The organism is Stutzerimonas sp. NM35 (assembly GCF_054604355.1).
In genome coordinates this window covers 2,286,867-2,401,203 of record NZ_CM137728.1, presented here as the reverse complement: position 1 = coordinate 2,401,203, position 114,337 = coordinate 2,286,867, and the positions used below count along the sequence as shown (strand labels likewise).

At 62.0% G+C, this 114,337-nt stretch carries 98 protein-coding genes (2 of these 98 only partly in view); 43 read left to right on the top strand and 55 right to left on the bottom strand.

From position 1 onward, the window contains the following. The 3 genes from ACYCFC_RS11160 to ACYCFC_RS11150 form a co-directional block, all read right to left on the bottom strand. Window positions 1-257: the 5' end (the start) of an arsenic resistance protein gene (locus tag ACYCFC_RS11160; RefSeq protein WP_459651638.1), read on the bottom strand. 706 nt of this gene lie to the left of the window's left edge; the window shows 257 of its 963 coding nt (coding positions 1-257); its start codon is at window positions 255-257; the stop codon falls past the left edge of the window. A gap of 61 nt (window positions 258-318) precedes the next feature. Then, window positions 319-903 (bottom strand): nitroreductase family protein, encoded by a 585-nt coding sequence (locus tag ACYCFC_RS11155; protein ID WP_459651637.1) that lies wholly within the window; start codon window positions 901-903, stop codon window positions 319-321. 137 nt (window positions 904-1,040) lie between these two features. After that, window positions 1,041-1,580: a methylated-DNA--[protein]-cysteine S-methyltransferase gene (locus ACYCFC_RS11150; protein WP_459651636.1), complete on the bottom strand. Its 540-nt coding sequence runs from the start codon at window positions 1,578-1,580 to the stop codon at window positions 1,041-1,043. A gap of 154 nt (window positions 1,581-1,734) precedes the next feature. Between ACYCFC_RS11150 and ACYCFC_RS11145 the strand changes: the two genes are divergently transcribed. Beyond that, complete coding sequence (locus ACYCFC_RS11145; RefSeq protein WP_181083389.1) at window positions 1,735-2,526, top strand: AraC family transcriptional regulator; 792 nt, start codon at window positions 1,735-1,737, stop codon at window positions 2,524-2,526. Window positions 2,527-2,579: 53 nt separating this feature from the next. Here ACYCFC_RS11145 and ACYCFC_RS11140 read toward each other — a convergent pair whose 3' ends face one another. After that, window positions 2,580-3,821, bottom strand: coding sequence for an MFS transporter (locus ACYCFC_RS11140; protein WP_459653980.1), 1,242 nt, complete (start codon window positions 3,819-3,821; stop codon window positions 2,580-2,582). 347 nt (window positions 3,822-4,168) lie between these two features. Next, window positions 4,169-5,011, bottom strand: coding sequence for an isocitrate lyase/PEP mutase family protein (locus tag ACYCFC_RS11135; protein WP_459651635.1), 843 nt, complete (start codon window positions 5,009-5,011; stop codon window positions 4,169-4,171). Window positions 5,012-5,329: 318 nt separating this feature from the next. Between ACYCFC_RS11135 and ACYCFC_RS11130 the strand changes: the two genes are divergently transcribed. From ACYCFC_RS11130 to ACYCFC_RS11110, 5 genes are all read left to right on the top strand, one after another. Continuing rightward, the gene (locus ACYCFC_RS11130; protein ID WP_459651634.1) at window positions 5,330-5,959 is read left to right on the top strand and encodes a LysE family translocator; all 630 of its coding nucleotides are present in this window, start codon (window positions 5,330-5,332) and stop codon (window positions 5,957-5,959) included. Window positions 5,960-6,220: 261 nt separating this feature from the next. Further along, window positions 6,221-8,257, top strand: coding sequence for a putative bifunctional diguanylate cyclase/phosphodiesterase (locus tag ACYCFC_RS11125; RefSeq protein ID WP_459651633.1), 2,037 nt, complete (start codon window positions 6,221-6,223; stop codon window positions 8,255-8,257). A 312-nt stretch (window positions 8,258-8,569) separates the two neighbouring features. Then, the gene (locus ACYCFC_RS11120) at window positions 8,570-9,748 is read left to right on the top strand and encodes a DUF1624 domain-containing protein (protein WP_459653979.1); all 1,179 of its coding nucleotides are present in this window, start codon (window positions 8,570-8,572) and stop codon (window positions 9,746-9,748) included. 9 nt (window positions 9,749-9,757) lie between these two features. Then, the gene (locus ACYCFC_RS11115) at window positions 9,758-11,104 is read left to right on the top strand and encodes an OprD family porin (protein ID WP_459651632.1); all 1,347 of its coding nucleotides are present in this window, start codon (window positions 9,758-9,760) and stop codon (window positions 11,102-11,104) included. Window positions 11,105-11,216: 112 nt separating this feature from the next. Further along, window positions 11,217-11,498: a hypothetical protein gene (locus ACYCFC_RS11110; protein WP_459651631.1), complete on the top strand. Its 282-nt coding sequence runs from the start codon at window positions 11,217-11,219 to the stop codon at window positions 11,496-11,498. Window positions 11,499-11,675: 177 nt separating this feature from the next. Here ACYCFC_RS11110 and ACYCFC_RS11105 read toward each other — a convergent pair whose 3' ends face one another. After that, a complete protein-coding gene (locus ACYCFC_RS11105; protein ID WP_459651630.1) occupies window positions 11,676-12,578 on the bottom strand; it encodes a LysR family transcriptional regulator in 903 nt (300 codons plus the stop codon). A gap of 111 nt (window positions 12,579-12,689) precedes the next feature. On the opposite strand from ACYCFC_RS11105, the gene ACYCFC_RS11100 reads away from it, so the two are divergent. Next, window positions 12,690-13,118, top strand: a complete 429-nt coding sequence (locus ACYCFC_RS11100) for a VOC family protein (RefSeq protein ID WP_459651629.1) — start codon at window positions 12,690-12,692, stop codon at window positions 13,116-13,118. Next, window positions 13,115-13,702, top strand: coding sequence for a glutathione S-transferase family protein (locus ACYCFC_RS11095; RefSeq protein WP_181086435.1), 588 nt, complete (start codon window positions 13,115-13,117; stop codon window positions 13,700-13,702). Before ACYCFC_RS11100 ends, ACYCFC_RS11095 begins: the two co-directional genes overlap by 4 nt. A gap of 4 nt (window positions 13,703-13,706) precedes the next feature. Here the strand turns inward: ACYCFC_RS11095 and ACYCFC_RS11090 are convergent, their stop codons facing one another. Together ACYCFC_RS11090 and ACYCFC_RS11085 are read right to left on the bottom strand one after the other, a co-directional pair. Next, the gene (locus tag ACYCFC_RS11090) at window positions 13,707-14,672 is read right to left on the bottom strand and encodes a ribonuclease Z (RefSeq protein ID WP_459651628.1); all 966 of its coding nucleotides are present in this window, start codon (window positions 14,670-14,672) and stop codon (window positions 13,707-13,709) included. Window positions 14,673-14,803: 131 nt separating this feature from the next. Further along, entirely contained in the window at window positions 14,804-15,226 is a 423-nt protein-coding gene (locus ACYCFC_RS11085; protein ID WP_459651627.1) for a VOC family protein, read from the bottom strand. 298 nt (window positions 15,227-15,524) lie between these two features. Between ACYCFC_RS11085 and ACYCFC_RS11080 the strand changes: the two genes are divergently transcribed. The 3 genes from ACYCFC_RS11080 (at window position 15,525) to ACYCFC_RS11070 (ending at window position 17,801) form a co-directional block, all read left to right on the top strand. Further along, on the top strand, window positions 15,525-16,892 hold the full coding sequence (locus tag ACYCFC_RS11080) for a GntP family permease (protein WP_459651626.1): 1,368 nt from the start codon (window positions 15,525-15,527) through the stop codon (window positions 16,890-16,892). Window positions 16,893-17,016: 124 nt separating this feature from the next. Beyond that, window positions 17,017-17,460 carry an HIT family protein gene (locus tag ACYCFC_RS11075; RefSeq protein WP_181086439.1) on the top strand — a complete coding sequence of 148 codons (444 nt, stop codon included), beginning with the start codon at window positions 17,017-17,019 and terminating at the stop codon, window positions 17,458-17,460. A gap of 143 nt (window positions 17,461-17,603) precedes the next feature. Beyond that, on the top strand, window positions 17,604-17,801 hold the full coding sequence (locus ACYCFC_RS11070) for a hypothetical protein (RefSeq protein WP_459651625.1): 198 nt from the start codon (window positions 17,604-17,606) through the stop codon (window positions 17,799-17,801). A 99-nt stretch (window positions 17,802-17,900) separates the two neighbouring features. Here ACYCFC_RS11070 and ACYCFC_RS11065 read toward each other — a convergent pair whose 3' ends face one another. The 4 genes from ACYCFC_RS11065 to ACYCFC_RS11050 form a co-directional block, all read right to left on the bottom strand. Next, window positions 17,901-19,559 carry a hypothetical protein gene (locus tag ACYCFC_RS11065; protein ID WP_459651624.1) on the bottom strand — a complete coding sequence of 553 codons (1,659 nt, stop codon included), beginning with the start codon at window positions 19,557-19,559 and terminating at the stop codon, window positions 17,901-17,903. An 87-nt stretch (window positions 19,560-19,646) separates the two neighbouring features. Beyond that, entirely contained in the window at window positions 19,647-20,210 is a 564-nt protein-coding gene (locus ACYCFC_RS11060) for a hypothetical protein (protein WP_459651623.1), read from the bottom strand. A 200-nt stretch (window positions 20,211-20,410) separates the two neighbouring features. Beyond that, window positions 20,411-20,962: a hypothetical protein gene (locus tag ACYCFC_RS11055; RefSeq protein WP_459651622.1), complete on the bottom strand. Its 552-nt coding sequence runs from the start codon at window positions 20,960-20,962 to the stop codon at window positions 20,411-20,413. Window positions 20,963-21,244: 282 nt separating this feature from the next. Then, entirely contained in the window at window positions 21,245-21,520 is a 276-nt protein-coding gene (locus ACYCFC_RS11050; RefSeq protein ID WP_459651621.1) for a hypothetical protein, read from the bottom strand. 365 nt (window positions 21,521-21,885) lie between these two features. Here ACYCFC_RS11050 and ACYCFC_RS11045 point away from each other — a divergent pair, with 365 nt between their 5' ends. Continuing rightward, the gene (locus ACYCFC_RS11045; protein WP_459651620.1) at window positions 21,886-22,473 is read left to right on the top strand and encodes a LysE family translocator; all 588 of its coding nucleotides are present in this window, start codon (window positions 21,886-21,888) and stop codon (window positions 22,471-22,473) included. On the opposite strand, the gene ACYCFC_RS11040 is transcribed toward ACYCFC_RS11045, so the two are convergent. Then, on the bottom strand, window positions 22,459-23,313 hold the full coding sequence (locus tag ACYCFC_RS11040; RefSeq protein ID WP_459651619.1) for a helix-turn-helix transcriptional regulator: 855 nt from the start codon (window positions 23,311-23,313) through the stop codon (window positions 22,459-22,461). The two genes, ACYCFC_RS11045 and ACYCFC_RS11040, sit on opposite strands and share 15 nt — an antisense overlap. Window positions 23,314-23,417: 104 nt before the next feature. Between ACYCFC_RS11040 and ACYCFC_RS11035 the strand changes: the two genes are divergently transcribed. Next, window positions 23,418-23,843: a 3-isopropylmalate dehydratase gene (locus tag ACYCFC_RS11035; protein WP_459651618.1), complete on the top strand. Its 426-nt coding sequence runs from the start codon at window positions 23,418-23,420 to the stop codon at window positions 23,841-23,843. Window positions 23,844-23,961: 118 nt separating this feature from the next. Here ACYCFC_RS11035 and ACYCFC_RS11030 read toward each other — a convergent pair whose 3' ends face one another. Further along, complete coding sequence (locus ACYCFC_RS11030; RefSeq protein ID WP_459651617.1) at window positions 23,962-24,657, bottom strand: MOSC domain-containing protein; 696 nt, start codon at window positions 24,655-24,657, stop codon at window positions 23,962-23,964. A 219-nt stretch (window positions 24,658-24,876) separates the two neighbouring features. Between ACYCFC_RS11030 and ACYCFC_RS11025 the strand changes: the two genes are divergently transcribed. The 3 genes from ACYCFC_RS11025 to ACYCFC_RS11015 are packed head-to-tail and all read left to right on the top strand — an operon-like array spanning window position 24,877 to window position 27,267. Next, on the top strand, window positions 24,877-25,812 hold the full coding sequence (locus ACYCFC_RS11025; RefSeq protein WP_459651616.1) for an ABC transporter substrate-binding protein: 936 nt from the start codon (window positions 24,877-24,879) through the stop codon (window positions 25,810-25,812). Beyond that, window positions 25,809-26,570, top strand: a complete 762-nt coding sequence (locus tag ACYCFC_RS11020; RefSeq protein ID WP_181086446.1) for an ABC transporter permease subunit — start codon at window positions 25,809-25,811, stop codon at window positions 26,568-26,570. Before ACYCFC_RS11025 ends, ACYCFC_RS11020 begins: the two co-directional genes overlap by 4 nt. Then, window positions 26,563-27,267 (top strand): ATP-binding cassette domain-containing protein, encoded by a 705-nt coding sequence (locus ACYCFC_RS11015; RefSeq protein ID WP_459651615.1) that lies wholly within the window; start codon window positions 26,563-26,565, stop codon window positions 27,265-27,267. The genes ACYCFC_RS11020 and ACYCFC_RS11015 overlap by 8 nt, the downstream gene beginning before the upstream one ends. Window positions 27,268-27,368: 101 nt before the next feature. Here the strand turns inward: ACYCFC_RS11015 and ACYCFC_RS11010 are convergent, their stop codons facing one another. Together ACYCFC_RS11010 and ACYCFC_RS11005 are read right to left on the bottom strand one after the other, a co-directional pair. Then, on the bottom strand, window positions 27,369-28,637 hold the full coding sequence (locus tag ACYCFC_RS11010; RefSeq protein WP_459651614.1) for a DUF445 domain-containing protein: 1,269 nt from the start codon (window positions 28,635-28,637) through the stop codon (window positions 27,369-27,371). Window positions 28,638-28,754: 117 nt separating this feature from the next. Beyond that, the gene (locus tag ACYCFC_RS11005; protein WP_459651613.1) at window positions 28,755-29,150 is read right to left on the bottom strand and encodes a hypothetical protein; all 396 of its coding nucleotides are present in this window, start codon (window positions 29,148-29,150) and stop codon (window positions 28,755-28,757) included. A 364-nt stretch (window positions 29,151-29,514) separates the two neighbouring features. On the opposite strand from ACYCFC_RS11005, the gene ACYCFC_RS11000 reads away from it, so the two are divergent. Then, entirely contained in the window at window positions 29,515-31,533 is a 2,019-nt protein-coding gene (locus tag ACYCFC_RS11000; protein WP_181086450.1) for a methyl-accepting chemotaxis protein, read from the top strand. 130 nt (window positions 31,534-31,663) lie between these two features. Here ACYCFC_RS11000 and ACYCFC_RS10995 read toward each other — a convergent pair whose 3' ends face one another. Further along, a complete protein-coding gene (locus tag ACYCFC_RS10995; protein ID WP_459651612.1) occupies window positions 31,664-32,191 on the bottom strand; it encodes an ankyrin repeat domain-containing protein in 528 nt (175 codons plus the stop codon). A 154-nt stretch (window positions 32,192-32,345) separates the two neighbouring features. Between ACYCFC_RS10995 and ACYCFC_RS10990 the strand changes: the two genes are divergently transcribed. Further along, on the top strand, window positions 32,346-32,567 hold the full coding sequence (locus tag ACYCFC_RS10990; protein ID WP_459651611.1) for a DUF3820 family protein: 222 nt from the start codon (window positions 32,346-32,348) through the stop codon (window positions 32,565-32,567). A 61-nt stretch (window positions 32,568-32,628) separates the two neighbouring features. Here the strand turns inward: ACYCFC_RS10990 and ACYCFC_RS10985 are convergent, their stop codons facing one another. After that, complete coding sequence (locus ACYCFC_RS10985; protein ID WP_459651610.1) at window positions 32,629-33,138, bottom strand: hypothetical protein; 510 nt, start codon at window positions 33,136-33,138, stop codon at window positions 32,629-32,631. Between the two features lie 308 nt (window positions 33,139-33,446). Here ACYCFC_RS10985 and ACYCFC_RS10980 point away from each other — a divergent pair, with 308 nt between their 5' ends. The 4 genes from ACYCFC_RS10980 to ACYCFC_RS10965 all read left to right on the top strand — a co-directional run bounded on the left by ACYCFC_RS10980 (window position 33,447) and on the right by ACYCFC_RS10965 (window position 38,184). After that, on the top strand, window positions 33,447-34,568 hold the full coding sequence (locus tag ACYCFC_RS10980) for a beta-ketoacyl-ACP synthase III (protein ID WP_459651609.1): 1,122 nt from the start codon (window positions 33,447-33,449) through the stop codon (window positions 34,566-34,568). A 355-nt stretch (window positions 34,569-34,923) separates the two neighbouring features. After that, complete coding sequence (locus ACYCFC_RS10975) at window positions 34,924-35,982, top strand: porin (RefSeq protein ID WP_459651608.1); 1,059 nt, start codon at window positions 34,924-34,926, stop codon at window positions 35,980-35,982. Window positions 35,983-36,140: 158 nt separating this feature from the next. Continuing rightward, window positions 36,141-36,836, top strand: coding sequence for a DUF2057 family protein (locus tag ACYCFC_RS10970; RefSeq protein ID WP_459651607.1), 696 nt, complete (start codon window positions 36,141-36,143; stop codon window positions 36,834-36,836). 211 nt (window positions 36,837-37,047) lie between these two features. Beyond that, complete coding sequence (locus ACYCFC_RS10965) at window positions 37,048-38,184, top strand: GNAT family N-acetyltransferase (RefSeq protein ID WP_459651606.1); 1,137 nt, start codon at window positions 37,048-37,050, stop codon at window positions 38,182-38,184. Window positions 38,185-38,267: 83 nt separating this feature from the next. Here ACYCFC_RS10965 and metR read toward each other — a convergent pair whose 3' ends face one another. Together metR and ACYCFC_RS10955 are read right to left on the bottom strand one after the other, a co-directional pair. After that, complete coding sequence (gene metR / locus ACYCFC_RS10960) at window positions 38,268-39,194, bottom strand: transcriptional regulator MetR (RefSeq protein ID WP_181086458.1); 927 nt, start codon at window positions 39,192-39,194, stop codon at window positions 38,268-38,270. Between the two features lie 116 nt (window positions 39,195-39,310). Beyond that, entirely contained in the window at window positions 39,311-39,901 is a 591-nt protein-coding gene (locus tag ACYCFC_RS10955; protein WP_459651605.1) for an exopolysaccharide biosynthesis protein, read from the bottom strand. Window positions 39,902-40,066: 165 nt separating this feature from the next. Here ACYCFC_RS10955 and metE point away from each other — a divergent pair, with 165 nt between their 5' ends. After that, window positions 40,067-42,367, top strand: a complete 2,301-nt coding sequence (gene metE, locus ACYCFC_RS10950) for a 5-methyltetrahydropteroyltriglutamate--homocysteine S-methyltransferase (RefSeq protein ID WP_459651604.1) — start codon at window positions 40,067-40,069, stop codon at window positions 42,365-42,367. Window positions 42,368-42,833: 466 nt separating this feature from the next. On the opposite strand, the gene ACYCFC_RS10945 is transcribed toward metE, so the two are convergent. The 4 genes from ACYCFC_RS10945 to ACYCFC_RS10930 form a co-directional block, all read right to left on the bottom strand. Further along, entirely contained in the window at window positions 42,834-44,756 is a 1,923-nt protein-coding gene (locus ACYCFC_RS10945) for a DNA topoisomerase III (protein WP_459653978.1), read from the bottom strand. Window positions 44,757-44,987: 231 nt separating this feature from the next. Further along, window positions 44,988-45,605 carry a PAQR family membrane homeostasis protein TrhA gene (trhA, locus tag ACYCFC_RS10940; RefSeq protein ID WP_312341995.1) on the bottom strand — a complete coding sequence of 206 codons (618 nt, stop codon included), beginning with the start codon at window positions 45,603-45,605 and terminating at the stop codon, window positions 44,988-44,990. Between the two features lie 43 nt (window positions 45,606-45,648). Beyond that, a complete protein-coding gene (locus ACYCFC_RS10935) occupies window positions 45,649-46,335 on the bottom strand; it encodes a DUF4197 domain-containing protein (RefSeq protein ID WP_459651603.1) in 687 nt (228 codons plus the stop codon). Between the two features lie 53 nt (window positions 46,336-46,388). Then, a complete protein-coding gene (locus ACYCFC_RS10930; protein ID WP_459651602.1) occupies window positions 46,389-47,393 on the bottom strand; it encodes an AraC family transcriptional regulator in 1,005 nt (334 codons plus the stop codon). 342 nt (window positions 47,394-47,735) lie between these two features. Here ACYCFC_RS10930 and ACYCFC_RS10925 point away from each other — a divergent pair, with 342 nt between their 5' ends. From ACYCFC_RS10925 to ACYCFC_RS10915, 3 genes are all read left to right on the top strand, one after another. Beyond that, window positions 47,736-49,337 carry an FAD-dependent oxidoreductase gene (locus ACYCFC_RS10925; protein WP_459651601.1) on the top strand — a complete coding sequence of 534 codons (1,602 nt, stop codon included), beginning with the start codon at window positions 47,736-47,738 and terminating at the stop codon, window positions 49,335-49,337. Window positions 49,338-49,463: 126 nt separating this feature from the next. Beyond that, complete coding sequence (locus ACYCFC_RS10920) at window positions 49,464-51,194, top strand: thiamine pyrophosphate-binding protein (protein WP_459651600.1); 1,731 nt, start codon at window positions 49,464-49,466, stop codon at window positions 51,192-51,194. Between the two features lie 13 nt (window positions 51,195-51,207). After that, complete coding sequence (locus ACYCFC_RS10915; protein ID WP_459651599.1) at window positions 51,208-52,362, top strand: L-lactate dehydrogenase; 1,155 nt, start codon at window positions 51,208-51,210, stop codon at window positions 52,360-52,362. A 119-nt stretch (window positions 52,363-52,481) separates the two neighbouring features. Here the strand turns inward: ACYCFC_RS10915 and ACYCFC_RS10910 are convergent, their stop codons facing one another. Together ACYCFC_RS10910 and ACYCFC_RS10905 are read right to left on the bottom strand one after the other, a co-directional pair. Beyond that, complete coding sequence (locus ACYCFC_RS10910) at window positions 52,482-52,610, bottom strand: hypothetical protein (protein WP_258189383.1); 129 nt, start codon at window positions 52,608-52,610, stop codon at window positions 52,482-52,484. Continuing rightward, window positions 52,576-52,812: a hypothetical protein gene (locus tag ACYCFC_RS10905; RefSeq protein WP_181086468.1), complete on the bottom strand. Its 237-nt coding sequence runs from the start codon at window positions 52,810-52,812 to the stop codon at window positions 52,576-52,578. Before ACYCFC_RS10905 ends, ACYCFC_RS10910 begins: the two co-directional genes overlap by 35 nt. A 277-nt stretch (window positions 52,813-53,089) precedes the next feature. Here ACYCFC_RS10905 and ACYCFC_RS10900 point away from each other — a divergent pair, with 277 nt between their 5' ends. Both ACYCFC_RS10900 and ACYCFC_RS10895 read left to right on the top strand, forming a co-directional pair. Beyond that, the gene (locus tag ACYCFC_RS10900) at window positions 53,090-53,530 is read left to right on the top strand and encodes a DUF2231 domain-containing protein (RefSeq protein WP_181086469.1); all 441 of its coding nucleotides are present in this window, start codon (window positions 53,090-53,092) and stop codon (window positions 53,528-53,530) included. Beyond that, window positions 53,527-54,822: a PQQ-dependent sugar dehydrogenase gene (locus tag ACYCFC_RS10895; protein WP_181086470.1), complete on the top strand. Its 1,296-nt coding sequence runs from the start codon at window positions 53,527-53,529 to the stop codon at window positions 54,820-54,822. Before ACYCFC_RS10900 ends, ACYCFC_RS10895 begins: the two co-directional genes overlap by 4 nt. Window positions 54,823-54,967: 145 nt before the next feature. Here ACYCFC_RS10895 and ACYCFC_RS10890 read toward each other — a convergent pair whose 3' ends face one another. Then, a complete protein-coding gene (locus ACYCFC_RS10890; protein WP_459651598.1) occupies window positions 54,968-55,999 on the bottom strand; it encodes a DUF2157 domain-containing protein in 1,032 nt (343 codons plus the stop codon). Window positions 56,000-56,145: 146 nt separating this feature from the next. After that, window positions 56,146-56,760 (bottom strand): LysE family translocator, encoded by a 615-nt coding sequence (locus ACYCFC_RS10885; RefSeq protein WP_181086485.1) that lies wholly within the window; start codon window positions 56,758-56,760, stop codon window positions 56,146-56,148. A 524-nt stretch (window positions 56,761-57,284) separates the two neighbouring features. Here ACYCFC_RS10885 and ACYCFC_RS10880 point away from each other — a divergent pair. Genes ACYCFC_RS10880 through ACYCFC_RS10870 form a run of 3 tightly spaced genes read left to right on the top strand, consistent with a single transcriptional unit; the run spans window position 57,285 to window position 60,782 of the window. Further along, a complete protein-coding gene (locus ACYCFC_RS10880) occupies window positions 57,285-58,208 on the top strand; it encodes an ABC transporter ATP-binding protein (protein WP_459651597.1) in 924 nt (307 codons plus the stop codon). Then, window positions 58,205-58,936, top strand: coding sequence for an ABC transporter permease subunit (locus ACYCFC_RS10875; RefSeq protein ID WP_181086473.1), 732 nt, complete (start codon window positions 58,205-58,207; stop codon window positions 58,934-58,936). Before ACYCFC_RS10880 ends, ACYCFC_RS10875 begins: the two co-directional genes overlap by 4 nt. A 10-nt stretch (window positions 58,937-58,946) precedes the next feature. After that, a complete protein-coding gene (locus ACYCFC_RS10870; protein ID WP_459651596.1) occupies window positions 58,947-60,782 on the top strand; it encodes a GldG family protein in 1,836 nt (611 codons plus the stop codon). Window positions 60,783-60,848: 66 nt separating this feature from the next. Here the strand turns inward: ACYCFC_RS10870 and ACYCFC_RS10865 are convergent, their stop codons facing one another. The 3 genes from ACYCFC_RS10865 to dapE are packed head-to-tail and all read right to left on the bottom strand — an operon-like array spanning window position 60,849 to window position 63,191. Next, entirely contained in the window at window positions 60,849-61,220 is a 372-nt protein-coding gene (locus ACYCFC_RS10865; RefSeq protein ID WP_014852308.1) for a hypothetical protein, read from the bottom strand. Between the two features lie 22 nt (window positions 61,221-61,242). Beyond that, window positions 61,243-62,049, bottom strand: coding sequence for a putative RNA methyltransferase (locus ACYCFC_RS10860; RefSeq protein WP_181086476.1), 807 nt, complete (start codon window positions 62,047-62,049; stop codon window positions 61,243-61,245). Beyond that, window positions 62,043-63,191, bottom strand: coding sequence for a succinyl-diaminopimelate desuccinylase (dapE, locus tag ACYCFC_RS10855; RefSeq protein ID WP_459651595.1), 1,149 nt, complete (start codon window positions 63,189-63,191; stop codon window positions 62,043-62,045). Before dapE ends, ACYCFC_RS10860 begins: the two co-directional genes overlap by 7 nt. A 168-nt stretch (window positions 63,192-63,359) precedes the next feature. On the opposite strand from dapE, the gene tcdA reads away from it, so the two are divergent. The 6 genes from tcdA (at window position 63,360) to ybaK (ending at window position 71,851) form a co-directional block, all read left to right on the top strand. Then, window positions 63,360-64,175: a tRNA cyclic N6-threonylcarbamoyladenosine(37) synthase TcdA gene (gene tcdA / locus ACYCFC_RS10850; RefSeq protein WP_459651594.1), complete on the top strand. Its 816-nt coding sequence runs from the start codon at window positions 63,360-63,362 to the stop codon at window positions 64,173-64,175. Window positions 64,176-64,247: 72 nt separating this feature from the next. Beyond that, window positions 64,248-64,787, top strand: a complete 540-nt coding sequence (locus ACYCFC_RS10845; protein ID WP_459651593.1) for a DUF3087 domain-containing protein — start codon at window positions 64,248-64,250, stop codon at window positions 64,785-64,787. Between the two features lie 213 nt (window positions 64,788-65,000). After that, window positions 65,001-67,292, top strand: a complete 2,292-nt coding sequence (bglX, locus tag ACYCFC_RS10840; RefSeq protein WP_459651592.1) for a beta-glucosidase BglX — start codon at window positions 65,001-65,003, stop codon at window positions 67,290-67,292. A gap of 151 nt (window positions 67,293-67,443) precedes the next feature. Next, window positions 67,444-68,970, top strand: coding sequence for a glucan biosynthesis protein G (locus tag ACYCFC_RS10835; protein WP_459653977.1), 1,527 nt, complete (start codon window positions 67,444-67,446; stop codon window positions 68,968-68,970). Then, on the top strand, window positions 68,915-71,338 hold the full coding sequence (mdoH, locus tag ACYCFC_RS10830) for a glucans biosynthesis glucosyltransferase MdoH (RefSeq protein WP_459651591.1): 2,424 nt from the start codon (window positions 68,915-68,917) through the stop codon (window positions 71,336-71,338). Before ACYCFC_RS10835 ends, mdoH begins: the two co-directional genes overlap by 56 nt. 42 nt (window positions 71,339-71,380) lie before the next feature. After that, window positions 71,381-71,851 (top strand): Cys-tRNA(Pro) deacylase, encoded by a 471-nt coding sequence (gene ybaK / locus ACYCFC_RS10825; RefSeq protein WP_459651590.1) that lies wholly within the window; start codon window positions 71,381-71,383, stop codon window positions 71,849-71,851. A 134-nt stretch (window positions 71,852-71,985) separates the two neighbouring features. Here ybaK and mltF read toward each other — a convergent pair whose 3' ends face one another. Then, complete coding sequence (gene mltF, locus ACYCFC_RS10820) at window positions 71,986-73,446, bottom strand: membrane-bound lytic murein transglycosylase MltF (protein WP_459651589.1); 1,461 nt, start codon at window positions 73,444-73,446, stop codon at window positions 71,986-71,988. A 161-nt stretch (window positions 73,447-73,607) separates the two neighbouring features. Between mltF and ACYCFC_RS10815 the strand changes: the two genes are divergently transcribed. Both ACYCFC_RS10815 and ACYCFC_RS10810 read left to right on the top strand, forming a co-directional pair. Further along, window positions 73,608-73,901 carry a GIY-YIG nuclease family protein gene (locus ACYCFC_RS10815; protein ID WP_459651588.1) on the top strand — a complete coding sequence of 98 codons (294 nt, stop codon included), beginning with the start codon at window positions 73,608-73,610 and terminating at the stop codon, window positions 73,899-73,901. Window positions 73,902-73,968: 67 nt separating this feature from the next. Beyond that, entirely contained in the window at window positions 73,969-74,907 is a 939-nt protein-coding gene (locus tag ACYCFC_RS10810; RefSeq protein WP_459651587.1) for a glutathione S-transferase family protein, read from the top strand. A 57-nt stretch (window positions 74,908-74,964) separates the two neighbouring features. On the opposite strand, the gene ACYCFC_RS10805 is transcribed toward ACYCFC_RS10810, so the two are convergent. The 3 genes from ACYCFC_RS10805 to ACYCFC_RS10795 form a co-directional block, all read right to left on the bottom strand. Further along, window positions 74,965-75,762: an undecaprenyl-diphosphate phosphatase gene (locus ACYCFC_RS10805; RefSeq protein ID WP_181086871.1), complete on the bottom strand. Its 798-nt coding sequence runs from the start codon at window positions 75,760-75,762 to the stop codon at window positions 74,965-74,967. Window positions 75,763-75,888: 126 nt separating this feature from the next. Next, on the bottom strand, window positions 75,889-76,896 hold the full coding sequence (gene yejK, locus ACYCFC_RS10800) for a nucleoid-associated protein YejK (RefSeq protein ID WP_181086870.1): 1,008 nt from the start codon (window positions 76,894-76,896) through the stop codon (window positions 75,889-75,891). A gap of 104 nt (window positions 76,897-77,000) precedes the next feature. Further along, window positions 77,001-78,866: a KAP family P-loop NTPase fold protein gene (locus tag ACYCFC_RS10795; RefSeq protein ID WP_459651586.1), complete on the bottom strand. Its 1,866-nt coding sequence runs from the start codon at window positions 78,864-78,866 to the stop codon at window positions 77,001-77,003. A 325-nt stretch (window positions 78,867-79,191) separates the two neighbouring features. Here ACYCFC_RS10795 and ACYCFC_RS10790 point away from each other — a divergent pair, with 325 nt between their 5' ends. Beyond that, entirely contained in the window at window positions 79,192-80,082 is an 891-nt protein-coding gene (locus ACYCFC_RS10790) for a prenyltransferase (RefSeq protein WP_459651585.1), read from the top strand. Between the two features lie 4 nt (window positions 80,083-80,086). Here the strand turns inward: ACYCFC_RS10790 and ACYCFC_RS10785 are convergent, their stop codons facing one another. Beyond that, a complete protein-coding gene (locus ACYCFC_RS10785) occupies window positions 80,087-81,715 on the bottom strand; it encodes a methyl-accepting chemotaxis protein (RefSeq protein WP_459651584.1) in 1,629 nt (542 codons plus the stop codon). Window positions 81,716-81,937: 222 nt separating this feature from the next. Between ACYCFC_RS10785 and ACYCFC_RS10780 the strand changes: the two genes are divergently transcribed. From ACYCFC_RS10780 to ACYCFC_RS10770, 3 genes are all read left to right on the top strand, one after another. After that, window positions 81,938-83,143 carry an MFS transporter gene (locus ACYCFC_RS10780; protein WP_181086860.1) on the top strand — a complete coding sequence of 402 codons (1,206 nt, stop codon included), beginning with the start codon at window positions 81,938-81,940 and terminating at the stop codon, window positions 83,141-83,143. Further along, window positions 83,143-83,265, top strand: coding sequence for a hypothetical protein (locus ACYCFC_RS10775; protein WP_459651583.1), 123 nt, complete (start codon window positions 83,143-83,145; stop codon window positions 83,263-83,265). The genes ACYCFC_RS10780 and ACYCFC_RS10775 overlap by 1 nt, the downstream gene beginning before the upstream one ends. 145 nt (window positions 83,266-83,410) lie before the next feature. Then, on the top strand, window positions 83,411-83,602 hold the full coding sequence (locus ACYCFC_RS10770) for a hypothetical protein (protein ID WP_181086876.1): 192 nt from the start codon (window positions 83,411-83,413) through the stop codon (window positions 83,600-83,602). Between the two features lie 184 nt (window positions 83,603-83,786). Here ACYCFC_RS10770 and rlmF read toward each other — a convergent pair whose 3' ends face one another. From rlmF to ACYCFC_RS10675, 19 genes are all read right to left on the bottom strand, one after another. Next, window positions 83,787-84,782 carry a 23S rRNA (adenine(1618)-N(6))-methyltransferase RlmF gene (gene rlmF / locus ACYCFC_RS10765; protein ID WP_459653976.1) on the bottom strand — a complete coding sequence of 332 codons (996 nt, stop codon included), beginning with the start codon at window positions 84,780-84,782 and terminating at the stop codon, window positions 83,787-83,789. Window positions 84,783-84,825: 43 nt separating this feature from the next. Next, on the bottom strand, window positions 84,826-85,995 hold the full coding sequence (locus ACYCFC_RS10760; protein WP_181086859.1) for a YbfB/YjiJ family MFS transporter: 1,170 nt from the start codon (window positions 85,993-85,995) through the stop codon (window positions 84,826-84,828). Window positions 85,996-86,077: 82 nt separating this feature from the next. Continuing rightward, on the bottom strand, window positions 86,078-87,907 hold the full coding sequence (locus ACYCFC_RS10755; protein WP_459651582.1) for an SLC13 family permease: 1,830 nt from the start codon (window positions 87,905-87,907) through the stop codon (window positions 86,078-86,080). A gap of 14 nt (window positions 87,908-87,921) precedes the next feature. Further along, entirely contained in the window at window positions 87,922-88,218 is a 297-nt protein-coding gene (locus ACYCFC_RS10750) for a winged helix-turn-helix domain-containing protein (RefSeq protein WP_459651581.1), read from the bottom strand. Between the two features lie 55 nt (window positions 88,219-88,273). Next, window positions 88,274-89,656, bottom strand: a complete 1,383-nt coding sequence (gene nhaD / locus ACYCFC_RS10745) for a sodium:proton antiporter NhaD (protein ID WP_459651580.1) — start codon at window positions 89,654-89,656, stop codon at window positions 88,274-88,276. A 348-nt stretch (window positions 89,657-90,004) separates the two neighbouring features. Next, complete coding sequence (locus ACYCFC_RS10740; RefSeq protein ID WP_459651579.1) at window positions 90,005-91,201, bottom strand: DUF3322 domain-containing protein; 1,197 nt, start codon at window positions 91,199-91,201, stop codon at window positions 90,005-90,007. A 5-nt stretch (window positions 91,202-91,206) separates the two neighbouring features. Continuing rightward, a complete protein-coding gene (locus ACYCFC_RS10735; protein ID WP_459651578.1) occupies window positions 91,207-93,930 on the bottom strand; it encodes a DEAD/DEAH box helicase family protein in 2,724 nt (907 codons plus the stop codon). Then, entirely contained in the window at window positions 93,927-95,177 is a 1,251-nt protein-coding gene (locus ACYCFC_RS10730; RefSeq protein ID WP_459651577.1) for an ATP-binding protein, read from the bottom strand. Before ACYCFC_RS10730 ends, ACYCFC_RS10735 begins: the two co-directional genes overlap by 4 nt. Then, window positions 95,174-97,975, bottom strand: coding sequence for a TrlF family AAA-like ATPase (locus ACYCFC_RS10725; RefSeq protein WP_459651576.1), 2,802 nt, complete (start codon window positions 97,973-97,975; stop codon window positions 95,174-95,176). The genes ACYCFC_RS10730 and ACYCFC_RS10725 overlap by 4 nt, the downstream gene beginning before the upstream one ends. Beyond that, the gene (locus ACYCFC_RS10720; protein WP_459651575.1) at window positions 97,972-99,669 is read right to left on the bottom strand and encodes a site-specific DNA-methyltransferase; all 1,698 of its coding nucleotides are present in this window, start codon (window positions 99,667-99,669) and stop codon (window positions 97,972-97,974) included. The genes ACYCFC_RS10725 and ACYCFC_RS10720 overlap by 4 nt, the downstream gene beginning before the upstream one ends. Next, the gene (locus tag ACYCFC_RS10715) at window positions 99,666-101,429 is read right to left on the bottom strand and encodes an AIPR family protein (protein ID WP_459651574.1); all 1,764 of its coding nucleotides are present in this window, start codon (window positions 101,427-101,429) and stop codon (window positions 99,666-99,668) included. The genes ACYCFC_RS10720 and ACYCFC_RS10715 overlap by 4 nt, the downstream gene beginning before the upstream one ends. Window positions 101,430-101,535: 106 nt before the next feature. Then, window positions 101,536-104,406 carry an SNF2-related protein gene (locus tag ACYCFC_RS10710; protein ID WP_459651573.1) on the bottom strand — a complete coding sequence of 957 codons (2,871 nt, stop codon included), beginning with the start codon at window positions 104,404-104,406 and terminating at the stop codon, window positions 101,536-101,538. Between the two features lie 112 nt (window positions 104,407-104,518). Continuing rightward, window positions 104,519-107,905, bottom strand: a complete 3,387-nt coding sequence (locus tag ACYCFC_RS10705) for an ATP-binding protein (RefSeq protein WP_459651572.1) — start codon at window positions 107,903-107,905, stop codon at window positions 104,519-104,521. Next, on the bottom strand, window positions 107,902-108,495 hold the full coding sequence (locus ACYCFC_RS10700; protein WP_459651571.1) for a DUF4194 domain-containing protein: 594 nt from the start codon (window positions 108,493-108,495) through the stop codon (window positions 107,902-107,904). Before ACYCFC_RS10700 ends, ACYCFC_RS10705 begins: the two co-directional genes overlap by 4 nt. Before the next feature lie 5 nt (window positions 108,496-108,500). Beyond that, window positions 108,501-109,937: a DUF3375 domain-containing protein gene (locus tag ACYCFC_RS10695; protein WP_459651570.1), complete on the bottom strand. Its 1,437-nt coding sequence runs from the start codon at window positions 109,935-109,937 to the stop codon at window positions 108,501-108,503. A 54-nt stretch (window positions 109,938-109,991) separates the two neighbouring features. Continuing rightward, complete coding sequence (locus tag ACYCFC_RS10690) at window positions 109,992-112,826, bottom strand: valine--tRNA ligase (protein WP_459651569.1); 2,835 nt, start codon at window positions 112,824-112,826, stop codon at window positions 109,992-109,994. Between the two features lie 112 nt (window positions 112,827-112,938). After that, complete coding sequence (locus tag ACYCFC_RS10685; protein WP_181086854.1) at window positions 112,939-113,310, bottom strand: DNA polymerase III subunit chi; 372 nt, start codon at window positions 113,308-113,310, stop codon at window positions 112,939-112,941. A gap of 70 nt (window positions 113,311-113,380) precedes the next feature. Next, window positions 113,381-113,800 carry a DNA polymerase III subunit chi gene (locus ACYCFC_RS10680; protein WP_459651568.1) on the bottom strand — a complete coding sequence of 140 codons (420 nt, stop codon included), beginning with the start codon at window positions 113,798-113,800 and terminating at the stop codon, window positions 113,381-113,383. Between the two features lie 30 nt (window positions 113,801-113,830). Next, window positions 113,831-114,337: the 3' end of a leucyl aminopeptidase gene (locus ACYCFC_RS10675; protein WP_181086852.1), read on the bottom strand. Its footprint extends 981 nt past the window's final position; only the last 507 of its 1,488 coding nucleotides appear in the window; its start codon lies off the right edge, out of view — the gene reads right to left on this strand; its stop codon occupies window positions 113,831-113,833.

Sequence of the window (114,337 nt, the reverse complement as noted above, 5' to 3'; positions counted from 1 at the left end):
AGCCAGACCAGCAGCGGGACCAGCACGAAGTTGGCGAGCAGCAGCGCGCCGAGGAAGCGGCGATTGGCCAAGGGCTGGCGAAGTTCGAGGAAGGGAATCTGCAGGAACATGGCGTACATCAGCACGGCGATCGCCGGTGTGATGGCCGCCGCCGCAAGCCCGGCAAGGTTCGCAGAGTTCAGCCCGGCGATAGCCGCCACGGCCACCGCGACGAAATACAGGCCGATCTGGTTCTGCTCCAGCCAGTCGCGCGACATGATCACCCCCTGATAAACGGGGCGTGATCATACCTCGTCTGCGCCGTGGCGGTTGTCGCTGTCAGGCCATCGGCCCCTCGAATACCCACTGCTCCTGCGGAGCGCGGTCGCTGGCCTGTTCGCGTGCCTGCAATGCTGCGGGCAGTGCGCTGGCGTCGCCGCGATAGCCGATGGCGATGAAGGCGTTGATGGCGACGTTGGCCGGTGGCTTGAGGTATTGCCGGGCGCGTTCGGCATCGAAACCGCCCATGGCATGGGTGGCCAGGCCCATGTCGTGAGCCTGCATGGCCAGGTTCATCCAGGCCGCTCCGGTGTCGAAGGCGTGGCTGGAGAAGGGCTTGTCCTCGCCTTCCGTGCCGGTGCGGGTGGTTTGCGACAGCACCGCCACCAGCGCGCCGGCATGCCTGGCCCAGAGCTGGTTGGTCTCTGCCAGCAGGCCGACGAAGTCCTCGAACGGCGGCGTGCCGGCCAGTGCGTAGCAGAAGCGCCAGGGCTGGAAGTTGAGGGCCGAGGGCGTCCAGCGCGCGGCCTCGAACAGCGAATGCATCTGCTCCTGAGTCAGCGCCCGGCCATCGAAGGCGCGTGGCGACCAGCGTGCGGTGAAGGTGGGAGAGATGGGGTGCTGGGCTTGTCTCGCGTTGCTCATGGGGGCTCCTGGCAGCGGTGAAAACGCTGATTTAACACACGAAAGCCACAGGGATGCCAGCCTTGCGGACACCTCGTTGTCGGCCTGCCGGTCGCTACTGATACTTCGCAATGGCGCTACGGGGCATCGCCCAAGCCCTAGAGAGCGGTGCCCTTCGTGGGAAGATGGAACAGCGGCATCATCGCACCTTCGTGCTCCAGCAGATGCACCTTCTTGTCGAGGCCGCCGGCATAGCCCGTCAGGCTGCCGTTGTGCCCAACGATCCGGTGGCACGGAATGATGATGGAGATCGGGTTGTGACCCACCGCGCCACCCACAGCCTGGCTGGACATGCTGGGCAGGTTCGTGCGGCTGGCCAGCGACCTGGCCAGCTCGCCGTAGGTAGTGGTCGCGCCATAGGGGATCTCGCACAAGAGCGCCCAGACCGCCTTGCGAAAGGAACTGCCGGAAGGGGCCAGAGGCAATTGAGCGATGGCCGGCTGTTCGCCCGCGAAGTAGCGATCCAGCCACTGTCTCACCAGGTTGAATAGCGGCAGGTCATCCTTCGCGACGAGTTCGCCGGATACGCCGCCGCCGAAATACTTCTGCCCCTCCAGCCAGAGCCCCAGCAGATGCTCGCCGTCGCTTGCCAGGTGCAGGTTGCCGAGGGGAGACGGGTGGATCGTCGAGTACAGCATAACGGTGTCACTCCATGGGGTCGGTGAAGGGATTCCCCCGGGTTCTTCAAAAGCGTTTCTTGCGCCATCAGGGGCATGCCCAGATAATTCTGTTTCGCGCTTTGGGTGCCCGTCTCGCGTGGCTCGGGCAGCTCATCCCTCAAAAAGGACAGCCATGATCAAGCCTCTGCCGGTCTTTCTGAGAGAGATCGATGATGCCGTCTGGACTGCATACTCCAGTGCGACCGACTACCCTGACGGCTGGATTGTCGAGCCCCATTCGCACAACAAGGATCAGCTGATTCACGCGATTGAAGGCGTCATGGTCGTGTACACCGATCAGTGCCAGTGGTCTGTGCCGCCCAACCGTGGAATCTGGATGCCAAGCGGCCAGGTACACTCGATTCGTTGTGCCGGGCCGTTGAAGATGCGAAGCGTCTTCATCCAGGCGGGCCTGGCGTCAGGCCTGCCTGCGGCAACGACGATCCTGAGCGTTTCTCCCTTGCTCAGCGAACTCATCAAGACATCGGTTGGCATGGCGCTGAGCCAATACGATAACTCACGAGAGTCCCGGATCATGAATCTCATCCTGGACGAGATATCGCTACTGCCCGAGGTGCCTTTGCATCTTCCCCGGCCAGCCGACGCCAGAATCAGGAAAATCTGCGCGGCGCTTATGGCCAGGCCGGACGATGGTTCGACGCTGCGCGATTGGAGTCTGGAGCTGGGGATAGATGAAAGAACCATCCAGCGGCTGTTTCAGAAAGAGACCGGCCTGACGTTCGGCCAATGGCGCCAGCAATTCAGGCTGTTGTTGGCGCTTGAGATGATTGCACGTGGCGACAAGATCATCGATGTCGCGGCGCAGCTCGGCTATGACAGTCCAAGTGCATTTGCCGTGATGTTCAAGAAGCAATTCGGCAAGACCCCGAGCAATTTCTTCAAAGACCCCGGCAACGGAAAGTAGAAGCAAGGCGAGCCGGTCGCGTCTGGCAACCGGCTTCGCTTATTCAATCGAGGTCAGCCCTTCAGAGCATGCGTGCGCGGCAGGAAGGCGGTCATCAAGCCGAGAAGCGGCAGAAACGAGACCAGGTGGTACACCCAGACGATGCCGTGGATATCTGCCAGCTCTCCCAGCCCGGCAGCGCCGATTCCCCCGATGCCGAACATCAAGCCGAACATCACGCCGGACACCATTCCCACCCGGCCCGGCACTGCCTCTTGGGCATAGACAACCAGTGCCGCGAAGGCAGAGGACATGACCAGACCAATCAGAATGGCCAGCACGGCAGTCAGCACGGGGCCGGCATACGGCAGTGCCAGTGCGAACGGCGCGACCCCCAGGAACGAGATCCAGATGACCGCCTTGCGACCGATCCGGTCACCCACTGGCCCACCGGCGAAGGTGCCGGCTGCGACCGCTGCCAGGAAGATGAACAGATAGATCTGGCTCTCCTGGACGCTCATGCTGAAGCGCTCGATCAGGTAGAACGTGAAGAAGTTGGTGAAGGCCGCGATGTAGACGAACTTGGCGAACATCAGAAGGGCGATCACCACGATCGCCTGAATCACGCGGGAGCGGCTCAGGCCTGCCGCTTGTTTGCTGGCGAGGCTATTGAGCTTCGCCTGACCGTGGCGGATCGTCCACGCGGTGAGCCTCGACAGCACGAATATCGCCAACGCGGCGGCGAGCATGAACCAGGCAATCGCGTGTTGTCCGTAAGGAATGACGAGGGTGGCCGCCAGCAGAGGGCCGATGGCTGATCCTGTGTTGCCTCCGACCTGGAACGTCGATTGTGCCGTTCCGAACCGGCCACCTGAAGCCAGCCGTGCAACCCTCGAAGCTTCCGGGTGGAACGTCGCAGAACCAACACCCACGACCGCGGCAGCCACCAGGAGCATCTCATAGCTGCCGGCAAAAGCGAGCAGCGCAATACCGATGAAGGTCACCACCATGCCCGAAGGGAGCAGATATGGCTTGGGATGCCTGTCGGTATACATCCCGATCCATGGCTGCAGCAGCGAGGCCGTGATCTGGTAGACCAGCGCGAGCCAGCCGATCTGCGCGAAACTGAGCGAGAACTGGGTTTTCAGCATCGGATACACGGATGGCAGCACCGCCTGGATGAGGTCGTTCAGCAGGTGCGAGAAGGCCGCCGCCCCGACCACCGGAAGTAGAAACGGGTGGGCCTGGCCGGGTGATGAGGTGTCCTGTGGAACAGGCGCGGCAGAGGCGAGTTCGGCTGTATTGGTCGTTGTCATATGCAAGGCTTCGAATCGTTTTTCATGGGTCTGGCCAGCCCTGGTGGGCCGCCATGCGAGGAGGGTTGCGGCAGGGGCGGTCGAGGCACGCACAAGCTTAAGTTCGCCTGCGATGCCTGGCTCGCTTGATTCGGGCGCAAGTCGTCGCGTATAGGGCATTTGCCTTGTCGTTCGCCCGAATGATCAGGCGAAGGTGTGCGTTTCGCTGCGGGTCTTGCCCCAGGTCAGCGAGGGCCGGGCATGAATCATCGACCGGCGGGTTACTGGTCCAGGCCTTCATTACCCCTTCGGTCAGCCACTTGCACAGCATGGCGGTGGCTGCACTGTCACTGCTGGCTCGCGAGCGCTCACTGGCGGTCGGGCGTTGTATCGTCTGCCATGATTTTTGCGATGGCCGCGCCGGGAAGTGCTTCGGTCGCATAGGTGAACGAGCCGGACGTCAGCACCTCTTCGGCTGCGCGCATCAAACCGGCGAATGCGGCGCGTGCCATCGAACCGCCGACGCTGATGCGGCGAACGCCGGCATCTTGGAGTTCCGACACTGAATAGAGCGGCCCCCTGAGTCCCATGACCACGTTCACCGGCTTGTCCACGGCCTGGCACACGGTTCTGATCGCTTCGAGATCGGGCAGCCCTGGCGCGTAGAGCACGTGCGCTCCGGCTTCGGCGAAGGCTTGAAGCCGCTTGATCGTGTCGTCCAGGCTCTCGCGCCCGTAAAGGTAGTTCTCGGTTCTTGCCGTCAATACGAAGGGCAGATCGCGCGCGGCTTCGGCGGCGGCTCGGACACGCTCCACGGCATGGGCAAACTCGTAGATCGGGGCAGCGGGATCGCCGGTTGCATCCTCGATGGAGCCGCCCACCAGTCCGATCGTAGACGCCATGCGAATGGTCTGCGCGCAGGTGTCGGCTGCTGCCCCGAAGCCCTCCCCCAGATCGGCGGATACCGGCAGATGTGTCGCGCCGACGATTTCGGCGGCGTTTGCCAGTATCTCGTCCCGCCCGAGCCCCGTGAGCGAGTCCCGCTTGCCTTTTGAGAAGGCATATCCCGCACTCGTGGTGGCGAGTGCTTCAAAACCAAGGCTGGTCAGAAGCCGGGTCGAGCCCGCGTCCCAGGGATTCGGGATGACGAAGGCTCCGCTTCTACAGTGCAGTTCCTTGAACCGCTCGAATTTCCGTTGCTGATCGGACATTCTTTCCTCTCACTGTTTTTGCCGGTTGAGCGGGCGCGTGCTGGGCGCGATCATCGCACTGGCATGGCTCAAGGCGAAGCCGGCAAGATCGGCCTGGATGGCGCGTTCACTATAGGTCTGTCGCGTCAGCCCGGGAAAAGACCAGCCGGCTCCTGCTCCACTGTTCGCGCTGACGTTCGCGTCCTGACATCCGAAGCCTAGCAGCGATCGACTTCTCGCAACTGCGCTACAGTTTCGAGGGTTTCCTGAATAGCTACGGGGCCGAAAAGGGGGCGATAGCTCCCGCCGAAACCTTGACCCACCCCCTGGATCGCACCCATGGATAGTTTCCACCTGCTCCTTGCCTTCATTGCCGCTGCCTCACTGCTCACGGTTACGCCTGGCGTGGATACCGCCATCGTGCTGCGCACGGCGACGGTGGAGGGACGAGGGCAGGCGATCATGGCCTCGATGGGCATCGTGTTCGGCTGTCTGATCTGGGGTGCAGCGGTGTCTCTCGGGCTTGGCGCGCTGCTGCATGCGTCCGAGGTGGCCTATGCCGTGGTCAAGTTTGCCGGAGCCGGCTATCTGATCTGGCTGGGTTTCAGGTTGCTGTTCAAGCCGCGCACGGAGTTCGCTCCCGCACCTGGCAAAGCGCCTTCCTTACGGGGCGGCGATGCGTTCTGGCGCGGTTTGCTCACTAATCTGCTCAACCCCAAGATCGGCGTGTTCTATGTCACCTTTCTTCCCCAGTTCGTCCCCCCTGGTGCCAGCGTATCCGGCTATTCCTTTTTTCTGGCTTGCGTTCACGTGGTGCTGACACTTGCCTGGTTCGGCGTGCTGATCGCTGCCACGGTTCCCTTGGGCAGGTTTTTGCGCCGGCCCAGCCTGATGAGGGTGCTGGACCGGGTGACGGGGGGCGTTCTCGTCGCGTTCGGAGTCAGGCTTGCGGGATCGACTGCATCTTGATTGCTGCAAGCGTCATTGGACGCTGTTTTCTGCGGCAGCAGATATTCTGCAGAAGGCAGTAACGGCTTGTACGCTTCGCAGCCTCAGTAACCGTCCGTCGGTTTTGCGGCTGCTTTCACTCTTGCAAACCCGTGCCCCAGCTTGTGATAGCCTAGTGCTATTAATGCATTGGCATTTTCAATGCATCATCCAGGTGCCTGCCACCTAGAATACCGCCGCTTACTCGCAGTCGCTCCGTTCGGGGCTTGGATTCAGAGACGTATGTACCAGATATACAGCTGTATCGCCGACCTTCATCATCCGGGGTTGGTGTTCATGGCTGCGCTGTTGTGCCTGCTGGGCACCTTCATCACCATGCGGCTGTATCGCCGCGCACAACATACACAAGGTGTGCAGAAGGCCGGCTGGTGCGTGCTCGGTGCCGGTACGGCGGGGGCGACCATCTGGTCGACGCACTTCGTCGCCATGCTGGGCTATCGCCCTGGCCTTCCCATCGAACTGGACCCGGCACTGACCTCGCTGTCGCTGCTGGTGGCCATGCTCGGCGCCTCGGTGGGGCTGCTGATAGCCATGCTGAGCAAATGGCGGTTGGCGCCGGCCTACGGTGGCGGGCTGTTCGGGCTGAGTATTTCGGCGATGCACTACCTGGGCATGCTGGCCTATCGCGTGCAGGGGCTGGTGGTATGGGAGATGACCTATGTCGTTGCGTCGATCCTCCTGGCGATGGGGCTCGCTGCGCTGGCATTCCACCTTGCGCACCGTCAGCGCAGCGGCTGGCTGCCCGCGCTGGTGCTCAGCCTGGCGACGGTGTCGTTGCATTTCACGGGAATGACCGGTTTCGGCGTGTCACCGTTGCTGATCGAGCATGAACTGACCAATCCGCCGGCTATCCAGGCGCTGGCCTTCGCCGTGGCTGGCGTGACGCTGCTGATTTTCGGGGCCGGGCTGGCGAGCTATCTGATCGACGACAGCGTGCGGCTGGAATCGGTCAAGCGTCTGCACTATCTGGCTATGAACGATGCCCTCACGGGCCTGCCCAACCGCGAGAGTTTTAACCGTCATCTGGAACACGAGCTGGCCCGTGCGCAGATCTCCGGGGGCCAGGTCGGACTGCTGTACATCGACCTGGATGGCTTCAAGGCTGTGAACGACCTGCACGGCCATGCCGCCGGTGACGAGGTGCTGGGGCTGCTCGGCCAGCGCCTCAAGGTCTTCAATGATGAGCGTGTCTGTCTGGCACGCCTCTCTGGTGATGAGTTCGCGACGGTGCTGCGGATGCAGGGCACCGAGGAGCTGAGCCTGCTGGTCGAGAAGCTGCAGGATGTGATCAATCAACCCATGCCTACCTCGTTCGGGCTGTTCAATCTGGGCGCCAGCCTGGGCGGCGCGGTTTACCCGCAGGACGCCGATACCAAGGAAACCCTGCTTGGCAATGCCGATCTGGCGATGTACCGGGCCAAGGGTGAACTGGGCCAGCAGGTGTGTTTCTACGAGCCGGAGATGGATGAACAGGTGCGCCTGCGCCAGTCGCTGGCCAGCGAGTTGCGTGTCGCCATCGAACAGGATCAGTTGCAGGTGCACTATCAGCAGCAGATCGATATTGCTACCGGGCGCATCCGTGGCTACGAGGCGCTGCTGCGCTGGCAGCATCCGGTCCGGGGGAATATTCCGCCGAGTGAATTCATCCCCCTCGCCGAGCGTGATACCACCATTCTCAACCTCGGCGAATGGGTGCTGCGCAAGGCCTGTCGGGATGCCGTGCGCTGGGCGCACCCCTGTGGCGTGGCGGTCAACCTTTCGCCCATGCAGTTCATCCATGACGACCTGCCGAGCCTGGTGCGGCGGGTTCTCGACGAGACCGGGTTGCCCCCCGCACGCCTGGAGCTCGAACTGACCGAGTCGAGCATCTTCGCCGACCGGGACAAGGCGCTGGCCATGCTCACGCAGATCAAGGCGATGGGCGTCAGCATTGCCCTGGACGATTTCGGCACCGGCTATTCCTCGCTGGATATCCTGCGTGCCTTCCCGTTCGACAAGATCAAGACCGACCGCTCCTTCATGCCCACCATCGAGGAAAATCCGCAGGCGCGCGCGATCATTTCCGCCGTGCTGGCCCTGGGGCGCAGCCTGGATATTCCCGTGCTGGCCGAAGGCATCGAAACGCCTGGCCAGCTGGAACTGCTGCGCGGCATGGGCTGCGCCGCAGTGCAGGGTTTCTACCTGGGCAGGCCCAAGCCGCTGACGGCGCTGGTCGAGGCGGGGCAGATTGCGTTGCTGGGGGCAGGGCAGCCTGCCTGACTCCAGGGCGTCAGGTCAGGCGATACGCTTCGTCGCTGCGCCGGTTCAGGCCAATGCTCGCAGCCATATCAGCAAAATCCGCCTGCCGGACAAGGGTTGTGGCGACAACAAGCAATGGCGTGAGCCATCTTCGCCAATCTCCAGGCGCCGTCGGCACGCCGTTGTTCAGAACATCTCGCCCTGGATGCCACGCCAAGGCCGGCTCCGGTCGCTTGCAAAATCAGCCGGACAGCCATTCCATTATGGGTTGTTATAATATAACTTTCGCGTCCCGTTTAATTCCAAGGACGCCGTTACATGGCCACCGCCACGATGCCCTCCGCCGGCACGCTTTCATCCCTTCATGCCAAGACGCAGATACGCACGCGGATGCTTGCCATCGACGCATTGCGCGGGCTGGTCATGCTGTTCATGCTCGTCGATCACGTGCGCGAGACGTTTTTCCTGCATGTGCAGGTAGGCGACCCCATGGACCCGGTCAACACGCCACCGGAACTCTTTTTCACACGTATCAGCAGCATGGTCTGCGCGCCGGTCTTCGTGTTCCTGACGGGCCTTTCGGCATGGTTGTACGGGCAATCCCACAGCCGCAGTGAGGTCTCGACCTTCCTGCTCAAGCGTGGTGTGTTCCTCGTATTTCTCGAGTTGACCCTGGTGAACTTCGCTTGGAACGCGACCTTCGTACCGCCTACCTTGTGGCTGCAAGTCATCTGGGCCATCGGCCTGAGCATGATCATATTGGCGGCACTCATTCACATGCCGCGTGTGGCCCTCGCGGTGCTGGGCTTCGTTATCGTTGCCGGGCACAACCTGCTCGATGGCATCGTGCTGACGGCGGATTCACCGTTCTTCGAGATCTGGTCGATCCTGCATCAGCGCTCTTTCCTCGAAATCACCGAGCACACCCGCGCGCGTACCACCTACCCGATCCTGCCCTGGGTAGGTCTCATCGCGCTTGGCTACTGCGCCGGGCCCTGGTTCGCCCGTGAATCCGATCCGGCGCAACGTGCCCGGCGCCTGATGAGGTGGGGTATCGGTTTGCTCGTCGGTTTTGTGCTCATTCGCTATCTGAACGTTTACGGCGACAAGCCGTGGAGCACCATGGAGGATGGCATCCGCACATTCATGAGCTTCATGTCGCTCACCAAATATCCGCCTTCGCTGATGTTCCTGATGCCAACCATCGGCGTCGGCTTTCTGCTGCTCGCCTGGTTCCAGCAACTCGAAGGGCGCCCGGTGCTGAAGGTGCTTGCGCTGTATGGCGGCGCGCCGATGTTCTTCTACGTGCTGCACCTGCTGGTGCTCAAGGCGCTTTACCTGATCGCTGTGCAGATCTGGGGCCTGAACCAAGGCGATTACTACGGCTTCGATAGCCTCGCCGGCATCTGGTTGTGGGCAGTAATGTTGTCGGCGGCGCTTTACTTCCCGACCCGCTGGTTTGCGCAGCTCAAGCAGCGTCGTCGCGATATCGCCTGGCTGAAGTATTTCTAAGGCTTGGTGATGAACAGGAAAACCGGTTACTGGATGCGGGCGCTGTCGCTCTCTTGTTTGCCATTGACGGCATATGCGGGGGCACAGGAACAGGCGGAGGGCTTCATCGAAGACGGCACATGGAACGTGCTGAACCGTACCGTTTACGACCGCCGAGATTACCGTCACGGTGGTCTGAACGGGGGCGCTCGCAATGCCTACAAGCCACGCAGCGAGCGCAGTGATCTGGCTGAAGAATGGGCCTACGGGCTTATGGGCACTTACACCTCGGGCTTCACACGAGGGACGGTTGGCTTTGGTCTCGATGCCCACGCCTACCTGGGCGTGAAGCTGGACAGCGGCGGTGGCCGCGCTGGCAAGGCGCGCCTGCTTTCAGTAGACAACGAGGGCCGTCCCAAGGACGACTATGGTCGAGCGGGCGCAGCAGCGAAATTGCGTCTGTCTTCCACCGTTCTGAAGTACGGCGAACAACGGGTGAAAACGCCGGTGTTCGCTTCGTCCGATAGCCGCTTGTTGCCCGAAACCGCCACGGGCTGGCTGGTAACCAGCCAGCCATGGAACAGCCTGACTATCAACGGTGGGCATTTCAATGAAAGTACCGACCGTAATGCCAACAGCCATGACTCTGGTTTCGTAATCAACTATTCCAACGGGCGGCAGGGCGATTCGTTCGATTTCCTGGGTGGCAGCTATGACGGCATGGAGCGCCTCAACCTGACCCTCTACAGCGCGCTATACGACGAGACTTGGCGGCAACATTACCTGGGCGGCGTGTATGCATGGCCGATCGATGACGAGCAGGCGCTGTCTTTCAACCTGAACCTCTATCGCACCCAGAATACCGGTGAGGCCCGTTCGGGAGAGATCGATAACACTACCTGGAGCCTGAAGAGTACCTACTCGCGGGGTGCCCATAGCCTGTCGCTGGGCTATCAGAAGGTGCACGGGGATACGCCGTTCGATTACGTCACCCGAGGTGCAATCTACCTCACCAACGCGGTGGCATTGTCGGACTTCAATGGCCCGAACGAAGCCTCGTGGCAGTTGCGTTACGACCTGGCGATGGCCGGATATGGCATTCCCGGCCTGAGTCTCAGCGCGGCGTACATTCGCGGCAGTGGCATCGACGGTAGCGATGTGGACCCCAATGGGGGCTATGCCTATCTGGGCTACGGTCGTAACGGACGGCATTGGGAGCGCGACCTCGAAGCTCGCTACGTCGTGCAGAACGGGACCTTCAACGGGATGACCTTCAGTGCGCGTTATGCAATGCACCGTGGCAACGCCGATCAGGCGGAACTGGATGCCGACCAGATTCGCTTGGCGGTGGAGTATCCAATCAAGGGAGTGTTCTAGTCCGCGGCGCGCTGGGAGCAAAGTCTTCTTTATGTCGAATCATCGAGCTGTCGATACTCCCTGGTGGCTGCAGGCAGCGAATTACAGTGGCCACGCGCCACGAATGGCTGCCATGGATGATCCTGAGTTGGTCGTTCAGGCCATCATTCACGCCTGTGTCGATCCTCAGGAAGAGACGCCGGTTGGTTGGAAAGCAAATGCGTCAAACCTCTCACACCATATCTTTCCCAACCTGACTGAGCGTCTTTCAGCCAATATCGCCGCCCGTGAAGTTCAGAAGGCACAGCCTATGCCTGCAACGACGGGTGCAATCCATGCGCCCATGACGGGGACCGACAAGGTAGACGGCGGGATTCGCGAAAGCATGAAAGCCGAGGACTCCGATAGAGCCTAGTCGTTTGGTCCCGTAAAGCAGTGACCCAGGCGGCTATGACGCTTGCCTCGCAAACAAACGCAAAGCCGGTTATTTCGCAGTGAAATTGTGTCTTGCGTAACTAACTAGTTGCTTGCCTTGCCACTGATCGTGTTCAACGCAGAGGTGCTACAGGCAGAGATCGCCCGAACACCGGTACTAACCACCATCCAGGCTCGGCGTAACCCTCTCCAGCCTCGGACATGCCCATTCGACGAAGGCTTTCACGCGCGGCGAAAGCTGCAAGGCGTGGGGGTAGACCAGTTGAACCGGCAGGTCCGCAGGTTCGTAATCCTCGAGGATCCGCACCAGGCGACCGTCGGCAAGCTCGTCTGCGACCTGGTAGTGCATCAGTCGGGTAATGCCCACGCCTTGCACGCAGGCGAGGCTGGCGGCGCGGATCTGGTTGCAGACCAGGCGCGGGGTGATGTCTTGCGCCAGCTCTTTGCCCTTGTGTCGGTAGTACCAGCGGCGCCCGTGTGGAGCGAAGGTGATGCAGGCGTGTTCGCGCAGCGATTCGGGGGTTTCGATGGCCGGGGCGGTGCGGAGATAGTCCGGGCTTGCGCAGGTGATGAGCCGGGTGGTGCCGACCTGCCTTGCCACCATGGCCGAGTCGGGGAGGTGGCCGATGCGCAGGGCCAGATCGAGGCGTTCATCGAGCAGGGGCAGCACCTGGTCGTTCAGGCTCAGCTCGACGCGCATCTCTGCGTGTTCCTTGAGAAAGGCATTCACGATCGGCGCGATGTAGCGTTGGCCGAACTCCACTGGCGCGGTCAGGCGGAGCAGGCCGCGGGCGATGCCGTCCCGCGCTTCGAGCCGCTGCTCCATGTCATCGAAGTCGGCGAGCACGCGGCGGCTCCAGGCCAGGTACTCCGTGCCTTCGTCGGTCAGCGCCATGCGCCGGGTGCTGCGGTTCAGCAATCGAACCCCCAGGTGGCGCTCCAGCGCCGCCAGCGAGCGCACCAGCGATGCAACGGATTGCCCGGTCGCATCCGCCGCCGAGCTCAGGCTGCCGCTGTCGACGATCCGAACGAAGTTGGCCATTGCCTTGAGCCTGTCCATTGCCATCCTTTTATATGTGCGATTACTGCATAGGTCTTGTCAGGTGCGCGGCATAGGTCGAAAGCGCATTGCGGCTGAAACTGCAGGGGCTGAAGTCACCCGGAGTTTCACATGAGTCAACAACCAAGTCCCGCCCGAATTCTGGCCTACGACCATATCGGAATTCGGGTCAGCGACAAGCACCGGGCGATGTCTTTCTACCAGGCGCTCGGCTTCGTGGAGAGCGCAAGTTTTCCGCTGTTCGAGGCCAACGAGATGCTCAGCCCGGATGGCGTTCGGATCAACCTGATCTTCAATGGTGCGCGTACCCCCGGTTCTTACAACGCCCTGCTGGATGCCCCGGTGAAGCTGCCGGGCATGACGCATCCGGCCTTCGTCGTCGATGACCTCCAGGCACTCGAAGCCTGGCTGAACGAGCAGGGAATCGTTATCACGGAGGGGCCGCATCACATCGGCCCGAGAAGGGTCGCGCTTTTTATCCGCGACCCCGACGGCAATGTTCTTGAATTCAATCAACTCGTGGATGGAGATGAACGATGAAACTGTACGATCTGGAAGCGTCCGGCAACTGCTACAAGGTGCGGCTGTTCGCTGCTCTGGCCGACATCGAGCTGGACATCGTGCCGGTGGATTTTCTGAACGGTGAGCACAGGAAGCCGCCGTTGTCCGAGCTGAATCCCTTGAAGCAGTTGCCGATTCTGGAGGATGGCACGCACGTCTTGCGCGACTCGCAGGCGATCCTGGTCTACCTCGCGGGCGCCTATGGCGGCCTGGCCTGGTGGCCGGCGCATCCCCAGGGGCAGGCTGAAATCGTTCAGTGGCTGTCTTTCGCCGCCAATGAGATTCAGCACAGCCTCTGCACCGCGCGGCTGGTGCAGAAGTTCGGCTATGAGCTGGACAAGCCGGCGGCGCTGGCGAAATCGCCGGGAGTTCTCTCACTGCTCGACACGCATCTGCAAGGCAATGACTGGCTGGCGATGGGCCGCCCCACGATTGCCGATTGCGCGGTCTACCCCTATGTCGTGCTGGCACCGGAAGGCGATGTGGATCTCACGCCGTACAGCCATGTCGCACGCTGGATGAAGCGGATAGAGGGCCTGCCCGGTTACCTGCCCAAACCCTGATCGATCAGAACGACTCCACTTGTGCCAGCATGCCGTCCTTGCCCAGGCGCAGCCGCAGGAAGTCATGGGCGAGGAACAGCTGTCCCTGGTAGTGCTCGACCGCCTCCTTGCGCACGTCCTCGATGGAGTGCCCCCGTTGCCGACCTGACTGATAGCGCGCGCTGAAATGCGTCAGCACCAGATTGGGCAGGCTGGCTTGCCGGGCGAAGGCGGCGACCTGGGCGGCGGTGCTGTGGCCGAAGGTGTTGCGCGCGTCGTTGATGATGGCCTGGGTATAGGTGGCTTCATGGACCAGCACCTGGGCGTCCTGGCAGGCCTCGGCGAGCAGTTCGGGGCGGTCGTTGTCGCCGCCGACCACGATGCGCCGGGCTGAGCGGGTGAAGGTCAGGTAGTCGTCGCTGCGCAGGGGGCGGCCTTCATGCTGTACATCGAAACCGCGGGCCAGCTGGCCCCACAGCGGGCCACGGGGAATGCCGTCGCGCTCCAGCAGGTCGATGGCGAGTTTCGGGTCGGGGCGGGCCTCGGTGAAGCGGTAGCCGTAGCAGGGCACGCGATGGGAGAGGGCGGTGGCTTCGACGCGGATGTTCTGGCTGCGCCATTCGTCCAGGGTTTCGACGGCATGGAAGCTCAGCTCGTACCCCAGCCAGCTCTGGCTCATCTGCTGGGTCGCGCGTATCCAGGTCTCGATACCGTCCGGGGCGATGATGGCCAGCGGCGCCTTGCGGCCCATCATACCGGCGCTGGCGAGCAGGCCGGGCAGACCATAACAGTGGTCGCCATGCACATGGGTGATGCAGATCGCCCGCAAGTCGTGCAGCGACAGCGGCGAACGCAGCAGGCGGTGCTGGGTGCCCTCGCCACAGTCGATCAGATACCAGGCCTTGCCGGTATCCTCCAGCAGGGCCAGCCCGCTGACGTTACGGGCTCTGGTGGGCGTTCCGGATGAGGTGCCGAGAAATAGCAGATCCACGTTTTGCTCCAGAAATCATTCTGGCGCCAGTATGGCGCACGGCATTCGACTCTGGACATGGAGCGGTGGTGCCTGGCAGCGTCCGCCTGATGGCCAGCCCGACGTGATACCTGCTGCGTTGAATGCCAAGTTCACGGCTGTTCGCAGTTGACCATCCAGGACACTCCGAAACGGTCGGTGAACATGCCGAAGCGCTCGGCCCAGAAGGTTTTCTCCATCGGCATCAGCACCTGCCCACCCTCGGACAGCGCGGCGAACAGGCGCTCGCCTTCAGCGACGCTCTCGGGATGCAGGCTGATGGAGCAGCCCTTGAGGCCTTCATAGGGCGCGCCGCCGCAGAACTCGCCGGGCAGCGTGTCGGAAGCCATCAGGCGGTAATCGCTCAGGCTCAGGCAGACATGCATGACGCGGTCGTGGTACTCGGCAGGAAACTGCTCGGCGTCCGGCGCCTCGCCGAAACTGAACAGTTCCAGCGTACCGCCCAGCACCTGCTGATAGAAGGTGAAGGCCTCGCGGGCCTGGCCGTCGAAAGTGAGATAAGTGGAAATCTTCATGGGGTTGTCCTCGTGCTGGTGAGCGATTCGCGCAGTTCGGGGGTGGTGCTGGCCTGCGCATAGGCCGGCTCTTTTTCTGGATGGAAAAGAGCCTAGACGAAAAATTTTCGCAGGCTCTGTTCGTTGGTCGAACGGGCGGGTGGTGAATCGAGAACAGCGTCCTTCTGTCTGTTCCGATAAGACTCTACGGGCCGCGCCGAGTCATTCACCCACGCTGCACTATGCTCAACGCTGTACAGGACCACCCGAGCGAGCGTGGCGTGTCCTGGCTTGCGAACCATGAAGCGAGGTGTTCTATATGGTGTTGGTGCTCATACTGCTGGTGCTGATTGCGTTCATCGTTTATTCCACCGTGAGTTGGAAGCTGCATCCCTTCCTCGCACTCCTGGCCGCCGCGATTCTCGCTGGCTTCGCCTATCAGGTGCCGGCGGGGGAAATCCTCAAGACGGTAGCTTCCGGCTTCGGCGGCATCCTCGGTTACATCGGCATCGTCATCGCTCTGGGCACCATCATCGGGGTGATCCTCGAACGCTCCGGTGCGGCCATCACCATGGCCGAAAGCGTGATCCGCCTGCTGGGCGAGCGCTTTCCCACGTTGACGCTGTCGATCATCGGTTACCTGGTGTCGATCCCGGTGTTCTGTGATTCCGGCTACGTCATCCTCAACTCGCTGAAGAACGCTCTGGCGGCGCGGATGAAGGTCTCGGTGGTGGCCATGAGCGTGGCGCTGGCCACCGGCCTGTACGCCACCCATACCTTCGTGCCGCCGACGCCGGGCCCGATTGCCGCGGCGGGCAACCTGGGGCTGGAAGGCTCGTTGGGACTGGTGATCGCCGTCGGCCTGCTGGTGTCGGCGGTAGCCGCGTTGGCCGGGCTGTTCTGGGCCAACCGTTTCCTCAGGCAGGATGACCGCGAGTTGCTGGACGAAGCACCCAGTGAGCTGCTTGCCGAAGATGTGGATTTCGACAGCCTGCGCGCCCGCTACGGCGTGCTGCCCAGCGCCTGGCAGGCCTTTGCGCCGATCTTCATTCCCATCGCGCTGATCTGCATCGGCTCGGTTGTCGCCCTGCCTGGCAGGCCACTGGGCGAGGGGGTGGTGTTTTCGGTGCTGAGCTTTCTCGGCCAGCCGGTGGCCGCTCTGCTGATCGGCCTGGGTTTCGCCTGTTTGCTGCTCAAGGGTGAAAACAAGCGTCAGCAGTTCCATGATCAAGTGGCCGCAGGCATCGTCTCGGCGGCGCCGATCCTGCTCATCACCGGCGCCGGCGGTGCCTTCGGCGCCATGCTGAAGATCACCCCGCTGGGCGATTATCTGGGCCAGAGTCTGTCGGCACTGGGTATCGGCCTGTTCATGCCCTTCATCGTCTCCGCCGCGCTGAAGACGGCGCAAGGGTCCACCACCGTTGCCCTGGTAACGACCTCGGCCATGGTCGCGCCGCTGCTCGGCAGCCTGGGGCTGGACAGCGAAATGGGCCGGGTGCTGACGGTGATGGCCATCGGTGCGGGCGGCATGACCGTTTCCCATGCCAACGACAGCTTCTTCTGGGTGGTTTCGCAGTTCAGCCGCATGAAGGTCTCCACGGCCTACCGCGCGCAGACCATGGCGACGCTGATCCAGGGTGTGGTGGGGATGCTGATGGTCTGGCTGCTGAGCCTGGTGCTGCTCTGAGGCTGGGCATGCCAGCCATGGCGCGGTCCGACTCTGCGGGCATGCTGCATCGTCCGGAAGGGGCTCTGTCGAATTTCCCCCGGACCCTATATGGTTCGGCTGACCGAACCGAAAGGAGCCTTCGATGAGCCTCACCATCCCGTACGATCCGCAGAACATCTTCGCCAGGATCATCCGTGGCGATGCCCCGTGCTACACGCTTTACGAGGATGACGACGTGCTCGCCTTCCTCGATCTGTTCCCGCAATCCTTCGGCCATACGCTGGTGATTCCCAAGCGTTCGGCAGCCTGCAACCTGCTCGACGTGGACACCGAGGCGCTGTGCAAGATGATGGAAGTGGTGCAGCGGCTCACTCGGATCATCGTCGATGAGCTGCAACCGAGCGGTGTGCAGATCGCACAGTTCAACGGCGCGCCAGCAGGGCAGACGGTGTTTCACATTCACATGCATATCGTCCCGCGTTATGCCGGTCAGGGTCTGGGCGTGCATGCCGCGCAGGAGGCCGAGCATGCCGAGCTGGAGAAGCTGCAGAAGCGGCTGGTGCAGCGAATCACCGCCTTGTCCTGAGCGCGCGGCTGGCGGCTCGATCACCGGACGGGGGTAACCGGGCATAGCCGGCTTTCGGACCGCCGGCAGCCCCTGCCGCGAACGCCACCCGCTGGCGCGGCCTCCAAGTTCAACACGCCATAGTCGAACGTTGCGAGGCCGCCATGAAGCAGAACCAGCCAGATACCGAACAGTCGCCTGCCGATGAAACCGACACGACGATGACCGATGCGGGCGAGAAGAATGCCGGCGAGGATCCGGATTTCGACGAGCAGGTCCAACCGGAGGATGATCGCGAGTCGGAAGTATCGCCCGATGACCCGGATATTCAGGGTGTCGATGGTTCCGGCAAGCCGAGTTAGTAAACGGACCGAAAAGTACCGCAGGATGAACAAGCCTTGGTACTTAATTTTTGCAGGCTCTAAGTTTTGACTGCCATTGGTAGCATAACGAGAAGGCCCCTAGCGCTGTTGCAGCCGCTCAAGCAGGTCGGTTAGCCAACTGGGCCGGGGGGGCTGTTCGCCTTTACTGAAGAAGGCATCCAGGATGTAGCGGTTCTGCTCCTGGCCGATGTTGGTTGCGGTGGAGCGTTGTGATGTGAATAGGCTTTCCAGTGTGATACCCGCCGCCGCACCTTTTTCGGTTACGGCCCAGACGCCGTTGACGTTGGTAATGTCCGGCTCGAAGGGCTTGAGCTTCACGTCCTCGGAAGCGTTCAGCACGATGTTGTCCTTGATGTTGGTGACTGGTGTATAGGTAGTGTATTGGCTCCCAAGCGAGGTTTGTGCAGCACCTTCGGCAGAAAACTTCGTCACCATCTGTTCGAGGAAGCCGAGATCGCTGGTATTGCTTAACGCGCCATAGCCCGGATCGAGGATATGGCGCAAGAAGCCCCAGTCAACACGAGTACTGCCGATCGCCGATCCATTCAGGATGCGTGAAGCGGTGGCAGTGTCCTTATCGTTGAAGCTGACCGTGAGTTGGTGCCCTTGGGCATCGTAGTTGTGACCGTTATTGAAGTTCGAGCGCAACCGCCCATTGTCGTGCTGACGGTAGTCGCCAAGCTCTTCGGCCAGGCGATCCACATAGGTCAGATCGGCGCCTTCGTCCTGCGCATAAGCGTACATGTCCGACAGCAAGGCACGATCTTCGTAGGTGAGGAAATCGTAGGCGCTGCGACCAATGTTGTTGGCACTCATGCCTTGGGCGCCGTTGGCTACCGCAGGCTCTTTTCCACCGAACAGGCGGGAAACCATAAGATCGTAGCCATTACTGGCGGGGCCGACTGTCGATGCCGTGGTGTTGGCCGCGCTGGCGGTCTGCGCAGCGGAGATAGATTGCGATGCCGTGGATGAAGAGGCGCTAACCTCCTCTTTGCCAGGGTGAGGTGCTGACGCGAACAACTGGTCGATCACGCTGGCAGGACCACCGCCCTTGCCCTCGGCCCGATGAGTCATGTAGTTGAAGTCGAGGTCGATCAGCTCTTGCAGACGAGAAGCATAATCGTCCGGGTACTGAGCCTGCTCGATGGCGGGTAGCTCATTGTAGTAGGCAAGCACTTCTTTGAAGAAATTGGTCATCTTGCCGGTGCGGTTGTACTCGTCCATAGCCTGGGCTACAACCTTCTGACGCCACGCCTCCTCTTGGTCGTATGCTTCTTGCCATGCGGCTCGCTGCTCATTAACGGTGAAGGTGCCGCTGTCATCATAGGCAATCAGTGCCAATTGATCGCGGGACATGCCCTTGAAGGGATTGCTACCTGAGCCGTTGACGAAACTGGTAGCTTGCTTGGCGCGGGCCAGCAGTTCCGGGTCGTCGGTATTGGGCACCTCAGCATCGTGCCGCTCCTGATTCAGGTAGTAATCGTTGCCAGTGATCTGATCAAGCTGTGCCGTGGCCTTTTGACCCAGTTCCTTGCGGCTGAGGTTGGCATCGCGAGCCTCAGCATGTGCAGCCGCCTCGCCCAATTGGCGAGCCAGGTTGGAGACATTGGTGGTGCCATTGCTGCTGGCAGCCTTCATCGTCACGGTGGTCGTTCCATCTGCTACGACCTCAGCCTTGCCGGTGCTGACTGTATGGGGAGTGGCGAGCGAGGTATAGGTTCCAACGCTGCTGATCATGACGAGAGACCTTTGGGATTCGTTTCAGAGCTTTGCTTGCAGGTTATCGGTATCGACCATCAAGACCTTAGCGGCATTGCGCATACCTCATCCGGCGAGCCGCTCCAGTATCTGATCGACTATCTGGGAAGTAATGCCGTTTTCCCCTGGGCATCTCTCAGTCAAACCGACAATATTCAGCTCGGGATTGCCTACCAGGTAGTCTCTGCTGACCGGGCCCTGCAAGCTGCCATCCTTACGATCCAGAGCAATGTAAACGGCGGCCCAGTTTGGACAGGCATCTGGCCATCCGGTCAGACGCTTATCTTCATCAGTGAGTAGATTTTCCATATCAATCTTCTCAAGATCGATAGCTGTCTTCCCGCTGATCGCTGTAACAGCGCTTGGAGATTTCGTTGCAGTGTGGTCCTTCCCCATTTGGGCAGCCATCAATTCAATAGGTGACGAATACTGCGTACCGGCGGCATTTGAGTTTTCTTGCATGTTCTGCGCGGCGAGCAATGCTTCGAAGGAAATGGAGATAGTGGAGTTATCACCGCGTGCAGGAGTCTGGCTGACTGAGTTGCCATTGCTAACTGCCTGACTGGCTTTATTCGAAGGCGTCGAATAATTCGAGGGCAAGCCGGATGAATAGTTTTTGCTGATCTGCATGTCTTAAGTCCTTGTAGAAGGGAGTCGGTTCCTGTCGACAAGCAAGTCAATGAAATGGTGTTCTCTTATAGGGGCTTCGGTCAACAACTGTTCGATCAGGTTAATGTCGCTGCCCTTGCCCTCGGCCTGATGAAAACAAAAATTACGCACTTCTATGGGTGTCATTTCCATACTTATACTTGGAATACAGAATCAATCAGCTAACCGCGCGCGTAACTGGAGCGATACCACTCAGTGGCTTCTAGGTAGTCAGTTGGCTGGGTCGCCATATATGCATGCATTTTTTCAAAAATATCTGCGGCTGATGCCCCTTTCGCCCGCTCCGCCTCGAATATGGCGGTGGTGTTGGCCGTAATGGACTGGCTCAGCGCTTCATATCGGGCTTTGCTTGCCGGCGTCACAGGCAGCCCTGTGGCAGCATAATAAACATCATTTATGCCATCCGAATTAGGGCCGTTTGAAATCAGCGGTCCCCCTGAAATCGTAGCCATGGACTCAACGAAATTCATCGCCTCGGCTTGGTCAGGGTTATTGCGCAGGTCTTCGGCTTTCTCCTTGACCCATCCGGGCAGCTCTCCCGAGGCAGCCCGCCGGGCACCCTCCGAAAGCGTTACCTGGACGCCGGGCTTCTCCGGTCCTCGGCCCGCGCTCACCGATGTACCTGGCTCGGAAACAGATCGTCCATTAGCCGCTGAATTGACTTGATAATAAGAAGCCAGTTTGAGCAAGTTTGGGGTAGAAGATATGTTCATAACCATCTCATCCTATCAGCTAACCGCGTGCGTAACTGGAGCGATACCACTCACTGGCTTCCAAGTAGTCAGCTGGCTGGGTCGCCATATACGCATGCATTTTTTCAAAAATATCTGCGGCTGATGCCCCTTTCGCCCGCTCCGCCTCGAATATGGCGGTGGTGTTGGCCGTAATGGACTGACTCAGCGCCTCATACCGGGCTTTGTTTTCCGGCGTCACAGGCAAGCCTGTAGCGGCATAGTACAGATCACTTTTACCATCCGAATTAGGCCCCATCGAAATCAGCGGCCCCCCGGAATCGTAGCCATGGACTCAACGAAATTCATCGCCTCGGTTTGGTCAGGGTTATTGCGCAGGTCTTCGGCTTTCTCCTTGACCCAGCCGGGCAGCTCTCCCGAGGCAGCCCGCCGGGCACCCTCCGAAAGCGTTACCTGGATGCTGGGTTTTTCTGGCCCCCAGCCCGCGCTCACCGAGGTACTTGGTTCGGAAACAAATTTACTAGACGCTATAGTGGTTTGGTTATAGGCAGTAAGGCTTTGAATGGAAGATATATGCATGGGCACCTCATATGTAAATAAACTAAAGCATATACCATGCCAGTTTATATTTTCTCCTTTTTGTGAGCGCCGATCGCGCTTTGACAAACTTTTGGGCCAAGTTCAGCAGAAATGTATCGAACGATGCGGCAAAAAATTGCCGTCTGACGGCAACCCGTGGTCAAAGAACAGGAATGCCCAAGGTTTTTTCAAGTCTGCCGAATAGGTGACGATGGGGTGTAGATGGAAATTTTAAACTTCGGCTGAGAGGACATGGCATGGCCGGACGATACGGATAGAATCCAGCAGTGGGCAATTTCCTTCAATAACCCCACCCGCCAGGCCCGTTAGCCTGTTTCCAGCTCAACCACTGGAAGCAGATATCTATGGACCCCTACCTTTCCATGGCCGCCTTCGCCCTGGCGTCATCCATTACACCCGGCCCGGTCAATCTGGTGGCGTTGAACTGCGGGGCGCGTTTCGGCTTTCGTGCCAGCCTGCGGCACATCTCTGGGGCGACGGTGGGTTTCACTCTGTTGCTGCTGTTGATCGGTCTGGGCCTGTACGAACTGCTGGAGCACGCGCCGGTGCTGATGCGGAGCATCCAGTGGGGTGGTATCGCCTTTTTGCTGTACATGGCCTGGCGTCTGGCGGCGAATGATGGCCGGATCGAGCCGGGTCATGCGCGCGGCGGGCCGTCGCTGCTTGCAGGGGCGCTGCTGCAGTGGCTCAACCCCAAGGCATGGCTGGCATCGGTGGCCGGGATGGGACTGTTCGCGACCGACGGCAACGCGCTGCGGGTATGGTTGTTTGCCGGTCTGTACTTCCTTGTCTGCTATGCCTCGATCGCCTGCTGGGCCTGGGCCGGGACATGTCTGGGCCGTCATTTGCAGCAGGCCGCGCGGGTGCGCTGGCTGAACCGGACGATGGCGCTGTTGCTGGCATGCAGCGCCTTCTATTTACTGACGGGTTGAGCGGTCACGGTATTGCCCGGGCGTCGCTGCCAGCTGGCGCTTGAAGGTGCGCTGGAAATGCGCCTGATCGGCGAAGCCCGCGGCCAGCGCCACTTCGGCCAGGTCCTGCCCCTGCCTGAGCCAGTGCTGGCTGCACTGGATGCGTCGATTGAGCAGATAGGCGTGGGGCGTCATGCCGTAGTGCTGCTTGAACGCGCGGATCAGGTAGGACGGCGAGAGTTCGGCGGCCCGGCAGATGTCTTCCAGGCGCAGCGCCTCGGTGCAGTGCTCGGCAATGTAGTCGGCGGCGCGTTGCAGTTGCAGCGGTTCGATGCGCGCCAGGGTCGCGGTGGGTGCCAGCGTCTGCTGCAACTGGCTGAAATATTCGACGGCGACGCTCTGCTTGTGCAGGGTTTCGTTGTCTGGATCTAGCAGCGTGGCATAGAGCTGCGTCAGCCCGGTGAACAGTGTCGGGTCACGACTGAGGATGGATGAGTAGGGACTGAACCTGCCGCCATCGCTGGCTCCCAGTTCATGCTGCAATCCCCCGAGCCAGCGGGCATCGACGTAGAACATCAGGTAGGACCAGGGCTGGCCGTCGATGGGGTTGCAGGCGTGAACGGCCTGCGGATTGACGATGACCACTGCGCCGCTGTCGAGCCGCTCGCGAGCGTTCCCGTTGAAATAGGTGCTGCAGCCGGCGGTGATCGCGCCGATCGAGAAGGTTTCGTGGCAATGCGGCGCATAGCAGACCTTGCGCCCGTCGGCGACCGCCCGCGCCTCGATGAAGGGCAGGGAGGCATCGCGCCAGAAGCGCGGCTGGGTGTCGTTGTGGTTTGGGTGACTCACGCCGGTTTCCATTTTGGAAAGTGTGTCTGCACTCTAGCAATCGTTCGGCTATCTGGCATTCTCGACGGCAATCGCTGTCCTATTACCCCGTTGCGCCCCACTGACAAGGAATCACCATGCGTCTGATCGTTGCTCTGACCGCCATGCTGTCGCTGACTGCCTGTTCTTCCTGGCAGCCCGATCCGGAAGATATCAAGCCTGTCCCGGAGGATCGGGTACTGGCCTATCAGCAGCCGCTGGAAAATGGTGGCGAGGTGGTGGTGACACGGGATTTCGGCCTGCGTGGCGGCGGTTGCTATATCGCGGTGATGATCGACCGCGAGCTGGCGGCGCGGATTCATGTGGGCGAGGTGGTGCGCTTTCAGGTGCCGAGCGGGGCGCGGATCGTCAGCATCGGCGTCGATCCACTGGACGATACCTTCTGCGGCAAGCTCAGCCTGCGCCGCGAGAAACTGGCGCAGGTGCAGGCGGGGCAGACGCTGGAGTACCGTGTGATCGTCGATAACCAGATCGGTTTCGATATCGTTCCGTCGGAGCACTGAGCCGCGACGGAACGTCAGGGCGCGGGTTTGGTGTTCGCGGACATGGCCCGCTTACGGTTTACCGATGCCATGGGCGTGCCTGTAGGAGCAGGCCGCGCCTGCGAACAGCCATGTCCGGTCAGCCTTCGGTATCCGCCCCATACAGACGTTTGTTCCAGTCTTCCACACTGTGCTGGCTCAGCCGCCGCTCGACCAGTTTTTGCCAAGAGGGCACCAGCGGCAGTTCGCTGAGTTCGAGCAGGGCGGTCCGATCCAGGGTGCGCTGGTAAAGCACTTCCAGTATTCGGCTCAGCGGCCAGCGCGGGAAAGGGCGGTGTTCGAGGTTGAGGATCTGTCCGGCTTCGAGCACGCCGGGTTCCAGTACCCGGTAATACCAGCCGGTCATGCCGCTTCGCTGCACGCGCAGGGCCATGTCGGGGATGCCGAAGCGGTCGTTGAGCTTCCAGCAGGGCTGCCGTGTCTGGGCGACTTCCAGCAGCACATCGCCGCAGCGCAGCACATCGCCCAGACACAGGTCCGCCTCGCTCAGGTCCCGGGTGCTGATGTTCTCGCCGAAGGCGCCAGGTTGCCCCAGCAGCGGCAGAGCGCCGAGCTGTTCCTGCCAGCGGCTGTAGTGTTCGTAGGGGTAATGGTGCACGGCCTTGTAGAGGCCGCCATGCACCTTGCGGTCGCCCTGTTCATCGCCTTCCAGGCCTTCAGGGGCGACCTGCACGGGGCCTGCGAGCGGCTGCTTGGCGATGGCGCTGTGACTGCCGGGGCGGGTGAAGGGGACGGCCTTGCCGGTGAGCAGCAGGTCGATGCGTGCCAGTTGCATAGCGATTCGCCGTGTGATGGGGTCAGGGCGAATTATGCCTTATCTATCGGTAGCTGCCCTGGCGCGACCATCGCAGCAGTGAAGAGGCACCAAAGTATTATTCGTGCTGGCTCGGGTGCTTCGTAATCTGCCGGCATGATGCCTTTATTGCCACTCCTCGCCCGTTTCTGCGCACGTCTTCCGGACACTTTTCGGCGCGGTGTCGCGCTATCGCTACTGATGTGTTCGCCGTTTTTCATTGCGGCGTCTGCCGCTGCTGAAGAGCAAACGGCCTTGCCGGCCCTGACGCTGAGTGTGCTGCAGTTCGGCACCGCGCACTGGGAGCTGGACCATCTCAAGCGCCACGCCATCGACCGGGCCAACGGCTTCGAGCTGAAGGTGCGGCTGGTGGCGGATCTGCCGGCCTCGCGCCTGGCGATTTCCAGCGGCAGCGTCGACGGCGCGGTGAGCGACCTGCTCTGGGCGCAGGCGCGCTATGAGGCGGGGACGGCTTATCGTTATGTGCCGTTCTCTTCGCAGATCGGTGAAGTCCTGGTCACCGAGAACAGCAATATCCACACGCTGGCGGACCTGCGCGGCAAGCGCATTGGCGTTGCCGGCGGGCCTGACGGTCTTGGCTGGCTGCTGTTGCAGCGGGTCGCTACCCGTCAGGGAGTCGACCTGGCGGGCGAGGCGCGCGTACAGTACGCCGCGCCGCCGCTGCTGAGCCAGGCGCTGCGCCGGGGGCAGGCGGATGCGCTGCTGACCTTCTGGCAGTTCTCGGCGCGTATGCGCGGCGAAGGCGGTGTGCGCACGGCCTTCGCTCTGGAAGACCTGCTGGCGTCGCTGGAGCTGGAACAGCAACTGCCGGTGCTTGGCTATCTGTTTGCCGAAAGCTGGGCCGCGCAGCACGAAAATTTGCTGGCGCGCTTCGACCGCGCATTGCGCCAGACCAAGGCGCAACTGGCCGAGGCCCCCGCGCACTGGCAGGCCATCCGCCCGCTGATGCGCGCCGAGGATGACGGTGTGTTCGAGGCGTTGCGTGACAGTTTCATCGACGGCATTCCGCTGCCGCTGGATGAGGCGCGCATCGCCCAGCTGCACCAGTTGCTCAGGCTCACCGGTGCCGATCCGCAGAAGCTGATGCCGCCTGAACTGTTCCGGGTAGGGCAGTGATCCCCACCCGCTGGGCCTGCTGGATAGCGTTGCCGCTGGCCGTGACGCTGTGGGCTGTCGTTGCCTTCGTCGCTCAGACCCCGCTGCTGCCGACGCCGGTGGCGGTGCTGAATACCTTCTGGCTGGCGCTGCAAAGCGGCGAGCTGCCCCATCATCTGGGCGTGACCCTGCGCCGGGTGATTTTCAGCTTTGTGCTGGCGATGTTGCTGGGTGCGCTGATCGGCGTCTGGATGGGCCGCTCGCGGCTGACCAATGCGCTGCTCGACCCGCTGCTGGTGCTGTTCCTCAACCTGCCGGCGCTGGTGACCATCATCCTGCTCTACGTCTGGTTCGGCCTGGTGGAAGCGGCGGCGGTGCTGGCGGTGGTGATCAACAAGGTGCCGAACGTCGCGGTGACCCTGCGTGAAGGTGCGCGCAGCCTCGACCCGAAGCTGGAGCAGATGGCGCGGGTGTACGGCTTCAGCCGCCGACAGCGGCTGGCGGATGTCTGGCTGCCGCAGCTGTTTCCCTACCTGATGGCCGCCACCCGTGGCGGGCTGGCGCTGATCTGGAAGATCGTCCTGGTGGTTGAACTGCTGGGACGTTCGGACGGTATCGGCTTCCAGCTGCACATGGCCTTTCAGGTGTTCGATGTGGCGAGCATTCTGGCCTACAGCCTGGCCTTTATCGCGGTGGTGCAACTGATCGAGCTGGTGCTGCTGCAACCGCTGGAACGGCGCGCTTCGTATTGGCGAGAGGTGGGTACGCCGCATGCTTGAACTGTCTCTGGATGGCTCGACAGCCGGTCATTCGGTGATTGGCAGAGTCGCGGCAACGGTGGCCGAAGGCGACCGCATCTGCCTGCTGGGACCTTCGGGCGCAGGCAAGACCACACTGCTCAACGCCATCGCCGGGCTCGATCCACGGCTGAGTCCGATGATCCATGCACAAGTCGGGCTGCGTATCGGCTACCTGTTTCAGGAACATCGTCTGCTGCCCTGGCGCACGCTGCGGCAGAACCTGGCCCTGGTTGGCGCGGCGCCTGACGAGATCGAGCGATTGCTCGGCGAAGTGGGCCTCGCCGGAGCCGCTGATCGCCTCCCGGACCAGCTTTCGCTGGGCATGGCCCGGCGAGCGGCACTGGCGCGCTGCCTGGCGATAAAGCCGCAACTGCTGTTGCTGGACGAACCCTTCGCATCGCTGGACCCGGACCGCGCTTGCGAGTTGCGCACGCTGATTGCGCGGCTGCTCGATGCCCAGCCGCGCATGGCGATGATCTGCGTGACCCATGACGCCCGCGATGCCGACGATCTGGCCAATCGCCTGTGGTATCTGGCCGGCGCACCGGCGCAGTTGCAATGCGATCAGCCATTGGGCGGCGATGCCAGCGCCAGCGTGATCAGCGAGCGGTTGCGTCTGGCCATTCACGAGTCCGCTCACACGAAAAAGCAGCCGGGTTCGCCTTCTGCGCCGTAGGATCGAACTTGTTCGACCCTGGTGTGGAGGTGGCCGAATGAATTCGGCCCTACGGTCGAACCGGCGGGCTGATTCGTCCGGAGGGCCGGATCGTGGAGTTGTCAGCCGGTGGCCAGCTGCGTCAGCGCATGCAGCGTCAGCCCGACCAGGCCGCCGACCAGGGTGCCGTTGATGCGGATGTATTGCAGGTCCTTGCCGACGCTCTGTTCCATCTGTTCGACCAGTTCCCGGCTTTCCCAGTTTTCCACCCGCTGCGCGATGTAGGCGCCGATCTGCCCCCGGTAGCGTTCGAGCATGGCCGGTGCCGCGGTCAGCAGGCGTTCGTTGATCCAGTTGCGCATCGCCGTGTCGGTCGCCAGGGCCTCGCCGAGGCCCTGGGTCAGCCTGACGATGCGCCGACCGATACGTGAATCGGGGCTGTCCAGGTCTGCTTGCAGCCAGTCGGTCAATTCTTCCCAGAGTGTCTGGATGTACGCGCTGGTGGCCGGATGTTCGAGTAGTTGGGCAACGATGCGTTCGATTTCCAGGCGATAGGCCGGGTCATGCCTGAGGCGCTCGATGTATTCGCCCACGTGCTCGTCGAAGCGCTCGCGCAAGGGATGCTGCGGATCGCCTGCGACCTCGGCGATAACCGCCGAAATGCCATCGACGAACTTGTTCGCCGACCAGCCACCCATGGCCTTGCCCAGGCCCAGATAGCGCAGGGTGCGGACTTCGGCGGTGATGGCGTCGGCGACCAGCGCTCGAGTGTCCTCGTCCTGCAGCAGGGCATCGAGCTTGATCAGTCCCTCGTCGAGCATGGCCTGGTGCCTGCCCTGGCGGGTCAGCATTTCCAGTATCTGGCCGCACACCGGCGCCAGGTCGACCTTGCGCACGCGGGCGATCAGCCTGGCCTGGACGAAACTGCGCACGCGCTCGTCCTGCAGCGAATCGACGCCGAAGCGCGCCATGCCGGTGAGCTGCCGCCCGACCGCTTCGGCATTGTCCGGGTGACGCAGCCAGTTGGCCAGGCGTCCGCCGAGGTCCAGTGCCTGCAGTTTGCTCAGCACCAGCGGCGTGGCGAGAAAATGCGTGGTGATGAAGGTCGACAGGCTCTGACCGATGCGCGCCTTGCTGCGCGGAATGATCGCCGTATGTGGAATCGGCAGGCCCAGCGGGCGGCGGAACAGCGCGGTGACGGCGAACCAGTCGGCAATGGCGCCGACCATGGCCGCTTCGGCGAAAGAGGCCAGATAGCCCCAGGCCGGGTGCCGTGCCTCCATGGCGGTGGCCAGCACATAGAGCAGGGCGGCGAGCAGCAGCAGGCAGCCGGCGACCCGCTTCATGCGCACAACCGGTGATGCCGCCTTGGGAGTTTGCAGAGGGCTCATGCGATTCCTCTAGATGACAGGTGGCTTGCAGCCATTCGCGGCTGAAGCTGCTCCCACGAAAGCCGCTGCGTACATTGTGGGAGCGGCTTCAGCCGCGAAGTTCTTGCTTGCCGCCGCTTACTCGTCGTCTTCGTCTTCCTCGCGCAGCAGTACGTAGCTGCCATCTGCCGTTCGCTCGCAGACGTAATATATGGCCACGTTGCCGTCATGGTCGGTTACGGCGGCGTAGTCGTCCGCTTCGACAGTGAAGTGATCGCTGGAGCCGGCACCGGCTTCGCTGGTGAAAAGGGCGGTGAAGAAGGCTTCCGGCGGCATGCCGTCGAAGTAGTCGTCACGCTCCCTGGCGTCCCACTCGACTGGCGGCTCGAAGGCACCGGTGATGACGATGCGTGCATCGCCCATGTCCTGTTCTTCGCCGTCCGGGTCGGTTTCGTGGGCGCGGTAGATGGTGCAGCTCAGCGCGTCCGGGTGGGCCAGGATGTCGTCGCGTGAAAGGGATGGCTGTACAGGCATGGAGGAACTCCGGTCAAAGATGGGAATGGCGGCAGTGTGGTGGAGTCGGCGAGCACCTGCAATCGACAAGATGCATTGGTTTCGACATTGCCGAGCCCGCCGCAACACAAACCAGTCCCTGGACAAGACCCGAAGGCCTGCGCTGTCAGGTCGCAGGCGCCTATGGCCCTTTCCATAGTGATGGCTCAGTAATGGCGCATTGCTTGATTATGGTCAGGGACGTGCCTCTGACCCTGGTCGATTCTGCATGCACGCGGAAACCCCTGATGCGGGTCCACACTGAAGTACGTGGTGTTCCGGCACTCCTGTGCGCAATACCGAAACGGCTTCGTGTGAACGTCACGAATCGCCTGGAATACACCTCATGAAAATTATCTTTTCACCAGCCGAAGGACTGATGAACCGTCTGTCCTATCCGGTCAAGTTCGGTCTGCTCGGCCTGTTGGCCCTGGTGGCCTTCACCAGCCTGATTATGACGCTGGCCGGGCAGTTGAATACGACCATCGAGCGTTCGCAAAACGAGCTGGTCGCTTCGTCGCTGGCGCGTCACCTGTCGAAAACGGTGGAATATGCACAGCAGCATCGCGGGCTGTCCTCGATGCTGCTCGGTGGCAACCAGGATATTGCCGTGCGGCGCAGCGAGCGCGAACGCAGTGTCGACGCGGCGATGAACGAACTGGACCGCGCGCTGGCGGCGGACAAGCGCGAGCTGCCGCAGTGGCGGGCAATCACCAGCGCCTGGAACGCCATCAAGCGCGATGGCCTGAACGGCTCTCAGGCCGAGAACTTCAATGCCCACACGGCGCTGGTCGCAGAGTTGCTGCGCTTTCAGCGCTCGCTGTCGGATGCCTATACGCTGACCTTCGATCCGGAGGCCGAGACCTTCTATCTGATGACTTCGGCGGTCAGCGACCTGCCGTTCGCGCTGGAGCGCTTCGGTCGTCTGCGTGCGCGGGGCGCGGGCGTGTTGGCGCAGGGCGAGATGGATGACGAGCGGCGCATCGCGATCATCGTGCTGGCCGAGGAGATCAAGGCCGCCATGGCTAACATGCGCGAAAATCTCGACAAGGTGATCGCGTTACGGCCCGAACTCTCGGGCGATCTGCAGCGGGCGTTCGAGGCCTTGGGCGTCAAGTACCGCGAGGTCAGCGATGTGGTGGATCGGATCACCCAGCACGATGATCTGCACAGCACTTCGTCCGCCCAGTTCTTCGAGATGACGACTGAGGCCATCAGCATTGGCTATACCCAGATGTACGAGGTGCTGTTGCCTACGCTGGACGCCTTGCTGAACCAGCGCATCGACCATGCGCGGCAGGTGCTGTATTTGAATATCGCCGCGCTGGTCGCCGTGCTGGCGGTGATTGGCTATCTGTCGGTGGGCGCCTATCTTTCCGTGATGAACAGCATTCGCAGCCTGCGCCAGGGCAGCCAGCGGCTCGCCTCGGGTGATCTGACCGCGCATATCGATCTTGCTGCCCGCGACGAGTTGCGTTTCGTCGCCGGCAGTTTCAATGAAATGGCCGAGGCGATGCGCGGGCTGATCGGCAGCATCAAGGACAACTCCGACCATGTCGCCGACTCGGCGCGCAATCTGGTCGCGTCCTCGGGGCAGATCCATGTGGCCTCGCAATGCCAGAGCGATGCGGCGGCAAGCATGGCTGCCGCGGTCGAACAGATGACGGTCGGTATCGAACATATCGCCCACAGTGCCGGCGAGGCGGACAGCCTGGCCAAACACTCCGGTGAGCTGTCGCGTCAGGGCGGTGAAATCGTGGCCTCGGTGGTCGCCGAGATCAGCGAGATCGCGCGCTCGGTCGAGCGTTCGGCGCGTACCGTCGAGGAGCTGGGCGAGCGCTCTGGGCAGGTTTCGGCGATTGTCGGCGTGATTGGCGACATTGCCGCCCAGACCAACCTGCTGGCGCTCAATGCGGCCATCGAAGCAGCCCGTGCCGGCGAGCAGGGACGCGGTTTTGCGGTGGTTGCCGACGAGGTGCGCAAGCTGGCCGAACGCACGGCCAATTCGACCAAGGAAATCGCCGAGATGGTCGAATCGATCCAGCACGGTACCCAGGGGGCGGTGGCGGGCATGGAGCAGGGCGTGGCGCGCGTGCATGAAGGCGTCCAGCGTGCCCGGCATGCCGGTGAGGCCATGGGCGGTATTCGCGAGGCAGCCAATCAGGTGCTGTCGACGGTGGCGGAAATTTCCCATGCGCTGAGCGAACAGAGCGTGGCTTCCGCCGAGATTGCCAAGCAGGTCGGCATGATCGCGCGCATGGCCGAGGAGAACGGCAGTGCGGTGGGCGGCAACCATCAGACGGCCAATCGCCTGGGGGAACTGGCCGACACGCTGCTGCATAACGTCAGCCGTTTCAAGGCGTAGGCCGGTTCACGCTTCACCGACCCGACGTGCGGAGGCAGGGGTATGCCGCAGGGTGTCGGGTTGCGGCTCGGATCGTCGGATTACGCCTTCGGCTAATTCGACCTGCAAACGAGGCGTGGCCGCATGTGGGTCAACGGTTATTGAGGTGGCTCAGCAGGGCCTGGGTGTCGGTCGCGCCCATCATGGCGGCAGCGGCCAGGGGCGTGGCGCCATTGATGTCGGCGGCGTGCGGGTCGGCGCCCTGTTCGATCAGGTATTCGACGATCTCGGTGCGGTTGAACATGGCGGCCATCATCAGCGCGGTCTTGCCATCGGGCGAGGCGCCTTCGACATCGGCGCCGCACTCGATCAGCAGTTTCACCATTTCCAGATCACCCTTGAACGCCGCGCCGGCCAGTGGTGTCTGGCCCTTGTTGTTGCGCAGTTGCGGATCGGCGCCTCGCTCCAGCAGGACGCGGGTGGCGACGAAGTGGCCGTGGTAACTGGCCAGCATCAGCAGGCTGTCGCCGTTGTGGTTGCGAATGTTGGCGGGCAGACCCCGACCGAGGAGGTCGCCGAGACGTTCGGCATCACCGCTGCGGGCGCTGTCGAACACCTGTTCGGCGAAGGCCAGGGCGGCATCGTCCAGTTCAGGGGTGGGCTTGGGTTGGTCCGTCATGCTTTCCTCGCAACTGTCGGTGGTCCGGCGTCGGACGATGCGGGCATTGTGCCAAAGTGACGCTCGTCTGCCCGCATGGCTGTTTCTATCCGGGCGATAGGTGCGCTGAATAGTGTGGCAGTATTCGCCACCTGTCTCGCAACCGACCGCCGTCATGAAACCCGAAGATCTGGAGCTGCTGGTAACCCGGGGGATGCCCTACGGCAAGTACAAGGGGCGGCTGATCGCCGATCTGCCGGGCCACTACCTCAACTGGTTCGCCCGGGTGGGGTTTCCGCCGGGGGAAATCGGCCAGTTGCTGGCGCTGATGCAGGAGATCGACCACAACGGCCTGTCGCCGCTGCTCGACCCACTCAGACGGCGCGATAACCCGTAGGGTCGAATTTATTCGACCAGTGATGGGGGCGGTTCCCCAAGGCCGAATGAATTCGGCCCTACTAGCCTTTGGTCGGAGCGGCGTAGATGCCGACTTCCACCGACAGCGCCATCACTCGTTCGACATCGCAACGGTAGACCAGCACCGCTTGCAGTTCGTCGTCCAGCGGCTCGCTGAAATCCACCAGCACATAACCGCCTTTCTCTGGGTAGAGGGCGCCGAGCTGGGTCTGGATGCGGTTGATCGCCTTCGACGGCTCGACCTTCGCCAGTTGCTTGGGTTGCAGCACGAAACTGACGCTCGCACCGAACGAGGCGACGATCTGCGCGAACAGCGCCTGGTAATCATCGGCCTGGAACAGCACGGTATCCGGCAGGCTGCCAACCACCACCCACTCGCCCAGCGGGATGGGGAAATCATCGTCGTCGTAGTTGACGTCCGGGTTGGCCTGGAGAAAGCCGGCGGGGTCGGCGTAGGCCTGGGCGGCCTCGTCGGCGATGCGGGCGATGTCCGCTTCGCCCATGCAGCCCGAGCTGATGAGCGTGATCAATTCGGCGAGCGAGTCTTTCATGAAGGGTTCCTGCGTGGTGGGCGGGCAAGAATACCTCAGGGCGGGTGGCGGGACCGTCAAAGGGCGCTATCTTTCAGATGATGGACGCAGTGCTTTGTACGCTTCACGTTCAGACCGGTCGGTCACGCATAAAGAGGGCGAAAGACTTGATTCCTGCCCCGGAAATAGGCGCAACGTTACGAATTCTTTCAGCTTTTCATGCACAATAGCCGACAACGCATGCGCCGATTCCAGGGGTTTTCGCGAGGTTTTCGCAACGCCTGCGGGTGCGCACATTCAGATCAAGCCCCCATTCGAGAGGAACGGCAGTGCATAACGTCGTCATCAGCGGTACCGGCCTTTATACCCCTGCCCACAGCATTTCCAACGACGAGCTGGTGGAGTCATTCAATACCTGCGCGCACCGCTTCAACGCCGAGCACGCCGCCGCCATCGAGGCTGGCGAGGTGCAGCCGATGCCCGAATCCAGTTCGGCCTTCATCGAGAAGGCGTCGGGCATCAAGAGCCGTTTCGTCACCGACAAGGCCGGTATCCTCGATCCCGAGCGCATGGTTCCGCGCATTCCCGAGCGTAGCAACGATCAATGGTCGATCCTCTGCGAGATGTCGGTGAAGGCCGCCGAAGAAGCGCTGGCCCGCGCAGGCAAGACCGCAGCCGATATCGACGGGGTGATCGTCGCCTGTTCCAACCTGCAGCGTGCCTATCCGGCGGTTGCCATCGAAGTGCAGGCCGCGCTGGGTATCAAGGGCTTCGGTTTCGACATGAACGTGGCCTGTTCCTCGGCCACCTTCGGCATCCAGAACGCCGCCAACGCGGTGCAGCTGGGGCAGGCGCGGGCGGTGCTGATGGTCAACCCGGAAATCTGCACCGGGCACATGAACTTCCGCGACCGCGACAGCCACTTCATCTTCGGCGATGCCTGCACCGCCGTGATCATCGAGCGTGCCGACCTGGCGACCTCGGCGCATCAGTGGGATATCGTCAGCACCAGGCTGGTGACCGAATTCTCCAACAACATCCGCAACAACTTCGGCTTCCTCAACCGCACTGCCGAAGAGCACATGGGCGACCCGGACAAACTGTTCGTCCAGGAAGGTCGCAAGGTCTTCAAGGAAGTCTGCCCCATGGTGGCCGAACTGATCGGCGAACACCTGCAGCAGAACGGCATCGAGGTCGAGGCGGTCAAGCGCTTCTGGCTGCACCAGGCCAACCTCAACATGAACCATCTGATCGTTCGCAAGCTGCTGGGTCGCGACGCCACGCCCGAAGAGGCGCCGGTGATCCTCGATACCTACGCCAACACCAGCTCCGCCGGCTCGGTGATTGCCTTCCACAAGCACCAGGACGACCTGCCGGCAGGCAGCCTCGGCGTGCTCAGCTCGTTCGGCGCTGGCTATTCCATCGGCAGCGTGATCCTGCGCAAGCGCTGATCTGTGCATGCGTAGGTCGGATTAGCCGAAGGCGTAATCCGACGTTGCGAGGCACCCGCACAGCCACGGACAGGCACGGCTTTCGCTCATCGGCTGCCTGGCTTCCGTTTGTCGGGTCGGTGAAGCGTGACCGATCTACAGACATTGTAGGTCGGATTAGCCGAAGGCGTAATCCGACGATTCTTCGTTAATTACGGGCCTGCAATGGCCTTTTTCAGAAAAGTTCCCTCAACTTTGAACTGTCATATTGCAGACAACCTTTTGTCATATCGGCTTCCCATAATCGCCTCCGTCGAAACAGACGACGTCATGTCATTTGCAGGACGACGTTTCATAAAACGAAGGAGCTTTTCCGATGAAGAAGAAGTTGATTGCGATTGCTGTTGGTGCTGCGATGGCGGTGCCGGCTGTGGCAATGGCCGATGTGTCTTTCTATGGCCGTGCGCATGTATCGGTGGATTACCTGGATGATGGCGCCGACTATTCCGAAACCAACCTGTCGAGCAACTCTTCGCGCCTGGGTTTCAAGGGTGATCATCAGATCAACCCCAATCTGAAAGCCTTCTTTCAGATTGAGCAGCAAATCAACTTCACCTCCGGCAGTAGCGATAGCAGTAGCGTAGACTTCGCCACTCGCGACACCTTTGTCGGCTTGGGCGGCAACTTCGGTGCGGTGCAGGTGGGTCGTTTCGACAGCCCCTTCAAGGTCGCACGTGGTCCGGCCAACCTGTTCGGCGACCAGCTCGGTGACATGCGCAACCTGACGCGCGTCGGCGATGGTCGCTTTGACGAGCGTTACGACAACACCATCCAGTACACCACGCCGGACATGGGCGGCTTCAATGCCAAGCTGGCCTACTCGATGCACGAAGGCACCTGGGCTGAAGAAGATCACGACAGTGATTCTGTCAGCCTGTCGCTGAACTATGCAGGCGGCCCGCTGGAAGCTTCCCTGGCATACGAGAAGGTGGACGAAGATGCTGCTCGTGGCGAGCGTGATGGCATTCGCGCTGCCGCAGCCTACAAAATCACCGATGCCTTCAAGCTGGTGGGCTTCTATCAGACGCTCGATTACGACGGCACTGACACCACCACCAGCCTCAAGCGCGATCAGCTGACGTCCGATACTTACGGTCTGGGTGGCGAGTTCAAAATCGCTTCCAACACGGCACTCAAGGCCATGTGGATGACTCGTGACTCCGACGCCGATAACTACGATGCCGATATGTGGGTAGTCGGTGTCGAGCATAAGCTGGACAAGGCCGTTCGTGTCTATGCCAACTATGCAGTTGCCGATAACGACTCCCAGGCCAATGTGGTGCCCTGGAAAGAAGCCCGTTCGGCAAACAGCTCTGCCAATGCACTGGGCGAAGAAGCCTCCGGTTTCTCCGTAGGTCTGCGCTACGACTTCTGATTCCACTTCGCGCGGAAACAGTTAAAACAAACCGGGCTGCTCCTTGAAGGACAGCCCGGTTTGTCATTTAAGTGAAACTATTCAGTCTTATTATCGTTTCCAGATTGTCATCTGACCCTCTCGCCAATAGTTGGCGAAACTTTGCACTAGGAGTTTTCATGCGCAGTTTGTTCGTTATCGCCATGGCGTGTCTGTTGGCCGCCTGTGCCCAGCAACCCCACGTTCAGCTGTATTCCGGTGCGCCATTGCCCGAGAGCCAGGTATTGACGCTGGTGGTCCCCAGCGAGCTGGAAATCCGCAGCATCAACGGTCAGCCCTATTCGGCTGCCAACTCCCTGTTTGGTGCCTCGGACAAGCGACTGCACCTGCAGCCGGGCGCTTATCAGGTTCACGCCTTCTACAAGAACGGTTTCGATATCGATGGCGGCATCAGCCATGAAGTGGTGCGCGGTCGCACGGCCATCTTCAACTTCGAGGGGCAGGCCGGTGAAGCATGGCGCCTGGAGTTCGATCGTCCGCAGAACCTGGCCGAGGCCAAGGCGTTTGAAACTGACTTTCCTGCCTGGGCGTTGAATACCCGCACCGGCGAGCGTCTCGAAGCGCAGGCCGGTAATCGCAATACCTCGGTACTCAGCGCGATGCTGGGGTCCAGTGAAGTCGCTCCGGAGGCCACCAGCGTCGCGCCGCTGGGTGCCGCAACCGAGCCCGCTGCCCAGGCGGTGACACTGCGCCAGACACCCGCTGCGACGGCTACCCTGCCGCACAGCGACGCCACCCTTATCACCTTGCAGCAGATGTGGAACCTGCTGACCCCGGAAAGCCGTGCGGCCTTTCTGAAGTGGGCGCAGCAGTAAGCGCATTCTCGTCATTTGTCAGCGTTGTGGGGCTTCTGCTGTTTTGGCGGGAAAGCTGAATCTCGTCATGCAGGAGCCAGACTGCTTCTGATTGTAGGGCCGAACTTGTTCGGCCATTGGAGCCACGCTGGCCGAACGAATTCGGCCCTACGATATTTGCGGCGCCCTGAAGCGCTTTTTTTCCTGCGCGCGACGGGCCAGACTGCTCGCCATGCCTATCCAGATACTTTCCCGTCTTGCCGAGATCGAGCCGCAGAAGTGGGACTCTTTGCTGCCCAATCCCCAGCCATTTCTGCGCCACGCATTTCTCTCCAGCCTTGAAGACAGCGGTAGCGTGGGTGACGGCAGTGGCTGGCAGCCGCAGCATCGCTTGCTGCTCGATGCTTCCGGCACACCGCAGGCGGCGCTGCCGCTGTATCGCAAAAGCCATTCCTATGGCGAGTACGTCTTCGACTGGGCCTGGGCCGATGCCTGCCATCGCGCGGGTATCGCGTATTACCCCAAACTGCTCTGCGCCGTGCCGTTCTCGCCGGTGGCCGGTGCGCGGCTGCTGGGCGACAGCGGAGCCGCCGCACGGTTGCTGGAGACGATCAGCCATGAGCTGGCCGAACGGGGCCAGTCTAGCCTGCATATCAACTTCACCGAGCCGGATGCCGATGCGTCATTGCGCGGCAGGGACGGCTGGCTGGAGCGTATCGGCTGCCAGTTCCACTGGCACAACCGCGGCTATCGCGATTTTCAGGATTTTCTCGACGGCCTCACTTCGCGCAAGCGTAAGCAGTTGCGCAAGGAGCGCGAGCAGGTGGCGGGGCAGGGCATCGAATTCGAGTGGCGCGAAGGCCATCAGGTCAGCGAGATCGAGTGGGATTTCGTCTACACCTGCTACGCCAATACCTACCATGTGCGCGGGCGAGCGCCTTATCTCACGCGCAGCTTCTTCAGCCTGCTCGCCGAGCGCATGCCCGAGGCGATTCGCGTGGTGCTGGCCAGGCAGGGCGGGCGTCCGGTGGCCATGGCCTTCAGCCTGGTCGACGCGCAAGAGTTCTATGGCCGCTACTGGGGTTGCCTCGCCGAGTTCGACCGATTGCATTTCGAGACCTGCTTCTACCAGGGCATCGATCAGGCCATTGCTGGCGGCCTGTCTCGTTTTGATGCCGGGGCGCAGGGTGAACACAAGCTCATCCGTGGTTTCGAGCCGGTGATCACCCGTTCCTGGCATTACCTGGCGCATCCGGGGCTGCGCGCGGCGGTGAGCGACTTTCTCCAGCAGGAGCGTCAGGGCGTGCTGCGTTATGCCGAAGCGGCACGCGACGCGCTGCCATATCGACAGGAAGCTGCACAGTCGTAGGTCGAATTAGCCGAAGGCGTAATCCGACGATCCGAAGGCGTAATCCGGGTTTCCGAAGGCGTAATCCGACACCTCAGGGGTCGCTATTTCCCCTTCGGCGCCGCGCTGACACCCTCCAGGGTGGCGAAGGAGGTGTCCTTGGCGGTCAGCAGGAAGTCGCGCATGAAGGGCGAGTCCAGCATGTCGGCGCGGATGCCGGCGAACAGTGTGGCGAACAGGCCTTTTTCACCCAGGCGCCGGGCGCTGACGTAACCGCGCGCGCTGTACTCGTGCAACGCCCAGTTGGGCACGCAGCAGACGCCACGCCCGGACGCCACCAGCTGCATCATCATCACCGTCAGTTCCGAAGTGCGCACCTGTGCCGGCTCGACATCCGCCGGTTCGAGAAAGCGCGTGAAGATATCCAGCCGATCCCGCTCCACCGGGTAGGTGATCAGGGTTTCGCTGGCCAGGTCCTCGGCGCGCACATAGGGGCGGCTGGCCAGCGGGTGCTGGTTGGCCACCGCCAGCAGCGCCTCGTAGGTGAACAGCGGGACATAGGTGATGCCCGGCAGCTCCAGCGGGTCGGAGGTCACCACCAGATCCAGATCGCCACGGGCCAGCGCCGGCAGCGGGGCGAAGGAGAAGCCCGAGGCCAGGTCCAGTTCCACTTCCGGCCAGGCATCGCGGAACTGGTCGATGGTGGGCATCAGCCACTGGAAACAGCTGTGGCATTCGATGGCCATGTGCAGCCTGCCAGCGGTTCCTCCGGCCAGCCGCGCCAGATCGCGTTCGGCGCTGCGCAGTTGCGGCAGCAGGCTGTCGGACAGCTGCAACAGGCGCAAGCCGGCACTGGTGAAGCGCACGGGGCGGGTCTTGCGCACGAAGAGTTGCAGGCCCAGGCGTTCTTCCAGTTCCTTGAACTGGTGCGAGAGTGCCGACTGGGTCAGGTGCAGGCGCTCGGCGGCTTCCACCAGGCTGTCCGTTTCGCGCAAGGCGTGAAGGGTCTTCAGATGACGAATTTCCAGCATGCCGGGGGCTTCCTGCGCTGTGCGAATGATGACGGATGCATGAGGGTGACTTGAGCGTCGCTCATTACGATGGCCGAGTTTGTCCCAGTCGGCTCATAGTGTCGAGCCGTGATCGGCTACAGCCACAGGCGGCTGACGAAATAGGCCAGGCAGGCGAAGAAGCCGATGGCAACCAGCACCAGCACCCCGTCGCGCGCCATCATCCCCAGGCCGAGGATGCTCAGGGCCGCGCCGGCGGTGGTATTGCCGAAAGGGATCAGCTCCAGCGGCGGCATGGTTGCGGCGATCAGCAGGCACAACAGGGCGTTGAAGCGCACGGCAATCCCTTCGGTGAGAAAGGTCAGGCGCCGCCGCAGCAGGCGGTCGATGAAACCGGCGGGACGCTTGAGAAAGGCCAGGGCGCGATCGTATTTGCTGCGCGAAGCCGTACGCCGCAGCAGCCATTGGGGCAGCCAGATGTGCCGTCGACCGACAAGCAACTGTACGGCGATCAGCGTGACCATCACGGCAAAGATGCTCGGCAGGCCAGGAATGCCGGACAGCGGCGAAAACACCAGCAGGCCCGGCACCAGCAGCAGCGCACCGAAACTGCGCTGGCCGGTCGCCTGCAGCATGCAGTCGATGCTGACGGGCTGGTCGGTTTCTCCGGCCTGCTCCAGTAACTCAAGCAGTGTTCCGAGATCTTTCGGTTCTTCTGGCCGATTCATGTTGGCTTCGTGGCAAGGAGAGATGGCCCTTTTTTGAAAGCGCGGGAACGCAAATGTCACAACATGAATATTTCTATCCGACAAAACAAATAAGTTGAGTTTGTTTCATTGTTGTGGGGTGCTCACACTCCCGCCATCGAAATCGAGATGGATTGGAGAATCGTCATGGCTGTTGCTCATTCCCTGGGCTTCCCGCGTATCGGCGCGGACCGCGAACTGAAAAAAGCCCTTGAGGCATACTGGAAAGGCGACTTGAGCGAAACCGGACTGCGCACTGTGGGCCGCGAACTGCGTGCCGCTCATTGGCAACTGCAAGCCGACGCCGGTATCGAGTTGCTGCCGGTGGGGGATTTTGCCTGGTATGACCAAGTGCTGACGCATTCGCTGATGTTCGGCGTGGTGCCGGATCGTTTCCGACCTGCCGACGGCCAGCCGACGCTGGATACGCTGTTTGCCATGGCGCGCGGTGTGGCCAGGAGTTGCTGCGCAGCCGGGCAGGCGCAGGAGATGACCAAGTGGTTCGATACCAATTACCACTATCTGGTCCCGGAATTCACCGCCGATCAGGCGTTCAGCCTGTCCTGGACGCAGCTGTTCGAGGAGGTCGAGGAAGCCCTGGCGCTGGGGCATTCGGTCAAGCCGGTGCTGATCGGCCCGCTGACCTATCTCTGGCAGGGCAAGGCCAGGGGCGCGGCGTTCGACAGGCTGGAATTGCTCGACAGGTTGCTGCCGGTCTACGGCGAAGTGCTGGACAGGCTGGCCGCGCTGGGCGTCGAGTGGGTGCAGATCGACGAGCCCATTCTGGTGCTCGATCTGCCGCAGGACTGGAAGAATGCCTTCGAGCGGGCCTACAACCAGTTGCAGCGCGCACCGCTGAAGAAGCTGGTCGCCACCTATTTCGGCGGCCTGGAAGACAACCTGGCACTGGCCGCCTCGTTGCCGGTGGATGGTTTGCACATCGATCTGGTGCGCGCGCCGGAACAGTACCCGCTGATCCTGGACTGGTTGCCGGCCTACAAGATCCTGTCCCTGGGCCTGGTCAACGGGCGCAACGTCTGGCGCTGTGACCTGGACAAGGCGCTGGACGTGGTGCGCCATGCCGCGCAGCGCCTGGGCGACCGGCTGTGGATCGCGCCATCCTGTTCGCTGCTGCATGCTCCGGTGGACCTGGCGCGGGAGGACCAGCTGGATGCCGAACTCAAGAGCTGGCTGGCCTTCGCCGTACAGAAATGCACCGAGGTGGCGGTTCTCGCGCGTGCGGTGAATTCGCCCGAGGATGCCCAGGTGCAGGCGGCCCTGCGGGACAGCCGAGCGGTGCAGGCCAGCCGGGCGCAGTCGCCGCGCATCCACAAGCCCGAGGTGCAGGCGCGCCTGGCGGCGATCAAGCCACGGCATGCCCAGCGTTCGTCCGGGTTTGCCGAGCGTATCGAGAAACAGCGTGCGCAGCTGGATCTGCCGGCATTTCCCACCACCACCATCGGCTCCTTCCCACAAACCCCGGCCATTCGCCTGGCTCGTCAGGCATTCAGGCAGGGCAGGCTGGGGCTGGCCGACTACACCGAGGCGATGCAGACCGAGATTCGTCACGCGATAGCGGTGCAGGAACAGCTGGGCCTGGATGTGCTGGTGCATGGCGAGGCCGAGCGTAACGACATGGTCGAATATTTTGCCGAGCAACTGGACGGCTACGCCTTCACCCGCTTCGGCTGGGTGCAGAGTTATGGCTCACGCTGCGTCAAACCGGCGGTGATCTACGGTGATCTGAGTCGACCGGCACCGATGACGGTGGAGTGGATTCGCTACGCGCAACAGCAGACCGAAAAGATCATGAAGGGCATGCTGACCGGCCCCGTGACCATGCTGATGTGGTCCTTTGGCCGCGAAGATATCAGCCGCGAGCAGCAGGCACGGCAGCTTGCACTGGCGATTCGCGACGAGGTCTGCGATCTGGAGGCGGCGGGTATCCGGATCATCCAGATCGACGAGGCGGCCTTCCGCGAGGGCCTGCCGTTGCGTCGTGCCCAGTGGCAAGGCTATCTGGACTGGGCGGTGGAGGCCTTCCGCCTGTGCGCAAGCGGCGTGCGTGACGAAACGCAGATCCATACGCATATGTGCTACAGCGAGTTCAACGACGTGATCGAGTCGATCGCGGCGATGGATGCCGATGTCATCACCATCGAGACCTCGCGCTCGCAGATGGAGCTGCTGGAGGCCTTCCGCGCCTTCGAATACCCCAACGATATCGGGCCGGGCGTCTATGACATCCACTCGCCACGGGTGCCGGATACCGCCGAGATGGTGCGGCTGCTGGAGCAGGCCTGCGCACGGATTCCGGCAGAACGCCTCTGGGTCAACCCGGATTGCGGCCTGAAGACACGTGGCTGGGTGGAAACCGAGGCGGCTCTGGTGAACATGGTGGCGGCAGCTCGGCAATTGCGTGCCAGGCAGCAGGCCAGGGTGGCCTGAGGGCGGGCTCTGTTCCGTTGCGTGCGGGTGGAACACTCTGCTGTTGTGGCGGCAGACGTGTCCGCGAATTCAAACCTGAGCCGTAGATCGGGTCATGCTTCACCGGCCCGACAGGGATGTAGGGCCGAACTTGTTCGGCCTTTTGCGCATTCCTGGCCGAATGAATTCGGCCCTACAAGCCTTCCACCGAGCGGAGTCATGCTGGATGTAAAAAAGACATTCGCCCTACGGTGCTGCTTTTGTGAGGACGTGTCCGCGAAGCGCTTTCCGAACATCGGCATGGCTCCATTCGCGGCCAAGGCCCCTCCCACGAAGGCCATGTGCATGCCGATCCTGTGGGAGGGGACTTGTCCGCGAATGCGCGGCTGAAGCGGAACGCCGTCCGGTCGCTCCCACAGAGGGCGCTGGTTTCGCCAACGCTCCATGCTGATGCAGACAGGCTGTGTGGAGCTGAAGGGGATACATCTCAAGTGCGCCTGATCGCCTTCCTGGGCATGGCCTTGGGCTTCTTCTTCTTTTTCCAGGGCGCGCCTTTACCGGGCGGGTTCGGCGGGCCGCTGATGGTCAGGCGCAGGCCGCGGCAGCGCTCCACCTGCTTGCGCATCCAGGCGGACTGCTTGGCGACGAATTCCTCCAGGCTCATCTCGCCGGACTGCACCATGTCCAGCGCCTGTTCCCAGATCGCCGTGGTGCCGGGGTCGGCAATCGCCCGTGGCACGGCGTCGATCAGGCTGAAGGCCGCCGGGCTGGCTGACAGCGCCTTGCCCTGTTTGCTCAGGTAGCCGCGATCCAGCAGCCCCTGGATGATGCCGGCCCGCGTCGCTTCGGTGCCGATGCCGGTGGTGTCCTTGAGCTTCTGCTTCAGGCGCGGGTCGTCCACCAGTTTGGCGACGTTCTTCATCGCCTTGATCAGATCGCCTTCGGTGAAGGGTTTGGGCGGCTGGGTCCAGAGGTCCTTGAGGTTTACGCCCATGACGTTGCAGTGCTGGCCCTCGCTCAACGGCGGCAGTGCCTGGGGCGGCGCCTGCTCACGGCTCTTGGTGGGTGTCAGAGCTTCGGGCAACGCGCGGCGCCAGCCGGGCTCGACGATCACCTTGCCCACCGCCCGCAGCGCCTGCCCGGCGCAGTCGAAATCCGCCTGGGTGCGGTCGTATTCGTGGTTGGGCAGGAACTGCGCCAGGTAGCGGGCGCGAATCAGCGTATAGACCGCGCGCTGCTTGCCCGCCAGCCGCGACAGATCGGTAGCGGCGGCGGTGGGGATGATGCCGTGGTGGGCTCCGACCTTGGCATCGTTCCAGGTGCGCGAGCGGCGCTGTGGCTGCACGTGCGGGAGCAGTTCGGCCAGCGACGGATCGCTGCGACCCAGGGCGGCGATGATCGCCGGCGCCTCGCCGTGCTGGCTCAGCGGCAGGTAGCCGCAATCGCTGCGTGGGTAAGTGATCAGCTTGTGGGTTTCGTAGAGCGCCTGGGCGATATTCAGCGCCTCCTGGGCGCCGAGGCCGAGTTTCTTCGAGCAGATTTCCTGCAGGGTGCCGAGGTCGAAGGGCAGCGGCGGTGCCTCGCGCATGCGTTCGGTGCGCAGCTTCACCACCTGTGCCTGGGCGGCACTACCGATGGCGGCGGCTGCCTGGCGCGCATGTTCCGGGTCGAGGCAGCGCCCCTGGTCGTCGCAGCGATCCTCGGCTGCGCGCCATTGCGCGGTGAAGGGTACATCGCCGGCCTGCAGCGCGACCTCGATGGCCCAGTAGGGCACCGGCACGAAGTCGGCGATGCTGCGGTCGCGATCGACCACCAGGCGCAGGGTGGGCGTCTGCACGCGGCCCACCGGCAGCACGCCTTGGTAACCGGACTGCCGCCCGAGCAGGGTGAACAACCGGCTCATGTTCATGCCGATCAGCCAGTCGGCGCGCGAGCGGCCCAGCGCCGAATGGTAGAGGCCGAAGGTTTCCGCGCCGGGCTTGAGCGCGGCCAAGGCCTTGCGGATCGAGGCATCGTCCAGCGCCGAGAGCCAGAGGCGCTGGATGGGGCCGCGATAACGGCAGTGCTCCACCAGCTCGCGGGCGATCATCTCGCCTTCGCGGTCGGCGTCGGTGGCGATCACCAGCTCGCTGGCTTCGGGAAGCAAACGCTTGACCGCCTTGAACTGGCTGGCGGTCTTCGGCTTGACCAGCATCTTCCAGCGTTCGGGCACGATCGGCAGATCGCCCAGCACCCAGCGTTTGTAGCGGGCGTCATAGGCATCCGGCGGGGCGGTTTCCAGCAGGTGGCCGATGCACCAGGTCACCGTCACGCCGGGGCCGAGCCAGCAGCCGTCGCCACGCCGGTTGGCGCCGAGCACCTTGGCGATGTCCTTGGCCTGGGAGGGTTTTTCGCAGAGAAACAGCCGCATCGCCGTCATCTATCCATTTTCGCAATGGGGCATAGCATGAGCAGCGTAGCGGTTTTGGGCAATCTTTATCTGTATGGATGTACAGTTTGAAGCCTGTTACGCCCGTAGGGCCGGATTCATTCGGCCAATCTGGATGGGGGGCCGGTTGGCTGCTGGCCGAACAAGTTCGGCCCTACGGGATGCGCAAGTACATCACCTGTAGGGCCGAATTTATTCGGCCACCCGGAGGCGCTAGACCACGTATCCCGCAATTGCCACGAAATGCAGCAGGCTGCCGGCCATCACGAACAGGTGCCAGATGCCGTGCCAGTGACGAAAGCGCTGGTCATAGGCGTAGAAGATGATCCCGACGGTATACAGCACGCCGCCGGCGACCAGCCAGGTGAAGCCGACGCCGCCCAGTGCGGCAAGAAGAGGCTTGACCGCCACCAGCACGATCCAGCCCATCACCGCATAGATGACGACCGACAGCACCCGCGCTTCCGAGCGTGGCTTGATTTCCTGCAGCATGCCGATGACGGCCAGGCCCCAGACGATGCCGAACAGCCACCAGCCCCAGCTGCCGCGCAGGGTCACCAGGCAGAAGGGCGTGTAGCTGCCGGCGATCAGCAGGTAGATCGACAGATGATCGAGCTTGCGCATGATCCCCTTCGCCCGGCCCCGCACGCTGTGGTAGAGCGTCGAGGCGCTGTACAGCAGCACCAGGGTGAAACCGTAGATCGCCACGCTGACGATCCTGGCCACGTCGCCGCTCATGGCCGCCAGGATCAGCAGCCAGACGCTGCCGATCACCGCCAGTACGCCACCGGCCAGGTGCGTCCAGGCGTTGAGTTTTTCTCCGTGGTACATCGGTGTTCCGCGCCGAGTTAGCAGGTAGTTTTTCAACGGCCTGTTAGTTGCCCATCAGCACGCCGAACACCTTCTTGGCCATGCTGGTGGCTGCCTGGGTTGGGTTCTGGCGGATGCTCGCTTCCTGCTCGGCGATGACGCTGAACAGCCCGTCGAGCGCCTGCTCGGCGACGTAGCCTTCGATGGTGCCGTATCTGGCATCGACCGCACCGAGGCCGGATGCCTTGGCGGCGAGTGCGTTGTACTGCTGGGCGACGCCGACCTGGTCGGTGGCCTGCTTGATGATGGGCATGAACTTGTCGCGGATCTGCTCGCGGCTGCTCTTGTCCAGGTACTGGGTGGCCGAGTCGTCGCCGCCGGCGAGGATCGCCTTGGCGTCGGCCACGGTCATCTTCTTCACGGCATCGAGCAGCAGTTCCTGGGCCTGGGGCACGGCGGCTTCGGCGGCCTGGTTCATGCTGTTTTCCAGCGCCTCGACCTGCGAACCCATGCCCATCATCTTCAGCATGCGCGAAGCCTTGCCGAGGTTGCCCGGCAGTTCGATGCGCACATCGGGGTCATTGCTGAAACCACCGGGTTTGCCCAGTTGCTGCACGGCGACCCTGGCGCCCTGGCTGAGGGCATCCTTGAGTCCTGCGCTGGCGTCGCCCTGGCTCAGGTCGGACAGCGAAAGCGCGAAGGCCCCGCTGGACAGCAGCAGGCCGGCGATAAGGGGGATGATGCGACGCATGGGCGATTCCTCTGGTTGTGATAGGGGCGAGCTTAGCAGGTCTCTCACGCGCGCTATGTGACGTCGAAATGCGCCTTGCGCCATTGTTGCGGTGCCATCCCGCTCCAGCGCTTGAATGCACGGGAGAAGGCCGTCTCGTCGGCGTAGCCCAGGTGCAGCGCCAGATCGGTGATGGATTGCGCGGAAAGCCGCAGCTGCTGGCGCGCCTCGCCGTAGCGAACGTCATCGAGCAGGCTGCGAAAGCTGTGACCTTGGCGTTGCAGTGCCAGTTGCAGGCTGCGCGGATGCTGGCCGAGCAGGCTGGCGACCACCCCCAGCCGGGCCTCGCCGGTGGAAAGGATCGATTGCAGGATATAGCGCGTGCGCTCGACGTGGTCCGTCGGCAGCTGCGAGTTGTGGCGAAACTGTTCGATCAGGTGCGACTTGAGCTGGCTGCGCTGTTCCACAGGGCGCAGGGTGAAGATGTCGGCGTCGGTGACGAAGCCGCTGCAAGGCTGCTCGAACAGCACCGGGCAGGAGAACAGCCGCGCATATTCCTGCGGTTCGCCCAGCGCCGCGTGGCTGATCAGTAACCGGCGCGGTTGCCATTCGCCTGCGAACAGCCCGGCCATGGTGCGCTGGGTGACGCCCAGGCCCAGCTCGCGCAGCTGACGCAGATCCACCGGCTCCTGCAACTGCAGGCGGTACTCGACTCGCAGCTGCTCGCCTTGCGTTTGCAGATGCAGCGAGATGCCCTGGGCATGCAGGTGCACGTATTGCTGGGTGAGCTTGAGCACCTCGGCGAAGCTGTCCGCCTGGGCCAACAGCAAGCCGAACGGGCCGAACACCAGGTAGTCGTGGTATTCGCTCAGCTGCAGGCCGAAGCTCGGCGCGGGGCCTTCGGCGGCGGCCAGGTTGAGCGCCTGGGCAAAGCGCGCGTAAGGCACGTAGAGATCGGGACGGCGCAGCACCAGCGGGTCCAGCTCGCAGCGGCGCAGCAGCTCGTGGGGGTTGAGGCCATGGCGGCGACAGAGGCTGTCGAAGCCGATAAACACGGCGCTGCGGGCGATCTGGGTCATGCAGGTTCCTCGGCGAGTTCTGATAATCGATCGATCATGCTTCGGCTCGCTGTGCCGGTACGCCCAGCGTCGAACTTCCGGGTGCCCACGCAGGAGCGTGGGCACCATCGGGCTAAACGTTATTCGATCGCTCCCATGCTCCTGCGTGGGAGCGCCGCACCGAACGCCAAGCTTTCCTCTCATCCCGCACGAGCGTGAGCGTGGTCAGCAATTTGGCCGCATCAGCACGCCGTAATCTGCCGTGTATTCGCAATATATCAACTTGTTCTTCGTGAAATGTCAGGCCAAGTGGCGTCTGCCGGCCTAGTCTCAAGGCTGTCGCTGCGTTTGCCAGGAGGCTTTATGAGTGCTGCGCTTCATCGTTGTGAAACCCTGGTGATCGGTGCCGGGCTGGCAGGGATCAGCACCGCGCTGGAACTGCTCGACCAGGGCCGCGAGGTGTTGCTGCTCGATGCCGCGCCGCGCAGTCACTGCGGTGGCCAGGCCAACGATGCCTTCGGCGGCATGCTGCTGTGCGGCACGCCCGAGCAGCGGCGTAACAAGGTGCAGGATTCGCCGCAGCTGCTGCTCGAAGACTGGCTGCGCGTGGCCGCCTTCGAGCCCGACGATCACTGGGGGCGGCGCTGGGCCGAGCACTATGCCGAGCGCAACAAGGCGGATATCTATGACTGGCTGCGTCAGCGCGGCGTGAGCTTCTTCCCGGCGGTGCAATGGGTTGAGCGCGGCAATTTCGGCGATGGCAACTCGCTGCCGCGCTACCACGTGGCCTGGGGCTGCGGGCGCGGGATCGCTCAGACGCTGGCTCGGCAGATGTTTGAGCACGACAGGTTGAGTTGCCTGTTCGAACATCGGGTGCTGGGGCTGGAAACACGCGACGGCGCCGTGGTGGGCTGCCATGGGCGCGGCCCCGAGGGCGACTTCCGTATCGAGGCCGAGCACGTGGTGGTGTGCAGCGGCGGCATCAACGGCGACCTGGCCAAGGTGCGTCAGCACTGGGACCCCCTCTACGGACCCTTCCCCGAGAACATCCTCAACGGCACCGACCCGCGCGCCGACGGCGAGCTGCACGCCCAGGTGCAGGCTGCGGGTGGGCAGGTGGTCAAGCTCGGGCGAATGTGGAACTACGCCGCCGGCATCGCCCATCCCGAACCGCAGTATCCGCAACATGGCCTGAGCCTGATTCCCTCGCGTTCGGCGCTCTGGCTCGATGCCACAGGCCGGCGCATCGGTCCGCAGCCTCTAGTAGGAGGCTTCGATACCCACGACCAGTGCAAGCGCATCGGTCGGTTGCCCGGCCAGTACGGCTGGCAGTTGCTGAACTGGCGTATCGCGATCAAGGAGATGGCCATCTCCGGCACCGACAGCAACCCGCATTTTCGTGACCGCAAGCTGCTGCGGCTGCTTTGGCAACTGGTCACTGGCAACCGCGAACTGGTGCGCTGGCTGATCGAGCGCTGCCCCGACGTGCTGGCCGCCGAGAACCTGCCGCAGTTGGCCGGCAAGATGGCCGCCCTGTCCGGCGATGGCCGGCTCGACCCGAACCTGCTGGTGGCCACGGTGCAGCAGTACGACGCCGGCATCCGCCGCGGCCCGTCGCTGTACAACGACGAGCAGCTGCGCCGCCTGCAGCAGCTGCGGCAATGGCGTGGCGACCGGCTGCGCACCTGCCGCGTGCAACCGATCATGGATTCCGGTGGTGGCCCGCTGATCGCCATCCGCACCCGTCTGATCAGCCGCAAGAGCATGGGCGGGATGCTCACCGATCTGCATTCGCGGGTGCTGGATGCCCAGGGCGAACCAGTTCCCGGCCTGTATGCGGCAGGGGAGGCGGCTGGTTTTGGTGGCGGCGGCATCAGCGGTATTCGCTCGCTGGAAGGCACCTTTCTCTCCAACTGCATCCTCAATGGCCGCCGCGCCGCGCAGGCCATCGCTGGTGGTGGGTGATGACGACCGATGGCAGACGATGGTTCCCACGCACCTGCGTGGGAATCCGCTCGGAGATGCGCCGGCCAGGCGTGCCCACGCAGGAGCGTGGGCACGATCAGACACTTGAGAACAAGGAATAGAGCCATGAAGAAAACCGGCGCCGCACTGGCACGTTTCGCCCTGGAACAACTGGGTGTCAGCCACACCTTCGGTATCCCCGGGGTACACAACACCGAGCTGTACGACGAACTGAACGCCTCGGACAGCATCCAGCCGGTGCTGGTGACCCACGAATGCGGCGCGGCCTTCATGGCCGATGCCTTCAGCCGCACCGGATCAAGCATCGGCACCCTGGTGATCGTTCCGGCAGCAGGCGTCACCCACGCGGCCAGTGGCATTGGCGAGGCAGGGCTGGACGGCATTCCCATGCTGATCATTTCCGGTGGCATCCACAGCGAAAGCGGTCGTCGCTACCAGTTGCACGATATCGATCAGCACGCCCTGCTGGCGCCAATCACCAAGGCGACGTTCCGCATTCTCAGCCATGCCGAAGTCATCCCCACGCTGTACCAGGCCTACCGCATTGCCACCGGCGGCGAGCCGGGGCCGGTGTTCGTCGAGCTGCCCTACAACATCGGCAACTTCCTCGGCGAAGTGGCGGAAATGCGGCCCTTCGTCGCCGATCCGCTGATGCCCAGCCATGACCCGGCGCAGCTGCGCGAAGCCGCGCGGTTGCTGCTCGAGGCACGCCAGCCTGGCCTGTTCCTCGGCTGGGGCGCGGTGGGGGCGCAGGCGGAACTGATCCAGTTGGCCGAACTGCTGGGCGCGCCGGTGTGTACCACACTGCAAGGCCTCAGCGCCTTTCCCGCCACGCATCCGCTGCATGTGGGCATGGGCTTTGGCGACTATGCGGTGCCGGCTGCCGCCAATGCCTTCGGCGATTGCGACTGCCTGCTGGCGGTGGGCACGCGCTTCGCGGAAATCCCCACCGGCAGCTACAGCATGCCGGTGCCGGAGAACCTGATTCACCTGGACATCAACCCGCAGGTGTTCGGCGCCAACTACCCCGCGCGGATCGCCCTGGCCGGGGCTGCGGAGCAACTGATCCCGGCGTTGCTGGCCGAGGTCCGGGCGCTGCGCAGCGAGGCGCCGGCCAGCCCGCTGCCGGCGCGCATCGCTGTCGACAAGGCCGCTTATCTGAAGGAATGGCTGCAGCACGACAGCCGTGGACGGGTGAACCCGGCTGCGTTCTGCCAGGCCCTGCGTGCACAGCTGAACGACGAGGCCATCGTGGTGGCCGACGATGGCAACCACACCTTCCTGCTGGCCGAGCTGATGCCCATCCACGGCCCGCGCGGTTTCATCTCGCCCAGCGATTTCAATGCCATGGGCTACTGCGTGCCGGGGATCATCGGCGCCAAGCTGGCCAATCCCGGTCGCCAGGTGGTGGGCGTGGTAGGTGACGGCGCGTTGCGCATGACCGGGCTGGAACTGGTCACTGCCAGCAGCCTGGGGCTGGGCGTGGCGCTGTTCGTGTTCAACGACGGCGAGTTGTCGCAGATCGCCCAGGCCCAGGAAATTCCCTACAACCGCAAGACCTGCACCGTGCTGCAGCCGCTCAACCTCGCCGCGCTGGCCGAGGCCACCGGCGCCGCCTTCGTCGCCATCGAGAGCAGTGATCAGTGCGTCGAAGGCGTCGCCCGTGCGATGGCGCTGGTCGGCGAGGGCAGGCCGGTACTGGTGGATGTGCGCATCGACTACAGCAAGCGCACGCGCTTCACCGAAGGCGTGGTCAAGGCCACCCTCAAGCGCTTCACGCCGCGCGACAAGGTACGGGTGGTGGGCCGGGCGCTGTGGCGCCGGGTGACCGGTTGAGGAGGGCGACGTCATGAGCCGTGCCACGCATTGCCTGGCCGCCAGCTGCGACGACTACCGGCGCCTGGCCGAACGCCGCTTGCCGCGTTTCCTGTTCGACTACATCGACGGTGGCGCCGGCGACGAACACACCCTGGCCGCCAACTCCCGGGACTTCCAGCGCGTGCACCTGCGTCAGCGGGTGCTTTGCGACGTGGAAAATCCCGATACCCGCTGCGAGCTGATCGGTCAGGCGGCGAGCATGCCCCTGGCGCTGGCGCCGCTGGGCATGGCCGGGCTCTACGCGCGCCGTGGCGAGGCCCAGGCCGCGCGGGCGGCGGCTGTGGCCGGCGTGCCGTTCAGCCTGTCCACGGTGGGCATCTGCTCGCTGGCCGAGGTGCAGGCGGCAAGCGGGAAGAGTTCCTGGTTCCAGCTCTACATGCTGCGTGACCGCGAGGCGGTGCAGGGCCTGCTGCAACAGGCGCTGGCCAATGGCTGCGACACCCTGCTGTTCACCGTCGATCTGCCGGTCGCGGGGATTCGCCGGCGCGACATCCGCAACGGCATGCTCGACCCCGGCTGGCGCGGCAGGCTGGCCAAGGCCTGCCAACTGGCGCGGCGACCGGGCTGGCTGCTGGACGTGGGCATTCGCGGCAAGCCACACCATTTCGGCAGCCTCACCGACCAGGTGGCCGGCCCCAACGACCTGCGCGCCTTCAAGGCCTGGCTGGATGCGCAATTCGACCCCTGCGTGACCTGGGACGAGATCCGCTGGCTGCGCCAGCAGTGGCCGGGCAGGCTGGTGCTCAAGGGCATTCTGGAGCCGGACGACGCGCTGCAGGCGCTCGATTGCGGCGCCGATGGCATCGTCCTCTCCAACCACGGCGGGCGCCAGCTGGACGGCGTGTCTTCCACCATCCGCCAGTTGCCGGCGGTGGCCGAGGCGCTCGACGGGCGCCTGCCGATCCTGCTCGATGGCGGCATTCGCAGCGGCACCGACATCCTCAAGGCGCTCGCCCTCGGCGCCCAGGGCGTGATGATCGGTCGTCCCTGGGCCTGGGCTCTGGCCGCTGGTGGCGAGGCGGCTGTCGCGCAGTTGCTGGCCGGCCTGCAGTGCGAACTGGCGGTGGCCATGGCGCTCTGTGGCGTGAAGAGCCTGGAGCAGATCGAACGCGGCATGCTGGACTGAGGCCAGGACCTGTTGAAGAGGGTGTCAGATTGAGGGTTTCTAAAACGACTCAGCCAGCGCTATTTGGCGCTGGCTGAGTTGAGCGACAGGCCGCCGGAGCGGGCGGCCTGAGCCTGGATTCAAGCTTTCTTCAGTGCTTTTTTCAGCGACTTGATTTTCTTCTCGTGCTTTTCGACCTTGGCTTCGCGCGCCTTGATCTTCTGCTTGAGGGATTTAGTGGACTTCTTGGCTTCTGCTTTCTTGGACATTGAATGTCTCCTTGCTGGTAGGCCGATCGGTGGGTTTGTGCTTCTTGATGAACCCACGGATGAACTGCCTTATTTCGCGAGCGGCACTGGTATCCAGTTGTTCGCATAACTGCACGAACTGCTCGCGCTCAGTGCTGCTGATACGGATCAGCAATTGGCTGTCTTTCTTGTTGAGCTTCACTTTCTTCGGTTTCTCGGACATGGCGGATACTCGCGCAAAAAGTGAATCTCGGTTCGAAAGAGATTCACATTGTATATACATTTTTATTTAAGGCAAGCCACGTGCGGAAGGCTGGTGAATTGCTTTCGGAGCGTGCAATGAAGGACTTGATACCCGCCAGGTCGTTGCCTGTACCGGCAGATCGAAGTGAACTTATACGCCGGCGGCACGATCCTTTTCTATGCACAGTTCAGAGCGAGCCTGGCGGGCCAGCGCATCCGCAATGCAGGCCAGGTCGCCCCGCGATGAGGAGCCAGCCGTGACCGCCACCACCCACCGCACTCACCGAAGAATCTACCGAAGGACACCGAACCCGTTGCATGCGACCCTGCTTGCCGGGACTGTTCCCCTGTTTCTCGGGGCTCTGTTGAGCGATATCGCCTACTTGCGCAGTTACCAGATCCAGTGGAGCAACTTTTCCTCCTGGCTGATTGCCGGTGGTCTGGTTTTCTGCGGCCTGGCGTTGCTGTTCGCACTGGTCAACCTGATCCGAGCCAAGCATAAGGCAGGGCGGCCACTGCTCTACTTTCTACTGTTACTGGCGACCTGGGTGCTGGGCTTCATCAACGCCCTTGAACACGCCAAGGATGCCTGGGCCACCATGCCCGCCGGCCTGGTTCTGTCGGTGATCGTCACCCTGCTGGCCTGCGTGGCGACCTGTATCGGTCTTACCAACCTGCGTTCGGGAGGTGCCGAATGAACTACCTCAGCCCGCTGACGGCCCTGACCCTGGCGTTGCTTCTGAGTGCATGTGGTGGCGAAGAACGGGACAGCGCCCAGCTGTATGGTCCAGAGCCCAAACTTCCCGAACCCGAACGGGGCATGCTGCCCAGCATGAAGATTGCCGAACCGGTGCCATGGGGCGACCAGACTCCGACAGTGCCGGAGAACTTCACCGTCACGGCCATCGCAACCGACCTGAAGATCCCGCGCCAGACCCTGGTGCTGCCCAATGGCGATATCCTCGTGGCGGAAGGGCGTGGCGGCAATGCAGCGAATCTCAAACCAAAGGATGTGATCGCCGGCTATATCAAGGCGCGGGGCAATACCTCGGTCGAAAGCGGTAATCGCCTGACCCTGCTGCGCGACGCCGATGGCGACGGTACCTACGAACTCCAGACCGTCTTCGCCGAAGACCTCAATGCCCCCTACGGGTTGGCCTTCCATGAGGGCAACCTGTACGTGGCCAACCAGGATGCGCTGGTGCGCTTCGACTACCAGGACGGCCAGACCGAAGCCGGCGGCCCGCCAACCAAGGTCACCGACCTGCCGTCTGCCATCAATCACCACTGGACCAAGGCACTGACCATCAGTCCCGACGGACGCTTTCTCTACGTAGGCATTGGTTCCAACAGCAACATTACCGAACGCGGAATGGAAGCCGAAGTGGACCGCGCGCTGGTCTGGCAGATCGATGCCGAGACGGGCGCCTACAAACCCTACGCAACCGGTCTGCGCAATCCCACTGCACTGTCGATCCAGCCTGGTTCAGGACAACTCTGGGCCGTGGTGAACGAACGGGACGAGATAGGTGAGGATCTGGTGCCGGATTACCTGACCTCGGTGCAGGAAGGCGGCTTCTACGGCTGGCCTTACAGCTACTGGGGCAAGAACGTCGATGACCGCGTGAGGCCGCAGGACCCGGACAAGGTCGCCGCGGCCATCACGCCGGACTACGCCCTGGGCTCCCACGTCGCGGCCCTCGGCCTGGACTTCTCCAGCGAAGTCATGGGTGAGGAATTTGCGGATGGCGTATTTATCGGCGAACACGGCAGCTGGAACCGCAAGAATCCGGTGGGCTACAAGGTCATCTTCGTTCCCTTCGAAAACGGCAGCCCCTCCGGCCCTCCGGTCGAGTTCGTCACCGGCTTCCGCACGGACGATGGCAAGACACGCGGGCGCCCGGTCGGCGTAACCGTCGACCCACGCGGTGCGCTGATCGTTGCCGATGATCTGGCCAATATTGTGTGGCGGGTAAGTCGGACTCAGTGATCGGAACAGCTGACGACCATTACGGTCGTCAGCTGCAATATAGCCACTGATTGATCTGCTGCATGTCATGCCTGATCTCGAACAGGCCTGATGGAACTTGCTCCTGGTTCTTGCGCATATGTCTTCGAAAGGCTTAGAGAAGGCGTTAACGTCTTTCAGTCAACTCTCTTATTGATAATGGAAGCAGCTTGTGCAGCTTTCCGCTGATTGCCTTTTCGTGACGCTGCCAGAGTATTCCTGAGTAAATTACCCCGAGGCCAATAAACGTCAGAGCGAAGGAAAAAATCAAACTGTCCTTGAACACATCGTAGGCCAGATAGCCAAGATAGCCTGCAGCACCCAGAGCGCCCAATATGGTGAAGACCCTGCGTGAAAGCATGGCGCCCACAACAATCATTCCAAGATTGATGCAAAGATAGATGAATTTGCTCAGTTCGCTGTCTGAATGCAGCGTGGTCAAGCCGCACCAGAATGCAAGGGCACCGAATAGATAAAGCCAGAACGCATAGTCCTTTTCATTCCGGGTGCGAATGTCCACCCAGAAAGCCAGCAACGCGATGAGCAGACCGAACCACAGCGATACGAGTTTTCGTAGTTCCCATGTCACATGCGTTTCGTCGAATAGAAGGGGTGTCAGGTCCATACTCATGTACCAGAGCGTTGCCGCAATGGGCATGAGCAGGAATGGCAAACGGTAGCGCCACAGCATGACCACGCCGCTGGCAAGCGTGGCGAGTTCCATGAATATCCAGCGCCAGTCGATATGCCTGTGGTATTCATGCATAACCTTTCCGTCAGCCCACCAGCCCAATGCGACCTGCAGGCCATAGATCGCCAGTGGCGTAAGGGCCACGACAAAGGCTGCCGTGATGCCTGCGGGAATGGGCAGACGGCTGCGGTTAAGCAAGAGCTCCGTGAGCCAGAGCCCTGCACCGGCATAGGCCAGTGCGATGAAGAATATTCCCCACCCACCGAAGTGCTCCCAGCCCAGCGTCAGAAACAAACTCATTGCGCCGATGGCGATCAAGCCACCGAGGTAGTAAAGAATGTGTGTGAAGCGGAAGCTCGGCGTGTCTTTCCCACGCTCATCCAGAAACGCCCAAAGCCTATCCGCCTGCTGCTCGCTGAGCAGTCCCTTTTCCGTTGCTTCTGTGAGGAGGCTGCGGCTCAGTTTCATGAAAATTCCGGGCGTTTGGTTAAGAGCGAAATAAATCGTGGACTGTCCCTCTCTGAAAGCAGAATTCAGTACTGCTAGAGTTTCTAGCGTCTGAATTCACTGGCCCTGCGCGGCTTGCCGCGACAGAGCCGGCGAGATGAGGGCCATCATTTTTCCGTAAATGCGAGGTTTGCCCCAAGGCCCGCAAAGGTAGCGGCAAAGCCACGACGAAGCCAGGCTTGAACCCGTTTCGACTCGATAACGGCCTTGCGAAAGAGGTGCGCAAGAAGGCCGTAAATGACGAATACGAGAAAAGTCATTGCCATGAAAATGGCGCTCAATAGAAGAAGCTGCAAGAGCGGTTCGTTCGTATTGGGTGGGATGAATTGCGGTAGGAAGGCGAGGAAGAAGATGGTCAGTTTCGGGTTAAGAATATTCAGCAGAAACGCCTTGGTGATCAAGCCGGATGCCGAGCTTCTGGACAGGCTTTCATCGACTGCAAAAGCGGATTTGTCACGCCAGGTCGCGTAGGCAATATAGAGCAAGTAGGCGACGCCGGCATATTTGAGTATTTGAAATGCAACGGCGCTCGTGTGCATGACAGCGGCAAGGCCAAGAACCGTAGCCATGAGGTGGGGGATGATTCCGACCGTGCAGCCAAGCGAGGCGAAGACGCTTGCCTTGCGACCTTGAACGAGCCCTGTCGACACAGTGTAGACGACGCCCGTGCCCGGAATGAGCACCACAATGAGCGAAGTAACAAGGAACTCAAGGCTAATCATTTGGCAAAGCTCCGGCCGGATTGGTGGATAACCTTCCTTGTCATAGCTCTGCTCCTTGTCGGGACTGGTGCTTTCCAGGTCAGGGGAGATCTGTTTGGGGGGTATGCAGCAGGGTTGGAAAGCCTTCGTCTGCTCGATCGGATGCGTGAGCGAATTGCGCCCAAACACTACTTCATCCATACGGAGCACGTCTATTGCGAATGGGCAAGACCTTTATCTGCCTTCGTTACTACAGTTATTCCCGGGTGCATACGAGAGGGGCCTTTCTTGCGTTCTTGCGGTGAAGTGTAAGGTTTCGGCATTTATGCAGAACCAGGCATTGCCGACTTTGCTGTTCCCTTTATCAAGGAGCTGCTGACAACCGGCTTGCCGACTTCCCACGTCCGTCACGTAATCTTCAGTCAATTTTCCATCCGCCCAGGCCGTTGCATTCGTCGCATCCGTCTTCATATAGTGCCGCCGGCATTTTTTGCAGGCCGGGTGCATGCGTGGTGCACCGGCCTTGTTCCATGGATGAGAGGCCAATGATCGAGTTAAAGAATCTGACCAAACGATTTGCCCGGCACACGGCGGTCGACGCGTTGTCGTTCAGCGTCCAGCCTGGCGAGGTGCTGGGTTTTCTCGGCCCCAACGGCGCCGGCAAGTCCACCACGATGAAGATGCTCACCGGTTTTCTCGCGCCGACGTCCGGTACGGCGAGCATCTTCGGTTGCGATATCCAGACCCAGCGGCTGCAGGCCCAGCGGCAGATCGGTTATCTGCCCGAGGGCGCGCCCTGTTATGGCGATATGACGGTGCGCGGTTTTCTCGAATTCATCGCCGAGGTGCGCGGCTATCGCGGCGCGCAGAAGAAGCAGCGGGTGGCGACCGCCGCGGCCCAGGTGGAGCTGGAGAAGGTGCTGGGGCAGTCCATCGAGACGCTGTCCAAGGGTTTCAAGCGCCGGGTCGGGTTGGCGCAGGCGATGCTGCACGATCCTCGGGTGCTGGTGCTCGACGAGCCCACCGATGGCCTGGACCCCAACCAGAAGCATCAGGTGCGCGAGCTGATCCAGGGGCTGGCCCAGGACAAGATCGTGATCATTTCCACCCATATTCTCGAAGAGGTCACGGCGGTCTGCAGCCGTGCGCTGATCATCGCCAATGGCCGGCTGGTGGCCGACGGCACGCCGCTGGAGCTGGAAAGCCGCTCGAAGTATCACCAGGCGGTGACGCTGATCAGCGACGAGCCGCTGGACGATGTCGCGCTGGCGGCCTTGCCGGGCGTGGCGGGGGTCGAGGTCAATCAGGTCGAGGGCAGCCTGACCGTGCTGGCGCAACCGGGGCGGGTGATCTTCCCGCAGGTCAATGCCCTGATCGGCCAGCGTGGCTGGGCGGTGAAGGAGCTGGACGTGGAGCGTGGCCGGCTGGATGAAGTGTTCCGCAACCTGACGCGAGGGGAGGCGCTATGAGCCAGTTGCCGGTGATTTTCAAACGCGAGCTGGGCAGTTACTTCGCCACGCCGCTGGCCTATGTGTTCATCCTGATCTTCCTGGTGCTCTCGGGGGTATTCACCTTCTACCTGGGTGGCTTCTACGAGCGCGGCCAGGCGGATCTGGTGCCGTTCTTCAGTTTCCATACCTGGCTGTACCTGTTCCTGATCCCGGCCATCGCCATGCGCTTGTGGGCGGAGGAGCGCAAGTCGGGCTCCATCGAGCTGCTGATGACGCTGCCGATCACCCGTTTCGAGGCGGTGACGGGCAAGTTCCTCGCCGCCTGGGTGTTCGCCGGTATCGCCTTGCTGCTGACCTTTCCGATGGTGATCACCGTCAACTACCTGGGCGAGCCAGACAATGGCGCGATTCTCGCCGGTTACTTCGGCAGCTGGCTGCTGGCCGGCGCCTTCCTCGCCATCGGCTCGTGCATGTCGGCGCTGGCCAGGAACCAGGTGATCGCCTTCATCCTGGCGGTCAGCGTGTGCTTCCTGTTCATCGTCAGCGGCCTGCCGATGGTGCTCGATGCCTTCGCCTGGGCGCCGCAATGGCTGGTGGATGCGGTGGCTTCGCTGAGTTTCCTGATCCGTTTCGACGCGCTCAGCAAGGGTGTGATCGACCTGCGCGACCTGCTGTATTTCGTCACGCTGATCGTCGCCTGGCTGGCGGCCACCGCCGTGGTCGTCGATCTGAAGAAAGCGGCATAAGGGAGCCCACATGAAACGAGTGATTTATTCGGGTGCCGGGCTGCTGCTGATCGCCCTGGCGTTCCTGGCCTTCAACATCTTCTCCGGCCTGCTGTTCACCAATGCCCGGCTGGACCTGACCGAGCAGAAGCTCTACACCATTTCCGAGGGCACCGAGACCATTCTCGATGAGCTGGAGACGCCCATCGAGTTGCAGTTCTTCTATTCCGATGCGGCTGTCCGGGACCTGGTGACGCTGCGCAACTACGCGCGGCGGGTCGAGGAGCTGCTGCGGGCCTATGAGCGGGCGGCGGGCGGCAAGCTCAAGTTGCAGGTGATCGACCCGCAGCCGTTCTCCGAGGAAGAGGACCGGGCCGCAGAGCTCGGTCTGCAAGCGGTGCCGCTGGATCGCGGCGGCGACAAGGTCTATTTCGGCCTCGCCGGCACCAATGCCGAGGGCCATACCCAGACCATTCCGTTCTTCCCGCTGGATCAGGAGGAATTCCTCGAATACGAGGTCAGTCGCCTGGTGCAGAGCCTGGCGTCGGCGCAGCTGCCGGTGGTCGGGGTGCTGTCCGGGCTGCAGATCAACGGTGGCTTCGACATGCGCACCCAGCAGGCGATGCCGCCGTGGATGGTGCTGGAAAACATTCGCCAGCTGTTCCATATCGAGAGCCTCAAGCCGGATATCGACCTGATCCCGGCCCACGTGTCGGTGCTGATGCTGGTGCATCCCAAGCAGTTGCCGGAGCAGACGCTGTATGCCGTCGACCAGTTCGTGATGCGTGGCGGCAAGCTGCTGGCGTTCGTCGATCCGTACAGCGAAGCCGATCCGGGTTCGGCGATGGGGCCGGGCGGTTTCGCCGAAGAGAAGGCCTCGGAGCTGGAACCGCTGTTCGAGGCCTGGGGGCTGCGCATGCCCGCCGGCCAGGTGGTGGCGGATGCCTCCTACGCGATGTCCGTGGGTGTCGGCCCCGAGCGCAGGGCGGTGCGCCATCCTGGCTGGTTGAGCCTGCCGCAGCAGGCGCTGGATGCCGACGATGTCACCACGGCTTCGCTGGAAAACCTGACCGTGGCCACCGCCGGTTACCTCGAACCCCTGGAGGGCGCCAGCACGCGCTTCACGCCGCTGATGCAGAGTTCGGCTTATGCCATGCCGGTCGAGGCCGCACGCCTGGATACGCTGCAGAATCCCGAGGAGTTGCTGCGCGGCCTAGAGCCCACCGGCGAGCGCTACACGCTGGCGGCGCGCATTCAGGGGCCGGCGCAATCGGCCTATCCGCACGGCATCGAAGGCCGCAAGGATGGTTTGCAGGAAAGTGACAGCATCAACGTCATCGTCGTGGCCGATACCGACCTGTTGAGCGACCGTATGTGGGTGCAGGTGCAGGACTTCTTCGGCCAGCGCTTCCCGCAGCCCTGGGCGGACAACGGCAGCTTCGTGGTCAATGCGCTGGACAACCTGTCCGGTAGCGATGCGCTGATCAGCGTCCGTTCGCGTGGCCGTTCGGCCCGTCCGTTCGTGGTGGTGGAGGATCTGCAGCGCCAGGCCGAGAACCGTTTCCGCGAGACGGAAGAAGTGCTGCAGAACCGCCTGGCCGAGACCGAGGCGCAACTGGCCGAACTGCAGAGCCTCGATCCCGAGCAGGCCCTGGAGTTGACGCTCGAACAGCAGGCCGCGCTGCAGGGTTACATGCAGGAGAAGCTGCGCATTCGCAAGGAGTTGCGTGAGGTGCGCTACCAGCTCAATGCCGATATCGAGGCGCTGGGGCGCACCCTGAAATTCCTCAATATCGCGCTGGTGCCGCTGTTGCTGACGCTGGGTGCGCTGGGGTTGTGGTTCTGGCGCAGGCGCAGGGCGACGTGAGCGTTTCTGAACGAACCTGAAGGTCCTGAAAACGCGTAGGGCCGAATGTATTCGGCCCTACGGGTGTCAGTCCGTGCGCCAGAGGATTTGCTCTTCGCCACGTTCGCTGATGCTGATCCAGCGGTCGGCGTCTTCCTCGGCTTCCTCTTCCTGCCAGCCGCCGGGCGCGCAGCGGATTTCCACGCCAAGCGCGGCGAAGGCGGCGCGGGCGCAGGCGATGTCGTCTTCCCAGGGCGTGGCGTCGCTATCCAGCAGCAGGCTGTGCCATTTGCCGACGGCTTTCGGCAGCCAGGTCACAGGAATCTTGCCGGCCTGGCACTTGAAGGTCTTGCCCTTCTGCTGCCAGGGCGAGCAGGGGCCTATGGCCTGGGTGAGCCAATCGGTGACGGCCTGCTGGCTGGCGTCCCTGAGGTAGATCTCGATATCCGGTTGGCGCATGGCGGTGCCTTGTGTGAAGGAGTTACTGATCGCGCTGAATCCAGTCATAGCGTATCGCAACGCGCACGCGCAGTGGCGCGTCGATGACCGCGGCGCGGCGTTCGGCACTGGCGCGCCAGCCGTGGGGCGTCATGGCGAGCAGGTCGGCGCGGGCCTGGGGATCGTCGAGTTGCAGCTCGTAGCCGAGGGTTTCGCTGTGGGCCAGGTGCATGCCTTCGGGAATCAGCGACAGGTGTTTTTCGTCGTCGTAATCCCGTACTTCGTCATACAGCCGGGCGCGCAGCTCCCACAGATGTTCGCGGGTCGGCCCCATGCGCAGAAGGCCGCCGCCGGGTGCGAGCAGGCGCCGGGCTTCGTTCCAGTCCAGCGGGCTGAAGACGCTGGCCAGCAGGTCGCAGCTGGCGTCGGCCAGCGGCACGCGGGCCATGCTTGCCACCAGCCATTCGAGCTGCGGCGCGCGCTTGCAGGCGCGTTTGACCGCCTCGCGGGAGATATCCAGCGCATAGCCCTCGGCATCCGGCAGTGCCTGGGCGAGCTGCGCGGTGTAGTAGCCCTCGCCGCAGCCGATATCCAGCCAGCGCGCGGGCTCACGTTCGGCGGCCAGCTGTGCCAGGCGCTCGGCCAGTGGCGCATAGTGGCCGCCGTCGAGAAAACGCCGGCGTGCCTCGACCATCGCCTGGTTGTCACCGGGGTCGCGGCTGTTCTTGTGCTGCACCGGCAGCAGATTGAGGTAGCCCTGGCGCGCACGGTCGAAGCGGTGGTTGGCCGGGCAGGCGACGCCATTGTCCACCGTTTGCAGCGGTGCCTGGCAGATGGGGCAGGTCAGCATGCGAGCAGGTTGACCAGGGTCTGGTAGTAGATTTCGGTCAGCAGATCGAGGTCGCTGGCGAGGATGTGTTCGTCGACCTGATGAATCGTGGCGTTGACCGGGCCGAGCTCCACCACCTGGGTGCCGAGGGTGGCGATGAAGCGCCCGTCGGATGTTCCACCGCTGGTGGAGGGCGTGGTCTCGCGCCCGGTCACGCTGCGGATGGCCGCGGCGACGCCGTCGAGCAGTTCGCCTGGCTCGGTCAGGAAGGGCAAGCCGGACAAGGCCCAGTCGACGTGCCAGTCCAAGCCATGCTTGTCGAGGATGGTCGCGGTGCGCTGCTGCAGACTCTCGACCGTCGATTCGGTGGAGAAGCGGAAGTTGAACACCGCCTCCAGCGTGCCGGGGATGACGTTGGTGGCGCCGGTGCCGGAGTTGAGGTTGGAAATCTGGAAGCTGGTTGGCGGGAAGAAGACGTTGCCGTCGTCCCAGTGCTCGGCGGCCAGTTCGGCCAGCGCTGGCGCCGCCAGGTGAATCGGGTTCTTCGCCAGGTGCGGATAGGCCACGTGGCCCTGCTGGCCGCGTACTGTGAGGGTGCCACCGAGCGAGCCGCGCCGACCGTTCTTCACCACGTCGCCCACCAGCGCCGTGCTCGAAGGCTCGCCGACGATGCACCAGTCCAGCCGCTGCCCGCGCTCGCGCAGGCGCTCGACCACCGCCTTGGTGCCGTGGTGCGCTGGGCCTTCTTCGTCGCTGGTGATGAGAAAGGCGATCTGTCCCTTGTGCTGTGGATGGTCGGCGGTAAAGCGCTCCACCGCGATGATCATCGATGCCAGACTGCCCTTCATGTCCGCCGCGCCGCGCCCGTGGAGCATGCCGTGTTCGTCGATGCGTGCCGCGAAGGGGGGATTCTGCCAGGCCTGCACAGGACCAGTGGGCACCACGTCGGTGTGGCCGGCGAAGCACAGCACCGGGCCTTCCTCGCCCCGAATCGCCCAGAAATTCTCTACGTCCTCGATGTGCATCGGCTCGACGGCGAAGCCGCAGGCGGCGAGACGTTCGCTCATCAACTGCTGGCAGCCCTCGTCCAGCGGGGTCACCGATGGGCGATTGATCAACTCGCAGGCGAGTTCCAGGGTGGGCGACAGGGCAGGGGCGGTCATCGGGGCTCCGGTAGGGCGGTAAAGGGCGCCATAGTAAATTAAAAAAGGCCGCCAGGAGCGCCGAAAAGCGCTTGGTTGTCTTCGTTGAGGTCGTTTGCTGTGTGGCCGGGCAGGTGAACCTTGCCAGGCGCAGGTCCTATAATCGGCTGACGTTTTTCAGGGGGCGGTATGTCTAGCGAAGATCAGCGTTTCGGCGGCATTGCCCGTCTGTATGGCCAGGCCGGGCTCGAACGGCTGGCGGCGGCGCATGTCGCCGTGGTCGGCATCGGTGGGGTCGGTTCCTGGGCGGCCGAGGCGCTGGCGCGCAGCGGCGTCGGCGAGATCAGCCTGTTCGATCTGGACGATGTCTGCATCACCAATACCAACCGCCAGATCCATGCGCTGGAGGGCGCGGTGGGCAAGCCCAAGGTGGACGAGATGGCGGCGCGCATCCGCGCCATCAACCCGGCCTGCGTGGTGCATGCGGTGGCCGATTTCGTCACCCGGGACACCATGGCCGAATACATCACCGAGCAGCTGGATTGCGTCATCGACTGCATCGACAGCGTGCCGGCCAAGGCCGCGCTGATCGCCTGGTGCAAGCGACGCAAGATCCAGATCATCGCCACCGGCGGCGCCGGCGGGCAGGTGGACCCGACGCAGATCCAGGTCACCGACCTGAACAAGACCTTCAACGACCCGCTGGCGGCCAAGGTACGCTCCCTGCTGCGCCGCGAGTACAACTTCTCGCGCACGCCGGGCCGCACCTACAGCGTACCCTGCGTGTTTTCCACCGAGCAGCTGCGTTATCCCAAGCCTGATGGCGGCGTCTGCCAGAGCAAGAGCTTCGTCGGCGAGGGGGTGAAGCTCGACTGCGCCGGCGGTTTTGGCGCGGCGATGATGGTCACCGCCAGCTTCGGCATGGTGGCCGCGGCGCGTGCGGTGGACAAGCTGGTGGCAGGCACACGGCGGCCAGCGGAGCGTGCAGATCGCGAAAAGTCCTGAGCTTGACCCTGTCTCTTGAGCGTTGCGCATGGATAATGCGCCAACGCAATTTCCGCCCTCGAAGGAACCCCGATGTCTGCATTCGAAATCAAGCCACTGAGTCCCGACGTCTACCGGCAGCAGACAAGACGCAGCACCCTGGTGGTCGCGGTGACCTTCGTGGTGCTTGCGATGGGCCTTTCCACAGTGGCCGTGACCGTATTCGGGCAGCCGGGCGGGGATAATCTGCGGCTGAATATCGCCGGTGTCGTGGCGGGTTTACTGCTGACCATTGCGCTGGTGCGGTTGGTCTACTGGCCACAGCCGTGGATGGCTTCGGCGGTGTACGGCTGGCGCCTCAAGCGCAGCCTGATGAATGTGACCAACGTGATGCATCACGTGAAAACGGGTGTGGTCATCGGCGATGAGTCGGCGATCAAGCTGTTGCGCTTCTACCATCTGGGCCTGACCCAGATGCATCAGCTGGATGCCAACAGCAGTTCGCTGCTCGACGTGAAGGCCGAGATCGAACGTCACCGGGAAAGCATGCAGGCGCAGGGCCTGGACCCCGATCAGCCGCGTCTCGAACCTGCCTGGATCGAGGCTGTGAAAAAGATCGACGCCGCGAAATGAACACGGTGATAATCGCCGCTTCGAAATCTCGATGATCTTTTGGCGCTGCGCGTAGCGAAGCGTAGCCGGTTAACCCGTTCAGATTCCTTTCACCCGGAGGCCTCCTGCTTTCGGGACGCATTTCGGTGCGAATGATTCAGCAATGCCACTACCCAGCGATCCGGCGGTCCAACTGCGGTGTGCTCGACAAGACGTGTCAGCAGGAAATCAATAATGAAAAAGCTGTGTCTGCTTGGCCTGATCGCCGTTTCGATCATGTTCCCGACATTGGCCGTCAGCGATCCCGCTGGACTGGACGACAAACCGGCGTTCATCGATCAGCTTTTGCAGCGGATGACGCTGCAGGAAAAAGTCGGCCAGTTGCGTTTGATCAGTATCGGTGCGGACATGCCCAGGGAGCGCCTTGCCGAGGAACTGGCTGCGGGAAACATCGGCGGCACCTTCAATTCGGTTACCCGGCAGGACAATCGTCCTTTGCAGGACGCCGCGTTGCGCAGTCGATTGAAGATTCCGATCTTCTTTGCCTACGACGTGGTGCATGGGCATCGCACGACCTTCCCCATCGGTCTTGGTCTGGCTTCGACCTGGGACATGCAGGCGGTGACCAAAGCCGGGCGTGCTTCAGCCATCGAGGCGAGCGCTGACGGGCTGGACATGACCTTCGCACCCATGGTCGACATCGCCCACGACCCACGCTGGGGGCGGACTTCAGAGGGTTTCGGCGAAGATCCCTACCTTGTATCCGAAATCGCCCGCACTATGGTCAGGGCCTATCAGGGTGAGTCGCTGCGCAATCCCGACAGCCTGATGGCCAGCGTCAAGCATTTCGCTCTGTATGGTGCGGTCGAGGGCGGGCGTGATTACAACGTGGTGGACATGAGCCCGCTGCGCATGCACCAGGATTATCTGCCGCCCTACCGTGCGGCCATCGATGCGGGGGCGGGTAGCGTGATGGTGGCGTTGAACACCATCAATGGCGTGCCGGCCAGCGCCAACCGCTGGTTGCTGCGCGACCTGCTGCGTGAAGACTGGGGCTTTTCCGGCGTGACCATCAGCGACCATGGAGCGATCACCGAACTGCTCCGCCATGGCGTGGCCGCCGATGGTCGCGAGGCGGCGAAGCTTGCGATCGACGCCGGGCTCGACATGAGCATGGCGGATTCGCTCTATGGTCAGCATCTGGCCGAGCTGGTGCAGGCGGGTGACGTACCGATACAGGCCGTCGACCAGGCGGTGCGCGAGGTGCTGGGCGCAAAATACGATCTGGGCCTGTTCCACGATCCCTACCGACGCATCGGCCAGGCCAGCGAGGACCCGATCGAGGTCAATGCCGAAAGCCGGCTGCATCGCCAGGTCGCACGCGAAGTGGCGCGACAGTCTCTGGTGCTGCTGGAAAACCGCAATGCCGTGCTGCCGCTCGACAAGGCCGGGACCATCGCACTGGTCGGGCCGCTGGCCGATTCGCATATCGACATGCTCGGCAGCTGGTCGGCGGCAGGGGTAGCGAAGCAGACGATCACCCTGCGTCAGGGCGTACAGGCCGCGCTCGGTGAGCGTGGCCGGCTGATCCATGCCCGTGGCGCCAACCTCACCGACGACCCGCGGATGGTCGAATACCTGAACTTCCTCAACTGGGACAACCCCGAGGTGGTGCAGGACCCGCGCCCGGCTGATGAGATGATCGCCGAGGCGCTCGCGGCAGCTGCGCAGGCGGACATCATCATCGCCGCGGTGGGAGAGTCGCGTGGCATGTCCCATGAATCTTCCAGCCGCACCAGTTTGCAGCTTCCCGCCAGCCAGCAAGCGTTGCTACGTGCCTTGAAAGAGACCGGCAAGCCGTTGGTGCTGGTGCTGATGAACGGCAGGCCGCTGAGCCTTGGCTGGGCGCAGGCCAATGCCGATGCAATGCTGGAAACCTGGTTCAGCGGCACCGAAGGCGGGCATGCCATCGCCGACGTGTTGTTCGGTGACTACAACCCCTCGGGCAAATTGCCCATCTCGTTTCCGCGCTCCGTGGGGCAGATCCCAATCTATTACAACCATTCACGCCTGGGCCGGCCCTTCGTCGAAGGCAAGCCGGGCAACTACACCTCGCAATATTTCGACGAGCCGAACGGTCCGCTGTATCCGTTCGGCTACGGTCTGAGCTATACGCAGTTCAGCCTGTCGCCACCGCGCCTGTCGACTGGCGTGCTTGCACCTGGCGAGCGTCTGGAAGTCAGCGTGACGCTGAAAAATATCGGTAAACGTGATGGTGCGACTGTGGTGCAGCTCTATATCCATGACCTGGCCGCCTCGGTGGTGCGCCCGGTCAAGGAGCTTAAGGGGTTTCGCAAGGTCTGGCTCAAGGCAGGCGAGCAGCAGCAGGTGCGTTTCAGCGTTGGCGAGCACGAGTTGAAGTTCGTCGATGCGCAACTGCGCCAGGTGGCCGAGGCGGGGATTTTCGAGGTGCAGGTAGGGCTCGATTCGCAGCACGTTCAGACGCAGCGGTTCGAGTTGCGCTGAGAACGACCGTTTCGGTTGCCGGGGAATCATTTGTGCGTGGCGTAGACCAACGAACGCGAGCAGGCGCTGTCCCGCTCGCTTTTTTCACCGTTCAGGAGGCACCGTGTTTACCACTTTGAATCAAGGATCGAGCGCCCGCGCCAGAAACCGGGTGCCGGGCAAGCTTCTGGGGCTGTGCCTGGCGTGCGTCGTCAGCAGCAGCTGGGCCTTCAGCCTGGATGATGTGGCCAGCAAGGCCGAGAAACTGGCGGCTTCCCCTTATCAAGCGCCGCAGAGCAATCTGCCGTCGGTATTTCGCCAGATGGCCTTCGCCGATTATCAGCAGCTGCGCTTTCGTGAAGACCAGGGTTATTGGCGTGATGCCGAAACACCTTTCGAGCTGCGCTTCTACCATCAGGGCATGCACTTCGACGTGCCGGTGAAGATCAACGAGATCACTGCCACCCGCGTCAATCAGATCCGCTACGATCCCGAGCTGTTCGAGTTCGGCAACGTCGACATCGATCCAGCCGCATTAAAGGATCTGGGCTTCGCCGGTTTCAAGGTGCTCTACCCACTGAACAAGGCGGACAAGCAGGATGAACTGATCACGCTGCTCGGCGCCAGTTATTTCCGTGTGGTCGGCAAAGGTCAGGTCTATGGTCTTTCAGCCCGCGGATTGGCCATCGACACCGCGCTGCCGAGCGGCGAGGAATTCCCGCGTTTCACCGAATTCTGGGTCGAGCGCCCACAGGCCGATCGCGGCAGCCTGCTGATCTACGCCTTGCTTGATTCGCCACGCGCCACCGGCGCCTATCGCATGGAAATCACGCCAGGCGAGGACAGCATCGTGGATGTGAAGGCGCAGGTCTTCCTGCGCGAGCCGGTGGAAAAATTCGGTATCGCGCCGCTCACCAGCATGTATCTGTTCGGTGCCAATCAGCCGAGCCAGCAGCTCAACTACCGCCCGCAATTGCACGATTCCGAAGGCCTGGCGATCCATGCCGGTAATGGCGAATGGCTCTGGCGTCCGCTGAACAACCCCAAGCGGCTGGCCGTCAGCAGCTACAGCGTGGAGAGCCCGAAGGGTTTCGGCTTGCTGCAGCGTACCCGTGATTTCGGGCGCTACGAGGATCTGGACGATCGTTACGAGCTGCGTCCCAGCGGCTGGATCGAGCCGGTTGGCGATTGGGGGAAGGGACGTGTGGAGCTGGTCGAGATTCCCACGCCGGATGAAACCAACGACAACATCGTGTCCTACTGGGTGCCGGAAAAGGCGCCGGTGCCGGGCGAGGCGGTCGAGTTCGCCTACCGCCTGCACTTCAGCATGGACGAGCCCGCACTGCATGATCCCGAACTCGCCTGGGTCGAGCAGACACGCCTGTCGACCGGCGACGTGAAGCAGTCCAACCTGATTCGCCAGCCCGATGGCAGCACGGCGCTGATCGTCGATTTCGTCGGGCCGAACCTGGCCAGATTGCCGGCGGATGCGCCGGTCAGCACCCAGGTCAGTGTCGATGACAACGTCGAGCTGGTGGAGAACAACCTGCGGCACAATCCGGTCAGCAACGGCTGGCGGCTGACCCTGCGCCTGCGGGTCAAGGACCCGGCGCGCCCGGTTGAACTGCGTGCTGCGCTGGTGGATGGCGAGAATACGCTGTCCGAAACCTGGAGCTATCAGATCCCCGTCCATGACTGAACACGCGCGGCAATCACCCGCTCGGGACTATCTCGCCGAGCTTTCCCGCGACGCCGGGCAGCGTGGGGTGCTGATCGAGGATCACCAGGGTCGCACCTGCATCCAGTCGACGCCGCCCATTGTGCGTACCCGAATGGTGCCGGAGCCCTGGCACACCAGCGTACTGCAACTGCGCTGGTGGCGCTTGCTGTTCAAGAAGAACCGCACGGTGGAGCAGCCGCCCGCGCCGCAATCCATCGATGGCTCCGGCTGGCGCAAGGTTGCTCATTACCGGCGCGCGGCCTTGCTGATCCTGATGCTGGTACAGACTGTCATTGCCACTTGGCACATGAAGGATGTGCTGCCTTACCAGGGCTGGGCGCTGGTCGATCTGCAGGAGGTCTACCATCAGCCACTGCAGCAGTCGGCGCGGCAGATCCTGCCGTACGTGGTACAGACCAGCATCCTGCTGCTGTTCGCGCTGCTGTTCTGCTGGGTTTCGGTGGGCTTCTGGACTGCGCTGATGGGTTTTTTCCAGCTGCTCAAGGGGCGTGACCGTTACAACATTTCCGCCACCAGCGCGGGCAATGAGCCGATCGCCGCAGAGGCGCGCACGGCGCTGGTGATGCCCATCGCCAACGAAGACGTGCCCAGGGTGTTCGCCGGGCTGCGGGCGACCTACGAATCGCTACTGGCCACCGGCGAGATCGAGCACTTCGATATCTTCGTGCTCAGCGACAGCAACGACCCCGATACCTGTGTGGCGGAGCAGAAGGCCTGGCTGGAATTGTGCCGCGAGGTCGATGGCTTCGGCCATATCTTCTACCGTCGCCGTCGGCGCCGGGTGAAGCGCAAGAGCGGCAACATCGACGACTTTTGTCGGCGCTGGGGCAGCAGCTACCGCTACATGGTGGTGCTGGATGCCGACAGCGTGATGAGCGGCGATTGCCTGACCAGCCTGGTGCGGCTGATGGAGGCCAACCCTGGCGCCGGCATCATCCAGACCGGGCCGAAAGCCTCCGGCATGGATACGCTCTACGCGCGCATGCAGCAGTTCGCCACGCGGGTCTACGGGCCGCTGTTCACTGCGGGCCTGAATTTCTGGCAGCTGGGCGAATCGCACTACTGGGGCCATAACGCGATCATCCGGGTCAAACCCTTCATCGAGCACTGCGCGCTGGCGCCGCTGCCGGGCAAGGGTTCCTTCGCCGGTGACATTCTCTCCCACGATTTCGTCGAGGCGGCGCTGATGCGCCGGGCCGGCTGGGGTGTGTGGATCGCCTACGACCTGCCGGGCAGCTACGAAGAGCTGCCGCCGAACCTGCTCGACGAGCTCAAGCGCGACCGCCGCTGGTGCCACGGCAACCTGATGAACTTCCGCCTGTTCCTGGTCAAGGGCATGCACACGGTGCATCGCTTCGTGTTCCTCACCGGCGTCATGTCCTACCTTTCGGCGCCGCTGTGGTTCACCTTTCTCGCGCTGTCCACCGGGCTGCTGGCGATCCATACGCTGATGGTTCCAGAATATTTCCTGCAGCCCAACCAGCTCTATCCGTTGTGGCCGCGCTGGCATCCGCAGGAGGCGATCGCGCTGTTCTCCGCGACGCTGACGCTGCTGTTCCTGCCCAAGCTGCTCAGCGTGCTGCTGATCCTGATTCAGGGGGCGAAGGAATATGGCGGTGGGGTCCGGCTGGTGCTGTCGATGATTCTGGAAACCCTGTTCTCGATGCTCCTGGCGCCGGTGAGGATGCTGTTCCATACGGTGTTCGTCACGGCGGCCTTCCTCGGCTGGTCGGTGCAATGGAAATCGCCGCAACGTGCCGACAACGCCACGCCCTGGGGCGAAGCCTTGCGTCGGCATGGCTCGCAGATGCTGCTGGGCGTGCTCTGGACCGCGCTGGTGGCCTGGCTCGATCCGGACTTTCTCTGGTGGCTGGCGCCCATCGTGGTGTCGCTGATCCTCTCGGCGCCAGTCTCGGTGCTTACCAGCCGTACCGGGCCGGGACTGGCGGCGTTCCGGCGCAAGTTGTTCCTGATTCCCGAGGAATACGACCCGCCCGCCGAGCTGGCCGCGACGGACCGCTACAACCAGCAGAACCAGGCTAATGCGCTGCACAATGGCTTTCTCGCTGCCACGGTGGACCCGCTGTATAACGCCATGGTCTGCGCGATGGGGCGCGCACGGCATGCCAAGGTGGTGCCGGCAGCCGAGGCGCTGCGTGAACAGCGCCTGCGGGAGATTCTCGATGCCGGCCCCGAAGGCCCAGCCGAAGCGACACGCTGGCGTTTGCTCAATGACCCGGACGGCATGGCGCGCCTGCATCACCGTGTCGTTCAGGACGAGCGCTATCGCGCCTGGCGTGAGGCCTACAAGGGGCGGCCCGCCTAGCCGCCTGTTAATATTCCGGCTTTCAATCGACCAGTTGCCGCCATGACACCCGCCATCGATCTGCTGAAAAAGACCAAGGCTGATTTCCGTGTCCATGCTTATGAACACGACCCGAAAACCGCCTCCTACGGGCTCGAAGCCGCCGAGAAGCTCGGCCTGGAAGCTGCCCGGGTGTTCAAGACCCTGCTGGTGTGCAGCGAAAAGAACGAACTGCTGGTCGCCGTAGTGCCGGTGATCGGCAGCCTTGATCTGAAGGCTCTGGCCCAGGCCGCCAAGGTGAAAAAGGTCGATATGGCGGACCCGGCGGCAGCGCAGCGGGTGACGGGCTATCTGCTCGGCGGGATCAGCCCGCTGGGGCAGAAAAAGCGTCTGCGCACCTTTATCGACAGCTCCGCGCAGGTGCTGTCGAGCATCTACGTCAGCGCTGGACGGCGTGGTCTGGAAGTGGAACTGACAGCGCAGGCGCTGGCCGAACGGACCGGTGCCAGCTTTGCGCCGATCGCGCGGGCGTGAGGCCGAACTGGCCGAATGAATTCGGCCCTGCGCGTCGAACGGTTGTAGGTCGGTGTAGGTCGGATTAGCCGAAGGCGTAATCCGACGGCTTGAAGGCGTAATCCGACGCCCCGAAGTCGCAACCTGACGGCCCCTTAAAGCGGCGGCAGACTTTCCCCAAGGTCCGTGGCATTGATGCCCGGCGTGTGTATCTCGCTGTGCACCAGCTGCTGGCCTTCCAGCTGTGGCTGGGTCACCCAGGTGAGGATGTCGTAATAACGACGGATGTTGGCTACGAAATGTACGGGCTCGCCGCCACGGGCGTAACCGTAGCGGGTTTTGCTGTACCACTGTTTCTGCGACAGGCGCGGCAGGATCTGCTTCACGTCCAGCCACTTGTTCGGATCCAGCCCTTCGGCTTCGGCCAGCTTGCGCGCATCCTCCAGGTGACCACCACCGACATTGTAGGCAGCCAGGGCGAACCAGGTTCGATCCGGTTCGAGGATGCTTTCGGGCAGATTGGCATGCACCAGCGCAATGTACTTGCCGCCGCCCTGGATGCTCTGCACCGGATCTACCCGGTCGGTGACACCCATTGCCTTCGCCGTGCCCAGGGTCAGCATCATCAGGCCACGTACCCCGGTTTTCGAGACCGCCTCGGGCTGCCAGTGCGATTCCTGGTAGCCGATTGCAGCCAGCAGACGCCAGTCCACACCATGAACCTTGGCCGTTTCGCGGAAGATCTTTTCGTAGCGCGGCAGGCGTTGCTGCAGATGCTTGGCAAAGGCGTAGGCGCCGACGTAGCCAAGTACATCGACATGCCCGTAGTAACGTTCGCGCAGGCGCTGCAGGGTGCCGTTTTCCCTGGCCTGTGCGAGAAAGTCATTGGCGGCGTCGAGCAGACTGTTGTCCTCATCCTTGCCGAGAATCCACGCCAGGCTGTTCTGCTCACCGAGATCGAAGGCTACCCGCGCGTTGGTGAAATACACCTGGTTGAGTGCCAGTTCGTTGGACTCGACCAGCGTCAGATCGACCTGACCTTCATCGACCATGCGCAGCAGATCGACGACCTCCACCGCGTCGGATTCTTCATAGCGCAGGTCCGGCAGTTCGGCCTGCAACGCCTTGAGTTTCTCCGCCTGGCTGCTGCCCTTGAGCACCAGAATGCGCTTGCCGACCATGTCCTGCGGCTGGGTCGGGCGCCGCTGATCCCGGCGGTAGACCACCTGGGTCGTGACATCCAGATAGGAGTCGGTGAAACGCGCGATTTCCTGGCGACCCTCGCTGGCAACCAGACCGGCAGCAGCCAGCGCCGGACCGCCGGGACGGTTGAGGCGGGTAAAAATCTCGTCGATATTCTCTGCCGTCTCGATCTGCAGTTCGACGCCGAGATGGCCGGCGAAGCGCTTGACCAGCTCGTATTCGAAGCCGGCTTCGCCGTTACGGTCCTGGAAATAGGTGGAGGGGCTGTTGCGGGTGATCACGCGCAGTACGCCTTCCTCCTTGATCCGCTCGACTGCGCTGGGGGGTTCAGCGCAGCTGGTGAGCATCAGGAGGAGTCCGGTCGCCAGCAACCAGGAGGTGCAGCGCTTGCGGAGTTGGGTTTGGGCAAACATCGGCGCAGTATACGCAAAGGCGAACCGCCACCATATATGGACATGATCGACGAACTTTGTTATCAGACCGCTGGAAACCCCCTCCTGTATGTTGCCGTGCTTCATCAGGCCTGTCGCGCCTTAGCCGGGTCGGCGTCTGCGGCTTTTGTCACCGAGATCCCATGAGCGATACCCCTGCAAAACCCTGGTTCGTCTATCTGGTGCGAGCGGCCAATGGGTCGCTGTACTGCGGCATCAGTGACGATGCCAAGCGACGCTTCGCCGCTCATCAGGATGGGCGCGGGGCGCGCTTCTTCCATACCAGCCCGGCGGTGGCACTGGTGTATGTCGAAGCCTGCGAAAGCAAGGGCGACGCGCTGCGCCGGGAGCGTGCGATCAAACGGCTGAAGAAGCCAGCCAAGGAAGCGTTGATCGAGCTGCAAAGTAATCCGGTGAATGGCCCGGTAATCAGCTGAACGGGTAGGCTGCCTGATCAGGGCCGAGTAAGCTGCCGTTCTACCTGGACAAGCGGCGGAGCCTGCCATGCATGACCTGATTCTGCATCACTATCCCACCTCGCCTTTTGCCGAGAAAGCGCGGCTGTTGCTGGGCTTCAAGCAACTCTCCTGGCGTTCGGTGACCATCCCGCCGGTGATGCCCAAGCCGGATCTGACCGCGCTCACCGGCGGCTATCGGCGCACGCCGGTGCTGCAGGTCGGTGCCGACATCTATTGCGACACGGCATTGATCGCACGTCGCCTGGAAGCGGAAAAAGCCACGCCGGCGCTGTTTCCCGAAGGCCGTGAATTCGTTGCCGCCGCCCTGGCCCAATGGGCCGACTCCGTTTTGTTCCTGCACGCGGTGAGCCTGGTGTTCCAGCCGGAATCCATGGCGCTGCGCTTCGCCCAGGTGCCCAGGGAATTCGTCCAGATTTTCAGCAAGGACCGCGCACAGCTGTTCAGTGGCGGTTCGGTTGCAGCCATTCCCCTGGAACAGGCCCGGAGCCACTGGCCGGTGCTGATGGCACGCCTGCAGCAACAACTGGCGCGAGAGGACGATGAGTTCCTGCTGGGCGGCGCGCCCTGCATCGCCGATTTCGCCGTCGCCCACTGCCTGTGGTTTCTCAAGGCCACGCCGGTGACTGCGCCGTTGGTGGAGGATTACCCGGACGTGGCTGCCTGGCTGGGCAAGCTACTGGGCGTCGGGCACGGTTCCCACAGCGAACTCTCGGCAGAAGAAGCCCTGACCATCGCCCGCGAGGCTACGCCTGCCGCGTTGCCGGACGAAGCATTCAGCGAGCCGAACGGTTTTCAGGTGGGTCAGCAGGTGGCCATTTGCGCGGTGGATTACGGCACCGATCCGGTCGAAGGCGAGCTACTGTTTGCCGGCACCGAGGAATTGATCCTGCGCCGCGAGGATGAGCGCGCCGGAGTCGTGCATGTTCACTTTCCCCGTATTGGTTATCGCATCGAGGCGCGCTGATACATCCAGCCCGCGAACGGCGTAATGCCGTTCCGCAGGCCTTTCATGTGCCGCGCCTCAGAGCGCAATGAACAGCAGCGTGACGCCCAGCAGCAAGCGATAGATCACGAAAGGCAGCATGCCCAGCGCATCGAGTGCCTTGAGGAACAGCTTGATGCAGAGGAAGGCCGCGACGAAAGACAGCGCGGCGCCGATGAAAATATCGTTCCACTGCGCGTGCTCTCCAGATTGGACCAGTTCGACTGCCTTCAGCCCACCTGCTGCGAGTATCAGCGGTATCGACAGCAGAAATGAAAAGCGTGCTGCGGTCTGCCGGGTAAAACCGAGTAACAGTGCGGCGGTCATGGTGATACCCGAGCGGGATGTACCCGGGATCAGCGCCAGCGCCTGGGCAAAGCCGATGATCAGCGCGCTTTTCCAGGTCAGCTGATCCATTTCGGCGACTCGCCGGCCCTTGATGTCCGCGTGCCACAGCAGCAAACCGAAGATGATGGTGGTGGCGGCGATTAACAGCATCGAACGGGTGTATTGCTCGATGTAGTCCTCCAGCAGCAATCCGATGATCGCCGCAGGCAGGGTACCGATGATGATTGCCCAACCCAGGCGGCTTTCGGCACTGACTTGCTGGCGAAAAACGTGCGCCAGCCAGCCGCGGGTAGTGGCAATCACTTCATGGCGAAAGCAGATCAGCACAGCGAGCAGCGTGCCCACATGCACCGCGACGTCGAACGCCTGTCCTTGGTCCGGCCAGCCGAGAACCTGGGAAGGAAGGATCAAGTGAGCCGAAGAGGAGATCGGGAGAAACTCGGTGATGCCCTGCACCAGGGACAGGATAATCAGGTGAAGCCAATCCATTGTGAGTCCTTACCAGAACGGGTCGTGCGGAGTTGCAGCTGAATGATTGAGCAGCCATGTGACTGACAAACCTGAATTTCATTCAGCAGCGAGCGGATTTTGTTCCGCTCGGGAGGTCGGCGAGGCTCAGTCCTTGCGGCGCTTGAGCTGATCGACCAGCTGGGTTGGCAACTGGCGGATGATCAGCATGTCGCGGGCCTCGTCGTACTCGATCTTCGAGCCCAGCAGGTGCGACTCGAAACTGATCGACAGGCCCTCGGCGCGCCCGGTGAAACGGCGAAACTGATTGAGCGTGCGCTTGTCCGCGGGAAATTCCGGGGCCATGCCGTAGTCCTTGTTGCGGATGTGGTCGTAGAAGGCCTTGGGCCGGTCTTCATCGATCAGGCCGGACAGCTCTTCCAGCGACACCGGCTCACCGATCTTCGACTGGCTGCTGGCATAGCCCACCAGCGCACTGGTTTTCTCCCGCGCTTGCTCTTCGGGCAGGTCCTCGCTCTCGACGAAATCGCTGAAGGCCTTGAGCAGCGTGCGGGTCTCGCCCGGCCCGTCGACGCCTTCCTGGCAGCCGATGAAATCGCGGAAATACTCCGAGACCTTCTTGCCGTTCTTGCCCTTGATAAAGGAAATGTACTGTTTGGACTGCTTGTTGTTCCGCCACTCGGAGATATTGATCCGCGTGGCCAGGTGCAACTGGCCGAGGTCCAGATGCCGCGCCGCCGCCACGTCCAGCGACTCGGTGACGGTCACGCCCTCGCTGTGATGCAGCAGGGCGATGGCCAGGTAATCGGTCATGCCCTGCTGGTAATGGGCAAACAGCACATGGCCGCCGGTGGACAGGTTGGATTCCTCCATCAGCTTCTGCAGATGCTCGACGGCCTGGCGGCTGAAGGCGGTGAAATCCTGGTTGCCCTCCATGTACTGGCTAAGCCAGCCGCTGAACGGATAGGCACCCGATTCCTCGTGAAAAAATCCCCAGGCCTTGCCCTGCTTGGCGTTGTAGCTCTCGTTGAGATCGGCCAGCAGATTCTCCATGGCCTGGGACTCGCCCAGCTCGCTGTCGCGGGCATGCAGCACGGCAGGCGTGCCGTCGGGCTTTTTCTCGATCAGATGGACGATGCAGTGACGGATGGGCATGGCGAACTCGCGGGCTGAATACAACAGAGGCGGCAGTTTACCCGAGAGTTGCCTTTGCGAGTGCCCGTCTCCCAGAGGCGGGTGTGGCTGATGAGGCGGTAAAGTTAGCCGAGGATTTCCAGGACTTTCCGTATGCGCGGCAGTGTTTCGCTGAGAAAGCCTTCCACATTGGGTTCCAGGCCGCCCGCCGGGTTGGCGGGGATTCCGATTTCAAACCACTCGAAATTGTGACGATCAGAAAAGCCGGCTGAGAGAATGCTGCTTCGCAGTGGCTCGGATCGCCGAGCGCGTGGAATGTAAAATTCGAACGAGTAGCTGGGAGGCGTTTCCCCTGCGTCAAGAACGATTTCGATCTGCTCAAGCCCCACAGTCTGGATGGGAGCGCTGGTCAGCCCTTTATGTATCAATGTCCAGAACTCACCTTCCCTTTTGGCCACTCTCTTTTTATTGATACGGCCCAGTTGCTCGTTTCCGGTTTGCGCCAGCAGGGTTTCCAGCAGCTGTCCGCAGTGTCTGTTGGCATCGTCCTTGGATATGTCCGTCCCCAGCGCCTGATTATTTTCGCTGTCGGTATCCGTAATGCTGGTCGAGCGTAGAGTTTTCCTTAACGCATGTACGCCGCCAGGTTCATCGATCAGCGCATGCAGTTCAAAAATGATGTCCCGAATATCGGCAGCTTTCTGCGTCAGTTCATGCTGAAGGATGAGTTTGAGCAGCGCCGGCTCCCAGTCAAAAGAACTGAAATCGCCTTCCAGATTGCGCAGGCGCTCATCATCCTCTTCCAGCGATAGATGCCAGGCGGATCGGGTGGTGTCTTCGTCCCAGTTTTTCGGGTTGGGCAGCCGGCACAGTGCCTTGTGTATTTCGGGGAAGGAAACCTGCAGGCAGACTACCGTGAGCAGAATCCTGAATTGCAGGTCCGGCGTGGCATCCAGATGTTGCGACGCTTTGTCTGTCTCGCTCGGGGCGGTTGCGTCAATGATGCTCAGCAAGGAAAGCGTGTTGATGATGCGCTTGATGCTTCGTGGAACGCCGTCGGTTGCCAGAAGTATCACTCGGTTGACGTCCTCGATCAGCTCGTCACGGTTCTGCTCGCCAACCAGTCCAGGCAGAACCTTTTCCAGCAAGCGCTCCAGCAGAACCGGAATGTTGTCACGGTAAGCCCCTGTAGGCATGGAAAAGGGAATCTGGATGATTTTGTCGAAGTACTGCCGGAATTCCCGCTGATTGCTCAGCTGATCGCCGAACTTCTTGCGTAGCCCCTTGATGACGACATCGTAATCAATGGCCAGAACGGAAATGCAGTTCTCGATATCGAATACGTTTTTCAGCACATCCAGAACTTCTACGGCTGTATCCGGCTGAATTCGATCAAGGTCGTCGACGAAGATGACGATTCTTTCGAGTTTGTTGGCTTTGTCTGCTATCAACGACTGAATGGCTTCGTTCAGATCCCTTCTGAGTTTTTTGAATGCCTGGGAAGGGCGCTGCTGCAGGTGAGGGACGCTGTCCTCGCCTGCTGGCAACGCAATACCGGCAAATGCCGCTGTCAGTCGAACGACAGTTTTGCCCAGCCGCAAAATATTCTGCTTTTGCTCTTCGCTGATTCTTATCTTGCCGGTTTTGTGTTTTTCCTGAATCTGCTCGGCCAGTTCGCCATAGGCGTTTTCGAGTAGTGAAAGAGCGATCTCGCCACTTTTCCCCGAGTTGGCAAACAGTGACTGCTGCCAGGCGTTGACATTGATGCAAAGGCTATCGCCACTGGTCTCCAGCTCATGTTGCAGGAGATTGATCAGGCTCGTCTTCCCACTGCCCCAGCCGCCCTGGATACCAATAGTGATAGGTGCGTCCGCAATCTTTATGAACTCCAACAGCCCTTTGGCATATTGATTGTTCTTGAGATGGTCATCGTCTTTGGTCTTTATCGGCTGGTCGCTGAAGCAACTGAGTTTGTTGGCTGGAGACTGCACATTATGTTCCTGTTGTTGAATGCACTGCGTTGTCATGATGCGTTTGGGTCTGCTGGAGGACGCAGGCTCAGAGTGCTTGCGGTATACACCAGAGGGGGCGGTGGGAGAGACGGAGTCGCTGACCTTTGACTTGGTTTCAAATAGCCTTGGCAATTTGATATCACATTTCCTGCCCAAGTCACTTGCGACCTTGTGGTCGTATAGGCGAAGCGCTGCAGAGCAAATTGACAGGGTGGAATGAATGCAGCGGGCTGGCGCACATCAATGATCTACGAGCGCTCTTGGCGTTAGCCTGCTGCTGGGTAATCCATCGCGGGAGTGGCATATGAACGAAGCCTGGGCCTTGCTCGGCGTGGTGCGTGGGCGGTTTCTGCTGTTGACGCTGAGCTGTGTGGCGCTCGGGGCAGCGCTGGCTGCAAACGGGCAAGGCGGGGCGGTGGCTGCGGGCGAGGCGTTGCTGGTGCTGCTCGGGGCGCTGGCCGCGCATGTGGCGGTGAATGCGCTCAACGAGTGGAGCGACTATCGCAGCGGCCTGGATCTGCGCACCCGTCGCACCGCTTTCAGCGGTGGCAGTGGCACGCTGGTGGCGCGTCCGGATCTGCTCGGTCGCACACTGATGCTTGGCCTCGGCAGCGTGCTGGCCTGCGTGCTGATCGGATTGTTTTTTCTGCTGCGCAAACCGCAGCTGCTGCTCAGCCTGGCGCCGCTCGGGCTGACGGGGTTGGCGCTGGTGCTGCTTTATACGCCCTGGCTGACGAGGCACCCCTGGCTGTGCCTGTTCGCACCGGGTCTGGGTTTTGCGCTGATGGTGCTGGGCGCGCGCATCGTGCTTGGTGGCCCGCTGGAGTGCCGCGACCTGCTGTTGATCCTGGTGCCTTTGCTGCTGAGCAACAATCTGCTGCTGCTCAGCCAGTTTCCCGATATTGACGCTGACCGCGCCGCTGGGCGGCGTACTTTGCCCATGCACCTTGGCTGTGAGAGTGCGCTGAAAGTGGCGCTGGCGCAGTGGCTGCTGGCTTACGGTGTGCTGTTTTTGATGCTTTTCAACAGTGAATCTGGTGGTGCCGCCCTGGGCCTGTTGACTCTGCCGCTGGCCCTGCGCGCCGCCTGGCTGCTGCGCAGCCAGCCGCAGCGGTTGTTGCCGGCGCTTGGGCTGAATGCGGCCATCAGCGTGGCGACGCCACTGCTGATGGGCCTGGGGTTGATGCTTCGTTAGCGGCTCAGAGCTGAAAGCGGCTGGTCAGCTTGTTCAGGTGGGTGGCCAGGCGTGTCAGTTCGTCGCTGGCGACCGAGGTTTGCTGGGCGCCGTCGGCGCTTTGCAGGGAAATGTCGCGGATGGCGATCAGGTTGCGGTCCACTTCTCTGGCCACCTGTGCCTGTTCTTCGGCGGCGCTGGCGATCACCAGATTCATTTCGTTGATGTGCCCGATCCGCTCGGCAATCCGTGCCAGTGCCTGATCGGCCTGGTTGGCCATTGCCTGGCTGCGCGCGGTCACCTGAGCGCTTTCCTGCATCTCGCTCACCACCGCCTGGGTGGATTTCTGGATCGCTTCGACCATGTGCTCGATTTCCAGGGTCGAATTGCGGGTGCGTTGCGCCAATCCGCGAACTTCGTCGGCGACTACAGCGAAGCCGCGCCCGGATTCGCCGGCGCGGGCCGCTTCGATGGCGGCGTTGAGCGCCAGCAGGTTGGTCTGCTCGGCGATGCCCTGGATCACCACCAGAACCTGGCCGATGGATTGCGCTTCGGTCGCCAGCCGCCCGATGGTTTCCTGAGTCTGATCGAGCTTGACGCTCAACTGATCGATGCTGTTGCGGGTGGTGGCAACCTGCTGCAAGCCGTCATCGGCTTCACGAGCGGCCTCGCTGGAGGCGGTCGAGGTGTTCGTGGCATTGGCGGCAACCTCGTCCACGGCGGCGGACATTTCGGTCACGGCGGTGGCGGCCTGCTGCACTTCATCGTTCTGGCGGGCAATGCCGCGTGCGCTGTCTTCGGTTACGGTGTGCAGCTCTTCGGCTGCAGAGGCCAGTTGGCTGACCGAGCCCTGAATGCCGCCAATCAGCGCGGCCAGTTGCTGTTGCATGTCGTGGGTGGCGGCGAGCAGGCTGTCACGGTCGCCGGGGGCAACCGGTATTGTCCGCGTCAGGTCGCCGCTGGCGATCAGGCGCAGGGTCTGGGCCGCCTCGGCGGGTTCACCGCCGATCTGGCGGAATACGCTCCGGCCCACCAGAAAAGTGGCCGCCACCACCAGTAGCAGGGTTGTCAGGCTGATCAGCAGAGCCATGCGTGAAGAATTGTCGAGTCCGTCTATCAGGCTGGCGTGACGGGCTTCAGCCGCCTGGTCACTGCTTTTCACCAGTTCCAGCAACTGGTCGCGCAGCGTGCGCCAAGCTGGAGTTTCCTGTTTGACCAGCAGGTCGCGGGCCTGCTCTGTCTGTCCGGCTTTGACCTGTTCGATCACCTGTGCCTGCAGGGGCGGCCAGTTGCGCAGATGCTGTTCAAGCCTCTCGGCCTCGGCCCGGCGGGACGGATCTCTGGCCAGCAGCTCGGCCAATTGTGTGCCGCCCTGGTTGAGCTGTTCCAGGGCTGACTGGTGGTTCAGGTAAGCCTGGGGATTGGCCGGGTCGATAAGGATATTGCGCAGGGCCTGGCCCATTTGCAGGCCGTTGGCGTAGGTTTGGGTAGCCAGTTTGCTGAGCATCACATAGCGTTCGACATATTCTGTCAGTTGCTGCCGACTGCGCTCGGTATACAGCAGTGTCATCGCCGCCAGTACCAGAACGCCGAGCACACTGGCGCAGCCCAGTAGCGATAGTCGTGCCTTGAGTGTCTGTGTACGTATGATCATTGCCTCTCCTTGATGTCCTTGCGAGTCGTGTCGTGAAGCCATACTGGGGTATGTATCGGGTTGTGTTTCAGAAACTTGACCAGAATCAGGCTCAAGGGATAACTCTATCGCCCCAGGCTGGTTCGTGGGGTCAGAGGCAGGCTTCGCCTGAATTGTGTTTCGCTTGCGCGGTGAAGCTTTGGCCCGAGTAGACTGGCTGCCTTTTTCGCAAGAGATGTTTCTATGACTTCTGCGTGGCGCAACAGCGCCTGGATTCTGTTCGGCAGCTCGCTGATTCTCGCCGTGTCGCTGGGCGTGCGGCATGGTTTTGGGCTGTTTCTGCCGCCGATGAGCGCGGAGTTCGGCTGGGGGCGGGAAGTATTCGCCTTTGCCATTGCCTTGCAGAACCTGATCTGGGGCTTGGCGCAGCCTTTCACCGGAGCGCTGGCGGACCGCTTTGGTGTGGCCCGCACTGTGCTGGTCGGTGGCGTTCTCTACACCGTCGGGCTGGTGCTGATGGCGCTGGCCGATACGCCGACATCGCTTTCGCTGAGCGCCGGGCTGCTGATCGGCATCGGTCTGTCGGGGACTTCGTTCTCGGTGATTCTCGGCGCGGTGGGTCAGGCGGTGCCTGCGGAAAAGCGCAGCATGGCGATGGGGATCGCCGCAGCCGCCGGTTCCTTCGGCCAGTTTGCGATGCTGCCGGGCACGCTGGGTCTGATCAGCTGGCTGGGCTGGTCCTCGGCGTTGCTGGCGCTGGGGTTGCTGGTGGCGCTGATCGTGCCGCTGGCGGCGATGTTGCGCGGTGGGCCGCGAGTGCCTGATACCGGCCCGCGCCAGTCACTGTCCGAGGCGTTGCGCGAGGCGGTGGGGCACTCGGGCTTTCGCCTGCTGGCGCTGGGCTTCTTCGTCTGTGGTTTCCAGGTGGTCTTTATCGGTATTCACCTGCCGGCCTATCTGGTGGATCGCGGCTTGCCGGCGACGACGGGAACCACGGTGCTGGCGCTGGTCGGACTGTTCAATATCGTTGGCACCTACACCGCAGGCTGGCTGGGCGGGAGGTACTCGAAACCCAAACTGCTGACCGGGCTGTACCTGATGCGTGCGGTGGTCATCAGCACGTTCTTCTTCGCCCCGCTGACGCTCTGGACGGCCTATGGCTTCGGCATCGCCATGGGGCTGTTGTGGCTGTCCACGGTGCCGCTGACCAACGGTACCGTGGCGACGCTGTTCGGGGTGCGCAACCTATCGATGCTTGGCGGCATCGTCTTCCTGTTCCATCAGATTGGCTCGTTCTGCGGCGGCTGGCTGGGCGGCTGGGTCTACGACCGTACCGGCAGCTACGACCTGGTCTGGCAGATATCCATCGCTCTGTGCTTTATGGCCGCCGCCTTGAACTGGCCGATCCGCGAGCAGCCGGTGGCGCGCATGCGTCTGGAGACGGCCTGATGAACAGAGGGTGGTTGTGGCTGGCCGGCATCGCCGTGGTGGCACTGTTGCTGGCCGCCGCCTGGTGGGGCTGGCAGTACGGTAGTTTGGCCCTTCTGCAACTGGGCGTGGGAATCTGCTGATCGTTGCTTTACGCTATTTTTCAGGTGGTTACGGAATCAATTCGATGCGAGTGGCTCCAACAGGCGAGACGAATACGGCTGTCGCAGAATCGTCATCAAAGCCCTGTACAAAGCTGCGGCATGCAGTCACCTGGAGCACCGAATGATGTCCACTATTACCGAACTCGCGCAACAGATCGCCCAGCTCTATCCCCTGCAGGACAAGCATGTCGGCAAGCGCTACCGCGTGGTAGGCGAGCTTGCCGGAATGACCGAGCTGGAAGAGATCAATGGTGAGCCGCGCTATATCCAGACGCTGGCACTGAAGGATCGCCAGCGCTGGGACCTGGTGGTCTGAAAAACTACCTGCGTTGCCAATACTTCGTTAAAAACAGGCTCGGAAAGCCGCTTGCGGCTAACGCGCTTCAGCGCGGCCCGGAGGGCGAACGAAGTGAGTACTGCTCATTTAGGCTACTAAACTCCGCGTCCTCGCCTGTTTTTTCCTCGTCTTGCCTGCCTCGTCTATGTTTTTCAATAGCCAGTTACGCCGGCTGGCCGTGCGGGGCGGCAAGCCATTGCGCGCGCTGCGCGTCATCGAGAAAGGTCCAGGCGACGAAGCGGCTACGCTTCTGGCCCTGTGACATATCCCTGATCCGCACCTGTCTGGCGCCGAGCTTTTTCAGGCGTGCCTGCAGTGGCTGAACGTTCCCGGCCTTGGACACCAGGGTGGTGAACCAGCAGACCTGCTGCGCCACACCGGTACTTTCATTGGCCATGCGGGCGAGGAATGCCGCTTCGCCACCTTCACACCAGAGTTCTGCTGCCTGACCACCGAAGTTGAGCGCCGGAAGCTTGCGTTTGGGGTCGAGCTTGCCGAGGTTGCGCCACTTGCGCTGGCTGCCGCTGCTGGCCTCGGCCTGGGAAGCGTGGAAGGGCGGGTTGCACAGGCTGATGGCGAAACGGTCGCTGATTTGAACGAGTCCCTGGAAAACATGCAGCGGATCGCTCTGCTGGCGCAGGCTGATGCCTTTGCCAAGCTGGTTCGCTGCGACGATGGTGCGCGCCGAGGCCAGCGCGACGGCATCGATATCCGAGCCGGTGAAGCGCCAGCCATATTCGCGCAGGCCGATCAGCGGGTAGATGCAGTTGGCGCCGGTGCCGATGTCCAGTGCGTGGATGCGCGCGCCGCGTGGAATCTCGCCGGCGTTGTCTTCGGCCAGCAGATCGGCCAGACCGTGCAGGTAATCGGCGCGACCGGGAATCGGCGGGCACAGGTAGCCTGCGGGGATATCCCAGTGGGCGATGCCGTAGAACTGCTTGAGCAGTGCGCGATTGAACACGCGCACGGCGTCCGGATTGGCGAAGTCGATGCTCTGCTTGCCGTAGGGATTGATTATCACGAACTGCGCCAGCGCCGGGCTGGCGGCAATCAGGGCCGGAAAGTCATAGCGGCCCGTATGACGGTTGCGTGGGTGCAGCGAGCCTTTGACGCTGTCGGGCTTGGGGGAAGCTGAGGCGGGTTTCTTCGGAGCAGGCATGATCTTCAACGAGGCAGGAAACCCGCGCATTGTCCCACAGCTTTCAGCCTCGGCGCGGCACCAGCAGCATCCAGAACAGTCCCCAGAACAGTGCCCCGGCGCCGAGCCAGAAAGCGCTGTGCAGGGTGCCGCCCATGTCCAGCCAGATGCCGGTAAGCCAGGGGCCAGCCAGCTGGGTCAGGCCGTAGAGGGCGATCAGTGCCGCCGACAGCCGTGGCCCCTGGTGCGGGTGCAGCGAGCGTGCCAGGCGCTGGGTCAGTAGTACGGTACCGAGGAAGGTACCGCCTACCAGCACCGCACAGAGCAGAATGCCGCTTGCAGCCGGCAGCAGCAGAGCCGCCAGTACGCCGAGCAACTGCGTGATGTAGCTCAGACGCAGTGCAACGACGTCGCCCAGCTGCACGCCCAGGCGGTTCCACAACCAAGGAGCGGGCAAGGTGGCGAGTGCGACCACCAGCCAGCTGCTGTCGATCAGAAAATCGCCGGGCTCCACCTGCAGGCGTGCCACCATCGGCAGGAAGGTCATGGGCAGGATGTAGCCCAGTCCGGCCCCGGCGTAGGAGAGAAACAGCGGCGTACTGGCGCGATCCAGCAGGCGTCCGCTGGGTTTTTCTGCAGTTTTCTGCGCGGGCTCCTCATCCGGCATGTCCAGTTTTGCCAGCTGTCGCCAGCCCCACCAGGCCAGGGGGATGGACAGCAGCGCCGCGGGCCACCAGCGATCGGCCCCCTGCAAAACGCCATTGCTCAGGCTGACCAGCAGGCTGGAGAGAATCAGCCCCACGCATACCCCCAGGTACACCAGCCCGCTGGAGGAAACCCGGCGATGGCGCGCCAGCCATTCGAGAATCAACGACGGCGCCTGCACGAATACCAGGCCGTTGCTGATGCCGTTGAGCAGGCGCAGGGCCGAGAGCGCATCGGACGATTCCGCCTGGGTCTGGGCCAGGGTGCTGAGCACATGCAGGGCCAGCGCCCAGGGCAGGCTGCGGCGGATCTGCGTGACGCGATGCCAGCGCACGGCGAGTAGGGCGCCGATCAGGTAGCCCAGGTAATTCCAGGTGGCGATACTGGCGCCCTGCTGGATATCGAGCAGGCCGTCTTCCACCAGCCAGGGCAGTAAAGGCGTGTAGATAAAGCGACCCAGACCGTGGACTACGAGCAGCAGGACGGCGCCGGCCAGCAGGACCGGAAATAATGCAGGGCGTTGGGACATGAGCGTTCTTGTTCTGTAAAACGACGAGAGTAGCGCTAGAGACAGCGCCATGACATGCCACTTTTTATTGAGTGCGCGGAGCCTACAAGGGAAATAGCCTGGGTACCAGAACAACCGAAACCAGCATTACCAGTAGCGTAAAGGGCACGCCGACACGCACGAAATCGCCGAAACGGTACTGTCCCGGCCCCAGCACCAGAGTGTTCACCGGGGACGAGATCGGTGTCATGAAGGCTGCCGAGGCCGCCAGCGCGACGATCATCGCAAAGGGATAGGGTGACGCATCCAGCTGTGCCGCGATGGATACCGCCACCGGCGCCATCAGCACGGCAGTGGCGGTATTGGATATGAACAGGCCGATTACCGCCGTGAGCAGAAACAGGCAGGCCAGCAGGGCATGCGGCCCGGCATCGCCGAACAGGCCTATCAGGCCGGACACCGCCAGCGCGATGCCGCCGGTTTTCTCCAGCGCCAGGGCAAAGGGCAGCATGCCGACGATCAGCACCAGGCTCTGCCAGTGAATGGACTTGTAGGCGCTGTCCATATCGATACAGCGGAACAGCCCCATCACCAGGCAGCCGATCAGCGCGGCCAGCACATTGGGCACCAGCCCGCTGACCATCAGGCCGACCATCACCGCCAGGCCCAGCAGGGCGAAAGGTGCGCGGCTGGCGGCGGGGGCCACGTCGTCGATCTCGGCGGGCAGGCTGAGCACCAGGAAGTCGCGGCTGAGCCCCTGCAGGCGATGAATGTGTTTCCAGCTGCCGGCCACCAACAAGGTGTCGGCAGGTTTCAGCTTCTCGTCCACCAGTACGCCTTCCAGCGCCTGATGCTGCCGGCGCACACCGACCACGTTGAGCTTGTAGGTGCTGCGAAAGCCCAGCTGCTGGATGGTCTTGCCCGGCAGGCGCGAGTCCGGCGGCAACGCCACCTCGGCCAGCCCCAGTTCGTTGGCATAGTCGCCGTAGTAGGAATCGCCCAGCTGCAGCGGCTCGACGCCAAGTTCCTGATAGGCGCCCAGCAGGCCGATGGCCGGGCTGGCCAGGTCCACCAGCAGCACATCACCGACGAAAAGCTCGGTATTGCCGGTGGCGATCAGCAGCAGCCTGCGAAACTTGTGTTGCCGTTCGATGGCGATCACGTTGATGCCGTACTGGCTGCGCAGTTTCAGCTCATCCAGCGCCTGATTGGCCAGGGTCGAGCCAGGCAGCACGCGCAGTCGCCGCTCGCGTTCAGGCAGGCGGTAGCGCTGGGCAAGGATATCAAGGGTGTCACGTGGTTCGGTCGGCGCTTCCTTCGCGGCATCGCCGCCAAGCCAGCGGCGGGCCAGCAGCATATAGCCGATGCCCAGTACCAGCACTGTCAGGCCAATGGGGGCGAAGCTGAAAAAGGCAAAGCCGTCCAGTCCGGCGCGTCGCAGTTCGCTGTGTACCACCATGTTCGGCGGCGTCGCCACCAGAGTGAGCATGCCGCTGATCAGACCGGCGAATGCCAGCGGCATCATCAGCCGGCGCGGCGAAACCTTCATGCGGGCGGCGATGCTCAGCACCACGGGAATGAAGATTGCCACCACGCCGGTGGAGCTCATCACCGAGCCCAGGCCCGCCACGGCGAACATCAGCAGGATCAGCAGGCGGGTTTCACTGCTGCCAGCCGAGCGCACCAGCCAGTTGCCGAGACGATAGGCAACGCCGGTGCGCACCAGGCCGTTGCCGATCACGAACAGCGCGGCGATCAGCACCACACTGGGGTCACTGAAGCCGGCCAGCGCCTCGTTGATGCTGATGACACCGGTCAGCGGCAGGGCGACCATCGCCAGCACTGCGACCACGTCCATGCGCGGTTTGTTGATGACGAACAGCCCGACACAGGTGGCTAGCAGGGTGAGAACCAGCAGCAGATCGAAATTCATGGTGGGATGCAGGATCAGGGATAGCCGAGAACGGTTTTGAGCTGGGGCAGGTTGCACTCGATCCACTGGCGGTCGATGGCACCCCAGTCATGGATGCGGTAGTGGCCGGCGTTATGGCGTTCGCCATCGTCCTGGGTGAAGCGGCAGTCGATATCCAGATCGGCAAGTGCGGCCAGGGTGTCCTGGGCGGTACGCCTGGGCATTCCGGTCGCGGCCATCAGTGCCGGGACGCTGGTGGCCGTGCCGCTGTCGATCAGCCAGGCGACATAGAGACGTCGATAGAAGCTGGTTTTGGTCTTGCTGACGGTCATTGCCGGTCCTCGGGCCGTGGCGATTGCAAACCTGCCACGGCCCGCGAAGACCGCCTTACTGCAGGACGAGCATGCCGATATAGGTCACTACGCCGCCAGTGTAACCGAGGAAGGCCAGCAGGCTGACGCGCTTGACGTACCAGGTGAAGCTGATCTTCTCCATGCCCATCGCTGCCACTCCGGCAGCGGAGCCGATGATCAGTGTGCTGCCGCCGGTGCCTGCACAGTAGGCGAGCATCTCCCAGAAGTGCCCATCGATGACGAACTGCGACAGCCAGTCGACTTCTGCCGGGGCTGCTCCAGCCAGTGTGGCCGGGCTGACCAGCGGATACATTTTCATCGAGCCGGCCACCAGCGGCACGTTGTCCACAATCGCCGAAAGCAGGCCGATGGCGTAGTTGATCGCGTAGATATGACCGAAGGTTTCACGCAGCGCGGTGGCGACCTGGGTCAGGTGGCCTGCGGTGGCCAGTGCGGAAACCGCCAGCAGGATGCCGAGGAAGAACAGCACGCTGGGGGTGTCGACCTTGCGCAGTACGCCGACTACCGAGAGTGGGTGCTTGTGGTCGGCGTGCTTGTTGCGATGGATGAGCTCGGTGGTAACCCAGAGCACACCCAGGCCGAAGAGGATGCCCATATAGGGTGGCAGGTGCGTTACGGTCTTGAAGATCGGCACGAACAGCAGGGCGCCGAGCCCAAGGCCCAGCACCAGCTTGCGCTCGAACGGGGTGGTGGTCGGCGGCAGCTTCTCGGCCAGGTGAGCGCGGGCACGGGGGCGTGGCGCCTCGCCATGCAGGCGGAAGCTGAGAATGATCAGCGGCACCAGCAGGCAGACCAGGCTCGGCAGGAACAGGCCGGTGATGACGCCGGATGCGGTGATCTGACCGCCGATCCAGAGCATGGTGGTGGTCACGTCTCCGATGGGCGACCAGGCACCGCCGGCGTTGGCTGCGATAACCACAATACCGACATAGAGCCAGCGCTCCGGACGACCACGGATCAGCTTGCGCAGCAGCGAAACCATGACGATGGTGGTGGTCAGGTTGTCCAGCGCTGCAGACAGGAAGAAGGTCAGGAAGCCGATGATCCACAACAGATGCACGCGCTTGCGCGTCTGGATGCGGTCGGTGATGGCCTTGAAGCCCTCATGAGAGTCGATCAGCTCGACGATGGTCATCGCACCGAGCAGGAAGAACAGAATCTCGGAGATTTCGCCCAGATGGTGGCGCAGTTCGTTCACTACAACGGCCGATGAATCGCCCGGATTGTGAGTGCCCGGTTGCAGCAGCGGCAATATGCTATCGGCGCCCAGTATCAACACGGTCCAGGTCAATACTGCAGTCAGAATCGCGGCGGCGGCCTTATCTATTTTCAACGGGTGTTCGAAGGCTATGCAGAAATAGCCCAGAACAAACACAACAGCCATGAGCGCATACATCGGAGGGACTCCATCTTGAGAAACCGGACCGGCCCTTCGGACTGTCGAAACAGGCTCGGTAGTTGGCAGGCTCAAAATGGCGGTGGGCTTTGCGAGTGAAACAAGGCAGTAGCCGTATACGGAGAGATAACTACCTGCGCGTGACGGCTGCGCATACGGCTGCCCGGTAGAGGGCGCTGTGGTGCGGGGCTTGCTTCATGTCGTACAGCTTCTGCGTTGGCTCGGCCTGCCAATTGCTATTAGGATTTTGTAGGCGGCATATTGTACGTCAGGTCTTGGTAATAACTTGTCACTAATCAAGAGCGATTCAAACAGACTCAAGGCTTTGGCTTGCAGTCGGAAGGCATTTCAGGACGTGAGCTGTGACAGTTGCGCCTGCAGCCAGGCAAAGCGGACGTGCTCCTGTTCCAGGCGTACACAGTGGTTTGGCTGGCCATCGGTTTCCAGTCTGTCATGGCGCAGATCGTCATAAAGGGCGTGTTCGGATTCGTGTAGATGCGGCAGGTCATGTAGGCAGCGCTTGTCCGCTTGTTCGCATCCCCATAACGAACGATGCTGTAGCAGGGTGTCGCGATCCATCAGTAACGACTGGGTATGCGGCAGGTGCGCGCGAAGGCGAGCGAGGATGGCGAAACCATGGGTGTCGATGTCGCCCCAGTAATGAAGTGGTTGATCGCGCAGCCAGTGGATGTCGGCGAGTCGGTCCAGCGCATAGCCTTGGCCAAACAGGATGGCGCTGCCAGGGTGCATTGGGAAAGAGAGGAAATTGATCTCGTTCTCGGTGACGAATACCCGTCGCAACGGCAGATGCAGAGCGCTCAGTTGTTTGACTGGAAGCTCCAGGTCGTTCAGCTCGTCTATATACAAGGTCGGATCGAGCAGGCGCATGCGGGCACGAATGGGCTTTTCGCGCAGGCCGTAACGACGCTCGAAGAAGCGTGTACCACGGGCCTCCAGGTTTAGGCTGGCTTCGGGCAGGATTAGGTCGAGCAGCTCGCCGAGCAGCCCGCGGTGTTGCTCGATGAATTTGGTGTCCACACCGGGAATGTCCAGTTGGCGCAGGTACAGGCCGCAGTTGGGATGGTTCTGGAACCAGGTCAGCACCGCCAGTACTTTGGACCAGTGTTCGGCCTGCTCCAGGGCGCGCAACGGGTAGTGCGACAGCCAGAGTTGCAGCTCGGGAAAGTGCTCAAGACTGATCTGTATCAGGCTGTTGAAACGCTCGCTATCACGACGTTTGCCGAGCCAGGCCAGCGCGTCGTCGAGGTCATTTATCCAGGCCAGGACGGGTACCTGATTGCGGCCCAACTGGCGGTGATTGATGTTCTTCCATTCCAGCCGGTAGTGGCGAGCGTCGTCCTGTAACTGGCGAATCCACTGGCAAACCAGGGCGTAATGCTCGGTCAGCTCGATACTGCTGGGCCTTTTCAGCTTCAGCGCCAGTGGAAAGACCGGCTCCTCGCCGAGCTTGGCACGCAGCAGCACGCCTTGATCCCACAGGCGTTGCACTTGGGCGCGGAGGTCGGCGGAGCTGGTCCAGGCCATCTGTTCTATTTGTGCTCGAACCGTAGGAAGTCTGCCAGCCTGTATGCCTCCATGACTTCGTCATGGGGAACGAGCAGATATTTCCACGGCTTGCTTCCGACCGTCATGGCATAGTCCGAGGCATGTTGGCACCAGCGTATGGCCGCAGCGGCTTTGGCTTGCACTTCTGCGGTGTCGATATCGTCACGCGCTTTGGTTTCCACCATCAGAATGACCGAGTCAGTCTCCGCGATGAAGTCGGGAATGTATTCAGGTTGTTCGCTACCGAGCTTGTAGTAGATCTGGAATTGGCCTTTGGCCGGTTTGAACCATTTATCTGCATCGCGCTCAAGGATCACCGAGAAGCGGCGTTCGGTATCCGAATCGAACTTTTGCAAGGTGTATAGGCAGCGGGAAAAACCACCAAACAGCATTTGTTTGATGCGGCTGCGATCTGCCACGGTTTCCCGATAGTTGTGCGCCGTTTGGCCAACGGTGGCGGTGTAGTTGCAAGGCTTCAGCCCGGTGAAGCCTCGGCTGACCTGCACTTCGTACTCAGTAGCATGTTCCCAGAAGTGCGCCACCATCTGTGCGTGTATTTCTCGCGCAATTAGCTTGCGCTCACGATCCAGGACATCACGGGCTTCTTCTTCACTCAGGTAACCCATGAGATGAGCGACCATCTGACCTGCCAGGTCGTAGAGCAGCTCGGCATGGCTGAAGTAATCGACATCATCGAAATCGACCAAGGCCTGGACGATGTAATCCTCCAGGCGTGCCTCCTTGAGGCCAGCCTTGGCCGCCAAGGTGAACTGCTCATTGGTGCGCAGCATCTGGCCCACAATTTCTCGCGCGCTCGGTTGCAAGTGTAGCCCTGTTACATCCAGCTTGAATGGATGAAAGCCGGTAGAAACTTCACCTTTGGGCACTACCGCGATACGCGGTATATCGATGCTCTGGTTCACCACGATTTCCGTGGTTGTGGCGATAACAGCGGCTAGGTCGATGGTGGGTTCATCGGTCAGCAGCGCCCCTTGAGTGGGTTTCAGTAGCTCTTGCACCTCGGATAGGATTTCCTGGCGTATCTCTGGCCTGAGCAAGGCTGCGCTGGTGGGTACTTGTTCTCGCCTGATTTCATATCGACCGATCACTTCCAGAACTTTCTGTGCGGCTTGGCGTTCCGCCTCTGAGGTAAATACCGGAGGTGGCATAAAGATAGCGGAAGTGTCCTCAATATCGCGCTCGGGGAGTGAAACCACAGGCGCATCCGCCAGTCCTAATTGAGCCATCAGCCCAGACTCGACTTGTACGCTGACTTTTCTCTCCTCGCTTCCGGGGGCGTCGAGGATGATTCTTTGCAGGCGGATCGGAGAGTCTGCCCGGTTGGTATCGTCGATGATTTCCTGGAAGCGGTCATGGGCAATGATGTTGAGCCGGTCAACTGCCGCCACACCGGTACGTTTACCGTAGGGCAAGCGCAAACCTCGGCCAATGGATTGCTCTACCAAGGTGCGGGCATTGGCGGCACGCAGAGGGACTATGGTGTAGAGGTTGGTCACGTCCCAGCCTTCCTTGAGCATGTTGACGTGGATGACGATCTCGGTCGGTTCCTCCACGCTTTCCACGCTCAGCAGGCGGCTGATCATTTCCTCTTCGTCCTTGCCGGTCTTGCTGGAGTCCACCTGGATTACCTTGCCGGCATAGCGCCCGTCGAATAGCTCGTTCTCCAGGCGGTTCAGCAGTTGCGAGGCATGGCTGGTGTCCCGGGCGATGACCAGCATGAAGGGCTTGACCAGCTTGACTGCATTTTCCCGGGCGTAGGTGAGTAGTTCCACCTTGGTGGTTTCATGCAGGCGGATACCATCTTCGAGCTTGATGCGTTCGATTTCGTCCAGGCTATGGTCACGCGCATCGAAGCCACGTTGGGTCACCACGGCGGGTTCCTTGACGAAGCCGTCTTCCATCGCCCGCGCCAGTGAATAGTCCATCACCACGTTCTTGAACGGCACCGGACCGCGTGTTGATTCCACGAACGGCGTTGCCGTGACTTCCAAACCAAACAAAGGCTTTAGCTCGTTGATCGAACGCACCCCGGCGCTGGCCCGGTAGCGGTGAGACTCGTCCATCAATAGAACCAGATCATCCAGCCCGGCGAGATGGTTGAAGTAGCTGTCGCCCAAGACCTCGCGCATGCGCTTGATCCGGGGTTCCTTGCCGCCGCGTACCTCGGAATTGATCTTCGAGATGTTGAAGATATTGACGCGAACCTCACCAAATAGCTCGCCAGCAGTGATGTTCTGCTGCTCGTAGTTATCACCGGTGATGACCCGTGGGGCATTGATTGAAAACTCGCCAATGCCTTTGAAAACATACTTTGCCGTGTTCGGCGTGAAATCCGTAATCAGCTTGTTATAAATCGTCAGATTCGGTGCCAGCACGAAGAAATTATTGATGCCATGCGCCAGGTGCAAGTAGGCGATAAAAGCCCCCATCAGCCGCGTTTTGCCCACGCCTGTGGCCAGGGCGAAGCAAAGGGAAGGGAACTCCCGCTCGAAATCTTCAAAGCCAGGGGCCTTGTCGGCGAAGGCCGCCTGCAAACTGGACAAAACCGCGGAAAGATCTCGTTCGTGTCCCAACATTTCCGGTGCGGTTTCGAGCGCCAGAGCCAGGCGGGAAAGCGACTCTGACTGCGGTGGTCGTAGTGACAGGCGACCGCTGACATGATGCAGAGTCCGGGCAAGCAGGCTCATGCTGGTATCTCCTTGTCCGGCACTGAGGCGGCGTAGATGGTCAAGCGCAGTTCCATATCGGCAATGTTCTCGAATACCGGCCTGATGCCAGATAGTTGCTCGCTTTCATGCAGGATCACATCCACCCCTGAGCCTCGTCGATCCATCAAATACTCACGTCCCAAACCTTGCTCGCGAACCGGGTAATAGCGGGCGAACAGACTGGAAATCACCTCGTTGCGTGGCATGGACATCGCACGCATCGCTTCGACGGTCATCGAGTTGAGTAGGGCGCCCGGCGAGTAGAGTTCCAGGCGATCCGCGAACAGATGCAGGCGAATGCGCCCGCCCCAGATCGAGTAATCGCGATGAGCGACGGCGTTGACCAGGGCCTCGAAGACCGCGCGCAAGCTGTATTGCGGATAATCCACACGGCCCATCTCCTTGCGAGCGGGAACGCGCATGTGCAGCCTGACGAAGTCGAAGGCATCCCAGATCTGCTGATGCAGGGGGCCGTCGAAGTCCTTGGCGTCCACTTGCTCATGCGGATCGTTGACGGTGCCGCTGTAGGCCACGGCCTGGATATAAGCCGACGGCAGCCATTTCGTTGGCTTGGCGGTACAGAGCAAGGCGCCAGCGACACTCAGGCGCTGTACGCCGTCATCGTCGGTGGTCAGATGCAGACGTTGTAGTTGCAGGTCTGCCTCTCCCTCTCCCTCACGCAGGAAGGGTTGGATCAACAACGGATCCGCCAGATCAAGCGTGGTGCCGGAAACCGCTTGCTCGTCAAAGCGAATCAGCCGTGCCTGGCTGCGCTGCTGGAACAACCGGGCCAGCACATCGGGCGTCATCTCACGCTTGGCATGTGCTACCCGTTTGAAATAGCCATTCGGGCTCTTATGCACCATCAGGCTACGCGGCACGGTGACGATAATGACCGGCTGTAGCTGCCCGGTTTCATCGGGCAGTTCGATATGTCGGGTGGCAATATCCAGCGGAGGCTGAATCCGGGTTTGGCAGATTTCCGCCAACCACTGTTCCACCGTGTCCAGCGCCGTATAGGTGATGCCCAGCACCTGCCGGGTTTTATCATCCACGCCCAGTATCAGAGTGCCGCCCTGGGCGTTGCCCATCGCGGCCAACTCATCGGCTAGGCTATCGGGGTGTGGGCCTTCCACTTTTGTTGCGCTACGCATGACCACCCGCTTGAGTTCCAGGGTGGAGTCTTCGCCAAGGCGGATTCTATTCAGCCAATCATCGACGGTCATGGTTGACCCTCCAGATCCTGCAAAATACGCTTGTAGCGCTGGCGGAAGGCGGTTTCGCCGCCTTCCATGACCTTGCAGATGTCCTGGCGCACGCTGCGCTCCTGCAGGCCGCCAGCCGAGGCCAGCGTGATTTGCCCATTGAAGCCCATGGTCATCACCAGTTCGGCATCGGCGTTTACGACGATATTGGCGTTATGGGTCACGATCAGCAGTTGCCGGTGCTGTTTGTTCCTGCGCAATTGCTCCACCACCAGTTCGGAAACCAGGGCATTGTCGAGATCGTCTTCGGGCTGGTCGAGCAGCAGCGGTTCGTCACCATGCACCAGCAGGAAGGACAGCATGGCGGCGGTTTTCTGGCCGGCGGAGGCCTGGGCGATGCTTTTGTAGGGCGCGGTTCGCTCGCGGCGGTATTCCAGGGTCACTGCGTCTTCCGGGAACCAGCAGGCCAGTTCATCGAAGGCTTCGCTGGGCAGGCTTTCGATGCGGCGCACCAGATCGGCCCGCAGGCGGGTGTTGAGCACACTGGCGTCATGGCGCTTCTCGTTGATTTCTTCCAGAGTTTGCTTCAGTTCACCCAAACGACCGGCAATCAAGGCGTTGTCGGTGACGTTGATGACATCCCAGAGCATGCCTGTATTGTTGGCTTGCTCCTCGGCCTCCTGCCAGATCGTGGCGGCGAAGTTCTCGCCATTGCCGAGACGCAGAATTTCCCGGAAGCGACCAACCTCGCCTTGGGTGCTAGCCATGCCGCGCAAGATCACTTTGAGCATGTCGTTTTGGGCGAACAGGCGTTGAGTGAAAGCCTCGCGCAGTGCTGTCAGGCTTTCGCGGCAGAACGTCAGCTCCTGAGCGGCCTGCTCGACTACCAGTTCCGCTTGCAGCAGCTCGATTTCATAGGCCTTGAGCTGTTCCAGTTGCTTGCGCAGACGTTCCTCCGTGGCGACCGCTCCCGCAGCTTCACGGGCGCTATTGATGCCTTCGGCCTTTAGGCGCTCGGTTTCCTTCTGGTAGGCTTGGATATGCCCCTGGTTTTCCTGTTGCCATGCGCTGCCTGCACGGGCGTTTTGGGCATTGTCCAGCAGACCATGCATCTGGCCGACGAGGGTTGCGATCTGTTGGTAGCGCTTGACCAGTTCGTCCTTCAAAGCCAGGGCGCTGTCACGGGCGGCGATTTCCGCCGGGGTTTCGGCGAGGAATTCGGCCAGTTCGGTACTGGACAGGTTGGCTGCCTGATCCAGGCTGTCCTGCAGCCTGGCGACGTCATTCGTCAGTAACTGCTGGAAGTCGTCCATGGCCCGTTGCTGCTGGCTGGCCCGCTGAAAGGCTTTGAGTAGCGGCCCGAAGTTGGCATTGGCAAACACCCGGGCCTTGCGGCTGGCGTCCTTGTATTCCAGCTCCAGTGCGGGTTTCTTTTCCAGCTCCTTCTTCAGCGTGCGCACGCGCATGCGGGCGGCCAGCAGGATGGCTTTCTTTTCGTCGAACTGTTGTTGCCAGGCGGTCTTCTGATCGCGGATGGAGTCGTCGATATATTCCAGTAGCGCTTGCGGGTTGTTGGCCAGTGCCAAGACCTGCTTCTGGCTGAAGATCTTGATCGGGAAGGCGGTGCGGGCCTGGTTCTGATCCAGCCCGGTTGGCTGCCAGTCGTTTTCATCCCAGCGCCAGACAGTGGTCGTGAAACGACCGTCGACCTGTTTGTTCCAGATATATTTCAGGCGTTCGGCGGTTTCTCCTCCACCTTTGAGTACTTCGGCACTGATGCAGGTGTCGGGCAGCATCATCCCTGGCTTGTCGCGCTGGGTGTATTCGCGCTGGAAGCCTTCGAAAGTCTTGAGAATTTCCGAGTCGCTGCCCAGTTTTTGCAGTTCGTTATCGCGAGCCAGAGCCAGGCGCAGGCACTCCAGCACTGTCGATTTGCCGCTGCCTCGACCACCGATCACGGCGTTGTACGCCGGGTTGAAATCCATGCGTAGCGGCCCCTGGCCGTTGCGCCGCAGCTTCATGTTTTCCAGCGTCAGCGAAGTGATCCAATGACCTGGCAACGGCTGCGGGTCGCTGACCACCTGGTCGCTACGACGAATGGCGGACTCCGGGTCGAGCAGGGCCAGGCGTAAGCCTTCCATGGTGGGGGTGGACATCTTGACCCAGGTGAAACTACGACCGACTTCCTTGGGTTTGTGGCTATCGGAACCCAATACCCAGGCCAGGTGCTGCAATGTATCCGCCTGCTGCTGGACGCAAGCCGCATCGGGGTAGATGACCTCGACAGCATCGAGCATGGGCAGTATCTGTTGCAGGCTGTGGTGATCGGTCATTTCGATCAACAGGCCCTTGGGCAGATCGATATGAGCCGCGCACGCGATGCCGCCGGCTTGGTGAATCTCGCCGATTACATCCGCCACGCTTAGCCGAGTTACACCATCGCTATCCCCAGGTGTGCCCAGATACTTGACGCAGCCACGGATAGCCTCAATGTCTGCGGCGCTCTTTTCGGGGCCGAGGATTATCTTTAGATGCACGCCGCCATGGCAGGAAAGCTCCATGCCCGGGAACAGAAAAAATTCCTTCCAGACTGGGTCTTCCTGGCGCAGTTCGGCCAAGGCCGCTTTCAGTTGGTCAATCCATTGGCCGGTATTGTGGTCGGTCACTGCGACGCACTGAATGCCCTCGTCACGGTAGCGTTGTAGCCAGTCGCGTGGGCTGATGTTCTTGTCGCCCCGGTAATCCAGGGAAGCAGGCGTGTGGTTGTGAAAGTCGAACTTCCACCAGCGTGAACCGGGATAGTGACGTTCGCTGTTCATGTTTCATCCTCCGCAAACAGTCCACCCTGGTTCGGTGCCACTGTCGTTTTGCTTTTTCTGCCTGGTGTTGCTGAGGATGTCTCGAGGCTGATGGGCTTGGCCTGCGGTAGATTGGCCACGTTCAGGCTGTAGTCGTCCCGCCCCCAGTGGCAGCGGGCCAGGACCATCTTCGGGATCTTCTTCAGGGTCAGGTTGGGCCAGCGCTCGGCGGCCTCGGCGGCACTGATACCGCGAAATGCCGCACAGCACAGCAGCAGGCTGCGTTCCGCCCCGACCTCGTCGGCCAGCCCTTGCAACTGCTCGGCGGACAGGTTCTGGGTGGTGACATAGATGAAGTCGCGTTCGCTGGAGTGGCCGTGCTGCCACCAATGGGTCTCGGAAGGCGCGTAGACGAAGCCTTCGAGCTTGGCCAGCGCCTCGGCCAGCATCGCCGGATTGTACTCCGGGTTGATCACTGGGTTGCCCCAGCGGTCGTTGACGATCAGTGTGGGCGCCAGCTTGTAGTAACGGAAGCCTCCGCCGCCCTGCCAGCCTACGTTTTCGGTGATACCACCCTTGTCTTCGCCGTCGATCACCTTTCTCAGGCGCGGGATGATATGGGTATGGCAGTGTTCGCCCAGCTCCACCATGATCCAGCGGCGGCCCATCTTGTGCGCGACCGCGCCGGTAGTGCCGGAGCCGGCGAAGGAGTCGAGAATTAAGTCGCCGGGATTGGTGGCGATGTGCAAAACACGTTGTAATAGCCGCTCCGGTTTGGGAGTTGAAAACGGCTCTATTCCAGCTAATAACTTGTTCAGGTGATCCCGCTTAGCCTCCTGATTGTGTCCAGCTTCATCCGCTGTCCACCAGGTTCGTGGTACCACGCCATCTTGAACGTCCGTTAGATAGCGTTTGATGATAGGCATGCCATCACCTTTTGCCCCAAAGTAAACACGCTCCTCACTTCGAGCAATGCTCAATGTTTCCTGTGAGAACGCCCAACCACGACCCGCCGGCGGTGTAACGATGCGGCCGGATGGCAGTGTTACCGGAAACCGGGAGCCTTCGCTCGCACTTTTTGCTGTTCCATTGTCGCCCTGCAGCCAAGGGCCACGGGGATCATTATCAGGATTTTTATAACGGCTTTCTTGATCAGCAGTTCGTTCAAGAAGGTTGCGCACTTTTGCCCACCGTTCGGGGTTACGTGCATAAACAAGAATATAGTCGTGGGAAACTGAAAAAGTTGTGTCACTGCGACGCCCCTTATCTTTCTCCCAAACCATACTGGTCAAGTAATTCGCTCGCCCAAAAATCTCATCACACAGCACTTTCAGGTAGTGCGCTTCATTGTCGTCAATCGTGATCCACAATGATCCATCGTCTGAGAGCAGGCGCTTGATGATTTCCAGTCGATCCCGCATCAAACCAAGCCAAATCGAATGCTCTAGTCCATCGTCGTAATGTTTGAAGGCGCTCTGTGTGTTGTAAGGAGGATCGATAAAAACACACTTCACCTTTCCCGAAAATTCCTGTTCCAGCGCCTTTAGCGCCAAGAGGTTGTCACCAAAGATCAGGCGGTTGTCGAACAGATCGTTATCCGTCACACGATGTTTGGCGTGATAGGACTTCTCGGGATTTTCTAGCAGGATGCGCGGCTCCAGCTTGGGGCGCTTGTCCTTGCCGATCCAGGTGAGTTCGAGTTTCTGCTTGCTCATGGGTATTCCTGGGCCGGCTGATTGAGCGCGGCCATCAATAGACGCTTGATGGTTTGACAGTCGGTTTTATTCGTGAACAGGCTGCGGGCCTGTTTGCCCCACTGCTGGGTCTGGACGACCTTGGCCAGCTTGAGGACGGCATTGTCGAACTCGAGCGACAGACGCTGCAACTCCTCTTCGGTGAGTGTCAGATCGACGCCGTTATGCAATTCGGTGCGCACGAACAATACATGCAACAGCAGCCAACTACCGTGGCGAAGTATTTCCTGCACAGGCAGGGTGCCAGGAGGCAGCGTTGCCGGATCGGATTCGGTTCTGGCGCGCTCACTCATGTGGCTTCTGACAAAACGGCTGACCTGTACCGCGCGCCAGATGCTGCGGGCGGTAAGCGAGTCGATGAACAGCCGCTCATAGGCTGGAAACTGAACTCCGCTTTGGTTGGAAACCAGGCTGCTACGGGTGAACAGTTTTCTCCGTTCTGACTTGGCCATCACCACGAAGTCCACCCAATCCCTGTCGGGCAGAGTGCAGGCCAGTGCCGGAGCGGCTTCCTGGATGCTGAACACCGTGGCGGAGGGTAGAGGGTCCTCGTCGCCCTGCTTGATGAGGTAGTCGATGCCCTGCAGCTTCAGTGTTCGTTGCCAGAGTGCCTGACGCTCGTCCAGGGCGGCGAAGTCTTCCAGTTCGACTGCATTCTGGCGGTTGCGCGATTGGGTTACCTGATCGCCGAAACCGTACGGTGCGTTTTCCAGGCAGATAAAGGTCGCCAACACTTCGACCGGATGGGTGACATAGTGCCCCGGTTCTTCCCGGGCGATGGCGCCGACGGTTTGCGCGCCGTTGATGATCGACAGGCCGGATACGCGGAAGCACCCTTCCTGCCGATGTGGATCGCGTGGATAGCCCTCGCGGATTGACTCGCAGAGAAAAGTCACGCCGTTATTGAAGTAGAAGAAGTGTTCGGCGCTCTGCTTGAGCGTTTCGGCCAGGCCGTCGTTGACGCTGGTCGAGCCCTTGAAACGACGAATATTACGCTCCACCAGGTTCGCGCCGTGGCGCCGCGATAGCGCTGCCAACTGGTTCGCCGACAGTCTGCCGTAGAACGCGCGGTAAGGGGCGGTAATGCAGCCGTAGTCCTGCAGAACGACCTCTTCCTCAATGGGCTGCGGGGCATGGTTGGCCAGCAATAGGCCGTGCAGAGAGCTCAGGCCATAGGTGGAACACTGCAGGAAGCCGGAATGGGTGCCGTTGAAGGCACGCTCCAGGTCGCCGAATATCTGGCGGCGATCATCCGATACGGCACTCCCAGAGTGGGCGAGGATGACCCGGACTCGGCTGCGATCCATATCCAGTGCCTGCTTGATCGGGATTTCCTTGCTGCGTAATGCGGCATTGAAGCGTTCCAGTCTGCCGCGCAGTAGGTCGGTCACGCCGTCGCGGAATTTCGACACGTCGCCCAGTATGGGTTCGCCGTGGCCGCTGGTGTGGTATTTGGATTGAACCAGCCATAGAGTCTGGTCGGCGGATACGAACACCGAATCAATGCCATGATCCTGGCCACCGTCGATGCTGGCCGCTGCCGCCTGTTCGGGGGTTGCTCCCGCCTCTGCGCAGAGAACGAACGCTGCGATGGCTTTCGAGCAGAAGTTGCTGCGGCGAGCCGTATCGTCGTGGCCGATACCCTTGATGAGATGTGCGAAGTCCTGATCGAACTTCTGACAGAGTTGCTCCAGCTCCAGCGGACGATACTGAGGAGGCATTATTCGCCTCCCCATACTGGCACTTTGCCGAGCTTGAGCAGGCTGCTCGTTATGCTGAGATGCCCGAGCCCCAGAATATTGGGAGAACAGTTGCTGAACGGCTTATTCATACCAGTTCCCAGCCGATGGTGAATAGGGGGCGTTCCTGAACCTGCTGTTTGAGCTGGGTTTCCAGTTGTTCGATCAGCTCGTTGCGCTGCTCCTCCACTTCATCCTGGCGATTGAACAGATCGCGGCGCAATTTGTTGCGCGTGCCTTCCAGTTCGCGCTGGCGTTTCTGCCAGTGCAATTTCTCGTCCAAGGTCTGTGCGGTGGCGGCGGTGCGCCGGACTTCCTTGATTTCCCGATCGGTTTCCTTGATTTCCTGCTCCAGGCCGAGCTTGAGGTCGTCGGCCCAGGCATCCAGCTTGGCGACTTCCTCTTCAAAAAAACCAAGGTTGCGTTGGTCGATCAGGCCGAGGGCTTTTTGCTGGCGCTGTGTCAGGTCTGCGTCGCAGGCTCCTGTATCCACCGGGTGGGCGGCATGAGTCAGAATTTCAGCCGGTAGGCGCAGGAGTTTTTGCGGATCGTCTTCGAGCAGTGCCTGGCCGTCATGGGTAACGGCGGAGACGATCAACTCCTGTTGTTGATGGCCCAGTGCATCGACGCTGAGCAGCTTGACGTTGAGAGTGCCGCCCTGGCCGCGATAGGGCAGCAGGGTGGTGACGGGCATGCCATGGGCGTTGTAGTCGAAGCGCAGGTGCGCGACGGGGAGTACACGCTCCTTGGCCTGCTGGATCACCCATTCGGCCAGTGGGTGCCCCAGACGGTAGAGATGGGCGTCGCCGCTATGGCGAGGCAGTTCGTAACGTCCCAGGTCTATTTCTTCCTGTGAGCCTCCGGGGAGGCTATGCAGGTCGAAGCCATTGTCACCGTCGAAGTCGGCATGTTGCTGGAGTTCCGTTTCGCTCAAGGACAGCAACATTTGCTCGAAGCGATCCAGAGCTTCTTTGCTGTTATCTGCCTGTGTACGCAGTCTGGCCTGGACCTCCTCATCGAAGTTCTCCAGCAGCATTTGCCGGGTCTTGACCATGGCGTCGTTGATTTCACCGGCCAGGTCGAGTTGCAACTGTTCGAAGCTGGCCTTGATGTCTTCGGGCTTGCGACAGTTACGGTAGATATCGGCGATACGCCGCTCGAAGTCCACGCCTGAGCCGATGACGCCAAGCACCTCGTCGCTGGCACCAAAGACGCCTTCGAAAAGGTGAAATTTTTCGCTCAGCAGTTCGTAGACACGCTTGTCCGCCGGGTTGTTCTGGTCGATGAAATTGACCACCACCACGTCATGTTTCTGACCATAACGATGGCAGCGACCGATGCGCTGTTCGATGCGCTGGGGGTTCCAGGGCAAGTCGTAGTTGACCACCAAGGAACAGAACTGCAGGTTGATGCCTTCTGCTCCGGCTTCGGTAGCGATCATCACGGTGCCGCTGTCTTTGAAGTGTTCGACCAGGGCGGCGCGAGTGTCAGCGGTCTTGGAGCCGGTTATCTTGTCGCTGCCTTCGTGTTTTTTCAGCCAAGCCTTGTAGATGGCTTGAGCGCGGGCATCGTTGTTGGTGCCGTTGAACAGGACGATACCATCGCCATAGGGCGTGCTTTCCAGTAGGCCGAGCAGATAGTCCTGGGTGCGCTTCGACTCGGTGAAGATCAGTGCTTTTTTGGGGGCCTGGAGCCGATCCAGTTCGACGAAGGCCTTGCCTAGGGCAGTCAGCAGCGCTTGGCCCTTGGAGTCATCGCGAATGTTGCTGGCCAGCTCCTTGAAGTGTCGGAGCTCGGCGATTTCATTGCTCAGGGCTTCACGCTCGGTTCTGCTTTCTGGGGCATCGTTCGAGTCTTCTTCGCCCCATTCCTCGGCGGTTTCGTCGAGTACCTCGAAATCTTCATCCAGCTCTTCGACTAGCTCCGGAATCTCTGGGGCATTGTCGAGCAGTTTTTGCAGGCGATTGGCCATGGTTTCCAGGGCTCCGCCGATGGCCCTGCTGGAGGAGGCGAGCAGTTTCCACAACACCAAGGAGATCAGTTGCCGTTGTCCGTCCGGCAATGCCTTGAGATTGGGGCGTTGCAGATAGTCCGCAACCAGTTTGGAGAGCTTCTGCTCTTCTGCCGATGGGGTGAATTCTTCGACGATGGCTATACGTTGGGTGTAGGAAACGTAAGGCTGCACTTGGCGTCGTAATGTGCGTTTGCAAACAGGGGTGAGGCGAGTCCGTAGCGAGGCGAGGGCCTGTTCACGGTTGCCTTGGCCGAATTGCACGCGAAAACTGTCCAGGTCGCCGAATACATGCTCGTCGATCACGCTGACCAGCCCGTACAGCTCCAGCAGTGAGTTCTGCAGAGGTGTGGCGGTGAGGAGGACTTTGGCTTTAACGTGCTTGAGTGAGTCGCGAATGACGCTGGCGATGACGTTGCCTTTCTTGTAGACATTGCGCAGGCGATGGGCTTCGTCCAGTACTACTAGATCCCAGTTGATCTGGTGGATGTCGTCGGCTTTGCTCTTGGCGAACTGGTAGGAGCAAATGATGGGGCCGGTAACTTCGAAAGGGCTCAAGCCTTGCTGGCGCAAGGCCTTGTAGTTCTTGGCTTCGAGCACCAGCCCCTGCATGCCGAACTTGTCCTGCAATTCCTGGTGCCATTGTTTGCGTAGGTTCGCTGGAGCAATGATCAGGATTCGCCGACGGCGCTCCGCCCATGATTGGGCGATGACCAGTCCGGCTTCGATGGTTTTCCCCAGCCCGACCTCGTCTGCAAGGATCACGCCTTTGGCCAGCGGATTCTTACGAGCGAAGAGTGCCGCTTCGATCTGGTGTGGGTTCAGGTGGATTTGCGAGCCAGCCAAAGAGGAAGTCAGTGATTCCAGGCTGCCGCTGGCGGCTTGGCGGGTTAGTTGCCAGGCGTAGTATTGGCTTTGGTGAGGCGTCAGCAAATGGTTACTCGGCATCGGTTATCGTCCTTGCCCCATTTAAAGGCAAGGATTCTATCAGAGCCTATCGGGTCACCCTATCTCCAGGCGTGGTGCCTGATCCTGGATTCGCCTCTACGCCCTATGGTTGCTATCCAGACTCCACCGCCCGTGCTTGTTTCTGCTCGCGGTATTGCTCGATGCTCAGGCAGCGCAGCATGGATTCGCGGCCCTGGTCGTTGTGCACGAAGCCGACGCTGGCGACATAGGGCTCGATGATGTGGATTTTCTGCAGCGGGGTGACGATCAGTAGCTGCAGGTTGAGTTTGCGGAACAGTTCCAGGCCGTAACGGGCCGACTCGTCGGAGCCGCGACCGAAGGCTTCGTCGATCACCACGAAACGGAACGAGCGCGAGCGGGTGACACCCCATTCCAGGCCGAAGCGGTAGGCCAGGCTGGCGGCCAGTACGGTGTAGGCGAGCTTTTCCTTCTGGCCGCCGGATTTACCGCCCGAATCGCTGTAGTGCTCGTGCTCGCTGTCGTCCTCGCGCCAGCGTTCCGAGGCGGAGAAGGCGAACCAGTTGCGTACGTCGCAGACCTTGCGCGTCCAGCGCCGGTCGCTTTCGCTGCTACCGTCGCGGCCACGGAAGCGTTCGATGATCTGGCGCACCTGGAGGAACTTGCTTTCGGCGTACTGCTCGTCCTGGCTGCCGGAGAGGCTGCCTTCGGTACAGGCCTTGAGGTCGTTGCGGAACTCGGCAATCTCGCCGTCGCCACTGGACTGGGCTTCGAGCTGGATCAGTCGGCCCGGGTTGTAGTCGATTTCGCGCAGCGAGCGGTTGATTTCCTCGATGCGCTCGCGGATGTCCAGTTCCTCGCGGCGCAGGTGGCTCTGGAAGTTGGCGATCTCGTTGATGATGTTCTCGTTGAGCATGGCCTTGAAGCGCTGCTCGAACTGCGGCAGGCCGTCCTGCTCCAGGCTGGCGAGCATGGCGCGGTAGTCGGCGGCGGCTTCGACGCTGGAATCGACCTCACGGGTTTCCAGCGGGTAGGCGTTGCGGTAGTCGCTCATGGCCTGGGTGATGCGTTCCACCAAGCGCTTGAGCTTTTTGTCCTCGGCATTGAGCTGGGCCTGCAGCCATTCGCGCAGATCCTTTTCGCGGTTGGCGCAGGACTCCACCGTCAACTGGTGCGCGCCGAGTACCTCGTCGCGCAAGGCGTCCAGGGACGGGAACAGGGCGCGTTGCTGGTCGCTGGCGCTGTCCGCCAGGACCTTGGCCTCGTCGGCCTGGGCCTGGGCGGTATCGCGTTTTTCCCGGCTGCGCGAGTGCTCGTCGTTCTTCTGGTCGAGGCTCTGCTGGATCTGCTTGAGCTCGCCTTCCAGTTCGCGCAGTTGCTGCTGCAGGGCGCGCAGGGTGTCGGACTCGGCTTCGAGCTGGCGGCGTTCGCCGTCGAGCCTTTCGATTTCCAGCAGCAGCGGGCGCCAGTCCAGATCCTGGAAGTGCTGGAATACGCCAAGCTGGGCCAGGCCGGTGAGGCGCTGGTCGAGGGTTTTCTGCTGGCGTTGCAAGTCGCTGATCTGCTGCGCCAGTTGTTGCAGGCGGCTTTCCAGACTGCTGGCCTCGGCCTCCAGTGCGGCGATCTTGGCCTCGTTGCTCCAGCCGAGGATATAGCGGGTGCGGTCGCCCAGGCGGTGACGGTCGTCCTTCTCGTGACGTTCGTGGCCGGCTTTGATCTGGCCGTTGCGGCTGACGGCCTTTTCCTCACGCCGGAACTGTTCCAGCGAGGCGCAGCAGGCGTAGTCGAAGCGCCGCGCCAGTTCGTCCTCCAGCCAGTCGTAAAAGGCGCTGTCCGGGCGTATCTGCAGCTTGCGCACCAGCGAGTCGGGGTGCAGCTCGGCGCTGCGCTGGCTGCGTTTGTCGCGTACCCGGAAATACACCAGGCGATCGCCCAGATGAGTGTCTTCGACCCATTGCGCGACGCGGCCATAGAGGGCATCCGGCACCAGCAGCGACAGGCCGAAGTTGTGCAGCAGGCGTTCGGCAACACCTTCCCAGTCGCGTTCGTCGTCGCGCACCTGCAGCAGTTCGCCGGCGAAGGGCAGCTCGCTGTCGTCCAGCTCCAGGCTGGCACACAGGCGGGCGCGGATGTCGAGGATGCGTGCGGGGATATTGGAACGGCGCTGGCGCAGTGAATCCAGTTCTTCCTGCAGTTGCTGGTACTGCTGGCGCAAGCCGCGCCATTCAAAATCGGTTTCGTTCTGGGTGTTCAGCGCCTGGTCACGCTGTTCATCGGCGGTTTCACGCAGCGTCGGCAGGGCGTGCAGGTTGGCCAGAAAGGGCTCGGCGCTGCTGGCCAGCGGCAGGTCGAGGCTGGCGGCCAATTGATCGTAGCGTTCGGCGTTGCCCTGGCGGCGACGTTGCTCGGTGGATTTCTGTGCGATCTCGCTCTTGATCGCGGCCAGGCGGTCGCCGCCATTCTGGGCGATGGCCCGATTGAGGTCGTCGCGGCGTGCCTGGCCCTGCTCGCGGCGCTCGCCGAGGCTGCGGCACTGTTCGGCGAGGCGGGCGATGTCCTGGTCGAGGTTGCCCAGGCGCTTTGCCAGCAGTTCATGCAGCAGGCCGCCGAAGTAGGCTGACAAGGCTTCGCGCTGGGCGACCAAGCGGCGGCTTTCCTGCTCCAGTTCGGCATAGCGGTCGCAGTGGCCGATCAGCGGTTGCAGCAGGGCGATCTGCCGCTTGGCCTTGAGCACCGCCTCGTGGGCGCGGTTGAGGTCGTCGAAGTGCTGGATCAGCGCCTGGATGCGTTCGTCCACCGGGAACTCTTCGAGCATGTGTTCGCGCACGAAGTCGGTGAGGTTGCCCACCGATTTCATCGATACCGTCTGGCTGAACAGCTCCAGCGCCTGGTCGTTGTCGATGCCGAAGCGCCGGCGGAAGGCCGCGCTGTAGGCGGGAAAGGCGGTTTCCAGGGCCACGCCGGGCAGTTCGCGCAAGCGCCTGCGCAGGGCGTTGAGGTCGGTGCCGAAGTGGGCGAAGTGCTCGGTGATGCTCAGCGCCCGGTCGGCGACGATATAGAAGCGCTCCGGCTGGCCACGGCTTTCGGTGATGTAGAACACCTGGGCGAGGGTGACGTGCTGGTCATAGCCCTCGTTGTAGAAGTGACCGAGGATCACCGAATAGCTGTTGTGGTCGCGCAGGGCCACCGGCTTGGCGTTGAGCCCGGCCTCGCTGCGTTCGGACTTGTAGTAGCCGAGCACGTAGGAGCGCAGGGTGCGCTCCCTGGCTTCGGCCCCGGCGGCCTTGTTGTAGGCGATCTTCTGTGCCGGTACCAGCAGAGTGGTAACGGCATCGACCAGGGTCGATTTGCCCGAGCCGATGTCGCCGGTCAGCAGGGCGTTGTCACCATTGGTAGGGAAGCGCCACACACGCTGGTTGAAGGTGCCCCAGTTGTACACCTCGATGGCGTGCAGGCGAAAGCCGGCGCGTTCGTCGCTGCTGGCGAAGTCGAGCAGGGGAAGGGATTCGGGTGTGCTCATGATTCCTCTCCCTGATTGGCATATTCGGCCAGGCGCTGGTCGAGCTCGTTGAGCCACTGGGCATCGACGAAGGCCTTGAGAATGCGCCTGACCTCATACAGGGCTTCGGTCTGGCCGCGCAGTTTGCGCAGGAAGCCCAGCTCCACCACCTTGGCGATATGGCTGTCGATGCGATCGACCAGGCGCGCTTCGTTGCTGCCTTCGGGCAGGAACAGGCGCAACAGGTCGAGCAGTTGCTCGCGTGAAAGAATCAGTCGTGCCTCGCCACTGCTGGCGTCGAACTCGGCCAGGCGCTTGCGCAACAGCGCCAGCAGCAGGCTCACCGGATAGCTCAGCTGGCGTCGCGGGATCAGCCGTGGCAGGGCTGTTCTGCCGTCCTCTTGATGGTCTTCCTGACGCTGGCGCAGGTAGGCGTACCCTTCGGCTTCATCGAGGATCAGCTCCAGGCCGAGTACGCCGATATAGTCGCGCACGGCGGCCTGCTGGTCGCTCAGTTGCTGCCAGGCGGGGGCATCGTCCTCACGGTAGAGCACGCCCTTGAACAGGCCGATCAGCAGCGCGGAAAGCTCGGGCGGGGGAATGTCGGTCATGGCGGTCACTGACTGAAAACGATCAGAGGAATGCTGGCGCGACGGGGGCGGTTTTCGCTGTCGTGCCAGACGATCAGTTGTGTTTGTCCTTCGTCGAAGGCGCTGCGCGGGCTGGCGGCGGCAAGGTCGAGCCAGGCTACCAGTTCGGCCAGTCCCTGTTGTAGCGGATAGCGTTGCAGCAGGTCGCCAAGGCTGATTTGCGGCTGCTGGCGCAGCGCCAGGCGCAGGTTGGCCAGCAGCCGGGCCTTGTCTACATGGATCTGTTCGAACAGCGCGTCGGCATCGTTTTGCGCTTCGCCTTCAAGCAGTATTTGGGCCTCGATGCGCGGTTTCAGCGGCGGGCTGTACAGCGGCCTGTCGAGCGGCAGGTTGAGCTCGATCCGGGCATCGTCCAGGTGCATCAGATCCGTTGCCGGTGGTTGTTCGCGCAGCATCAGTGCCCGGCTTTCGATATCGCGCAGCAGGTACATGATGCGCTTGTTTTCCAGCCAGGCCTGGTCGTCGAGGTAGCGGCGCAGCTGTTCGGATAGACGGGCCACGGTGCGTTGCGCGGCTTCGCCGGCTTCCAGCCAGTCGTAATGCATGCGCAGCAAGCGCCGGTCCGGTTCCAGGCTCTGTACCGGTGCCAGGGCGAAGGCCTTGTGCAGCAGGCCGGACAGTTCTTCCTGGCGCGACGGCGACATCAGAAACTCCCAGAAGGCGCGAAAGCTGCGGCCCTGGTCCGAGTCGGCAATGGCGTCGCGTTCGCCAAGGATTTCTTCCAGCAGCGCGCCCTTGCCATCCTCCCAGGTGGCGATTCGCTCGCGCACCTCGCGGTCGAGGTCACGGAAGTTCTGCTCCACTTCGCGGAAGTCGGCGAGCAGGCTGCGGGCACTGCTGCTGACTTCGAGAAAGCGTTCGCGCACCCTGGTTTCATCCATCAGATCGACTTGGCCCGCCTTGATCCGGGCGATGTCGGCATCCAGCGCTGCCTTGCGCTTTTCCAGTTCGCCGATGCGCGTCTGGGGATCGCTTTCGCTGCCCTCGACCACCTGACGCAGCAGGTCGAAGATGGCCAGCAGGCGTGATTCGGTGCCGACGAACTGCCGCTTGCCCAGGCTGTTTAGCCATTCGATGGCTTTTTCCGTGGCGGCGGTCAGTTCGAAATGGGCCTGGTCGCTGCCGCTGGGATAGTACTTGCGCAACCAGCCGTTGGCGTTGTCGGCCCAGTCGTCGAGATAAGCGGCAGCAGCGCGCGGGAAGGCATCTTCGCCGAGCTGCTGGCGCAAGGCGTAGAGCTGGTTATCGAGCAGGGATGCGAGCGTGTGCTCGTCCAGGTTGCGCCGGTTGGGGGTGACGAAGGCGTGTTCGAGAAAGCTGGCGATCAGGGGCGCATGATCGGCGCGCAGCAGACGCCACGCGGGGTGATGCTGGCGCAGGGCGGTAAGTTCGCGATAGTCCATTGGGCCACTTGCACGTGGACCGCAACGGCTGGGCAGCCGTTGCGGTCTTTAGGGTTATAGCCCGGCGATGCGCTCGCGTTGTGCGACCAGGTTGGCTTTTGCCTGTTCGGCTTCGGCCAGTTTGGCGCGTTCCTTGTCGATCACTTCGGCAGGAGCCTTGTCGACGAAACCGGCGTTGGCCAGCTTGCCGCCGACGCGCTTGATCTCGCCATCGAGGCGGGCGATCTCCTTGTCCAGACGCGCCAGTTCGGCATCCTTGTCGATCAGCCCGGCCATGGGCACCAGCACCTGCATGTCGCCGACCAGGGCGGTGGCCGACAGGGGGGCTTCTTCGCCGGCGGCGAGACTGCGCACGCTCTCCAGCTTGGCCAGCTTCTTCAGCAACGGCTCGTTCTCGGTGAGGCGGCGCAGGTCGGATGCCGAGGCGTTGCCCAGTACCACGTCGATGCGCCTGGCCATGGAGATGTTCATCTCGCCGCGAATCTGACGGATGCCCAGCATGAACGCCTTGACCCACTCGATATCGCCTTCGGCAGCCTCGTCGAGGCGCTCGGGGTTGTACTCCGGCCAGGGCTGCAGCATCAGGGTCGGACCGGACTTGCCCGCCAGCGGCGCGACGCGTTGCCAGATCTCTTCGGTGATGAAGGGCATGAACGGGTGCGCCAGACGCAGCGCGGTCTCCAGCACGCGCACCAGGGTGCGGCGGGTGCCGCGCTGGCGTTCGGCAGAGGCGCTTTCGTCCCACAGCAGCGGCTTGACCAGCTCCAGGTACCAGGCGCAGTACTCGTCCCAGACGAATTCGTACAGCGCTTGTGCGGCCAGATCGAAGCGGAAGTTTTCCAGCTGGCGGGTCACTTCGGCTTCGGTGCGTTGCAGCGCGGAGATGATCCAGCGATCCACGGAGGACAACTCGACGGGTGCGTCATCGACGCCCGTGTCCTTGCCCTCGGTGTTCTCGAAGACGAAGTTGGCGGCGTTCCACAGCTTGTTGCAGAAGTTGCGGTAGCCCTCGACGCGGCCCATGTCGAACTTGATGTCGCGACCGGTGGAGGCCAGCGAGCAGAAGGTGAAGCGCAGCGCGTCGGTGCCGTAGCTGGCGATGCCCTCGGGGAATTCGGCGCGGGTCTGCTTGGCGATCTTCTCGGCCAGCTTGGGCTGCATCATGCCGCTGGTGCGTTTCTCCAGCAGTTCGTCCAGGGTGATGCCGTCGACGATGTCCAGCGGGTCGAGCACGTTGCCCTTGGACTTGGACATCTTCTGGCCCTGGCCGTCGCGCACCAGGCCGTGCACGTAGACGGTCTTGAACGGAATCTGCCCGGTCAGGTGGGTCGACAGCATGATCATCCGCGCGACCCAGAAGAAGATGATGTCGAAGCCGGTGACCAGCACGTCGGTGGGGTGGAAGGTCTTGAGGAAATCGGTCTGCTCGGGCCAGCCGAGGGTGGAGAAGGTCCACAGGCCGGAGCTGAACCAGGTGTCCAGCACGTCCTCGTCCTGGCGCAGTTCCACTTCATTGCCGAGGTTGTACTTGCGGCGGACTTCCATTTCGTCGCGACCGACGTAGACGTGGCCGGCTTCGTCGTACCAGGCCGGAATGCGGTGGCCCCACCACAGCTGGCGGCTGATGCACCAGTCCTGGATGTCGCGCATCCAGCTGAAGTACATGTTCTCGTACTGCTTGGGCACGAACTGGATCTCGCCGCTTTCGACGGCGGCGATGGCTTTTTCCGCCAGCGGCTTGGTGGAAACGTACCACTGGTCGGTCAGCCAGGGCTCGATCACGGTGCCGGAGCGATCGCCACGCGGAACTTTCAGCGCATGGTCGTCGATCTTCTCCAGCAGGCTCATGGCCTCGAACTCGGCGACGATGGCTTTGCGCGCGTCGAAGCGATCCATGCGTGCGTAGCCGTCAGGCAGGGTCGCGTCGACCCGGTCGTTCGGCGTGCCGTCGAGGTTGAATACCTGGGCGCGTGCGAGAACGCAGGCGTTTTCGTCGAAGATATTGATCAGCGGCAAATGGTGACGCTTGCCGACTTCATAGTCGTTGAAGTCGTGGGCCGGGGTGATCTTCACGCAGCCGGTACCGAATTCGAGATCGACATACTCGTCGGCGACGATGGGGATCAGGCGGTTGACCAGCGGCAGCATGATGTTGCGACCGATCAGATCCTTGTAGCGCTCGTCCTCGGGATGCACCGCGACGGCGGCATCGCCGAGCACGGTTTCCGGGCGAGTGGTGGCGACCACCAGATAATCCTTGCCATCGGCGGTGCGCGCGTTGTCGGCCAGCGGGTAGCGCAGATGCCAGAGGTGGCCCTTCTCGTCGTGGTTTTCCACTTCGAGGTCGGAAATGGCGGTGTGCAGTTTGGTATCCCAGTTGACCAGGCGCTTGCCGCGATAGATCAGGCCGTCCTCGTGCAGGCGCACGAAGGCTTCCTTGACGGCTTCGGACAGGCCTTCGTCCATGGTGAAGCGCTCACGCGACCAGTCCACCGACGAGCCCAGGCGACGGATCTGCCGAGTGATGTTGCCACCGGATTCATGCTTCCATTCCCAGACCTTGTCGAGAAACTTTGCGCGGCCCAGGTCGTGGCGGCTGACGCCCTGCGCGCCCAGCTGGCGCTCGACCACCATCTGCGTGGCGATGCCGGCATGGTCGGTGCCCGGCTGCCACAGGGTGTTGCGACCCTGCATGCGGCGGAAGCGGATCAGCGCATCCATGATGGCGTTGTTGAAGCCATGGCCCATGTGCAGGCTGCCGGTGACGTTCGGCGGCGGGATCATGATGGTGTAGGGTTCGCCCGAACCCTGGGGCGCGAAGTAGTTGTTCGATTCCCAGGTCTGGTACCAGGAAGTCTCGATGGCGTGGGGCTGGTAGGTCTTGTCCATTCGGCGGGACCCTTAGAACGGCTGATCGGAAAAACCGGAGAGTATAAAGGCAAAGTGCCGAAGTGGCGGAATCAGCTGCCTTTAATTGCTGGCCTGGCGCCTTGCCTGCGTTTCAGGGGCGAGGCGAGCGGATCAGTTGCTCGGCGCGGCTCTCCAGGCGGCGTTTGAGTTCGGCCTCGATGTGCGGCACGAAATCGTCGATCACTTCCTGCAGAATAAGCTGTGCCGCGGTGCGCAGCTCATGGTCGAGGTGGCGTTCGGCCAAGGTGCGAAAAGCCGTGCGTACAGCCGGTTCGCGTGGCTCGTCCGGCGGCTGGACAGATTGCTGGGCAGGTGCGGTGGGTTCGACGACTTCCGACAGCAGAGGGATGCTGTCAGGGTCCAGGGGCTCATCCAGTGAATCATGCTCGTCGCCGAGCAGGGCGCGAATGGATTCCAGCTCGTCGAGCAGGTGCGCAGGTCTGGGCGGAGATGTGGACGTCATTATCAAGAGAGTTCCGGGCAGTAGCGCATCCTGGCGACTGGTGGCGGGTTAGGGAAAATTGCGACGAGATTCACAGTTCGACGCGTTTTGGATCATAGCCCCGCTGGCGATACAGGCGAAAGTTTTCGCGACAGGCGTTGAGCAACTCCGGCTGCTGATTGACGATCTCGATGACCCGACTGAAGTCGTCGATATGCGGCGATAGCGTCTGGGCGAGGTTGATCAGCAGGCCCTGGCTGGTTGCCGGTGGCTGCTCCAGGCCGATCACGACCGGGGCTTGCGGGTCCTGTTCGTAGCGCTCGTGAGGGATGAAGCGCTCGGCGCGAAAGCGCCAGAGCAGCTCATCCAGCTCGGCGCATTGCGCGGCATCCTGGCAGCGGATGAACACCGCCAGGCCATGTTGCCAGCCCTTGCCGGCCAGCTGACAGGCCGCCCTGGCGCGACCGGACGCAGTGCTGTCCGGCAATACGTAGAACTCGATGCGCGTCATGCCGGCGTTCCGTCAACTGTCCGGCTCATCTCACGCGATCCGATCCAGCAGGTACTGGGTGAGCAGCGGCACCGGTCGCCCGGTTGCGCCCTTTTCCTTGCCGCCACTGATCCAGGCGGTGCCGGCGATATCCAGGTGCGCCCAGGAATAGCCCTTGGTAAAGCGCGAGAGGAAACAGGCGGCGGTGATAGTGCCCGCCTTGGGCCCGCCGATGTTGGCGATATCGGCGAAGGGGCTGTCCAGCTGTTCCTGGTAGTCATCGAACAGCGGCAACTGCCAGGCGCGGTCGTCGGCGTTGCGACCGGCGTCCAGCAACTGGCGAGCCAGTTCGTCGTCATTGCTCAGCAGGCCGGAGGTCTGGCTGCCCAGGGCAACGATGCAGGCGCCGGTAAGGGTGGCGACGTCGATCACTGCGCGCGGCTTGAAGCGCTCGATGTAGGTCAGGGCGTCGCAGAGCACCAGGCGACCTTCGGCATCGGTGTTGAGGATCTCGACGGTCTGCCCGCTCATGCTGGTGACGATGTCGCCGGGGCGGGT

Coding starts and splice junctions, on each gene's coding strand:
- ACYCFC_RS10690 (WP_459651569.1), bottom strand. CDS start 112,826: ATGGACAAGACCTACCAGCCCCACGCCATCGAGACTTCCTGGTACCAG.
- ACYCFC_RS10970 (WP_459651607.1), top strand. CDS start 36,141: ATGCGCAGTTTGTTCGTTATCGCCATGGCGTGTCTGTTGGCCGCCTGT.
- ACYCFC_RS10775 (WP_459651583.1), top strand. CDS start 83,143: ATGAACAGAGGGTGGTTGTGGCTGGCCGGCATCGCCGTGGTGGCACTG.
- ACYCFC_RS10955 (WP_459651605.1), bottom strand. CDS start 39,901: ATGAATCGGCCAGAAGAACCGAAAGATCTCGGAACACTGCTTGAGTTA.
- ACYCFC_RS10895 (WP_181086470.1), top strand. CDS start 53,527: ATGAACTACCTCAGCCCGCTGACGGCCCTGACCCTGGCGTTGCTTCTG.
- mltF (WP_459651589.1), bottom strand. CDS start 73,446: ATGTTTGCCCAAACCCAACTCCGCAAGCGCTGCACCTCCTGGTTGCTG.
- ACYCFC_RS10695 (WP_459651570.1), bottom strand. CDS start 109,937: ATGGACTATCGCGAACTTACCGCCCTGCGCCAGCATCACCCCGCGTGG.
- ACYCFC_RS11070 (WP_459651625.1), top strand. CDS start 17,604: ATGAAGCAGAACCAGCCAGATACCGAACAGTCGCCTGCCGATGAAACC.
- ACYCFC_RS11075 (WP_181086439.1), top strand. CDS start 17,017: ATGAGCCTCACCATCCCGTACGATCCGCAGAACATCTTCGCCAGGATC.
- ACYCFC_RS11080 (WP_459651626.1), top strand. CDS start 15,525: ATGGTGTTGGTGCTCATACTGCTGGTGCTGATTGCGTTCATCGTTTAT.
- ACYCFC_RS11060 (WP_459651623.1), bottom strand. CDS start 20,210: ATGCAGATCAGCAAAAACTATTCATCCGGCTTGCCCTCGAATTATTCG.
- ACYCFC_RS11105 (WP_459651630.1), bottom strand. CDS start 12,578: ATGGACAGGCTCAAGGCAATGGCCAACTTCGTTCGGATCGTCGACAGC.
- ACYCFC_RS11030 (WP_459651617.1), bottom strand. CDS start 24,657: ATGCAACTGGCACGCATCGACCTGCTGCTCACCGGCAAGGCCGTCCCC.
- ACYCFC_RS10995 (WP_459651612.1), bottom strand. CDS start 32,191: ATGACGGACCAACCCAAGCCCACCCCTGAACTGGACGATGCCGCCCTG.
- ACYCFC_RS10915 (WP_459651599.1), top strand. CDS start 51,208: ATGAGCCGTGCCACGCATTGCCTGGCCGCCAGCTGCGACGACTACCGG.
- ACYCFC_RS10920 (WP_459651600.1), top strand. CDS start 49,464: ATGAAGAAAACCGGCGCCGCACTGGCACGTTTCGCCCTGGAACAACTG.
- ACYCFC_RS11050 (WP_459651621.1), bottom strand. CDS start 21,520: ATGCATATATCTTCCATTCAAAGCCTTACTGCCTATAACCAAACCACT.
- ACYCFC_RS10720 (WP_459651575.1), bottom strand. CDS start 99,669: ATGAGCAAGCAGAAACTCGAACTCACCTGGATCGGCAAGGACAAGCGC.
- yejK (WP_181086870.1), bottom strand. CDS start 76,896: ATGCCCATCCGTCACTGCATCGTCCATCTGATCGAGAAAAAGCCCGAC.
- ACYCFC_RS11095 (WP_181086435.1), top strand. CDS start 13,115: ATGAAACTGTACGATCTGGAAGCGTCCGGCAACTGCTACAAGGTGCGG.
- ACYCFC_RS10870 (WP_459651596.1), top strand. CDS start 58,947: ATGAAACGAGTGATTTATTCGGGTGCCGGGCTGCTGCTGATCGCCCTG.
- ACYCFC_RS10875 (WP_181086473.1), top strand. CDS start 58,205: ATGAGCCAGTTGCCGGTGATTTTCAAACGCGAGCTGGGCAGTTACTTC.
- metR (WP_181086458.1), bottom strand. CDS start 39,194: ATGCTGGAAATTCGTCATCTGAAGACCCTTCACGCCTTGCGCGAAACG.
- ACYCFC_RS10945 (WP_459653978.1), bottom strand. CDS start 44,756: ATGCGGCTGTTTCTCTGCGAAAAACCCTCCCAGGCCAAGGACATCGCC.
- mdoH (WP_459651591.1), top strand. CDS start 68,915: ATGGCGAGAATACGCTGTCCGAAACCTGGAGCTATCAGATCCCCGTCC.
- ACYCFC_RS11000 (WP_181086450.1), top strand. CDS start 29,515: ATGAAAATTATCTTTTCACCAGCCGAAGGACTGATGAACCGTCTGTCC.
- ACYCFC_RS11085 (WP_459651627.1), bottom strand. CDS start 15,226: ATGAAGATTTCCACTTATCTCACTTTCGACGGCCAGGCCCGCGAGGCC.
- ACYCFC_RS10985 (WP_459651610.1), bottom strand. CDS start 33,138: ATGAAAGACTCGCTCGCCGAATTGATCACGCTCATCAGCTCGGGCTGC.
- ACYCFC_RS10925 (WP_459651601.1), top strand. CDS start 47,736: ATGAGTGCTGCGCTTCATCGTTGTGAAACCCTGGTGATCGGTGCCGGG.
- ACYCFC_RS11065 (WP_459651624.1), bottom strand. CDS start 19,559: ATGATCAGCAGCGTTGGAACCTATACCTCGCTCGCCACTCCCCATACA.
- ACYCFC_RS10905 (WP_181086468.1), bottom strand. CDS start 52,812: ATGTCCGAGAAACCGAAGAAAGTGAAGCTCAACAAGAAAGACAGCCAA.
- trhA (WP_312341995.1), bottom strand. CDS start 45,605: ATGTACCACGGAGAAAAACTCAACGCCTGGACGCACCTGGCCGGTGGC.
- ACYCFC_RS11155 (WP_459651637.1), bottom strand. CDS start 903: ATGAGCAACGCGAGACAAGCCCAGCACCCCATCTCTCCCACCTTCACC.
- ACYCFC_RS10735 (WP_459651578.1), bottom strand. CDS start 93,930: ATGAGCCTGCTTGCCCGGACTCTGCATCATGTCAGCGGTCGCCTGTCA.
- rlmF (WP_459653976.1), bottom strand. CDS start 84,782: ATGCCTGCTCCGAAGAAACCCGCCTCAGCTTCCCCCAAGCCCGACAGC.
- ACYCFC_RS10930 (WP_459651602.1), bottom strand. CDS start 47,393: ATGACCCAGATCGCCCGCAGCGCCGTGTTTATCGGCTTCGACAGCCTC.
- ACYCFC_RS10810 (WP_459651587.1), top strand. CDS start 73,969: ATGCATGACCTGATTCTGCATCACTATCCCACCTCGCCTTTTGCCGAG.
- ACYCFC_RS10860 (WP_181086476.1), bottom strand. CDS start 62,049: ATGCTGACCTGCCCCATCTGCCAGGCACCGCTGCAAACGGTGGACAAT.
- ACYCFC_RS11005 (WP_459651613.1), bottom strand. CDS start 29,150: ATGCCTGTACAGCCATCCCTTTCACGCGACGACATCCTGGCCCACCCG.
- ACYCFC_RS10965 (WP_459651606.1), top strand. CDS start 37,048: ATGCCTATCCAGATACTTTCCCGTCTTGCCGAGATCGAGCCGCAGAAG.
- ACYCFC_RS10755 (WP_459651582.1), bottom strand. CDS start 87,907: ATGAATTTCGATCTGCTGCTGGTTCTCACCCTGCTAGCCACCTGTGTC.
- ACYCFC_RS10770 (WP_181086876.1), top strand. CDS start 83,411: ATGTCCACTATTACCGAACTCGCGCAACAGATCGCCCAGCTCTATCCC.
- ACYCFC_RS10700 (WP_459651571.1), bottom strand. CDS start 108,495: ATGACCGACATTCCCCCGCCCGAGCTTTCCGCGCTGCTGATCGGCCTG.
- ACYCFC_RS10910 (WP_258189383.1), bottom strand. CDS start 52,610: ATGTCCAAGAAAGCAGAAGCCAAGAAGTCCACTAAATCCCTCAAGCAG.
- ACYCFC_RS11055 (WP_459651622.1), bottom strand. CDS start 20,962: ATGAACATATCTTCTACCCCAAACTTGCTCAAACTGGCTTCTTATTAT.
- ACYCFC_RS10865 (WP_014852308.1), bottom strand. CDS start 61,220: ATGCGCCAACCGGATATCGAGATCTACCTCAGGGACGCCAGCCAGCAG.
- ACYCFC_RS10780 (WP_181086860.1), top strand. CDS start 81,938: ATGACTTCTGCGTGGCGCAACAGCGCCTGGATTCTGTTCGGCAGCTCG.
- ACYCFC_RS10790 (WP_459651585.1), top strand. CDS start 79,192: ATGAACGAAGCCTGGGCCTTGCTCGGCGTGGTGCGTGGGCGGTTTCTG.
- ACYCFC_RS11145 (WP_181083389.1), top strand. CDS start 1,735: ATGATCAAGCCTCTGCCGGTCTTTCTGAGAGAGATCGATGATGCCGTC.
- ACYCFC_RS10935 (WP_459651603.1), bottom strand. CDS start 46,335: ATGCGTCGCATCATCCCCCTTATCGCCGGCCTGCTGCTGTCCAGCGGG.
- dapE (WP_459651595.1), bottom strand. CDS start 63,191: ATGACCGCCCCTGCCCTGTCGCCCACCCTGGAACTCGCCTGCGAGTTG.
- ACYCFC_RS10760 (WP_181086859.1), bottom strand. CDS start 85,995: ATGTCCCAACGCCCTGCATTATTTCCGGTCCTGCTGGCCGGCGCCGTC.
- ACYCFC_RS11110 (WP_459651631.1), top strand. CDS start 11,217: ATGGATGATCCTGAGTTGGTCGTTCAGGCCATCATTCACGCCTGTGTC.
- ACYCFC_RS10815 (WP_459651588.1), top strand. CDS start 73,608: ATGAGCGATACCCCTGCAAAACCCTGGTTCGTCTATCTGGTGCGAGCG.
- ACYCFC_RS10785 (WP_459651584.1), bottom strand. CDS start 81,715: ATGATCATACGTACACAGACACTCAAGGCACGACTATCGCTACTGGGC.
- tcdA (WP_459651594.1), top strand. CDS start 63,360: ATGTCTAGCGAAGATCAGCGTTTCGGCGGCATTGCCCGTCTGTATGGC.
- bglX (WP_459651592.1), top strand. CDS start 65,001: ATGAAAAAGCTGTGTCTGCTTGGCCTGATCGCCGTTTCGATCATGTTC.
- ACYCFC_RS10990 (WP_459651611.1), top strand. CDS start 32,346: ATGAAACCCGAAGATCTGGAGCTGCTGGTAACCCGGGGGATGCCCTAC.
- ACYCFC_RS10880 (WP_459651597.1), top strand. CDS start 57,285: ATGATCGAGTTAAAGAATCTGACCAAACGATTTGCCCGGCACACGGCG.
- ACYCFC_RS11140 (WP_459653980.1), bottom strand. CDS start 3,821: ATGACAACGACCAATACAGCCGAACTCGCCTCTGCCGCGCCTGTTCCA.
- ACYCFC_RS11040 (WP_459651619.1), bottom strand. CDS start 23,313: ATGGAAACCGGCGTGAGTCACCCAAACCACAACGACACCCAGCCGCGC.
- ACYCFC_RS10730 (WP_459651577.1), bottom strand. CDS start 95,177: ATGACCGTCGATGATTGGCTGAATAGAATCCGCCTTGGCGAAGACTCC.
- ACYCFC_RS10975 (WP_459651608.1), top strand. CDS start 34,924: ATGAAGAAGAAGTTGATTGCGATTGCTGTTGGTGCTGCGATGGCGGTG.
- ACYCFC_RS11015 (WP_459651615.1), top strand. CDS start 26,563: ATGCTTGAACTGTCTCTGGATGGCTCGACAGCCGGTCATTCGGTGATT.
- ACYCFC_RS11035 (WP_459651618.1), top strand. CDS start 23,418: ATGCGTCTGATCGTTGCTCTGACCGCCATGCTGTCGCTGACTGCCTGT.
- ACYCFC_RS11130 (WP_459651634.1), top strand. CDS start 5,330: ATGGATAGTTTCCACCTGCTCCTTGCCTTCATTGCCGCTGCCTCACTG.
- ACYCFC_RS10680 (WP_459651568.1), bottom strand. CDS start 113,800: ATGACGCGCATCGAGTTCTACGTATTGCCGGACAGCACTGCGTCCGGT.
- ACYCFC_RS11120 (WP_459653979.1), top strand. CDS start 8,570: ATGCCCTCCGCCGGCACGCTTTCATCCCTTCATGCCAAGACGCAGATA.
- ACYCFC_RS10750 (WP_459651581.1), bottom strand. CDS start 88,218: ATGACCGTCAGCAAGACCAAAACCAGCTTCTATCGACGTCTCTATGTC.
- ACYCFC_RS11010 (WP_459651614.1), bottom strand. CDS start 28,637: ATGAGCCCTCTGCAAACTCCCAAGGCGGCATCACCGGTTGTGCGCATG.
- ACYCFC_RS10740 (WP_459651579.1), bottom strand. CDS start 91,201: ATGGCCTGGACCAGCTCCGCCGACCTCCGCGCCCAAGTGCAACGCCTG.
- ACYCFC_RS10710 (WP_459651573.1), bottom strand. CDS start 104,406: ATGCCGAGTAACCATTTGCTGACGCCTCACCAAAGCCAATACTACGCC.
- ACYCFC_RS11135 (WP_459651635.1), bottom strand. CDS start 5,011: ATGTCCGATCAGCAACGGAAATTCGAGCGGTTCAAGGAACTGCACTGT.
- ACYCFC_RS10685 (WP_181086854.1), bottom strand. CDS start 113,310: ATGACGTCCACATCTCCGCCCAGACCTGCGCACCTGCTCGACGAGCTG.
- nhaD (WP_459651580.1), bottom strand. CDS start 89,656: ATGTATGCGCTCATGGCTGTTGTGTTTGTTCTGGGCTATTTCTGCATA.
- ACYCFC_RS10845 (WP_459651593.1), top strand. CDS start 64,248: ATGTCTGCATTCGAAATCAAGCCACTGAGTCCCGACGTCTACCGGCAG.
- ACYCFC_RS11115 (WP_459651632.1), top strand. CDS start 9,758: ATGAACAGGAAAACCGGTTACTGGATGCGGGCGCTGTCGCTCTCTTGT.
- ACYCFC_RS11045 (WP_459651620.1), top strand. CDS start 21,886: ATGGACCCCTACCTTTCCATGGCCGCCTTCGCCCTGGCGTCATCCATT.
- ACYCFC_RS10805 (WP_181086871.1), bottom strand. CDS start 75,762: ATGGATTGGCTTCACCTGATTATCCTGTCCCTGGTGCAGGGCATCACC.
- ACYCFC_RS11150 (WP_459651636.1), bottom strand. CDS start 1,580: ATGCTGTACTCGACGATCCACCCGTCTCCCCTCGGCAACCTGCACCTG.
- ACYCFC_RS11025 (WP_459651616.1), top strand. CDS start 24,877: ATGTGTTCGCCGTTTTTCATTGCGGCGTCTGCCGCTGCTGAAGAGCAA.
- ACYCFC_RS10890 (WP_459651598.1), bottom strand. CDS start 55,999: ATGAAACTGAGCCGCAGCCTCCTCACAGAAGCAACGGAAAAGGGACTG.
- ACYCFC_RS10705 (WP_459651572.1), bottom strand. CDS start 107,905: ATGAGCACACCCGAATCCCTTCCCCTGCTCGACTTCGCCAGCAGCGAC.
- ACYCFC_RS11100 (WP_459651629.1), top strand. CDS start 12,690: ATGAGTCAACAACCAAGTCCCGCCCGAATTCTGGCCTACGACCATATC.
- ybaK (WP_459651590.1), top strand. CDS start 71,381: ATGACACCCGCCATCGATCTGCTGAAAAAGACCAAGGCTGATTTCCGT.
- ACYCFC_RS10885 (WP_181086485.1), bottom strand. CDS start 56,760: ATGATTAGCCTTGAGTTCCTTGTTACTTCGCTCATTGTGGTGCTCATT.
- ACYCFC_RS10725 (WP_459651576.1), bottom strand. CDS start 97,975: ATGAACAGCGAACGTCACTATCCCGGTTCACGCTGGTGGAAGTTCGAC.
- metE (WP_459651604.1), top strand. CDS start 40,067: ATGGCTGTTGCTCATTCCCTGGGCTTCCCGCGTATCGGCGCGGACCGC.
- ACYCFC_RS10715 (WP_459651574.1), bottom strand. CDS start 101,429: ATGCCTCCTCAGTATCGTCCGCTGGAGCTGGAGCAACTCTGTCAGAAG.
- ACYCFC_RS11125 (WP_459651633.1), top strand. CDS start 6,221: ATGTACCAGATATACAGCTGTATCGCCGACCTTCATCATCCGGGGTTG.